Annotated in this window: 103 protein-coding genes and 1 pseudogene (1 of these 104 running past the window's edge); 52 read left to right on the top strand and 52 right to left on the bottom strand. The window is 71.9% G+C overall.

Going from position 1 to position 113,573, the window contains the following annotated elements; translation table 11 throughout:
• Window positions 1-81: 81 nt before the first annotated feature.
• Entirely contained in the window at window positions 82-831 is a 750-nt protein-coding gene (locus ABZ951_RS03215; RefSeq protein WP_344085472.1) for a GntR family transcriptional regulator, read from the bottom strand.
• A gap of 236 nt (window positions 832-1,067) precedes the next feature.
• Between ABZ951_RS03215 and ABZ951_RS03220 the strand changes: the two genes are divergently transcribed.
• Complete coding sequence (locus ABZ951_RS03220) at window positions 1,068-1,697, top strand: LysE family transporter (RefSeq protein WP_344085474.1); 630 nt, start codon at window positions 1,068-1,070, stop codon at window positions 1,695-1,697.
• Between the two features lie 125 nt (window positions 1,698-1,822).
• Window positions 1,823-2,554, top strand: a complete 732-nt coding sequence (locus tag ABZ951_RS03225; RefSeq protein WP_344085477.1) for a DUF6875 domain-containing protein — start codon at window positions 1,823-1,825, stop codon at window positions 2,552-2,554.
• A gap of 33 nt (window positions 2,555-2,587) precedes the next feature.
• On the opposite strand, the gene ABZ951_RS03230 is transcribed toward ABZ951_RS03225, so the two are convergent.
• Window positions 2,588-4,369 (bottom strand): coagulation factor 5/8 type domain-containing protein, encoded by a 1,782-nt coding sequence (locus ABZ951_RS03230; RefSeq protein WP_344085480.1) that lies wholly within the window; start codon window positions 4,367-4,369, stop codon window positions 2,588-2,590.
• Window positions 4,370-4,481: 112 nt separating this feature from the next.
• Window positions 4,482-4,904 (bottom strand): ribonuclease domain-containing protein, encoded by a 423-nt coding sequence (locus ABZ951_RS03235; protein ID WP_344085483.1) that lies wholly within the window; start codon window positions 4,902-4,904, stop codon window positions 4,482-4,484.
• 135 nt (window positions 4,905-5,039) lie between these two features.
• On the opposite strand from ABZ951_RS03235, the gene ABZ951_RS03240 reads away from it, so the two are divergent.
• The 4 genes from ABZ951_RS03240 (at window position 5,040) to ABZ951_RS03255 (ending at window position 7,165) form a co-directional block, all read left to right on the top strand.
• Complete coding sequence (locus ABZ951_RS03240; RefSeq protein WP_344085486.1) at window positions 5,040-5,681, top strand: XRE family transcriptional regulator; 642 nt, start codon at window positions 5,040-5,042, stop codon at window positions 5,679-5,681.
• A complete protein-coding gene (locus ABZ951_RS03245) occupies window positions 5,678-5,839 on the top strand; it encodes a DUF6126 family protein (protein WP_344085489.1) in 162 nt (53 codons plus the stop codon). The genes ABZ951_RS03240 and ABZ951_RS03245 overlap by 4 nt, the downstream gene beginning before the upstream one ends.
• Before the next feature lie 101 nt (window positions 5,840-5,940).
• A complete protein-coding gene (locus ABZ951_RS03250; RefSeq protein WP_344085493.1) occupies window positions 5,941-6,606 on the top strand; it encodes a transcriptional regulator in 666 nt (221 codons plus the stop codon).
• Window positions 6,607-6,610: 4 nt separating this feature from the next.
• Window positions 6,611-7,165, top strand: a complete 555-nt coding sequence (locus ABZ951_RS03255) for a GNAT family N-acetyltransferase (RefSeq protein ID WP_344085496.1) — start codon at window positions 6,611-6,613, stop codon at window positions 7,163-7,165.
• On the opposite strand, the gene alc is transcribed toward ABZ951_RS03255, so the two are convergent.
• Window positions 7,146-8,282: an allantoicase gene (gene alc, locus ABZ951_RS03260; protein WP_344085498.1), complete on the bottom strand. Its 1,137-nt coding sequence runs from the start codon at window positions 8,280-8,282 to the stop codon at window positions 7,146-7,148. The two genes, ABZ951_RS03255 and alc, sit on opposite strands and share 20 nt — an antisense overlap.
• Window positions 8,279-9,631: an allantoinase AllB gene (gene allB / locus ABZ951_RS03265; protein ID WP_344085501.1), complete on the bottom strand. Its 1,353-nt coding sequence runs from the start codon at window positions 9,629-9,631 to the stop codon at window positions 8,279-8,281. The genes alc and allB overlap by 4 nt, the downstream gene beginning before the upstream one ends.
• Window positions 9,632-9,857: 226 nt before the next feature.
• Between allB and ABZ951_RS03270 the strand changes: the two genes are divergently transcribed.
• Entirely contained in the window at window positions 9,858-10,658 is an 801-nt protein-coding gene (locus ABZ951_RS03270) for an IclR family transcriptional regulator (RefSeq protein ID WP_344085504.1), read from the top strand.
• 13 nt (window positions 10,659-10,671) lie between these two features.
• Here ABZ951_RS03270 and ABZ951_RS03275 read toward each other — a convergent pair whose 3' ends face one another.
• Entirely contained in the window at window positions 10,672-11,043 is a 372-nt protein-coding gene (locus tag ABZ951_RS03275; protein ID WP_344085506.1) for a DUF5955 family protein, read from the bottom strand.
• A 172-nt stretch (window positions 11,044-11,215) separates the two neighbouring features.
• Between ABZ951_RS03275 and ABZ951_RS03280 the strand changes: the two genes are divergently transcribed.
• Entirely contained in the window at window positions 11,216-11,836 is a 621-nt protein-coding gene (locus ABZ951_RS03280) for an NTP transferase domain-containing protein (protein WP_344085508.1), read from the top strand.
• 140 nt (window positions 11,837-11,976) lie between these two features.
• Entirely contained in the window at window positions 11,977-13,593 is a 1,617-nt protein-coding gene (aceB, locus tag ABZ951_RS03285; RefSeq protein ID WP_344085510.1) for a malate synthase A, read from the top strand.
• Between the two features lie 237 nt (window positions 13,594-13,830).
• Here the strand turns inward: aceB and ABZ951_RS03290 are convergent, their stop codons facing one another.
• The 7 genes from ABZ951_RS03290 to ABZ951_RS03320 form a co-directional block, all read right to left on the bottom strand.
• Window positions 13,831-15,351 carry a YfcC family protein gene (locus tag ABZ951_RS03290; protein ID WP_344085512.1) on the bottom strand — a complete coding sequence of 507 codons (1,521 nt, stop codon included), beginning with the start codon at window positions 15,349-15,351 and terminating at the stop codon, window positions 13,831-13,833.
• A gap of 85 nt (window positions 15,352-15,436) precedes the next feature.
• A complete protein-coding gene (locus tag ABZ951_RS03295) occupies window positions 15,437-16,756 on the bottom strand; it encodes a nucleobase:cation symporter-2 family protein (RefSeq protein WP_344085724.1) in 1,320 nt (439 codons plus the stop codon).
• Window positions 16,757-17,080: 324 nt separating this feature from the next.
• On the bottom strand, window positions 17,081-18,460 hold the full coding sequence (locus tag ABZ951_RS03300; protein WP_344085515.1) for an 8-oxoguanine deaminase: 1,380 nt from the start codon (window positions 18,458-18,460) through the stop codon (window positions 17,081-17,083).
• 30 nt (window positions 18,461-18,490) lie between these two features.
• Entirely contained in the window at window positions 18,491-19,396 is a 906-nt protein-coding gene (gene pucL, locus ABZ951_RS03305) for a factor-independent urate hydroxylase (RefSeq protein ID WP_344085518.1), read from the bottom strand.
• Window positions 19,397-19,403: 7 nt separating this feature from the next.
• On the bottom strand, window positions 19,404-19,775 hold the full coding sequence (uraH, locus tag ABZ951_RS03310) for a hydroxyisourate hydrolase (RefSeq protein ID WP_344085521.1): 372 nt from the start codon (window positions 19,773-19,775) through the stop codon (window positions 19,404-19,406).
• Window positions 19,772-20,302, bottom strand: coding sequence for a 2-oxo-4-hydroxy-4-carboxy-5-ureidoimidazoline decarboxylase (gene uraD, locus ABZ951_RS03315; protein ID WP_344085524.1), 531 nt, complete (start codon window positions 20,300-20,302; stop codon window positions 19,772-19,774). The genes uraH and uraD overlap by 4 nt, the downstream gene beginning before the upstream one ends.
• 887 nt (window positions 20,303-21,189) lie before the next feature.
• A complete protein-coding gene (locus ABZ951_RS03320; RefSeq protein WP_344085527.1) occupies window positions 21,190-21,354 on the bottom strand; it encodes a hypothetical protein in 165 nt (54 codons plus the stop codon).
• Window positions 21,355-21,940: 586 nt separating this feature from the next.
• Here ABZ951_RS03320 and ABZ951_RS03325 point away from each other — a divergent pair.
• Entirely contained in the window at window positions 21,941-23,152 is a 1,212-nt protein-coding gene (locus tag ABZ951_RS03325; RefSeq protein WP_344085529.1) for a helix-turn-helix transcriptional regulator, read from the top strand.
• Between the two features lie 70 nt (window positions 23,153-23,222).
• On the opposite strand, the gene ABZ951_RS03330 is transcribed toward ABZ951_RS03325, so the two are convergent.
• From ABZ951_RS03330 to ABZ951_RS03340, 3 genes are all read right to left on the bottom strand, one after another.
• Entirely contained in the window at window positions 23,223-24,395 is a 1,173-nt protein-coding gene (locus tag ABZ951_RS03330; protein ID WP_344085532.1) for a helix-turn-helix domain-containing protein, read from the bottom strand.
• A gap of 91 nt (window positions 24,396-24,486) precedes the next feature.
• Window positions 24,487-24,882, bottom strand: coding sequence for a helix-turn-helix domain-containing protein (locus ABZ951_RS03335; protein ID WP_344085535.1), 396 nt, complete (start codon window positions 24,880-24,882; stop codon window positions 24,487-24,489).
• The gene (locus tag ABZ951_RS03340; RefSeq protein WP_344085538.1) at window positions 24,879-25,130 is read right to left on the bottom strand and encodes a hypothetical protein; all 252 of its coding nucleotides are present in this window, start codon (window positions 25,128-25,130) and stop codon (window positions 24,879-24,881) included. The genes ABZ951_RS03335 and ABZ951_RS03340 overlap by 4 nt, the downstream gene beginning before the upstream one ends.
• A gap of 127 nt (window positions 25,131-25,257) precedes the next feature.
• Between ABZ951_RS03340 and ABZ951_RS03345 the strand changes: the two genes are divergently transcribed.
• From ABZ951_RS03345 to ABZ951_RS03360, 4 genes are all read left to right on the top strand, one after another.
• On the top strand, window positions 25,258-26,097 hold the full coding sequence (locus tag ABZ951_RS03345; RefSeq protein ID WP_344085541.1) for a TIM barrel protein: 840 nt from the start codon (window positions 25,258-25,260) through the stop codon (window positions 26,095-26,097).
• 69 nt (window positions 26,098-26,166) lie between these two features.
• Entirely contained in the window at window positions 26,167-27,093 is a 927-nt protein-coding gene (locus tag ABZ951_RS03350) for a 2-hydroxy-3-oxopropionate reductase (protein WP_344085544.1), read from the top strand.
• Window positions 27,094-27,125: 32 nt separating this feature from the next.
• On the top strand, window positions 27,126-28,838 hold the full coding sequence (gene gcl / locus ABZ951_RS03355; RefSeq protein WP_344085546.1) for a glyoxylate carboligase: 1,713 nt from the start codon (window positions 27,126-27,128) through the stop codon (window positions 28,836-28,838).
• A gap of 195 nt (window positions 28,839-29,033) precedes the next feature.
• Window positions 29,034-29,726: a hypothetical protein gene (locus ABZ951_RS03360; RefSeq protein WP_344085727.1), complete on the top strand. Its 693-nt coding sequence runs from the start codon at window positions 29,034-29,036 to the stop codon at window positions 29,724-29,726.
• Between the two features lie 127 nt (window positions 29,727-29,853).
• On the opposite strand, the gene ABZ951_RS03365 is transcribed toward ABZ951_RS03360, so the two are convergent.
• Window positions 29,854-31,503, bottom strand: a complete 1,650-nt coding sequence (locus ABZ951_RS03365) for an AMP-binding protein (protein WP_344085549.1) — start codon at window positions 31,501-31,503, stop codon at window positions 29,854-29,856.
• Entirely contained in the window at window positions 31,500-33,200 is a 1,701-nt protein-coding gene (locus ABZ951_RS03370; RefSeq protein WP_344085552.1) for an AMP-binding protein, read from the bottom strand. The genes ABZ951_RS03365 and ABZ951_RS03370 overlap by 4 nt, the downstream gene beginning before the upstream one ends.
• A 149-nt stretch (window positions 33,201-33,349) precedes the next feature.
• Between ABZ951_RS03370 and ABZ951_RS03375 the strand changes: the two genes are divergently transcribed.
• The 3 genes from ABZ951_RS03375 (at window position 33,350) to lysA (ending at window position 36,497) form a co-directional block, all read left to right on the top strand.
• Entirely contained in the window at window positions 33,350-34,195 is an 846-nt protein-coding gene (locus ABZ951_RS03375; RefSeq protein ID WP_344085555.1) for a LuxR C-terminal-related transcriptional regulator, read from the top strand.
• Window positions 34,196-34,707: 512 nt separating this feature from the next.
• Entirely contained in the window at window positions 34,708-35,094 is a 387-nt protein-coding gene (locus tag ABZ951_RS03380; protein ID WP_344085558.1) for an SAV_915 family protein, read from the top strand.
• An 83-nt stretch (window positions 35,095-35,177) separates the two neighbouring features.
• On the top strand, window positions 35,178-36,497 hold the full coding sequence (gene lysA / locus ABZ951_RS03385) for a diaminopimelate decarboxylase (RefSeq protein ID WP_344085730.1): 1,320 nt from the start codon (window positions 35,178-35,180) through the stop codon (window positions 36,495-36,497).
• 75 nt (window positions 36,498-36,572) lie between these two features.
• On the opposite strand, the gene ABZ951_RS03390 is transcribed toward lysA, so the two are convergent.
• Entirely contained in the window at window positions 36,573-37,694 is a 1,122-nt protein-coding gene (locus ABZ951_RS03390) for a winged helix DNA-binding domain-containing protein (RefSeq protein ID WP_344085561.1), read from the bottom strand.
• 109 nt (window positions 37,695-37,803) lie between these two features.
• On the opposite strand from ABZ951_RS03390, the gene ABZ951_RS03395 reads away from it, so the two are divergent.
• The 9 genes from ABZ951_RS03395 to ABZ951_RS03435 all read left to right on the top strand — a co-directional run bounded on the left by ABZ951_RS03395 (window position 37,804) and on the right by ABZ951_RS03435 (window position 48,498).
• The gene (locus ABZ951_RS03395) at window positions 37,804-38,961 is read left to right on the top strand and encodes a magnesium and cobalt transport protein CorA (RefSeq protein WP_344085564.1); all 1,158 of its coding nucleotides are present in this window, start codon (window positions 37,804-37,806) and stop codon (window positions 38,959-38,961) included.
• Window positions 38,962-39,195: 234 nt separating this feature from the next.
• Entirely contained in the window at window positions 39,196-39,705 is a 510-nt protein-coding gene (locus tag ABZ951_RS03400) for a hypothetical protein (protein ID WP_344085566.1), read from the top strand.
• Between the two features lie 391 nt (window positions 39,706-40,096).
• Window positions 40,097-41,326: a helix-turn-helix transcriptional regulator gene (locus ABZ951_RS03405; RefSeq protein ID WP_344085569.1), complete on the top strand. Its 1,230-nt coding sequence runs from the start codon at window positions 40,097-40,099 to the stop codon at window positions 41,324-41,326.
• A gap of 56 nt (window positions 41,327-41,382) precedes the next feature.
• Window positions 41,383-41,823 (top strand): hypothetical protein, encoded by a 441-nt coding sequence (locus ABZ951_RS03410; RefSeq protein WP_344085572.1) that lies wholly within the window; start codon window positions 41,383-41,385, stop codon window positions 41,821-41,823.
• Window positions 41,824-42,269: 446 nt separating this feature from the next.
• The gene (locus ABZ951_RS03415) at window positions 42,270-43,502 is read left to right on the top strand and encodes a hypothetical protein (RefSeq protein WP_344085575.1); all 1,233 of its coding nucleotides are present in this window, start codon (window positions 42,270-42,272) and stop codon (window positions 43,500-43,502) included.
• 103 nt (window positions 43,503-43,605) lie between these two features.
• Complete coding sequence (locus ABZ951_RS03420; RefSeq protein WP_344085578.1) at window positions 43,606-44,928, top strand: UDP-glucose/GDP-mannose dehydrogenase family protein; 1,323 nt, start codon at window positions 43,606-43,608, stop codon at window positions 44,926-44,928.
• Window positions 44,929-44,976: 48 nt separating this feature from the next.
• A complete protein-coding gene (locus tag ABZ951_RS03425) occupies window positions 44,977-45,306 on the top strand; it encodes a MazG-like family protein (protein ID WP_344085581.1) in 330 nt (109 codons plus the stop codon).
• Between the two features lie 104 nt (window positions 45,307-45,410).
• Complete coding sequence (locus tag ABZ951_RS03430; RefSeq protein ID WP_344085584.1) at window positions 45,411-45,884, top strand: NUDIX hydrolase; 474 nt, start codon at window positions 45,411-45,413, stop codon at window positions 45,882-45,884.
• Window positions 45,885-46,389: 505 nt separating this feature from the next.
• A complete protein-coding gene (locus tag ABZ951_RS03435) occupies window positions 46,390-48,498 on the top strand; it encodes a hypothetical protein (RefSeq protein ID WP_344085587.1) in 2,109 nt (702 codons plus the stop codon).
• Between the two features lie 95 nt (window positions 48,499-48,593).
• Here the strand turns inward: ABZ951_RS03435 and ABZ951_RS03440 are convergent, their stop codons facing one another.
• Entirely contained in the window at window positions 48,594-51,224 is a 2,631-nt protein-coding gene (locus tag ABZ951_RS03440) for a hypothetical protein (RefSeq protein WP_344085590.1), read from the bottom strand.
• Between the two features lie 118 nt (window positions 51,225-51,342).
• Between ABZ951_RS03440 and ABZ951_RS03445 the strand changes: the two genes are divergently transcribed.
• Window positions 51,343-51,543, top strand: coding sequence for a hypothetical protein (locus ABZ951_RS03445; protein ID WP_344085736.1), 201 nt, complete (start codon window positions 51,343-51,345; stop codon window positions 51,541-51,543).
• A 538-nt stretch (window positions 51,544-52,081) separates the two neighbouring features.
• Window positions 52,082-52,273 (top strand): annotated as a pseudogene (locus tag ABZ951_RS03450) (CorA family divalent cation transporter); the annotation flags it as partial.
• Window positions 52,274-52,541: 268 nt separating this feature from the next.
• Here ABZ951_RS03450 and ABZ951_RS03455 read toward each other — a convergent pair.
• Complete coding sequence (locus ABZ951_RS03455) at window positions 52,542-53,522, bottom strand: Lrp/AsnC family transcriptional regulator (RefSeq protein ID WP_344085593.1); 981 nt, start codon at window positions 53,520-53,522, stop codon at window positions 52,542-52,544.
• 232 nt (window positions 53,523-53,754) lie between these two features.
• Here ABZ951_RS03455 and ABZ951_RS03460 point away from each other — a divergent pair, with 232 nt between their 5' ends.
• Window positions 53,755-54,732, top strand: a complete 978-nt coding sequence (locus ABZ951_RS03460; protein WP_344085596.1) for a 2-oxoglutarate and iron-dependent oxygenase domain-containing protein — start codon at window positions 53,755-53,757, stop codon at window positions 54,730-54,732.
• A gap of 204 nt (window positions 54,733-54,936) precedes the next feature.
• On the opposite strand, the gene ABZ951_RS03465 is transcribed toward ABZ951_RS03460, so the two are convergent.
• From ABZ951_RS03465 to ABZ951_RS03480, 4 genes are all read right to left on the bottom strand, one after another.
• Window positions 54,937-55,119, bottom strand: a complete 183-nt coding sequence (locus ABZ951_RS03465; protein ID WP_344085599.1) for a hypothetical protein — start codon at window positions 55,117-55,119, stop codon at window positions 54,937-54,939.
• Window positions 55,116-56,045 (bottom strand): hypothetical protein, encoded by a 930-nt coding sequence (locus tag ABZ951_RS03470; RefSeq protein WP_344085602.1) that lies wholly within the window; start codon window positions 56,043-56,045, stop codon window positions 55,116-55,118. Before ABZ951_RS03470 ends, ABZ951_RS03465 begins: the two co-directional genes overlap by 4 nt.
• A 129-nt stretch (window positions 56,046-56,174) precedes the next feature.
• Window positions 56,175-56,312 carry a hypothetical protein gene (locus ABZ951_RS03475; RefSeq protein ID WP_344085605.1) on the bottom strand — a complete coding sequence of 46 codons (138 nt, stop codon included), beginning with the start codon at window positions 56,310-56,312 and terminating at the stop codon, window positions 56,175-56,177.
• Window positions 56,313-56,482: 170 nt separating this feature from the next.
• The gene (locus ABZ951_RS03480) at window positions 56,483-56,776 is read right to left on the bottom strand and encodes a DUF1330 domain-containing protein (RefSeq protein ID WP_344085733.1); all 294 of its coding nucleotides are present in this window, start codon (window positions 56,774-56,776) and stop codon (window positions 56,483-56,485) included.
• A 189-nt stretch (window positions 56,777-56,965) separates the two neighbouring features.
• Here ABZ951_RS03480 and ABZ951_RS03485 point away from each other — a divergent pair, with 189 nt between their 5' ends.
• Window positions 56,966-57,334: a helix-turn-helix domain-containing protein gene (locus tag ABZ951_RS03485; protein ID WP_344085608.1), complete on the top strand. Its 369-nt coding sequence runs from the start codon at window positions 56,966-56,968 to the stop codon at window positions 57,332-57,334.
• Window positions 57,327-58,202 carry a PhzF family phenazine biosynthesis isomerase gene (locus ABZ951_RS03490; protein WP_344085611.1) on the top strand — a complete coding sequence of 292 codons (876 nt, stop codon included), beginning with the start codon at window positions 57,327-57,329 and terminating at the stop codon, window positions 58,200-58,202. The genes ABZ951_RS03485 and ABZ951_RS03490 overlap by 8 nt, the downstream gene beginning before the upstream one ends.
• Before the next feature lie 96 nt (window positions 58,203-58,298).
• Here the strand turns inward: ABZ951_RS03490 and ABZ951_RS03495 are convergent, their stop codons facing one another.
• Window positions 58,299-59,609: an MFS transporter gene (locus ABZ951_RS03495; RefSeq protein WP_344085614.1), complete on the bottom strand. Its 1,311-nt coding sequence runs from the start codon at window positions 59,607-59,609 to the stop codon at window positions 58,299-58,301.
• A complete protein-coding gene (locus tag ABZ951_RS03500; protein ID WP_344085617.1) occupies window positions 59,606-60,847 on the bottom strand; it encodes an aminotransferase class V-fold PLP-dependent enzyme in 1,242 nt (413 codons plus the stop codon). Before ABZ951_RS03500 ends, ABZ951_RS03495 begins: the two co-directional genes overlap by 4 nt.
• Here ABZ951_RS03500 and ABZ951_RS03505 point away from each other — a divergent pair.
• A complete protein-coding gene (locus ABZ951_RS03505) occupies window positions 60,846-62,273 on the top strand; it encodes a PLP-dependent aminotransferase family protein (RefSeq protein ID WP_344085620.1) in 1,428 nt (475 codons plus the stop codon). The genes ABZ951_RS03500 and ABZ951_RS03505 overlap by 2 nt on opposite strands.
• Window positions 62,274-62,410: 137 nt before the next feature.
• Here the strand turns inward: ABZ951_RS03505 and ABZ951_RS03510 are convergent, their stop codons facing one another.
• Both ABZ951_RS03510 and ABZ951_RS03515 read right to left on the bottom strand, forming a co-directional pair.
• On the bottom strand, window positions 62,411-62,890 hold the full coding sequence (locus ABZ951_RS03510) for a hypothetical protein (RefSeq protein ID WP_344085623.1): 480 nt from the start codon (window positions 62,888-62,890) through the stop codon (window positions 62,411-62,413).
• A gap of 132 nt (window positions 62,891-63,022) precedes the next feature.
• Complete coding sequence (locus tag ABZ951_RS03515; RefSeq protein ID WP_344085626.1) at window positions 63,023-63,982, bottom strand: GNAT family N-acetyltransferase; 960 nt, start codon at window positions 63,980-63,982, stop codon at window positions 63,023-63,025.
• A 657-nt stretch (window positions 63,983-64,639) separates the two neighbouring features.
• On the opposite strand from ABZ951_RS03515, the gene ABZ951_RS03520 reads away from it, so the two are divergent.
• The 8 genes from ABZ951_RS03520 to ABZ951_RS03555 all read left to right on the top strand — a co-directional run bounded on the left by ABZ951_RS03520 (window position 64,640) and on the right by ABZ951_RS03555 (window position 74,518).
• Window positions 64,640-65,137 (top strand): nuclear transport factor 2 family protein, encoded by a 498-nt coding sequence (locus ABZ951_RS03520; RefSeq protein WP_344085629.1) that lies wholly within the window; start codon window positions 64,640-64,642, stop codon window positions 65,135-65,137.
• Window positions 65,138-65,344: 207 nt separating this feature from the next.
• Complete coding sequence (locus ABZ951_RS03525; RefSeq protein ID WP_361278763.1) at window positions 65,345-66,685, top strand: radical SAM protein; 1,341 nt, start codon at window positions 65,345-65,347, stop codon at window positions 66,683-66,685.
• Window positions 66,682-68,817, top strand: coding sequence for a radical SAM protein (locus ABZ951_RS03530; RefSeq protein ID WP_344085635.1), 2,136 nt, complete (start codon window positions 66,682-66,684; stop codon window positions 68,815-68,817). The genes ABZ951_RS03525 and ABZ951_RS03530 overlap by 4 nt, the downstream gene beginning before the upstream one ends.
• A 1-nt stretch (window position 68,818) precedes the next feature.
• On the top strand, window positions 68,819-70,009 hold the full coding sequence (locus ABZ951_RS03535) for a metallopeptidase TldD-related protein (RefSeq protein ID WP_361278766.1): 1,191 nt from the start codon (window positions 68,819-68,821) through the stop codon (window positions 70,007-70,009).
• Window positions 70,006-71,001 carry a hypothetical protein gene (locus ABZ951_RS03540; protein WP_361278769.1) on the top strand — a complete coding sequence of 332 codons (996 nt, stop codon included), beginning with the start codon at window positions 70,006-70,008 and terminating at the stop codon, window positions 70,999-71,001. Before ABZ951_RS03535 ends, ABZ951_RS03540 begins: the two co-directional genes overlap by 4 nt.
• 46 nt (window positions 71,002-71,047) lie before the next feature.
• On the top strand, window positions 71,048-72,055 hold the full coding sequence (locus tag ABZ951_RS03545) for a fatty acid desaturase (RefSeq protein WP_344085644.1): 1,008 nt from the start codon (window positions 71,048-71,050) through the stop codon (window positions 72,053-72,055).
• A 34-nt stretch (window positions 72,056-72,089) separates the two neighbouring features.
• Complete coding sequence (locus ABZ951_RS03550) at window positions 72,090-73,169, top strand: amidinotransferase (RefSeq protein ID WP_344085647.1); 1,080 nt, start codon at window positions 72,090-72,092, stop codon at window positions 73,167-73,169.
• Window positions 73,170-73,180: 11 nt separating this feature from the next.
• Window positions 73,181-74,518 (top strand): alanine racemase, encoded by a 1,338-nt coding sequence (locus ABZ951_RS03555; protein WP_361278773.1) that lies wholly within the window; start codon window positions 73,181-73,183, stop codon window positions 74,516-74,518.
• Here ABZ951_RS03555 and ABZ951_RS03560 read toward each other — a convergent pair.
• From ABZ951_RS03560 to ABZ951_RS03570, 3 genes are all read right to left on the bottom strand, one after another.
• Complete coding sequence (locus ABZ951_RS03560) at window positions 74,458-75,705, bottom strand: MFS transporter (protein WP_344085654.1); 1,248 nt, start codon at window positions 75,703-75,705, stop codon at window positions 74,458-74,460. The two genes, ABZ951_RS03555 and ABZ951_RS03560, sit on opposite strands and share 61 nt — an antisense overlap.
• Entirely contained in the window at window positions 75,702-76,250 is a 549-nt protein-coding gene (locus ABZ951_RS03565) for a methylated-DNA--[protein]-cysteine S-methyltransferase (protein WP_344085657.1), read from the bottom strand. Before ABZ951_RS03565 ends, ABZ951_RS03560 begins: the two co-directional genes overlap by 4 nt.
• Window positions 76,251-76,320: 70 nt before the next feature.
• Window positions 76,321-77,952, bottom strand: coding sequence for an AlkA N-terminal domain-containing protein (locus tag ABZ951_RS03570; protein WP_361278778.1), 1,632 nt, complete (start codon window positions 77,950-77,952; stop codon window positions 76,321-76,323).
• Between the two features lie 182 nt (window positions 77,953-78,134).
• Between ABZ951_RS03570 and ABZ951_RS03575 the strand changes: the two genes are divergently transcribed.
• Window positions 78,135-79,331, top strand: coding sequence for a nitric oxide synthase oxygenase (locus ABZ951_RS03575; RefSeq protein ID WP_344085663.1), 1,197 nt, complete (start codon window positions 78,135-78,137; stop codon window positions 79,329-79,331).
• A 15-nt stretch (window positions 79,332-79,346) separates the two neighbouring features.
• On the opposite strand, the gene ABZ951_RS03580 is transcribed toward ABZ951_RS03575, so the two are convergent.
• Window positions 79,347-80,339: a hypothetical protein gene (locus tag ABZ951_RS03580; protein WP_344085665.1), complete on the bottom strand. Its 993-nt coding sequence runs from the start codon at window positions 80,337-80,339 to the stop codon at window positions 79,347-79,349.
• A 367-nt stretch (window positions 80,340-80,706) separates the two neighbouring features.
• Between ABZ951_RS03580 and ABZ951_RS03585 the strand changes: the two genes are divergently transcribed.
• Window positions 80,707-81,423: a response regulator transcription factor gene (locus ABZ951_RS03585; protein ID WP_344085668.1), complete on the top strand. Its 717-nt coding sequence runs from the start codon at window positions 80,707-80,709 to the stop codon at window positions 81,421-81,423.
• A 50-nt stretch (window positions 81,424-81,473) separates the two neighbouring features.
• On the opposite strand, the gene ABZ951_RS03590 is transcribed toward ABZ951_RS03585, so the two are convergent.
• From ABZ951_RS03590 to ABZ951_RS03620, 7 genes are all read right to left on the bottom strand, one after another.
• A complete protein-coding gene (locus tag ABZ951_RS03590; protein WP_344085671.1) occupies window positions 81,474-82,964 on the bottom strand; it encodes an HEXXH motif-containing putative peptide modification protein in 1,491 nt (496 codons plus the stop codon).
• Window positions 82,965-83,007: 43 nt separating this feature from the next.
• Window positions 83,008-83,142 (bottom strand): hypothetical protein, encoded by a 135-nt coding sequence (locus ABZ951_RS03595; protein ID WP_344085675.1) that lies wholly within the window; start codon window positions 83,140-83,142, stop codon window positions 83,008-83,010.
• A 120-nt stretch (window positions 83,143-83,262) separates the two neighbouring features.
• Window positions 83,263-86,112, bottom strand: a complete 2,850-nt coding sequence (locus ABZ951_RS03600) for an NHLP bacteriocin export ABC transporter permease/ATPase subunit (RefSeq protein WP_344085678.1) — start codon at window positions 86,110-86,112, stop codon at window positions 83,263-83,265.
• Between the two features lies 1 nt (window position 86,113).
• Window positions 86,114-88,255 (bottom strand): NHLP family bacteriocin export ABC transporter peptidase/permease/ATPase subunit, encoded by a 2,142-nt coding sequence (locus ABZ951_RS03605; protein ID WP_344085681.1) that lies wholly within the window; start codon window positions 88,253-88,255, stop codon window positions 86,114-86,116.
• Between the two features lie 86 nt (window positions 88,256-88,341).
• Window positions 88,342-89,145 (bottom strand): HlyD family efflux transporter periplasmic adaptor subunit, encoded by an 804-nt coding sequence (locus tag ABZ951_RS03610; RefSeq protein ID WP_344085684.1) that lies wholly within the window; start codon window positions 89,143-89,145, stop codon window positions 88,342-88,344.
• 147 nt (window positions 89,146-89,292) lie between these two features.
• The gene (locus tag ABZ951_RS03615) at window positions 89,293-89,511 is read right to left on the bottom strand and encodes a hypothetical protein (protein WP_344085687.1); all 219 of its coding nucleotides are present in this window, start codon (window positions 89,509-89,511) and stop codon (window positions 89,293-89,295) included.
• Window positions 89,512-89,929: 418 nt separating this feature from the next.
• A complete protein-coding gene (locus tag ABZ951_RS03620; protein ID WP_344085690.1) occupies window positions 89,930-90,484 on the bottom strand; it encodes a CGNR zinc finger domain-containing protein in 555 nt (184 codons plus the stop codon).
• A 200-nt stretch (window positions 90,485-90,684) separates the two neighbouring features.
• On the opposite strand from ABZ951_RS03620, the gene ABZ951_RS03625 reads away from it, so the two are divergent.
• The 3 genes from ABZ951_RS03625 to ABZ951_RS03635 are packed head-to-tail and all read left to right on the top strand — an operon-like array spanning window position 90,685 to window position 92,401.
• Window positions 90,685-91,326, top strand: a complete 642-nt coding sequence (locus ABZ951_RS03625) for an AzlC family ABC transporter permease (protein WP_344085693.1) — start codon at window positions 90,685-90,687, stop codon at window positions 91,324-91,326.
• Window positions 91,323-91,631 (top strand): AzlD domain-containing protein, encoded by a 309-nt coding sequence (locus tag ABZ951_RS03630; protein ID WP_344085696.1) that lies wholly within the window; start codon window positions 91,323-91,325, stop codon window positions 91,629-91,631. The genes ABZ951_RS03625 and ABZ951_RS03630 overlap by 4 nt, the downstream gene beginning before the upstream one ends.
• 47 nt (window positions 91,632-91,678) lie before the next feature.
• On the top strand, window positions 91,679-92,401 hold the full coding sequence (locus ABZ951_RS03635; RefSeq protein WP_344085699.1) for an RraA family protein: 723 nt from the start codon (window positions 91,679-91,681) through the stop codon (window positions 92,399-92,401).
• 278 nt (window positions 92,402-92,679) lie between these two features.
• Here ABZ951_RS03635 and ABZ951_RS03640 read toward each other — a convergent pair whose 3' ends face one another.
• The 4 genes from ABZ951_RS03640 to ABZ951_RS03655 form a co-directional block, all read right to left on the bottom strand.
• A complete protein-coding gene (locus ABZ951_RS03640) occupies window positions 92,680-94,473 on the bottom strand; it encodes a prolyl oligopeptidase family serine peptidase (RefSeq protein WP_344085701.1) in 1,794 nt (597 codons plus the stop codon).
• 135 nt (window positions 94,474-94,608) lie between these two features.
• Window positions 94,609-95,679, bottom strand: coding sequence for a hypothetical protein (locus ABZ951_RS03645; RefSeq protein ID WP_361278790.1), 1,071 nt, complete (start codon window positions 95,677-95,679; stop codon window positions 94,609-94,611).
• Window positions 95,680-96,120: 441 nt separating this feature from the next.
• Complete coding sequence (locus tag ABZ951_RS03650) at window positions 96,121-97,119, bottom strand: hypothetical protein (RefSeq protein ID WP_344085707.1); 999 nt, start codon at window positions 97,117-97,119, stop codon at window positions 96,121-96,123.
• Window positions 97,120-97,786: 667 nt separating this feature from the next.
• On the bottom strand, window positions 97,787-98,584 hold the full coding sequence (locus tag ABZ951_RS03655; protein ID WP_344085710.1) for an MgtC/SapB family protein: 798 nt from the start codon (window positions 98,582-98,584) through the stop codon (window positions 97,787-97,789).
• Between the two features lie 460 nt (window positions 98,585-99,044).
• On the opposite strand from ABZ951_RS03655, the gene ABZ951_RS03660 reads away from it, so the two are divergent.
• The 4 genes from ABZ951_RS03660 (at window position 99,045) to ABZ951_RS03675 (ending at window position 102,601) form a co-directional block, all read left to right on the top strand.
• On the top strand, window positions 99,045-100,076 hold the full coding sequence (locus ABZ951_RS03660; protein WP_344085713.1) for an endonuclease/exonuclease/phosphatase family protein: 1,032 nt from the start codon (window positions 99,045-99,047) through the stop codon (window positions 100,074-100,076).
• 278 nt (window positions 100,077-100,354) lie between these two features.
• A complete protein-coding gene (locus tag ABZ951_RS03665; RefSeq protein WP_344090580.1) occupies window positions 100,355-100,567 on the top strand; it encodes a hypothetical protein in 213 nt (70 codons plus the stop codon).
• A 139-nt stretch (window positions 100,568-100,706) separates the two neighbouring features.
• A complete protein-coding gene (locus ABZ951_RS03670) occupies window positions 100,707-101,969 on the top strand; it encodes a sensor domain-containing protein (protein WP_344090582.1) in 1,263 nt (420 codons plus the stop codon).
• Window positions 101,933-102,601, top strand: coding sequence for a response regulator transcription factor (locus ABZ951_RS03675; protein WP_344090584.1), 669 nt, complete (start codon window positions 101,933-101,935; stop codon window positions 102,599-102,601). The genes ABZ951_RS03670 and ABZ951_RS03675 overlap by 37 nt, the downstream gene beginning before the upstream one ends.
• On the opposite strand, the gene ABZ951_RS03680 is transcribed toward ABZ951_RS03675, so the two are convergent.
• From ABZ951_RS03680 to ABZ951_RS03695, 4 genes are read right to left on the bottom strand one after another with little or no spacing between them, the layout of a single operon-like run.
• Window positions 102,579-102,758 (bottom strand): DUF397 domain-containing protein, encoded by a 180-nt coding sequence (locus ABZ951_RS03680; protein WP_344090587.1) that lies wholly within the window; start codon window positions 102,756-102,758, stop codon window positions 102,579-102,581. The genes ABZ951_RS03675 and ABZ951_RS03680 overlap by 23 nt on opposite strands.
• The gene (locus tag ABZ951_RS03685) at window positions 102,755-102,952 is read right to left on the bottom strand and encodes a DUF397 domain-containing protein (protein ID WP_344090589.1); all 198 of its coding nucleotides are present in this window, start codon (window positions 102,950-102,952) and stop codon (window positions 102,755-102,757) included. The genes ABZ951_RS03680 and ABZ951_RS03685 overlap by 4 nt, the downstream gene beginning before the upstream one ends.
• Complete coding sequence (locus ABZ951_RS03690; protein WP_344090591.1) at window positions 102,949-103,146, bottom strand: DUF397 domain-containing protein; 198 nt, start codon at window positions 103,144-103,146, stop codon at window positions 102,949-102,951. The genes ABZ951_RS03685 and ABZ951_RS03690 overlap by 4 nt, the downstream gene beginning before the upstream one ends.
• A gap of 1 nt (window position 103,147) precedes the next feature.
• Window positions 103,148-104,008, bottom strand: coding sequence for a helix-turn-helix transcriptional regulator (locus ABZ951_RS03695; protein ID WP_344090594.1), 861 nt, complete (start codon window positions 104,006-104,008; stop codon window positions 103,148-103,150).
• Between the two features lie 226 nt (window positions 104,009-104,234).
• Here ABZ951_RS03695 and ABZ951_RS03700 point away from each other — a divergent pair, with 226 nt between their 5' ends.
• Together ABZ951_RS03700 and ABZ951_RS03705 are read left to right on the top strand one after the other, a co-directional pair.
• Window positions 104,235-104,729, top strand: coding sequence for an ATP-binding protein (locus ABZ951_RS03700; protein ID WP_344090596.1), 495 nt, complete (start codon window positions 104,235-104,237; stop codon window positions 104,727-104,729).
• Between the two features lie 222 nt (window positions 104,730-104,951).
• Window positions 104,952-105,692, top strand: coding sequence for a lysophospholipid acyltransferase family protein (locus ABZ951_RS03705; RefSeq protein ID WP_344090598.1), 741 nt, complete (start codon window positions 104,952-104,954; stop codon window positions 105,690-105,692).
• A 343-nt stretch (window positions 105,693-106,035) separates the two neighbouring features.
• On the opposite strand, the gene ABZ951_RS03710 is transcribed toward ABZ951_RS03705, so the two are convergent.
• The 4 genes from ABZ951_RS03710 to ABZ951_RS03725 all read right to left on the bottom strand — a co-directional run bounded on the left by ABZ951_RS03710 (window position 106,036) and on the right by ABZ951_RS03725 (window position 113,278).
• Window positions 106,036-110,688 (bottom strand): putative T7SS-secreted protein, encoded by a 4,653-nt coding sequence (locus ABZ951_RS03710; RefSeq protein WP_344090600.1) that lies wholly within the window; start codon window positions 110,686-110,688, stop codon window positions 106,036-106,038.
• Window positions 110,688-111,263, bottom strand: a complete 576-nt coding sequence (locus ABZ951_RS03715) for a hypothetical protein (RefSeq protein ID WP_344090602.1) — start codon at window positions 111,261-111,263, stop codon at window positions 110,688-110,690. Before ABZ951_RS03715 ends, ABZ951_RS03710 begins: the two co-directional genes overlap by 1 nt.
• The gene (locus ABZ951_RS03720; RefSeq protein WP_344090604.1) at window positions 111,260-111,679 is read right to left on the bottom strand and encodes an SseB family protein; all 420 of its coding nucleotides are present in this window, start codon (window positions 111,677-111,679) and stop codon (window positions 111,260-111,262) included. Before ABZ951_RS03720 ends, ABZ951_RS03715 begins: the two co-directional genes overlap by 4 nt.
• A gap of 63 nt (window positions 111,680-111,742) precedes the next feature.
• The gene (locus tag ABZ951_RS03725) at window positions 111,743-113,278 is read right to left on the bottom strand and encodes an alpha/beta hydrolase (protein ID WP_344090606.1); all 1,536 of its coding nucleotides are present in this window, start codon (window positions 113,276-113,278) and stop codon (window positions 111,743-111,745) included.
• A gap of 172 nt (window positions 113,279-113,450) precedes the next feature.
• Between ABZ951_RS03725 and ABZ951_RS03730 the strand changes: the two genes are divergently transcribed.
• Window positions 113,451-113,573 carry the 5' portion of an amidase gene (locus ABZ951_RS03730; protein WP_344090608.1) on the top strand. It continues 1,290 nt past the right edge of the window, so the window shows 123 of its 1,413 coding nt (coding positions 1-123); it begins with the start codon at window positions 113,451-113,453; its stop codon lies off the right edge, out of view.

The raw sequence follows: 113,573 nt of genomic DNA on the forward strand, positions 1-113,573 counted from the left end.
ATCGACCTCTACTACACGCACTACGACGACCCGTCGGCGCGCCCGCAGGGCGCTCGCCGCCGCAGGCGGCAACGACAGACCCTACGGCCGGACGAGCAGCTGAAAATCAAACGCATAGCGCGACGCCCGGTAGACGTGCGAGCCGAACTCCACCGCGCGCCCGGTGTCGTCGTAGGTCGTCCGCTCCATCGTCAGCAGCGGCGCGCCCTCCGGCTCGGCGAGCCGCTCGCCCTCCTCGGCGGTCGCGGCCCGGGCTCCGACCGTCTGGCGGGCGCTGTGCAGGGTGATGCCCGCGGCGCGGATCAGCCGGTAGAGGCCGGTCTCCGCCAGCTGGTCGCCGCCGAGGTCGAGCAGGCCGACCGGCAGGTGGTTGCGCAGGTGGGCCATGGGCTCGCCGTGGGCGAGGCGCAGCCGCTCGACCAGCACGACCTCGGCCCCCTCGGCGACCCCGAGGGCGGCGGCGACCTGCGCGCCGGCGGGCTCGACGACGTGGCGCAGCACGTGGGTGGCGGGCTGCTGCCCGGCGGCTTCGAGGTCGTCGTAGAGACTGCTGAGCTCCAGGGGGCGTTTGACCTGGCTGTGCAGTACCTGGGTACCCACGCCCCGGCGGCGGACGAGGAGACCTTTGTCCACCAGCGACTGGATGGCCTGCCGGACGGTGGGCCGGGACAGGCCCAGCCGGGCGGCGAGGTCGATCTCGTTGCCGAGGAGGCTGCCGGGCGCGAGCGCGCCCTGCTCGATCGCCGCTTCGAGCTGCTGGGACAGCTGGTAGTAGAGCGGGACGGGGCTGCTGCGGTCCAGGCTGAACTGGAGGGATCGGTGGGTCGCCACGCTGGGAGCGTAGCCGTGGGGCCGGATGACGGGAAGTTCGGAGGTCAGATTGTCCGGACATGAGTACAGCCCGCGGGTGGGCTGACCGGAACGGGTGACGGCGGCGTCAACCCCGCGCCCCGTCCTCGCGTCCTGTGCAATACAGAACTCAACACACTTATCGCCGATTCGTGAGATTTCTCTTGATATCGGCCGCGCGCGATCCGTGCGCGGGGCGGGCCGGAGGAGGCGACGCCGTGGAAGAGCTGGCCCTGGGGGTCGCGCTGGGCTTCAGCGCGGGAATCAGCCCGGGCCCCCTGCTCGCCCTGGTGCTCTCGGGGACGCTGCGCGGCGGGCTCGGCGTGGGCCTGCGGGTGGCGGCGGTCCCCCTGCTCACCGACCTGCCGGTCATCGTCCTGGCCGTGACCGTCCTGGCCGTGCTGCCCGGTCGGGCGATCTCCGTGGGCGGGGTGCTCGGCGGGCTGTTCCTGGCCTGGCTGGCCTTCACCACCCTGCGTGACGCCCGCACGGCGGAGGTCCCGGCCGCCGAGGACGGCGCGCAGGCGCGGCGGGCGGGCCGGCGGACGCTCTGGCAGGGGGCCCTGGTCAATCTCCTCAGCCCGCACCCCTGGATGTTCTGGCTGACGACCGGCGGGCCGCTGCTGGTGGCGGCGTGGCGGCACGGGCCGCCGGGTGCCGGAAGCTTCCTGTTCGGCTTCTACGCCCTGCTGGTGGGCAGCAAGGCGGCGCTCGCCGTGCTGGTCTCCCGCGCCCGCCACCGCATCGGCACCCGGGGTTACCGGCTGCTGCTGGCCTGCGCCGGGGTGCTGCTCCTGGCGGCCTCCGCCCTGCTCCTGGTGGAGTTCGGCTCGGCGCTGTCGGCGTAGCCGCGCCGGTCCTCAAGGACACCTCGGCACTGACCCGAACGGGCGATTTTGCCCGGGGCGCTCAACCCGGTCACCGGTCCGGCCGGTTTCCGTAGATGTCGGACAGCACGACAGGGGGACGCACCATGAGCCATGGCACCGGACAGAACGACCACGCCCACCCCACTCACGGCACCCGCGCGCGGGGCCCCTCCTCCCGCCCCTCCCCTTCTTCCCTCATCCGCCTCTACGACCAGCGGGCAGCCGCGGCCCACAGCGGGCTCCGCCCGGTCCACGACTGGGTCGACGACCACGTCGCCCGGCCGCACCCCGACCTCGGGCGCCGGGGCGCCGTCTGCCCGTTCGTCCCGCTGGCCCAGCGCCTGGACCTGATCCGCTTCGCCCTCGCCGAGCCGCCCGTGGCCGACGAGGCCGGTCTGACGGCGGCCGTCGCCGCGCTCAAGGAGCAGTGGCTGGCCATGGAGCCGCGCAGCGGCCCGCACACCGTGGACAAGACGATCGTCCTGGTGCTGGCCGGGGTGCCGGCCGAGACCGTCGTGCGGGTGCACGACCGCTGCAAGCCCGGGTTCGTCGCCGACGGCATGATGCTCGGCGAGTTCTTCCCCGGCCACCCGGGGCCCGGGCTGCACAACCCCGACTTCCGGCCGCTGCACTGCGACGTCCCGCTGCTCGTGGCCCGCAGCATGGTGGGCAACGACCTGCCGTTCCTGGCCGAGGAGCGCTACCCGGCCGCCCGGCGCGCCCGCTTCGTGGCCTCGTTCCTCGAACACCAGCCGTCGGCGAGCCCCGAGGCCAGGGAACGGGCCCGGCGGGAGCTGGCCCGGGCCCGGACCGAGCTGGGTCAGCCGCCGGGCTGAGCCGGGCCCGGCTACGGATAGACGGATAGGCGGTTACGGATAGGCGGTGAGGTGCGCGACGCCGGTGCGGGCGTCGGACGGGCCGCCCGTGCCGTTGACGACGTGCCGGATGGTGCCCTGCCCGCCGAGTGACACGGTGACCAGGTGGCGCAGGCGCACGCCGGGGGCCCGGGGCACCTCGAAGGCCCGGTCGGCGGTGACGCCCGGGTCCGCCTCGAAGTTGCAGTAGCTGCCCAGCCCCCACGCCTCGTGGCGGGTCACCGACGGGGCGACCTTGTAGGCCGGGTAGCCGTCGCGGGTGCCGTCCCGCCACGCGGCCTGGCCGGGCGGGTCGTAGGGCAGTTCGTTCTGGAAGAAGTACGTCCGGCCGTCGTCGCCGTTCCACAGGGTCTGGTGGCGCTGGTAGTGCTCGACGAACAGCCCGTACACCGTCACGCCGTCGCCGTTGACGACGAGGCCCTCGGCGGCGGTGTTGACGCTCCAGCCGACGCCGCGTCCGTGGTCGGCGCGCCACAGCCAGAGGTTGTCGCCGATGACGTCCGAGCTGTTGACGACCAGGCTCCGCGCGGCCTTCCCGGCGCCCGCGCCGCCGACGCGGAAGAACACGTCGTGGAGGGAGACGGGGTCGGCGCCGTGGCGGCGTGCGGCGCCGGGGGGACCGATCTCCATCAGAGCGGGCGAGCCGGCGGGCCCGGCGTCCACGAGCAGTCCGGCGATCCGCACCCCGTCCACGTCGGCGACGGTCAGCGCCGGGCGACCGGGCGGCGGGACGAGGGTGGCCAGGCCCAGACCGAGGACGACCGTGCCGGGGCGGGTGACGCGCAGGGTGCGGTCGAGGCGGTGGATGCCGGGGGTGATCAGGAGGTCCTTGCCGCGCGCGAGTTCCGCCTCGACGCGGGCGGCGCCGGTGCCGGGCCTGACGACGAAGAACCGGCCGATCGGGCGCGAGGTGCCGGGCCCGCGGGCTCCGCCGTCCCAGGTGGTGCCGCGGGTGTTCCTGCGGAGGGCGGGGACGAAGACGTGGTAGCCGCCCGCCCGGTCGATGTGGAGGAACGGCTTCTCGCGGACGGCGGGGGTGCGGTCGATCCGGGTGTGCGGCGGGCGGGGGTAGGTGCCGGGAGGCGCGTTGCGCACGCCGACGAAGACCATGTTCCAGACGGCGCCGGACCAGCCGCCGAACGCGCTGTCGCGCGAGAGCCACTGCTGCTGGGTGCCGGAGCGGACCTGCCCGTCGATCCGGGAGTCGGCGATGAGGCCGCCGCTGGACCAGCCGCCGTCGTCGAGGGCCAGGTCGCCGCGCACGTGCATGCGGCGGTAGGGGGCGGCCTGGGAGACGGCCCAGCGGTCGGCGCCGGAGGCGGGGGTGACCGAGAGATTCTCGGCGGCGCGCCAGAAGTTCCGGGTGGCGTTGCCCTGGAACCAGTCGGCCTCGGCGTGGACGGCGCCCTTGACGGTGACGTCGTCGGGTGCCAGGCCCAGCCCGGCGACCTGGGTGTAGTAGCCGACGCCGACGTCCACGTCGTAGGCCCCCGGCTTGAACAGCAGGGCTCTGCGGCCGGTGCCGAACTCGTCGCGCTCCTGCCGCCGGAACACCGCGTCCACCTCCCGCTGCACGGCGGCCCTGGGCATCGAGGGGTCGAAGACGGTGACGTCGGGGCCCAGGTCGGGGGTGCCGGCCGCCGGCGGGGGCGGCCCGGCGGGCACCGGCGGGGACGCGGCGGGCGCCTGGGACAGCGCCAGGCAGGCGGCCGTGGCCACGAGAGCGGTCGGAAGGAGGGCGCGGCGCGGCCGGGGGTGTGCGGTCCGGATTCCCACGGGGGCATTAAAGCGGACGTCCCGCCGTCACGGGTGACGGCGGGACGGAGGCGGACTCATTTGTGTGACGCCAGGTCAGGCACCGGGCACGCGCCCGGGGAGCGGGATCCGGTCAGCAGGACCGGTTGACGAGGTCGAACGTCCGGTAGTGGTCGGCCGTGTAGTAATCCTCTTGGCTCTTCTGTCCCGTGACGATGCGTCGGGCTCCGCGGTCCGGGGAGCCGGGGGTCTTCACCGTGTACTCGTGGTAGTAGCCGCTGCTGTTCGCGGGCAGCACGCCCTCGCGGTTGGAGAAGACGGTCCCGTCCTTGGGGTAGGGGTAGGGGCCGCCGGAGGCGATGAGCCGCAGGGTGTCGTGGGCCTGGGACGGCAGCTTCGAGTAACAGATGTCACCGACGGCCTTCACGGTGACGGTCGAGGAGACGGCGGGCGAGGCGGAGGCGGGCGAGGCGGCGACCGCGGGGCCGCCGAGCAGCAGCGCCGCGGCCAGGGCGGCCAGGGCGCTCGTGCGCGCGAAGCGTGGGGGGTTGCTCATGGGGCCAGCATGCCGCGTGAATATGACATGTCAACGACAAGCATGAAGTGTTCCCCAGGCGTTCACCGGATCTACGAATTTGCCTCAGAGGCAAATCTTTTGCCTCTGAGGCACGGGCCCGGCTATACCGGAACCATGAGCCAGCCGCCCGAGCCACCCGCCGACAGCCCCGGGGGAGACGATCTGCCCGCCGTCGCCCCGCGCCTGCGTGACCTGCGCAAACGCAGTGGCCTGACCTTGGAGGCCGCGGCCGGGCGGGTCGGGCTGTCGCCCGCGCACCTCTCCCGGCTGGAGACCGGCCGGCGGACGCCCTCGCTGCCGATGCTGCTGACGCTCGCGCGCACCTACGCCACGACGGTATCCGACCTGCTGGGCGAGGTCCTCCCCGAGCAGGATCCCATCGTGCGGGGCGGCCGCATGGAGCCGCAGGAGGCCGGCGGCTGGACCTACTGGCGGGCCGGCGGCTCGGGGCACGCGATGCAGGCCCTGCGGCTGCACGTCCCGCCGCAGTCGGCCGGGCAGGCGGAGCTGGTGCGGGTCCACCCCGGCGAGGAGTGGCTGTACGTCCTCACCGGGCGGCTGCGCCTCACCCTCGGCGGGACCGCCCACCTGCTGGACCCCGGGGACGCCGCGCACTTCGACTCGCTCACCCCGCACCGCATCGCCGCGGCCTCCGGCGGCGGGGTGGACCTGCTGTTCATGCACACGCTGCTGCAGAGCGGCGCGACCGAGCTGTGCCTCGGGGGCGCCGCTCAGACTCGAAGGGGAATGCCGTGAACGACTCAGCACCCGAGGCGGCCGTGCCCGGCCGGACACCGATGAACGAGGAGGACCGGGCCCCGATGGGCATGACGGTCCGAGTGATCATCTATCTGGTCGCCGTCCACTTCTTCGCGGCCTTCCTGTTCATGCTCTTCTATCTCGCCGGGGGCTGATGCCTCGCCGGGGGCCGGCGCGCGCGGGACCCCACCGCCCGCGCGATCTTCTGGGAGCCTGGTCGAGAGGTGGCCCACCGGCGGCGGAAAGGCTTCAGACGATGGCTCGTACGGCCCGGGACGTCCTGGCGGACGCGGCGCGCGCCCTCGCGCCGGAGGGCGGGGCGAACCACCTCGTCCCCGCGCTCGCGGCGGGCGAGGCGCCCCGCGAGGTGATCAGCGCCTTCGCCCTGGAACAGCACCACGTCATCACCGCCGACCGCCGCAGCTTCCTCCACCTGGCCGGACGGGCCGCACCGCTGCCGGCTGTCGCCGCGTACTTCTCCTCCCTCTCCCTCGCCCGCGGCGAGGACGAGGCGCTGGAGCGGCTCGGCGCGCTGGCGGCCGCCTGCGGCCTGGACGCGGCGGCGGTGGCCGCGCACGAGCCGCGGCCCGCGTGCCAGGCGTATCCCGCGTACGCGGCCCATCTCGCGCTCGGTGCCGAGCCCGCCGACGCGGTGGTGGCCCTGACCGCCAACTTCGCCGCCTGGGCGGGCTATTGCGCCACCGTCGGCCGGGCGCTGCGCACCCACTACGGCTTCGACGACCGGGCCTGCGCCTTCTTCGACTTCTTCGCCGAGCCCGCCCCCCAGGCCCACGAGGAGGCGCTGGCGGCGGTGCGGGCGGGGCTGGACGCCGGGGTGCTCTCGGAGCGCCTGGCGCACCGCTACGGGCGGCTGCTCCAGTCGTACGAGCTGATGTTCTGGGACGGCCTCGCTGTACCGTGACGGCATGCCGCGTATCGAACAGCCCGCGATGACCTACCGGACCGCGCGCCCCGGGGAAGAGAAGGACATCGAGGGGATCGACAACTCCTTCACGACCTCCTTCGTGCTCGAAGTGACGGCTGCTGAGACGGGGTTCACGCTGCGGGAGGTGGCCGTGGACCCGCCGCTGCGGAAGGTCTTCCCGGCCGAAGAAGCCACCGGAGACGCCGGGGAGGAGACCGGTGGTCACACCGTCGTCGCCTGCGACGCCACCGGCGCGGTGTGCGGTGCCGTCACCGTGGAGTACGCGCGGTGGAACCGGCGCCTGGTGATCGCCGATGTGCGGGTGGCTCCGGAGCACCGCGGCCGGGGCGTCGGCAGTGCCCTGATGAGCCGGGCACTGGACCACGGGCGGGCGCTGGGCGCGCGCACCGCGTGGCTGGAGGTCACGAGCGTCAACGCCCCGGCGGTGCGGGCGTACCGCCGGATGGGCTTCGCGCTGTGCGGCCTGGACACCTCCCTCTATACGGGCACGGCGTCGGAGGGCGAGCAGGCGCTGTTCATGAGCCGTTCGCTGTGAGCCGCCGCCTGCCCTCCTCGGTGAGGGAGCCGTGGACGCGGAGCCGGGCGATGCCGCCGTCGGGGTAGATGTCGACGCGGACGTGCGTGGCGGGAGGGGCCTGGGGGCTGTCCGTCAGCGGGAAGCGGTGGACGGTGTCGGGCTGGAGGCGGGTACGGGGCAGGAGGGGCGTCCAGCCGGTGGTGTGGTCGGTGGGGTCGGCGCCGGTGGTGGCGTCGAGGGTGAAGAGGGCCGCCCAGCCGGCGGAGTTGCCCTTGTAGCAGCCGGTGTCGATCTCGACGGCCCGCAGCACCGACCGGCCGGCGAGGCGGTAGCGCACCCAGTCGTGGCCGCTGTCGCGGCGGCGGCGCGTCTCCCAGCCCTCGTCCATCCTGTGGGAGCGGCCGGGGTGGATGCTGTTGACCGGCGAGGAGAAGAAGCGGTCGGAGGCGTCCTCGGCGTGGCCGCCGTTCTCCAGGGCGGCGAGGTCGAAGGTGCCCAGGGCGGCGAGCCACCGCGGGTCGGGCCGGGCCTCGCCGTGGACGCGCAGCCGGGCGATGCCGCCGTCGGGGTGCTGGTTGAGGCGCAGGTGGGTGAAGCGCTGCCGGGCGCGCACGGCGAAGCCGTTGGCGGCGTGCCCGCCGACGGGGGTGCGGGGGACGAGGGTCGTCCACGGCACGTCGGCGGCGAGCAGTTCCCCGGGCGAGGGCGTGCCCGCCAGGCAGGTGCCCTCGACGCTGACGGCCCCGGGGTGGTTGCCGCGGAAGTGGGCGGTGTCGACGACGATGCCGTGGACGGCGCCGGGCACCCCGAGCCGGACGAGCGCCCAGTCGTGGTCGTCGTCGGCGGGGTGCGGCGTGCCGGCGTCGGCGCCGCGCCGGCGTCGGGTCTCCCAGCCGTCCATGATCTTGCCCTTGTGGCCGAAGCGTTCGGGGTCGAAGCGGGCGGGGCCCGGTATCAGCAGGTTCTCCCGTTCGGCGAAGAACTCGTCGTTGGCGGCGACGACGGAGGCGCCCAGCCGCCGGTCGGCGAGGTCGGGCAGGTGGGCGAAGGGGAAGTCGGCGGTGCGGTAGTCGGCGTACGGGTCGCCGCCGGGGTAGGGGCGCGCGTCGCCGGTGAACCGGGGTATGCCGCTCATGCGTGGGGCTGCCTTTCGAGGAGGAGGCCGGTGGGTTCGGCGACCGCGCCGGGGCCGGCGATCCGGCGGCCGCGCAGCCAGGTGGACCGCACGACGCCGTACAGGGTCTTTCCGGCGTAGGCGGTGACGCGGTTGCGGTGGTGGAGGGCGGCCGGGTCGACGGTGAAGGTCTCGTCGGGGGCGAGGACGGCGAAGTCGGCGTCGCGGCCCGCTTCGATCGCGCCCTTGTGGTGCAGGCCGGCGAGGGCGGCGGGGGCAAAGGACATCCAGCGGGCCACGTCGGCGAGGGTGTGCCCGCGCTCGCGGGCCGCGGTCCAGACGGCGGGCAGGCCCAGTTGGAGGGAGGAGATGCCGCCCCAGGCGGCGCCGAAGTCGGGGACCTTGAGGGCGGTGGTGCAGGGCGAGTGGTCGGAGACGACGCAGTCGAGGGTTCCGTCGGCCAGGCCCGCCCAGAGGGCGTCCTGGTTGGCCGCCTCGCGGATGGGCGGGCAGCACTTGAACTCGGTGGCGCCGTCGGGCACTTCTTCGGCGGTCAGGGTCAGGAAGTGCGGGCAGGTCTCGACGGTGACCGCCACCCCCTCGGCCTTCGCGGCGGCGATGGCGGGCAGCGCGTCGCAGGAGGAGAGGTGGAGGATGTGCACCCGCGCGCCCAGCCGCCGGGCCACGGAAATCAGCCCGGTGACGGCGTCGTTCTCGGCGGCGCGGGGGCGGGAGGCGAGGAAGTCGGCGTAGCGCGGGCCGCCGGGCGGCGGGGCCGCGTCGAGGCGGGCGGGGTCCTCGGCGTGGACGATGAGCAGCCCGCCGAATCCGGCGATCTCGGCGGCGACGGCCGCCAGGTCGCCGGGGCCGAGGTGCGGGAACTCCTCGACGCCGGACGGTGAGAGGAACGATTTGAAGCCGAGGACGCCGGCGTCGTGCAGGGGGCGGAGGTCGGCCACGTTGCCGGGCAGGGCCCCGCCCCAGAAGCCCACGTCGACGTGGGCGGCGGGCCGGGCCACCTCCTGTTTGACGCGCAGGTTCGCGACAGTGGTGGTGGGCGGGAGGCTGTTGAGGGGCATGTCGACGAGCGTGGTGATGCCTCCGGCCGCGGCGGCGCGGGTGGCGGTCCGGAAGCCCTCCCACTCGGTGCGGCCGGGGTCGTTCACGTGGACGTGGGTGTCGACGAGGCCGGGGAGCAGGACGTCGTCCCCGAGGTCCTCGACGGCCGCTCCGGGCGGTGGCGGGGCCCCGTGGGGCAGTACCGCGGCGATCCGGCGGCCGGCGACGGCGACGGACGCGGCGCGGGTGCCGCGCGGGGTGACGACGCGCGTGGAGCGCAGGACCAGGTGCACCGGTTCCGCTGCGGACACACGCCCTCCTCGGTCTCTGTCGAGCCAGAATTTCAACGTTCTGTTGAATCGGGTGCCCGCAGTCTTCTGCTGCGTCCCGTACACGTCAAGACCCTCCGGCCGATCACCCGAGGGGCCCGGGTGTTTCCGCAGAGCAGAGGGCCGATACCACTTGACGGAACGGGACGGGGCCACCGGGCCCGGGCCCGGTAGGCTGCTGCCACCCCCGTCCCGGAAGGACCGCACCGTGCCCTCGTCCGCCGAGCCCCGCTCCGCCTCGCCCAGTGGAGGCGTCCAGTCCCTTGAGCGTGCCTTCGACCTGCTGGAGCGGATGGCCGACGCGGGCGGCGAGGTGGGCCTGAGCGAGCTCTCCACGAGCAGCGGGCTGCCGCTGCCCACCATCCACCGGCTGATGCGCACGCTGGTGGCGTGCGGTTACGTGCGCCAGCAGCCCAACCGCCGGTACGCGCTGGGGCCCCGGCTGATCCGGCTCGGCGAGAGCTCCTCCCGGCTGCTGGGCACCTGGGCCCGCCCGCATCTGGCCCGCCTGGTGGAGGAGACCGGCGAGACCGCCAACATGGCGCTGCTCGACGGCGACGAGGTCGTCTACGTGGCCCAGGTGCCCTCGCGGCACTCGGTGCGGATGTTCACCGAGGTCGGCCGGCGGGTGCTGCCGCACACCACGGGTGTGGGCAAGGCGCTGCTCGCGCAGAGCCCCGACGACGAGGTGCGCGCGCTGCTCGCCCGGACGGGCATGCCCGCGGCGACCGAGAAGACCATCACCACGCCCGACGGGTTCCTGGAGGCGCTGGCCCGGGTGCGGGAGAGCGGTTACGCGGTCGACGACAACGAGCAGGAGATCGGGGTCCGCTGTCTCGCGGTGCCGGTGCCGAACTCCCCCACCTGCGCGGCCATCTCCATCTCCGGCCCGGCGGGTCGGGTCACGGACACGGCCCGGGACCGCTTCGTCCCGCTGCTCCAGCAGGCGGCCGCCGAACTGTCGGCGACCCTGATCAGCACCGGCGCGGCCGGCACCGGGACCGCCTGACGGCGCGGGGCCCTCACGACCCGCCGGGCGCCTCCCGGGGGCTCGGCACCCGGTGTTCGCCGGCCTCCCCCGGAGCGGGGCGGGCCGGGCGGGGCGCCTCGCCGAAGCGGTCCACCGCTGCCCGGACCTCGCCGAGGGCCGGGGCCAGGGCGCTCACCGAGCCCACGGCACCCGCCACCAGGAGCAGGGAGCGGCGCAGCCGGGGCACTTCGGGGCGGCCCGCGCACACCATCGCGTCCAGGGCGGCGAGTTCGTCCTCGGCGGCGTCCCGGTCGGGTAACAGGGCGGGGTGGGCCGCGAGGGCCCGGCGCAGCCGGGACACCGCGTCACGCAGCTCCTCCACTCTCGGGTCCCGGCCGATGCGTCCCACACGCTTCTCTTCCACCACTACGGCGCCTTCCGCCACGACACTCCCCCTCCCACGCTCGCGCGGATCAGTTAACGCACTTTCCGTAGAGCGCGCTATACGCACAGCGAAATTGAGTCCGTACTTGGCACGCACGGGTGACGCGACGGCCGGTCCCGGGGGAACGGGGCCCATGCGGTATGCAGGATCCATGACGCGCACTACGGGCACGACAGACGACGCGGCCGCTCCCGTCGCCGGGCTGCTGCTGGCCGCGGGCGGCGGACGGCGGCTGGGCGGACGGCCCAAGGCGCTGCTGGCCCACCGGGGCCGGCCGCTGGTCGAGCACGCGGCACGGGCGCTGCGCGAAGGGGGCTGCGCACCGGTGTGCGTGGTGCTGGGCGCGGCGGCGGCAGAGGTGAGGGCACGGGCGGAGCTGCGGGGATGCACCTTGGTGCACAACCGCGGCTGGGCCGAGGGCATGGGGTCCTCGCTGCGGGAGGGCCTCGCGGCGCTGGCGGCCACGGACGCCTCCGCGGCCCTGGTGTCCCTGGTGGACCAGCCGGGGATCGGCGCGGCGGCCGTCGCCCGGCTGGTGGCCGCGCACCGGGCGGGCGCGGGGCTCGCGGCGGCCTCGTACGCGGGCGAGCGCGGCCATCCGGTGCTGCTCGGCCGGGAGCACTGGGCGGGTGTCGTCCGGGCGGCCGCGGGTGACCGCGGGGCGCGGGCGTACCTGCGGGAGCACGCCGGCGGCCTCACGCTCGTCGAGTGCGCGGATGTCGCGGCCCCGGACGACATCGACACCCCGGCCGATCTGACCCTCCTCGACTGAGGCCCGGGAGTGGCACCGGGAGCCTTCCGCGCGCCCCGGGAGCTCGCCGCCCCATTGAACTTCCACCATGAGAAAACTATTCTCCACTGGTCAGAAGCCGTGCGGCACTGCGTGCCGCCCTGCCGAAGGAGTGAGCGCCCATGTCCGCACCAGCGCCGTCCCCGCTGGCCACCGTCGACGCCCCGCCCGTCGAGCGGCAGGAGGAGGTACTGACGGACGGGGCGCTCGCCTTCCTCGCCGAGCTGCACCGCCGCTTCACCGGCCGCCGCGACGAACTGCTCGCCCGGCGCGCCGCGCGCCGCGCCGAGATCGCCCGGAGCAGCACCCTGGACTTCCTCCCGAAGACCGCGCACATCCGCGCGGACGACAGCTGGCGGGTGGCCCCCGCGCCGCCCGCCCTGGAGGACCGCCGGGTGGAGATCACCGGGCCGACCGACCGGAAGATGACCGTGGGCGCCCTGAACTCGGGCGCCCGCGTCTGGCTCGCCGACTTCGAGGACGCCTCCTCCCCCACCTGGGAGAACGTCGTCGGGGGCCAGCTGAGCCTGATCGACGCCTTCGAGCGCCGCATCGACTTCACCGACGCCCGGGGCAAGTCCTACGCGCTGCGCCCGGCCGAAGAGCTCGCCACCCCCGTGGTGCGGCCGCGCGGCTGGCATCTGGACGAGCGGCACGTCACCGTGGACGGGCGGCCCGTGCCCGGCGCGCTGGTCGACTTCGGCCTCTACTTCTTCCACAACGCCCGGCGCCTCCTCGACCTCGGCAAGGGACCGTACTTCTACCTCCCCAAGACCGAGTCACACCTGGAAGCGCGGCTGTGGAACGACATCTTCGTCTTCGCACAGGAGTACACGGGCATCCCGCGCGGCACCGTCCGCGCGACCGTGCTGATCGAGACGATCACCGCCGCGTACGAGATGGAGGAGATCCTCTACGAGCTGCGCGAGCACGCCTCGGGGCTCAACGCCGGCCGCTGGGACTACCTCTTCTCGCTCATCAAGAACTTCCGTGACGCGGGCCCGAAGTTCGTCCTGCCCGACCGCAACGCGGTGACGATGACGGCGCCGTTCATGCGCGCGTACACCGAACTGCTGGTGCGCACCTGCCACAAGCGCGGCGCGCACGCCATCGGCGGGATGGCGGCGTTCATCCCCTCGCGCAAGGACGCGAAGGTCAACGAGGCCGCGTTCGAGAAGGTCAGGGCGGACAAGGACCGTGAGGCGGGCGACGGTTTCGACGGCTCCTGGGTCGCCCACCCGGACCTGGTGCCGATCGCCCGCGCCTCCTTCGACGCGGTCCTCGGCGACCGTCCGCACCAGAAGCACCGGCTGCGCGAGGACGTCCGGGTGAGCGCCGCCGAGCTGATCGCCGTCGACTCGCTGGAGGCGAAACCGACGTTCGAGGGGCTGTGCAACGCCGTGGCGGTCGGCCTGCGGTACATCGAGGCGTGGCTGCGGGGCCGGGGCGCCGTGGCCATCTTCAACCTGATGGAGGACGCGGCCACCGCCGAGATCTCCCGCTCGCAGATCTGGCAGTGGATCGACGCGGGGGTGGTCTTCGACAACGGCGAGACGGCCACGGCCGGCCTCGCCCGCGAGGTCGCCGCACGGGAACTCGCGGCGATCCGCGAGGAGGCCGGGGAGGCGGCCTTCGCGTCCGGCCGGTGGCAGGAGGCGCACGACCTGCTGCTGAAGGTCGCCCTGGACGAGGACTACGCGGAATTCCTGACGCTGCCCGCGTACGCGCTCCTGGACTGAGAAGCCGAGGCGGTGCCCACGCCCCGAAGGGGCGCGGGGAACTGCGCGACCGACCACGGCGCACCGGCAGACGACACGCTCACCGCGCCTGCCGAAGCCCGACGCGGTTCAGCCGCGCCCCCAAGGGGGCGCGGGGAACTGCGCGCCCAGCCCCAACGCACCCGCAGACAATGGCACCCGGCGCGCCCAGCCCCACCGCACCCGCAGTCAACACACACCCGCGCCCAACAGAACCGCTCAGCCGATCGCCGCCCCCAGCGCCACGAACCCGCAGATCAACACCGCCAGCACCACCAGCAGCGGCCACACGAACCGCAAGTATTTGTCGTACCCCACCTTCGCCAGCGCCACCCCGCCCATGATGACGGCAGTCGTCGGCACCCAGAGGTTCATCAGCCCGCTCGCCGCCTGCCAGGCGGTGACCACCACCGCGCGGGAGACGTCCGCGAAGTCGGCGAGCGGCGCGAGGATCGGCATCGCCAGGGTGGCGTGCCCGGACGTGGAGGGGATCAGGAACGCGAGCGGCAGGTTCACCAGGAACACCAGGATCGCGAACACCACCGAGGGCGCGCCCGAGACCGCGCCCTCGACGGCGTGCAGCACGGTATCGATGATCTTCGCGTTCGTCATGACGGCGGTGACGCCCCGGGCGAGCACGATCACCAGCGCGGGGGCGATGAAATCCCCCGCGCCCCGCGCGATGGTGGCGCTCAGCCGCTGCTCGCCCAGCCGGGCCACGACGCCGATCAGCACGGCGGCGACGAGGAAGAGCGCCGCCAACTGCGCGAAGGACCAGCCCAGTTCCCAGCCGTAGGGCTCGGCGTCGGAGTTGCCCGTGAGGGCGCTCGACCACGGGATCACCGAGAAGATCATGAAGGTGAAGACGAGCGCGACCGCCACCAGGACGGCCTTCTGAAGCCCCGTCAGCTCGGGAGGTTCCGCGGCCTCCGCCGCCAGCTCGCGGTCGCCGGGCAGGAAGCCGACCAGGGAACGCCCCGGATCTTTGCGGACCTTGTGCGCGTACCGCACGACGTAGGCGATCGCGACGGCGGTCAGGACGCACCACATCGCGAAGCGCAGCACGATCCCGTCGCCCAGGGAGACGTCGGCGGCCGACGAGGCCACCCCGGTGGCGAACGGGTTGACGGTCGAGGCGAGGACACCGACGCCCGCGCCGAGGACGATCGTCCCGGTGGCGACCATCCGGTCGTAGCCCAGCGCCAGCATCAGCGGCACGATGAGCCCGTAGAAGCCCAGCGTCTCCTCCGCGAAGCCCTCGACGGTTCCCAGCAGGGAGAAGACGGCCATGACGCCGGCGATGAGCAGCGCGCCGCGCTCGCGCAGCCGGTGGGCGAGGCGCTCGATGCCCCGGTCCAGGGCGCCGGTGGCGAAGACGACGGTGATGAACGCGCCGATGGCCAGGACGAAGAGGAAGACCCCGGCGCTGCCGTAGAGCGCGCCCACCGCGTCGGGCGCCACCTCGCCGGTGCGGGTGTCACGGACGCCGTAGAGGCCGTTGACCGGGGCCAGGAAGAGGTCGCCGAGCCGGTGGAGGAAGTCCCCCGCGGCGGCCTCGCGGTGGTAGGTGCCCTGGACGGGGTCGCCGTCGCCGGTGCGCCGGTAGGTGCCGGAGGGGATGACGAAGGTCAGGGCCCAGACGGCGAGCGTCACGAGCGCCAGGACGGTCAGCGCGGAGGGGAAGACGCAGCCGCGCCGCTTCCCCTCGGGGGGCGTGCCGCCCTCGGGCTGCTGGTCCACGGCGGCACACCTCTCCGCTCTCCGCGTTCTCCGCGACGACAGTCTGGGGCTTTGCGGAGATTGTGGCGCAATGCGGAGTTTCTCCCTAGTCGCCACGCACGGGTCGGCGCACCCGGAGGTGGTGGAAGGCGAGGTTGAGGAGTACGGCGGTGAGACAGCCGGCGCTGACCCCCGAGTCCAGGATGATCTTCAGCGTCTCGGGGATGGCGGTGTTGCCGTAGAAGGTCCGGGAGACCACCGGGATCATGCCCATGCCGAGCGAGACGGCGGCGATGAGCAGGTTGTCGCCCTGGTCCAGGCCAGCTTTGAGCAGGACGTTCACCCCGCTCGCGGCGACGGTGCCGAACAGCACGATGCCCGCACCGCCGAGCACCGGCTGGGGGACGACGGCGATGAGGGAGGCGAAGACCGGGCTCAGGCCCAGGAGGAGGAACATCAGCCCGCAGGTGGCGACCACGAAGCGGCTGCGCACCCGGGTGAGGGCGACCAGTCCGACGTTCTGGGCGAAGGCGCTGTTGGCGAAGCCGTTGAACAGCGGGCTCAGGGCGGTGCCGAGGGTGTCGGCCCGCAGCCCGCCGGCGATGGTCTTCTCGTCGGCCTCGCGGCCGACTATCTCGCCGAGCGCCAGCATGTCGGCGGTGCTCTCGGTCATGCAGACCAGCATCAGCACGCACATCGAGACGATCGCCGACAGGGCGAACTGGGGTGCGCCGAAGTGGAAGGGTTCGGGGAAGCCGACGAGCGCGGCGTGCCGGGCGGGGGTGAGGTCGACGGCCCCGGCCGGCAGGGCGATCAGGGTGCCGGCGAGCAGGCCGAGCAGGATCGCGATCTGCTGGAGGAAGCCCTTCAGCAGCCGCCGCAGGAGCAGCACGGTGACCAGGGTCGCCCCGGCCAGGCCGAGGTTGGTCAGGGACGCGGGCCGGTCGGGGTGCCCGCCCTGTATCCAGCCGAAGGAGACCGGCAGCAGGGTGATCCCTATCAGGGTGATGACGGTGCCGCTGACGACGGGCGGGAAGAAGCGCACGAGCTTGCAGAAGTAGGGGGCGAGGAGGAAGCCGAGCGCGCCGGCCACCATGACGGCGCCGAAGATGACGGGCAGGGCGTCCCGCTTGGGGGTGTGGGTGTCGGCGATGGCGAGCATGGGGGCGACGCCCGCGAAGGAGACGCCGTTGACGAACGGCATCCGCGCCCCGACCTTCCAGAAGCCGATCGTCTGCAGCAGGGTGGCGATGCCCGCGGTGAAGAGGGCGGCGCTGACCAGGAAGGTGATCTCCAGCGGGGAGAGCCCGACGTAGGCGCCCAGGACGAGGGGCGGGGCGACCACGCCCGCGTAGCTGGCGGCGACGTGCTGGAAGCCGCCCGCGAGCAGCCGGCCCGGCGGGACCCGGCGGTCGACGGGGTGCACGGGCGGGGCGGGAGGGGCGGGGACGGCGGGGTCTGCCGGCTCGGTGCTTCGCGCGGTGAACCTGGGCACTGCGGCCACGGAGGTTCCTCCTGTCGATTTTCGTGTCGCCGATGACGTGACACGGCTTCAGGGAGGCCAGGCGGTGCGGGAGATGGGAGACGTGCACGATGTGCGGGAGCGGTGCGGGAGGGGTGCGGGAGCGGTGCGGAAGGGGACGGGCCGGGGTGGGAGGTTCGCCCCCGCCCCGGCCCGCTGCCCGTGGACCCCTCGGGCCCACGGGCCCGGCTGAGGGCCGTCCCCCTCAGCCGGGTCCGGTGGCCGTGCCTACGCCTGGCCGGCGATCCGGGCGAGCCGGCGGGACTCCTCGCGCGCGGTCCGGGCGACGGCGTCCTCGTCGACGGTCGTCAGACGGCCGTCCTCGACGACGGGCCTGCCGTCGATCAGCGAGAGGGTGACGGGCGCGGCGGCGCCGAGGACGAGCGCGGCGACGGGGTCGGCGATGGTGGAGTGGCCGATGCCGTCGAGCTTCCACAGCACGAGGTCGGCGAGCTTGCCCGGCTCCAGGGAGCCGGTCTCGGCGGCCCGGCCCAGGACCTGGGCGCCGCCGTAGGTGCCCAGGCGCAGGGCCTGGCGGACGCTCAGGGCGTTCGCGCCGCCGGCGAGGCGGTGGATCAGCAGGGCGTTGCGCAGCTCGGTGTGGAGCTCGCCGGACTCGTTGGAGGCGGTGCCGTCGACGCCCAGGCCGACGGGCACGCCCGCGGTGAGGAGGTCGGGGACGCGGGCGGTGCCGGCCGCGATCCGGGCGTTGGAGGAGGGGCAGTGGGCCACGCCGGTGCCGGTGCGGGCGAAGGCCGCGATGTCGGAGTCGGCCATGTGGATGCAGTGGGCCATCCACACGTCGTCGCCGAGCCAGCCGGTGGACTCGAAGTAGTCGGTGGGGCCCATGCCGAACTTCTCCTTGCAGAACTGCTCCTCCTCGACCGTTTCCGAGCCGTGGGTGTGCAGCCGCACGCCTTTGCGGCGGGCCAATTCGGCGGCCTCGCGCAGCAGTTCGGTGGTGACGGAGAACGGTGAGCAGGGGGCGACGCCGACGCGCAGCATGGAGTCGAAGCCCGGGTCGTGGTAGGTGTCGATCGCCTCTTCGGTGGCGAGGAGGGCGGCCTCGGTGGTCTCCACCGCGAAGTCCGGGGGCAGTCCGCCGGCCGACGCGCCCAGGTCCATCGAGCCCCGGGTGGGGCTGAACCGCACGCCGATCTCGCGGGCGGCGCGGATCTCGGCACCGAACAGGTCGCCCGCGCCGCGGGGGAAGACGTAGTGGTGGTCCATGGCGGTGGTGACGCCGCCGCGGACCATCATGGCCAGGGAGCCCTGGGCGGCGGCGTGCACCATCGGCTCGTCGATGCGCGACCAGGTGGGGTAGAGGGCGACGAGCCAGTCGAAGAGGTGGGACTCCTGGGCGAGACCCCGGGTGAGCCACTGGTAGAAGTGGTGGTGGGTGTTGACGAGGCCGGGGGTGGCCAGGTGGCCGGTGCCGTCGACGCGGCGGGTGACGTGGGTGAGGCCCTCGGGCGCGGGGCCGGGGCCCACCGATTCGATCCGGTTGCCGGTGACGACGATGTGGCCCGTGGCGTACTCGGTGTCGGCCGCGTCCACGGTGGCGACGGCGCAGTTCTCGATGACGGTGCGGTCTTGCGGTGCGGCCACGGCTGATTCCTCCGGGTCCTCAGGGGCGGTTCACGGCAGGTTCGTCAGGTCCACGGGGATGGCGGGCTCGGCGCCGTCCCGCAGGACGGTGGCCTCTATGAGGCCGTAGGGCCGGTCGGCCGCGAAGTAGACGGCGCCGTCCGGGGTGTCGTTCTTCAGGCCGAACGGATCCAGGTCGACCAGGAAGTGGTGCTTGTTGGGCAGCGAGAGGCGGATCTCGTCGATCCCCGGGCCGCTGTCGATCACCGCCGCGCCCATGGCGTAGAGGGTCTGCTGGAGGGAGAAGGAGTAGGTCCCGGCGAAGGCGGCCAGCAGGTGGGCGCGGGTGCGGCGGTAGCTGTCGTCCCAGTCCGGTGCCGGTTCGGCCTCGTCGCACCAGGCGTGCCGCCAGCGGGCGTTCACCTCGGTGGCGAGGATGCGGTCCCGGGTCTCGGGGAGGGTGGTGTAGCGGTCCTTGACGTAGCCGTGGAACTCGGAGTCGGTGGTGTTCATCAGCACCAGGTCCTTGAGCCCGGAGAGCACGCTCCAGCCCGAGCCGTCGAAGGTGACCTGCGCGGTGCGGGTCTCCTGGTTCTCGCGGGCGAAGGAGTGCCGGTCCTCGCCCGGGGTGTCGATCCGCTGCCAGGCGTACTCCTCGATGCGGATCCGGGCCGAGGTGACGGCCTCCTGGCCGGTGACGAAGTGCCGGGCGAGGAGGATGCCGAACGATTCGGCCGAGGCGATGCCGTGTTCCTTGGCGAAGGCGAACACGGTGTTCTTGGTGGTGTCGGTCGGCAGGACATGGGCGTTGGAGCCGGAGAGGTGGACCTCGTCCATGTCGCCGGAGAGCGCGACGGAGACGTTGAGGTCCTTGACGTGGTGGGTGGCGCCGTCCCGGGTGACCTTCAGGACGCGGACTTCGGACTTGCCGTACTGGTTCTGGCCGAGAACGGTCATGGCGGTGCTAGCTCCCTCGGTATACGGAGTAGCCGAACGGGCTGAGCAGCAGCGGTACGTGGTGGTGCTCGCCCGGTGCGACGGCGAACGCGACCGTCACCTCGGGGAAGAACGCCGCGCCCGTGCGCCGCTCGCGGGACTGGGAACGGGACAGGTAGGGCTCGACCGCGAAGACGAGCCGTGCGTGGGTGACCTCCGCCGGCAGGGCCGGGAGGTTCCCGCAGCGCCCGTCCGCGTCCGTCACCGCCGCCCCGGCCGCGTGCCACGCCCCGTCGGCGCGGCGTACGGACAGCTCGACGGCGACGCCGCCGGCGGGACGGCCGGTGGCGGTGTCCAGGACGTGGGTGGACACCGAGGCGGCCGGCTTCTCGCTGCTCATGGTGGGGGCGCTCCTTCGTCGTCGGGTGCTTCCGCGAGTCCGGCGAGCCGGATGCGGTTGATCTTCCCGAGTTCCTCGCGCACGATCTCGCGTTCGCGTTCCGGCGTGTTGCCGATCCGGTGCCGGAGGGCGTCCCGCATGCGGTCGGCGGTGAGGCCGGTGGCGCAGATCAGGAAGACGTGCCCGAATCTCTCCTGGTAGGCCAGGTTGAGTTCGAGCATCTCGGCCCGGAGGGCGGCGGGGGCGTCCGCCATGCCGCGCTGTTCGCGGGCGGAGCGCGGGTCGCCCGGTTCCGGGCGGCCGATGGGTGGGTGGCCGGCCATGGCCTCGGCGAGGTCCGCGGCCGTCAGCGCGGCGGTGGCGGTGTCACCGGCCGCGCACAGGGCCCGGGTGTCGGAGTAGGGGCGCCGCGCGAGGACCGCCGTCACCCATGCCTCACTGGCGCAGATCGTGCGCAGTGCGGCGCGGGCCGCGCTGTCCTCGGCGGCGTTGAGCCGGGTGAGCCCCGGCGTCGGACGCGAAGTCACGGGAACCTCCGTGGCCGCTTCTCGCTGAGCTCGGCTGCTCGCCGAACGGGGACGGGCTGCGCATAGCTAACGCCCTTGGAAACACGGCGTCAACAGTTTGTTGAAACTATCCGCCGATGGGTCGTCAGTTCGTACGAGTTCGTGACCCCCGGTCCGGTACCGGCGGGGTGGCCACTTGCGCCGGTACGGCAGGAGGGGGCGGGCCGGGGCCGCCGACGCCGCGAGGGCCCGCCCGTCCGCCTCGGGGGAAGCGCACGGGCGGGCCCGGTCAGGGAACGGCTACGGGGTTGCGTGGACGGGTATCGGGTTGTCCGGGGTAACGGCCACCCCCCGGCACTGCCGCTCGTGATGCAGGGCCAAGGCCCGCAGTTGCCGCCGCTCGTGCGCGTCCGCGAGCCGGAGCCGGCCCGGGGCCACCTCCCATGGACGGCCGCCGGGGCGAGAGCCAGACCTTGTGTCCGTCGAGCGAGTTGACCACGGCCGGCATCTCGCGTTCCGGGTCGTAGACCGCCATGCCCATGCGGAGCCTGTCGTCCTTGGTCATGGGGTGCCTTCTCCACCCGGCGGGGACGACGGGAGACAGAGCGAGCCCGGGTTTCCCGGCGCCGGAACAGAGGCCACCACCTCGCCGCGGGCCACCCGCGTCACGTCGGCGTCGTCCGATGGGGCGAGCTGGGCGTAGTCCCTGAAGTCCCGGCCGTACCGCACATGCCCCGTGGCCTGCATGTGCCGTCTCATCCAGTCCTCGACGCCGGCCGGAGTGTGCAGTTGGCCGGAGGCCGCGCCGCACTCGGACTCCTCGCCCGACACGCACACGGCGCTGTACTCCGGCCATGCCGACGCATCTTGAGCGATCGTGAATGGCACGTATCGGAATCGGCGACGGATCATTCGCACCCCCTGATGATCTGTTCCGCCTCGCCGCCGAAGATCTCGCGCAGTAGATGCTCTCCGCCTTCGGGAGTCAGGATGAACTCCTGGGCTCGCCGCCGCCTGACGGCCCTCTCGATGCGTTTCAACGCCGCTTCGTGGTAGCCGGGTACGGATGTCACCGCCCGCACCTCTGCGTGAATCCGGCGCCGACTGGGCCAGACGGCCCGGACGGGCCGGGAGAACTGTCCGCGCAGACACCACCACCGGTGGCAATCCGCGGGTGTGTGGCGGATGCGGCGCCATAGTCGTCTCACCGGAGGTCACCGCCCCGCTGAGGAGTACTGGCCTTCTGGGAGGTAAGCCGCACAGAAGTATCGGGCTTGCCCTTCCCGGCCCGGTGTTGCGGGCAGATACATGCGGGGTACTTCATGGTCCCGGGCGGGAGGTCTGCCGCGTCGGCCATTCCGTCGGCGCCCCACGACGAGGGCAGCAGCGCGGCGCGTGTCATGCCACCCACCGCCTCAGGCCCCCTGCGACGGCCGACAAGTTTTCCGCCTCGCGACTCATGATGCGGGGCCTGTCCCGTCCGCCCGCGCTCCCCGCCTTGCCTGATCTGTCGTGCACGGTCGCCCTTCCTGCCGACGCTGGATGCGTACATGAAGGAAACTCCTTGGCTGCAAGATCAGTTGACACAAAAGTGGCACAGCCGGGGGTTGGGTGATCGTCATTCGGGGGCAGGCCAAAGGCGAGTGGGAGAGTGATGGTATGGACAGCGCACCAATGGAACGCATCCCGGCCGCTGGCGAGAACATCCAGGTACTCCGCAAGGCCAGGGGGATCAGCCAGACGAAGCTCGCCAGGGACGCCAGCATCTCGATCTCATTGCTCCGGAAGATCGAACAGGGATCCCGCGCCGCGACACCCGCCACGGTGGCCTCGATCGCGAAGGCCCTTCACGTGACCACCGCCCGGATCAACGGCCAGCCCTTCCTGGGACCGTCCGAGCAGAGCGACCTTCTGGATGACCTCCGCGGAGCGCTCCGCCGCTACACCTTGCCGAAGGAAGACGTTCCTGACCCCGCCCGGCTCGAAGAAGACCTGCGGAAGATCACCGCTCTCCGTGCGGGGAGCCAGTACCTCGAACTGTTGCGCATGCTGCCCACCCTCCTCGGACAGGTCACCGCAGCCGCCCTCTCCAACCCCGGGGAGGCCGGCGCGTGGTCCCGCACGGCCGACGCCTACGGCTGCGCCTACACCATCGCGCACCGGCTGATGCAGCCTGATCTCGCAGACATGATCGCCTCGCGGCAGACATGGGCGGCGAAGCAGACCTGGAACCCTGAAGCGGAGGCCATCGCCGCGTGGACCGAGGCCGGCACCTACCAGAGCGCCGGTGAATACGCCGATGGCCTGGCGATCGTGGACCGCGCCATCGTCAAGTACGAACAGGGCCCGCGTCCGGACGGGCTCGATTCCGTCCTGACTCTCGGATCACTCCACCTACGCGGGATCGTCCTGGCGTCCCGGGACAGGGACAAGAACACGGCCATGGCGCACACGCTCCGGGCCCGGGAACTGGCCAAGCGCCTGCCGAGTGGACAAGGCGACGTCATCGCCCACAACCTCACCTTCGGCCCCGGCAACCTCGCGTTGTACGAAGTGGGCGCCAACATCGAACTCGGCAATCCTGCTGAGGCGTCCACGATGGCTCAGCCGCTCATCAAGACACCGCCCAAGGGCCTGCGCGCTTCCAGGGTGGGGCGCCTATGCATTGACACCGCGCGGGCCCGCCTGACACTCGGCGATCTGGAAGGCGCGGAGGACGCGCTGAAGGCCACGTTCCGTGTCGCTCCGCAGATGGCGGCCATACACCCCATGAGCCGTGAGGTTCTGCGCGTGCTGGTCATCATGCATCAGCGCAGCAGGCCCGAGCTGATGGCCATGGCTAAGCGTTCCGGGTTGACACCCGAGCTATAGCCCCATCGGTTCCCGCGCATGAGCGGTCCAGCCTGCGCGCACCCGGGGGGGAGGCCCCGTAGCCACCGACCTACAGCGGCAGCCCCACCACGTCAGCCATGGCGCGCATGTCAGCCGTCAGCGTGCGGCGCCCCTTGACCACCCGTTCGAGGATGACTCGTGCGTACCGTTGATTAGGCAGCCACTCCGGGCTGTCAGCCTGGATCTGTTGCAGTTTGGCGAAAGCATCCGCGAATGCCCCTGTTTTGGCGTGGGCGTCGGCGACGTCCAGGTAGTGACGGTTGCGGTTATTGGACGTCGGCTTGAGACCCGCGGACGGGATCGATTCGGCCAGCCGAAGGACGACGTCTGGCCTATTGGCAACGCTCGCGTTTTCCGCCCTTTTCAAGGCCACCGTCGTCGGCCCGAAGGTCCGCAAGAAGTCATTCCCAGGCGCGTACTCCCTGCCAAGGGCGACGGCGGCTGAATGGGCGAACCGCAGAGCGTCAGCAGCCTCACCCTTCTGGCTGTTACGGACGGCGGCCCCCGATACCCGGAGGAGCAGCCAGCCCCACGTACTCAGTTCGGCCGGAGTCGCGCGCGACACCTTGGGCTCCGTCTCATCCGCCCATTTCACGGCGAGCTCGTAAGCCTTGCCCAGCTCACCCTGCCGCAGGAGAAGCCAGCACAGCGTGTTGACGGTGGCGGCTCCGTCCATCCGGTCCGCGGCGTCATCGAGAGCACGTTCGAGGGCTGTCTCGGCGGCACTGAACTGGCGCGTCTGAACCATGAGCCACCCCGCGAGCTGCAAGAGTCGCACACGAACGGCCCTGCCTTCCGCCCCCAGGGCATCGGCCTCTCGCAACAACTGCGGAAGCACCTCAGAAAGGGCATCGAACTGGTCCGCCGCAAACAGCGGTGAGAGCGTTCGGAGTGTGTCACGCACTCCTGTGACGGTCGGCGGCTCATCGTCGACCCATGCCGATGACTGCGGCGGCTCCTCGATGGCACGCCGAACGTCTGCCCACCGGTCCACGGTGGCAGCGCTCGCGTCCTCCTGATGCGGGCCGGCTGACAGGCGCACGGTGGGCACCCGGAGCGCGGCAGCGAGCATCCGCAGCGTCTCCAGCCGTGCCCCGCCCCGGTCTCCTTGTTCGAGCTTCCGAATGGTTGAGAGCGACACACCCGATGCGGCCGCCAACTCCCGCTGCGTCAAGCCTCGACGCTTACGAATCGTCTTCACGTTCTCGCCAGCGTTGCTCATACCACGAGAGTACGACGGGCTTGGCCCCGCCACCCTTCTCCGAACTTCAGGGCGGCAAGAGCTTTGCCATCCGCGGGTGCGGGCCCATCCCTCACCCCCGCTCCCCGCGCCGCTTCGCCCGCTGCTCCTCCTGATAGTTGATGTAGTTGTAGACCGTGAAGCGGCTGACGCCCAGCGCCGCCGCCACCGTTTCCACTCCGTGGCGCATCGAGAAGGCGCCGCGCTCCTCCAAAGTCCGCACCACCGACTGCTTGGTCTTGCGGTCCAGCTCCGCCAGCGGCGTGCCGTACCGGCGTTCAAGACCGGCCAGGAGGTGGTCGAGGGAATCGGAGAGGTGCGGCAGCCGCACTGCCACGACCTCGCGGCCCTCCCAGGAGAGCATCACATCCTCGCTCCGGGCCTCGCCGGGCTCGACCATCTCGCCGCCCATGGCGTCGACGAGCGGCTTGACCGCCGCGCGGAAGGGGTGCTCGGCGGCGTCGGTCACGAGTCGCCGTCCCGGACCACGTTGACCTGGAGGGAGATCCGGGTGGCGCCGGCCCGGAGGGAGTCGCGCAGCAGCTCTCCAACGGCCTCCAGTACGGCGCCGGCGCCGCCTTCGGCACTGGTGCCGAACGGGCCGACGTCGACGGCGTCCAGCGCGGCGCCCTGCACGGCCTCGCGGGCCGCCACGGCGTGGGGCGGCGCCTCTTCGAGGTCGAAGGGTTCGGTCGTGAACTCCACTCTCAATCGCACGCGGTCAACCTACTGCGCGTACCCGCCGGTCGGACAGCACGTCTTGACAGCCTTCTCCCGCCCCGGGCAATCTTTCGTCAGACAGAATTGAACTTCCGCATTACGGAAATCAGGAGGGCCGCATCTGATGGGACTTCCCCAGCCCCCGCCGCGCTTCGACGTGAACCTCTCGATCCTCTTCACCGAGCTGCCCCTGCTGGAGCGCCCCGCGGCCGCCGCCGCGGCGGGGTTCACGGCGGTGGAGCTGTGGTGGCCCTGGCCCGACGAGCCCACGCCACCGGCGGCCCAACTCGACGCACTACGGCAGGCGTTGAGTGACGCCGGGACGCAGCTCGTCGGACTGAACTTCTACGCCGGGCAGCTGCCGGGCCCGGACCGGGGTGCCCTCTCGCTGCCCGGCCCGGAGTCGGACCGCTTCCGCGCCAACGCCGACCTCGTCGCCGACTTCGCCGCGTCCGTGGGCTGCACGGCCCTCAACGCCCTCTACGGCAACCGCGTCCAGGGGGTGGACGCCGAGGAGCAGGACGCCCTGGCCCTGCACAACCTCGTCCACGCGGCCCGGGCCGCGGACCGGGCCGGTGCCGTGCTGCTGATCGAGGCGCTCAACGCGGCCGAGTCCCCGGCGTACCCGGTCACCACCTCGGCGGCGGCCGTCGCCCTCGTGGAGAAGGTCAACGCCGCCAGCGGGCTCGGCAACGCCCGCTTCCTGATGGACCTGTACCACCTGGCGAAGGGCGGCGAGGACCTGCACGCCGTCATCGACACGCACGCCGCGCTGACCGGCCACGTCCAGATCGCCGACAACCCCGGCCGCGGGGCGCCCGGTTCGGGAACGCTCGACTTCGGGGACCTGCTCGGACGCCTGGGGAAGGCGGGCTACGAGGGCTGGGTGGGCCTGGAGTACCGGCCGTCGGGAGCGAGCGCGGACAGCTTCGGGTGGCGGGACGGGCTCCGCCCGACGGGCTGACACCTGGCGCGCCAAGTCGCGCCCGTCCCGCAAGGACAACCGTTCGACACTCCGGAAAGGACACCACCCATGCCCACCCCCTCCCCCACCGTCGCCTGGATAGGGCTCGGCATCATGGGCTCCCCCATGGCCGAGAACCTCATCAAGGCGGGCTACGACGTCACCGGGTACACCCTGGAACCGGACAAGCTCGACCGGCTCGCGGCAGCCGGCGGCACGCCGGCCGCCTCCGTCGCGCAGGCGGTCCGCGGCGCCGACGTCGTCGTCACGATGCTCCCCGCCGACCCGCACGTCGAGGCCGTCGCCTACGGCAAGAGCGGCAAGGACGGCAACGACGGCGAGGGCGGCGTCCTGGCGCACGCCCGGCCCGGCGCCCTGATCCTCGACATGTCCACGGTCTCCCCGCGGACCTCCGTCGCCCTCGCCGAGGCCGCGGCCGCCACCGGCAAGGGGCTGCGCGTCCTCGACGCGCCCGTCTCCGGCGGGGAGGCCGGTGCCGTCGAAGGCGTCCTGTCCATCATGGTCGGGGGCGAGCGCGCGGACTTCGACGCGGCGAAGCCGCTGCTCCACGCCCTCGGCACCACCGTCGTCCGGTGCGGCCCGCACGGCGCCGGCCAGACTGTGAAGGCCGCCAACCAGCTGATCGTCGCCGTCAACATCCAGGCGTGCGCGGAAGCGGTCGTCTTCCTGGAGAAGTCCGGCGTGGACCTCACCGCCGCCCTGGAGGTGCTGGCCGGCGGCCTCGCCGGGTCGGCCGTGCTCAGCCGCAAGCGGCACAACTTCCTGGCCCGCGACTACACCCCGGGGTTCCGGATCGACCTGCACCACAAGGACATGGGCATCGTCACCGGCGCGGCCCGCGCCGTCGGCGCCGCCCTGCCGGCCGGTGATCTGGTCGCCGGGCTCGTGGCGGCGGCGCGCGAGCAGGGGGACGGCGCGCTGGACCACTCCGCGCTGCTCCGGGGCGTCGAACGGCTGTCGGGAGTGGCCTCGTGAGCGCCGGGAGGGGCACCTCAGGGGGGCCGCGGATGCCCGCCATGGAAGCGGCTGTGCACATCATGAAGGACGAGGGCGTCGACATCGCCTTCGGCTGCCCCGGTGCCGCGATCCTGCCGCTGTACAAGGCGATGGAGGTGGTGGGCGGCATCGAGCACCTGACCGTCCGCCACGAGGAGGGCGCCACCCACATGGCGGACGGGTGGGCCCGCACCAACGGCCGGGTCGGCGTGGCCATCGCCACCTCCGGGCCCGGCGGCACCAACCTCGTCACCGGCCTCTACACCGCGCTCGCCGACTCCGTCCCGATGGTCTGCGTCACCGGACAGGCCGTCTCCACCAAGCTGCACCAGGAGGCGTTCCAGGCCGTCGACATCGTGGAGATCGTCCGCCCGGTCACCAAGTGGGCGGTGCAGATCAAGGAGGCGGCGCAGATCCCCTGGGCGTTCCGGGAGGCGTTCCGCACCGCGCGGGAGGGCCGGCCGGGCCCGGTGCTGATCGACATCCCCGTCGACATCGCCCGGCGCGAGATCCGCTACGACGCCGCCCTGGACTCCCGGCTGCCGGTGACCGCCGTGGCCCCGCACCCGCCCCGCGTCGAGGCCGCCCTGGACCTGCTGCTGGCCGCGGAGCGGCCCCTGGTCCTCGCCGGTGGCGGGGTGATCCTGGCGGAGGCGTCGGCGGAGCTGCGTGCTCTGGTGGAGTACCTGCGGGTGCCGTTCCAGGTCACGCTGATGGGCAAGGGGGCGATCGAGGACGGACACGAGCTGAACATGGGCACCACGGGCATCCAGACGTCGCAGCGGTACGCCAACGCCTCGTTCCTGGAGTCGGACTTCGTGCTCGCGGTCGGCGCCCGCTTCGGCGACCGGCACACGGGCGCGGACCTCTCCGTCTACCGGGGCGCGCGGACGTTCGTCCACGTGGACATCGAACCCACCCAGCTGGGCCGGGTGATCGAGCCGGACCTGGGCGTCGTCTCCGACGCGAAGCTGTTCCTGGCCGCCCTGCTGGCGGCGGCGCGGCGGCGCGAGGTGCGGGCCCGGGTCGGACCGTGGGTCGAGCGGTGCGCCACGCTCAAGCGCACCCTCACCCGGCGCGAGGACTTCGACACCGTCCCCGTCAAGGCGCCGCGCGTCTACAAGGAGATCAACGAGATCTTCGGCGAGGACACCTACTTCGTCACCGCCATCGGCCTCTACCAGATCTGGGGCGGGCAGCACCAGAAGGCCCACCTCCCCCGCCGCTACCAGGTCTGCGGCCAGGCGGGCCCGCTGGGCTGGGAGGTGCCGGCCGCGATCGGCGTCAAGAAGGCGCTCCAGGGCATGGGCCGGGGCGAGACGGAGGTCGTCGGCATCGTGGGCGACTACGGCTTCCAGTACATGGTCGAGGAGCTGGCGGTCGCGGCGCAGTACGACGTTCCCTACGTACTGATCATGCTGAACAACGAGTACCTGGGCCTCATCCGTCAGGCGTCGGCCGGCTACGCCATGAACTACCAGGTGGACATCCACTACGACGAGACCGGCACCGACAATGTGGCCCTCATGGCCGCCTACGGCTGTGCCGGCCGCCGTGTCGTGGACCCGGCCGACATCCGCCCCGCCATCGAGTGGGCCCGCAAGGAGGCCGTCGCGACCTCCCGCCCGGTTCTGGTGGAGATCCTCATCGAACGCGAGGCCAACACGCCGCACGGCCCCGACATCGACTCCGTGCGGGAGTTCGAACCCGTGCCGGGGGCCTGACCGGGCCCCGCCGACCCCGGGCGGCGGCCGTGCCGACACCTGTCCTGTCGCGCCGGGCACAGCCGCCGCCCGGAACCCTCCGGCAGGCGCGGGGGCGCGGCCCCGCCTTCCGGATTCGCTCCCCCGGCGCGCCCGCATCGTGGACGATGGGGCCCGTACCTCAACCCCTACGGACCCCGTTTGCTGGAGCCGATGATGGCCAAGAGCGTGCCGGTTCACTGCCCGACGTGTCGTCGGGAGCACTCCTTCACCCCGCCCACCTTCCCCTGCGCGTGCGGGGCGCCGCTCACGCTGCCCGTACTGCCCGACGCCACCCCTGAGTTACTGGCCCACCGCACCTGGCGGGACTCCTGGGTGGCGGTGCGCTGCCCGGCCTGCGACCGGCAGGACCAGTGGCCGCGCCCGGAGTTCGGGTGCGCGTGCGGCACCGTGGTGCGGCTGCCCGTCCAGCCGGTGCGCGGGCCCTCCGCCCCGGCCGCGGCCGGCCGGGCGCCGGTGCCGCTGCGGCCGGCGTTCCGCCCGGTCGCCATCCGGACCGCGGACGACGCGACCGTGGCGGCCGAACGCTATTTGACGTGGCTGGGCTTCGACGGCGTCACCCGCCCCGGCGACCCCGACGGGACGGGGGTGGACCTGCGGGCCGTGGGCCTGGTCGCCCGCGTCGATCCGACCACCCTGCCCACGTCCCTGCGGGCGGTCGAGTGCCTGTGGCTGCACGGCATGGCCGACTCCGCGACCGGCGCGTTCTTCTCCCTGGCGGGTTACGGGGGCGAGGCCCGCTCCCGCGCCGACCAGCTCCACCTGCCCCTGTTCGTGATGGACCTGACGGGCACCCCGCAGCCGCTGAACGGCCCGGCCGACGAGCTGGTCGAGCGGGGCCCCGCCTGAGCCGCCGCACACCGGCAAGCTCAAGTCTTCCTCTGAACTCGCCTGCCGACATGGCGCGTTGGGCCCCGGAGGGCGAGACTCGGTACCGGGCCCGCGAGACGTACGGGGGATCGCGGGCCCTCCCGTCTCACGAGCTCATGGCCGTCGCGGCCGCCCCGGCCGGGTCGAGGGCCCTCGTGGCTTCCTCGCGGAGCTCCACCTTGCGGACCTTGCCGCTGACCGTCATGGGGAACGACTCCAGGATCCGCAAGTGGCGCGGGATCTTGTAGTGCGCGAGGCGCCCCCTGCAGAAGCGGGCGAGCTCCTCGCGGCCCAGGGTCGCCGCCGGGTCGCGGAGGATGACGCAGGCCATGACCTCCTCCCCGTACTTCTCGTCGGGCACTCCGATGACCTGCACATCGGCGATCTTGGGGTGGGTGTAGAGGAATTCCTCCACCTCCCGGGGGTAGACGTTCTCCCCACCCCTGATGATCATGTCCTTGATGCGGCCGACGACGCGGACGTAGCCGTCCTCGTCCATCACCGCGAGGTCACCGGTGTGCATCCAGCGGTCGGCGTCGAGGACCTCGGCGGTGCGCTCGGGGTCGTCCCAGTAGCCGAGCATCACCGAGTAGCCGCGGGTGCACAGCTCGCCCGGCTCACCGCGGCCGACCACTCCCCCGGTCTCCGGGTCGACGACCTTGACCTCGATGTGCGGCAGCACCCGGCCCACCGTCCCGGTGCGGCGGCCGAGGTCGTCGTCGCGCCGGGTCTGGGTGGACACCGGGGAGGTCTCGGTCATCCCGTAACAGATGGCGACCTCGGACATGTGCATCTCGCTGACCACCCGCTTCATCACCTCCTCCGGGCAGGGCGAGCCGGCCATGATGCCGGTGCGCAGCGAGGAGAGGTCGTAGGTGGCGAAGTCGGGGAGGTTGAGTTCGGCGATGAACATGGTGGGGACGCCGTAGAGCGAGGTACAGCGTTCGCGCTCGACGGCGTGCAGGGTGGCGACCGGGTCGAAGGAGGGGGCCGGGATGACGGCGCAGGCCCCGTGGGCGGTGATCGCCAGGTTGCCCATGACCATGCCGAAGCAGTGGTAGAAGGGCACGGGCAGGGCGACGCGGTCGGCCTCGGTGTAGCCGAGCAGTTCCCCCACGAAGTAGCCGTTGTTGAGGATGTTGTGGTGGGAGAGGGTGGCGCCCTTGGCGAAGCCGGTGGTGCCGGAGGTGTACTGGATGTTGACCGGGTCGTAGCAGCTGAGCTGCGCCTCGCGCTCGGCCAGCCGCTCGCGCGCCACGCCCTCGCCGGCCCGCACCAGGCCGGCCCAGGTGGGGTCGTCGATGTAGACGACGTCCCGCAGGGCCGGGCAGTCCGCCCGGACCTGCTCGACCATGCGGCGGTAGTCGCTGGTCTTGTGGGCGACGGAGGCGACGAGCACGCCGATGCCGGCCTGCCGCAGGACGTAGCCCAGCTCGTGGACGCGGTAGGCGGGGTTGATGTTGACCATGATCGCGCCGATGCGGGCGGAGGCATACTGGACCATGATCCACTCGGGGCAGTTGACGGCCCAGATGCCGACCCGGTCGCCCTTCGCCACGCCCTTGGCGAGCAGGCCCAGCGCGACCTCCTCGACGGCGCGCCCGAACTCCGCGTAGGTCCAGCGGCGGCCGGTGGGGACGTCGACCAGCGCCTCGCGGTCGCCGAACCGTTCGATGGTGAACGCCAGGTCGGCGCCGATGGTGTCGTCGATCAGCGGGGCGGAGGTGCTCCCGGCCGTGTACGAGGGTGTGCTCACCGGTGGTCTTCCTCTCGGTACTCGGTCCCGCCGCCCTGCGCCGTGCGCTCGCGCAGCTCGATGCGGCGGATCTTGCCGGACACGGTCTTGGGCAGGTCGGCGAACTCCAGCCGCCGGATGCGCTTGTAGGAGGACAGGGTGGCGCGCGAGTGGGCGAACAGCGCGGCCGCGGTGGCGGGGCCGGGCTCCCAGCCGGCGGCGAGCACGACGTACGCCTTGGGGACGGCGAGCCGCAGCGGGTCGGGGGCGGGGACGACGGCGGCCTCGACGACGGCCTCGTGTTCGAGGAGGGCGCTCTCCAGCTCGAAGGGGGAGATCTTGTAGTCGCTGGCCTTGAAGACGTCGTCGGAGCGGCCGATGTAGGTGAGGTAGCCGTCGGCGTCGCGGGAGCCGATGTCCCCGGTGCGGTAGAAGCCGTCCGCCATGGCCTCCGCGGTGCGCTCCGGGTCGCCCGCGTAACCGGTCATCAGGCCGACGGGCCGCCGGGCGGGGTCCCGCAGGTCGAGGGCGATCTCGCCCTCGTCGGCCGGCTCGCCCGTGACGGGGTCGAGGAGGACGACGGTGAAGCCGGGGCTCGGGCGGCCCATGGAGCCGGTCTTGAGCGGCTGGCCGGGCGGGTTGGCGATCTGCACGGAGGTCTCGGTCTGGCCGAAGCCGTCCCGGATGGTGACGCCCCAGTCCCGCCGGACGGTCTCGATGACCTCGGGATTGAGCGGCTCGCCGGCGGCGACGACCTCCCGGGGCGGGGTGCGCAGCGCCGTCAGGTCGGCCTGGATGAGCATGCGCCACACGGTGGGCGGGGCGCAGAAGCTGGTGACGCGGCAGCGGTCCATCTCCGCCATCAGCCGGGCCGCGTCGAAGCGCGTGTAGTTGTGCACGAAGACGGTCGCCTCGGCGTTCCAGGGCGCGAAGAGGTTGGACCAGGCGTGCTTGGCCCAGCCGGGCGAGGAGATGTTGAGGTGGACGTCGCCGGGGCGCAGCCCGATCCAGTACATGGTGCTCAAGTGCCCGATGGGATACGAGATGTGGGTGTGTTCGACGAGCTTGGGCCGGGCGGTGGTGCCGGAGGTGAAGTAGAGCAGCAGGGTGTCATCGGCGAGGGTGGGTCCGTCGGAGGTGAAGTCCTCGGGGGCCGCTGCGGAGTCCTCGTAGGCCAGCCAGGGCGCGCCGGGCGCGCCGCCCACCGCGATGCGGGTGTAGTCGCCGGGCACGTCCGCGAACTTGGCGGCATCCTCGGAGCGGGCGAGGACGTGGGCCGCCCTCCCGCGCGCGATGCGGTCGGCGAGATCGGCGGGGCCGAGCAGCGGGGTGGCAGGGATGACGACGGCGCGCAGCTTCATCGCGGCGAGGGCGGTCTCCCACAGCTCGGTCTGGTTGCCGAGCATGACGACGATGCGGTCACCGGCCCGGACGCCTTGCGCGCGGAGCCAGTTGGCGACCTGGCCGGAGCGGCGGCGCAGGGCGTCGAAGGAGTGGCGGGCCTCGGTGCCGTCCTCCTCGACGATCCACAGGGCGGTGCGGTCGTTGCCCTCGGCGATCCGGTCGAACCAGTCCAGGGCCCAGTTGAACTCCCGTGGCCGGGGCCAGGCGAAGCCTTCGCGGGCGGCCGGATAGTCCTCGCGGTGGGCCAGCAGAAAGTCCCGGGCCGCGCGGAACTCCGCCGCCGGACCGGCCGCGTCCGCCAGGTTCCAAGCCATCACATGTCCTCCAGATCGCAGGGCGCGTCGCCTGCCCGCTGGTTAGCATCGTGCGACGGTGATCTGAGTCTCACCACCCCCGGACGGGGGTGGTCGCATTTCCAGGGATACGGAGATTCCGACTCCGCATCCAGGACGGGGAGGCAGTGATGGGAGAACCGGAGGGGGCCGCCGAGGTACGGGCCGCTCTGCTGCGGATGCGCCGGGGTGCCGGGCTGCCGGTCGCCTTCGGCGGGCTGCTGTCGGGGGCGCGGCAGTTCCGGATATCCGACATGGCCGGGACGATGACGCCCGCGCTGCGCGGCCTGGCCATCCGCACGGGCAGCGGGCTGGGCGGCAAGGCGGCCGCCCTGGCCCGGCCGCAGTCCGTGATGGACTACCGCTCCTCGCACGTCATCAGCCACGAGTACGACGCCGCGGTCGCCGCCGAGGACCTGCGCTCGGTGCTGGCGGTGCCGGTGGTGGTCCGGGGCCGGGTGCGCGGCGTGCTGTACGGGGCCCTGCGGCGTCCCCTGGCGCTCGGTGACCGGGCGCTGACCGCCGCCCTCGACGCGACGCGCGAACTGGAACAGGCGCTGGCCGTGCAGGACGAGGTCCACCGGCTGCTGTCGGTGGCCCGCCAGCCCACCACCGCCGACCCGGCGATGTGGGAGGAGGTCCGCGAGGCGCACGGCGATCTGCACGCGCTGGCCCACCGCGTCACGGACCCGCTGCTGCGCCAGGAGCTCCTCGCCGCGTGCGGGCGCCTGGCCAAGGCGTCGACGGGCGACCCGCGGGCCGCGGGGCCCGGCGGCCCGCGCGCGGACCTGTCGCCGCGCGAGGTAGACGTCCTGGCCTGCGTGGCCTCCGGGGCGACGAACGCGACGGCCGCGGACCGGCTGGGGCTGCGCCCCGAGACGGTCAAGAGCTATCTGCGCTCCAGCATGCGGAAGCTGGGGGTGCACACCCGGTTGGAGGCCGTGGTCGCGGCCCGGCGGGCGGGTTTTCTGCCGTGACGCCTGCGGCGTGGCGGGGGGGCTCTGGCTTGGCGCCTGCGGCGTGGCCGGGGGTTCCTGATTTGGCATCCGGGGCCCGGCGGGCGGGCTTTCTGGCCTGGCGCCTGCGGACCGGCGGGGGCTGCTGGCCTGACACCCGGGGCCCGGCGGGCGAGTTCCTGACCTGACACCCGAGGCCCCGCGGGCAGGTCCCCGACCTGACACCCGAGGCCCGGCAGGCAGGTTCCTGACCTGACACCCGAGGCCCCGCGGGCCTCTTAGGCCCTGATGCCCGGGAGGGCGTTCGCGTCCGGCGTTCGGGCTCGGCGCCCACGCCGGACGTTCGCGCCCGGCGTCAGCGTCCGACCTCCGGGCCCTGCCGCGCTCGGCGTTCGCGCCCGGCGTCAACGTCCCGTCAAAGGAGCGGCGTCCGGGGTCAACAGGCTGTCAAAAGAGCGCTCCGGGGGGCGCGAGCAGGGCATAGCGTGCGTGAGCACAGCACCCGTCATGCCCGACACCTCCCGAGGACCGTCATGCACCTGAGCCGTACCCCCGCCGAAGCGGCGGCCATCGCCTCCGTCGACAGCCCGTCCGCCGACGACGGAGAGCCTTCCGAACCCGTCCATAGCGGCCAGGCAGCGCCCGTGTACGTGCCCGTGCGGCGCTGCCCCGGCGGCTACGCCCTGCGCGTCTTCCGCACCCCCCTGGGCACCCGCACCGCCGTCGCTTTCACCTCCGAGCGGCGGCTTTTCGCCATTCTCGGCCCGGGCCACCCCGTGGTCCGCCTCGCGCTGCCGGCCGTACGGGCCCTGGCGGCGCCCCTCGGCGTCGAGCTCGTCTCCGTCGACCCCCAGCTGACGGCCCCCGCGGCACGGCCCAGCGCCCCGGACGGTTCCCGGCTCCCCGCGCTGCCCGGCTGACCGGCGCTTTGCCCTCTCTCTTCCCCCGGCCCCACCCGCACCTCGAAGGAGGCCCCGTGTCCCTTCCGCTCGCCCCCGTCTCCCTGCCGCCGCTGCCGGACGAGCCCGCGCCCGCGCCCGTCTGGCCCGCCTCCACCCGGCCCCTGCCCGACGGCGGCCTGGCCGTCGGCGGCGTCCCCCTGGCCGAGCTCGCCGACCGCTTCGGCACCCCCGCCTACGTCATCGACGAGGACGAGGTGCGCCTGCGGGCCCGCGCCTGGCGCACCGCTCTCCCCCACGCCGACGTCGCCTACGCGGGCAAGGCGTTCCTCACCCGCGCGATGATCCGCTGGATCGAGGAGGAGGGCCTGTCCCTGGACGTCTGCTCCGCCGGTGAGCTGGGGCTCGCCGCCCTCGCGGGCTTCCCCGCCGAGCGGATCGTCCTGCACGGCAACGCCAAGAGCCCCGACGACCTGCGGACCGCGCTGCGCCTGGGGGTGGGCCGCATCGTCATCGACAGCACGGGCGAGATCGCCCGGCTCGCGGCACTGGTCCCGCCGGGCGCCCGGCAGCGGGTGCTGCTGCGAGTCGTCCCGGGCGTGGCGGCCGGCGCGCACGCGGCCGTACGGACCGGGGTGGAGGGCCAGAAGTTCGGGCTGCCGGTCGCCGGCGGCGAGGCCGAGGACGCGGTGGCCCGGATCCTGGGCCAGCCGCGGCTCGAACTCGTCGGCCTGCATTGTCACCTCGGGTCGCAGATCTCCGGCCTGGAGCCGTACGTGACCGCCGTGCAGCGGATCGTCCCGCTCCTCGCGCGGCTCCGCGACCGGCACGGCGTCACCTTCCCGGAGCTCGACCTCGGCGGCGGCTTCGCCATCCCCTACCGCGCCGGCGACCCCGGCTTCGACCCCCGCGCCTACGCCGACCGGGTCGGCGGCGAACTCGCGCTGCGCTGCGCCCGGCTCGACCTGCCGGTGCCCCGGCTCACCGTGGAGCCGGGGCGCTGGATCGCGGGCCCCTCCGGCGTGGCCCTCTACCGGGTCCTCGCGGTCAAGCGCACCGGCGAGCGGACCTTCGTCGCGGTGGACGGCGGGATGAGCGACAACCCGCGCCCGGCTCTGTACGGGGTCCGCTACACCGTCCGGCTCGTGGGCCGCGCCCCGGCCGGGACGCCGCGCCCGATGACGGTGGTGGGGCGGCACTGCGAGGCCGGGGACGTCCTCGCCGAGGACGTGGAGCTGCCGGGCGACGTCCGGCCGGGTGACGTACTGGCCGTGCCGGCGTCGGGCGCCTACCACCTGTCGATGGCCTCCTCCTACAACCTCGTCGGCCGACCGCCCGTGGTGGCGGTCTCCGGCGGGCGGACCCGGCTGCTGGTGCGCCGCGAGACGCTGGAGGACTTGCGCAGCCGCGACGTGGGGGAATGACCCCCGGCCCGGTGCCGGGCGGGCCGGCCGGGGCCGGTACCGGGTACCCGGTACCGGTCAGACCAGTCAGACCGGTCAGGCGACCTCGCCGTAGCGCACTTCGTGGCGGGCGTCCGGGGCCGCCATCGCCAGGACCCCGGCCGCCTCGTCCTCGACGGCGGCCCGGCCGGCCTCCGGGATCCGCCCGAACGGCTCGACGACCACCGTGGCCCTCTCCTCGCCTCCGGCCCGCTCCCGGTCCAGGCGCCACAGGCCACCGACAGTGCCGTCGAGGAGGAACGACCGGTAGGCCCGGTTGGTGCGCCAGAGGCGGCGGAGGTGGGCGGGGTCGATGATGCGCGAGCGGTCGGCATGGGAGAGGAGGAGGTTGTCGAACTCGGGCAGGAACCGTACCGGCGCCGGCGTGTCCTTGTCCGGCAGCGGCCCGTCCGGGACGTCGAAGAGTTCCGCGCCACCGGCGTCCCGGAAGGTCCGCAGCCCGGGCCGCAGCCGGTCGACGACCTCGCGGAGCCGGGTCAGCCCGCACCAGGTCTGCAGGTCCTTGACCGAGGCGGGACCGAAGGCCGCGAGGTAGCGGAGCACCATGTCGCCGAGGTCGGGCGCCGGGTCGAGGCCGCCGCCCAGCCAGGTCTCGACGGTGGTGTGCGCGGCCGGGCCGCTGTGCCCCCACAGGGCGCGCGGGGTGACCTGCACCAGCGGGAGGAGCGTCCGGGCCGCCATCGCCAGGTCCTGCGGCACGGCCCCGGGCCACTCCCCGGCCAGCTCCCTCCCCAGCTCGTGGAAGGTGTACGGGCGCACGGCCACCAGCTCCCGGGCGCGGGCCGCCAGCCGGTCCAGGTCCACCTCGCCCAGGCGCTTGCCGTGGTTGCTCCGGAAGCCGCGGTCCTGCACCGGCTGGAGCAACGGCCGCAGGGTGCGGCAGTCACGGGCGCTGACCAGGTGGATCGTGGAGCGCATCACCGCGATCCGCACCGCCTCGCGCGAGGCGAGGAGCCGCGCCAGGTCCTCGGGCCGGAAGCCGTCGAGGCGGGCGGCGAGCGCGTAGTAGGGGTCCAGGGGCGACTGGGCCTGGAGCCCCACGAGGTGCTCCACGGCGTCGAGCGCCGGGAGGGTGGCACGCCGAAGCAGCAGCTGCCGCTCCAGCAGAGCGCGGCCGAGGGCGCGGGGGCTCAGTACGGGCGCTCCGATGGTCGTCATGGCTCCACGCTAGAGGCGATACGTCCGCACCACAGGTCACACCTGTCCCGATGGTTTCTTTTGGCCCGTATATCCTGTCTGCGGACCAGCGACGAGAGAGGGGAGCACCGTGCCCGAGAACCCTCCGCGCCGCCCGCGGCCCGCTCCGAAGAAGAAGCCTTCCTGGCTGCGGCCCACCGCGGCCCGCACGGACGGCCCGCACGCCGCCGGCGCCGCGCCCCGGCCGGCCGACCCGGCCGCCGGTGAGGCGAGCGTCGTGGAGGCCGCCGTCTACCGCGACGGCCACCGCGTCAGCACCCCCGGCTCGCTGTCGGAGACCTACCGGCAGCTGCGCGAGCAGCCCGAAGGCATGGCCTGGATCGGCCTGCAGCGCCCGAGCGAGAGCGAACTGCTCTCGCTCGCCGAGGAGTTCGACCTCCACCAGCTCGCCGTCGAGGACGCCCTCGAAGCCCATCAGCGCCCCAAGCTGGAGCGCTACGGTGACACCCTCTTCGTCGTCCTGCGCGCCGCCCGCTACCTCGACGCGCCGGAAGAGGTCGACTTCGGCGAGCTCCACATCTTCGTCGGCCCCGACTTCGTGATCACCGTCCGGCACGGGGCGGCCCCCGACCTCTCCGCGGTCCGCTGCCGCATGGAGGCCACCCCCGAACTGCTGGCCCTGGGCCCGGAAGCGGTCCTCTACGCCATCCTCGACGCGGTCGTCGACGGCTACGCCCCGGTGGTGGCCGGCGTCCAGAACGACATCGACGAGATCGAGACCGAGGTCTTCGGCGGCGACCCGGCGGTCTCCCGCCGCATCTACGAACTCGCCCGCGAAATGGTGGAGTTCCAGCGCGCGACAAGCCCCCTGGTGAGCATGCTGCACGGCCTGATGGCGGGCTTCGCCAAGTACGGCACGGACGACGAGCTCCAGCGCTACCTCCGCGACGTGGCGGACCACGTGACGCACACCAGCGAACGCGTCGACGGCTTCCGCTCGGCGCTCACGGACATCCTCCAGGTCAACGCGACCCTCGTCACCCAGCAGCAGAACGCGGAGATGCGCGCCTTGGCCGAGGCGGGCTTCGAGCAGAACGAGGAGATCAAGAAGATCTCGTCGTGGGCGGCCATCCTGTTCGCGCCGACGCTGGTGGGAACGATTTACGGCATGAACTTCGACAACATGCCGGAGTTGCACTGGGTGGGCGGGTATCCCTTCGCGATCGTCCTCATGGCGGTTGTCTGCACCAGTTTGTACTTCATCTTCAAGCGGCGTGACTGGCTGTAGCAGCCAAGGCGAGCTCCTTGATCGACTTCGCACAAGCGAATGATGCCGAGGGCGACTCCCGACCCCCTGGGAAGAATCTGGGGAGAATGCGCACCGTCGGGGAGTGAAGCATGATCCGCGCCACCAGCCGTTCCACGCGCCTCGTTCAACCCAGTTCCGCCATTTTCCCTCCGCAGGACATTGCTCAGAGTGTTGACTGGGCAGCCAAGAGGAGACTCACACCAGGAGGGCCGGTTGGAACCAAGGAGTGCCGCGGCAACAGGGAAGGACTTCCCCTACACCGCCCGTACAACGTGCTACATCGAGGTCCACAAAGACGGCACGGTGACGCACGGGAACGACCGCGCCGCCTACGAACGGGCCGTGGCCGGCACGTCCCGTCTCTTCGCGGTCTGGCCCGGAGAGTGGTCGAGCCACTTGTTCGCAATCGACGACCTGGACGAGTACGCGAAGGCGCACGGGATCAAGCACGACGAGGAGCGCACCGGCCTCAAGGAGCACGTCCACGACGTGCGATGGGAGCCAGACTCCTACGCGAACGACAGCCCTCGAAGCCCCTACATCAGCGTCGACGTCACGCTGGACTGCGGCTGCGAGATTCACGACCGGCGCACTTTCGCCGCCCAGATGAAGGAACAGCAAGGGTGGGACGTGGCCACCAGCGGCGGCTGGGGCAGCAGCGGTCAGCCAGGGGGAAGGAAGAAGTACTCACTGCGTGTTCGCCGCAAGAGCCTCGCTGACTGACTCATGCGACCCCGCCGGCCACGGCCCCGAGCAGCTCCTCCAGCACGCCGCACGCCTGCGCACCCTGGACGACGCCCGCTCCACCGCCAGGATCCTCACCTGGCGCATCCAACGCCTCACTGCCGGACGAGACACCTGTCCGGCACCGGTGATCCCAGCGCTGATGGCCTCGTGGAAGCGATGCCATCAGCGAGGAATGTGGCGGCAGGGTCTGACGTTCCTTACGCAACGACGCCGCGCCGGCCTGGGTGACTCTGAGCTCTACCCTGCCGAGTTCGCCTCAGCCCTGGCATAGGTACCGTTCTGATGGAGACGCCTGAACGGACGGAGGCACCATGCCCTGCCGAACGACTGAGCCAAGCCGACCCATCAGCAGGCCGGGGGTGCGCTGATGCTGGAGCAAGCCGAGGAGATCGGTCGCCGAGCCCGTCGTGCCCGCCTTCGCCTGGGCATGCCGCAGGCCGACCTTGCCGCCGCTCTGGGCAAGTCACAGGGTTGGGTCTCGAAGATGGAGCGCGGCCTGATCGAACTGGACAGGGTCGGCGTCCTGAACCTGCTGGCGGCCGAGTTGCACGTCCACCCCAACGATCTGGTCGGCCGCCCGTACACCAGCTCCCCCGACGAGAACCAGTGGCAAATTGCCGCGTCCTCGATCCTGCGGGAACTGCGTCGCTACGACCTCGCCCCCGTGTTCGACGGCATCCCGCGTTCGGCGGGGAAGCTGTGGCGGGAGATGACACGTCTGCACCGGCTGCGAGACGCCGCCGCGAACGTCGCCATCCTGCGCATCCTGCCAGACCTGCTCCGCGAATCACGTGCCCTCGCCGAGGCGACCACCGGCCACGAGCGGGAGGAGGCTTACGCAATCTACGCAGTGTGCTGCAAGTTCGCGCACACCGCCGCCCACGCCCTGGGCCACCCCGAGCTGATCGCCATGGCCTGCGAGCGGGCCGCTTGGTCCGCACGGCTGTCCGGCGACCCGGTCATGCCCGCGATCGCCGACTGGATGCGGGTCTGGGACATGTGGGCGAGCGCGGACTGGGAAGACGCCATCGTCCTGTCCGACAAGGCCATCAGCACTCTTCAGCAGGACTACGAGCATGGCGAGCCGTTGGCCCTGCGGGCCTGGGGCACGCTCCAGCTCCGTGCTGCGGTCTCCGCAGCACGAGGCGGCCGGGCAGCGGAGGCGGAAGACCGCATCAGTCTCGCCAGGGCGGCGGCCGATCGCATGGGCGAGTACACCGGGCCTCCGGTGTACGACAGGCACTCGCTGACGTTCTCTCCCGGCAACGTTCAGATCCACGCCATCAGCGTGGCTCTGGAGATGGGGCAGCAGCGGAAGGCCCTGACGATAAACCACCGCACCAGCCCGGAGCTGGTCGCTTCCATGCCCAACTCGCGTCAGGGACACCACCACATGGACCTGGCGCGAGCCTGGCTATGGGATGGGCACCGCGACAAGGCACTGGGCGAACTGGAGAGGGCGGAGCGAATCGCACCCCAGCTAATCCGTAACCACCCCATCGCCCGCTCCACCCTTCGCAGCATCGTCTACGCCGAACGAGCGGTGACACGAGAGAAGTTGCGGCACATGTCTGACCGCTTCCACCTGGACGGATGAGGGTTGTATTCCTCGGGCTCATATTCGCCCCCTGACGCGTCCCTAGCGTCAGGGGCATGAGCGGACGACCGACTCCCCATCTGCCTTCGCCGGAGGCCGAGTTAGGCACAACAGCCCAGTTCTTTCCCCAGCTCGGCGACCTCGCCGCCGACACCGCCCGGAACGGCCGAGTCGGCGTCGTCGTCGCCCTCCCCGGCGAAGGCGCCGCGACGTACCACCTGCGCCCACCGGGCGGCGGCCCTGAATGGTCCGCGTCGGCCGACGCCAGCACGTTGGAGCCGGTGCCCGCCAGGCCCACGCACGCGACCCTGCTCGTCACCGACCCGGTCTACGACCCGCGTGCCAAGCAGGTGTCGGTGGCCATCCTCGTGCACCACGAGGATGGCGACCGCAGCGAGGCCGCGCTGATCCTCACGCCGGCCGACCTGGAGCACCTGCACATCCAGACCGGACGCATGCTCGGCGACAGCGAGCGCTACCCCGGCGATGCGCCCTGATTACCCAGGGACGACACCGCGCGCCGGAACACGGTCCGAGCAACCCGGTCCACCGCGAATCCGGCGGCACCGCCCTGGCCGTCCTGGCCCTGCTCGGCCTCGCCGGCCCCGCCTGGGTCCTGCGCGGCCAGGCTGCCGACCTTCTATCCGCCGAGCGGTCGGCGGCCGTCTCCATGCCGGACGCCACCGAGCTAGCCCCCTAAACCGCTCCGGCCCCGGCCTGGGAACTGCCCTCGGGCGCCGGAGCACCGAACACCGCCCCAGAAAAGGTGCGGTGAGGGGCGGCCCGAGCTACGGCGGGCTGCCCCGCAGCACAACCTGTTCCGCCCGGCGGAAGCCAGCGGCTCGGCTCCGCCGGGCGGAACGGTGATCGACCTGCACATGCCGTACGGCATCCGATCGGCCGCCCAGCGCTGTGGGCGGACCATCACCAGGGAGGGGACCCCATGGAGATCCCGTACATCGTCGTCGACCAGCTCACCCCGTCGCAGCAGCAGGTGTGGAACACCTACTTTGGTGACGCCGACCGCCCCCGCTACATCGAGGAGGGTATCTGGCGCCGCACCCAGGAGGAGGCCACCGCCGACCAGTCGTGCTGGAGCGGGGGCGACGACGCCCGTCGCCGCCTCATTCACTACCGCTACCGGTACGGCCTGGTACCGACCACGGCCGCCCCGGCGATCGGCCTGACCGACCTGTATCTGTACCACTCCGTGACCGCACCCGCCGGCGAGATCACCGCCCACGAGGACGCGCTAAGGGCCGCCCTCGCGGTCGGTGGTTGGAAGCGCGCCCCCGGCGGAACGCTGTGGATACGCCGCGACCTCAAGTGCAAGCTCACGCAGTTCACGCTGCACCCCCAGGACGCCGTGGCCCGCCGCAAGCTCCCACAGAACTACCGCAGCCTCGACGTCCAGATCACTTCCGCCCAGTACGCCCCGCCACCAGCCGTGCGGCAACGGCCCTGGGAGGTGCTGGCCACCGGCATCCGGGTCAAGGACCAGCGCGGCACACCCACCGTCGTCCCGGACCTGTCCGTTCTCGCCGATCATCTGCCCTTCCAGGTCGAGATCGGTTGCGGCACCTCCGTGGAGGCCAACATCCCGCCCCTGCACCGCCTCCACGAGATCTACCGCGTCACCGACCGCCAGGGCGACGGCCCGCACGAACACCGCTTCACCCTCTCCCCCACTTCCGACCCGCTTCTGCACGAAGTGCTCACCGAGCCGGAGGAGAAGACAGACGAGTTCACCGAGATGTTCAGGGCGTGCTTCCTGGCCGAGCCAACGCCCGCCATGCACGCACTGAAGGATCTTCACGACGCCGGACACCTGGTCGGACCCGTGATCACCAACAACTTCGACGTGCTGGCAGCCCGCGCCGGCTTGGAGGAGTGCTTCATGCGCCGCTACGACCAGGCCGTACCGGACGTCGAGTGGGTGGCCGGTGCGAAGGCCTTGCTTGTCGTCGGTCTGCACGCTGACCGACGCAAGGTCCAGGCCCGCGCCCGCGAGCGCGGCTTCAAGGTCGTCTACCTCGACCCCGAGGGCTTCTGGCACGACGGCCAGTTCAAACCCTACCCGCTGGAAGGCCCCCAGGACGAAGACCTGGTCTGCCGGAAGCCAGCCGCAGAGGGCTTGCCGGAACTCGTCAACGTCCTCGCCAAGGCCACCAACTGACCTACCTGCACGATCAGTACCGGGCCGGACAGCGGCGCTAGCGTGTCGCCCCTGACCGGCCCGGACCACCGGGCAGGCGAGACAGGGAAGGAGCGCCGGCACCATGCGCGTATCCGCCATCGGCTGCGGCCACCTGGGCATCCCGCACGCCGCGGCCATGGCCGAGATCGGCCACGAGGTCATCGGCGTGGACCTCGACCAGCCGAAGATCGACCGGCTCAACGCCGGCGAATGCCCCATCTACGAAGAGGGCCTGCCAGAGCTGCTGGCCACCCACACCGCCACTGGCCGCCTGCGCTTCACCACCAACCTGGCCGAGGCCGCAGACTTCGCCGACATCCACTTCCTCGCCGTCGGCACACCGATCGACGCCGACGGCCGCAGCTACGACACCGGCCAGGTCTTCGGCGCGGCCCGAGCACTCGCCCCGCATCTGACCCGCCCCTGCGTGATCATCGGCAAATCCACGGTCACCGTCGGCACCACCCGCGACCTGACCACCCTCCTCGCCCGCCTCGCCCCCGCGGGCACCGACGTCGAGGTCGTCTGGAACCCGGAGTTCCTCCGCGAAGGACACGCCATCGAGGACACCCTCCGCCCCGACCGCATCGTCGCAGGCGTGCCCTCCCCGCACGCCGAGGACGTCGTCCGTCAGGTTTACGCCCCGCTGCTGCACAACCAGATCCCTCTGTTCGTCACCGACCCCGCCACCGCCGAACTGATCAAGGGCGCCGCCAACGCCTACCTCGGCATGAAGATCTCCTTCATCAACGGCGTCGCCGACATGTGCGCCGCCGCCGGCGCCGACGTCCATCAGCTCACGGAGGCCATCGGCCTAGACCCACGCATCGGCCGCGGCGGCCTGAACGCCGGACCCGGCTACGGCGGAGGCTGCCTGCCCAAGGACGTACGCGCGTTCACCGCCTCCGCGCAGAGCCTCGGCGCCCTCGACGCGGCAGCCCTGCTGCGAGCCGCCGAGCAGGTCAACGAATCCCGCGCCACCGCCGCCCTCGCCCTCATCGAACAGACCCTCGGCCGACCAGTAGCAGGGGCACGCGTCACCGTGTGGGGCGCCTCCTTCAAGGCCGGCACCGACGACGTGCGCGAGTCCCCCGCCCTCGCCGTCGCCGCCCTCATGCACCAGCGCGGCGCGACCGTCACGGTCCACAACCCCCACGCCGTGCCCACCGCGCTCGTACGCCACCCCGAGCTCGACTACGCGGAAGACCTGGAGGAGTCGGTCAAGGGCACAGAGCTGATCGTCCTGGCCACCGAGTGGCCCCAGTTCCGCGACGCCAACCCCAAGGCCCTATCCACCCTGGTCGAGCAACCGGTCCTCGTAGACCTCCGCAACCTCCTGAACGCCGACACCTGGCGCACAGCTGGCTGGACCGTGCGCCAGCTCGGCCGACCCGCACAGCCATAGGACCCAAGCCCCACCCCGGGGCCGGGACACACGGATGGGAGATCCGTCATGGACGACCTGTGGGACAACATCATCAAGCTCTCCGCCGCCTGCCGCAAGGCCGGTGAACACCTCCCGAACGAGGAACTCAAAGCCCTCCAGGTGGGCAAGGTCGCCGAGGAGGCCGGCGAGGCCATGCACGCCCTCCACGGGCTGAAGGGCCTGACCACCTGCGACGACACCCACAGCTGGTCCGAGGTCCAGAACGACCTCGTCGGCGCCGTCATCGCCGCCCTGCTGGCCATGCACTACATCGACCCCGAAGGTGTCCGCGAAACCTTCGAGGAGATCTTCCACCGCCGTACCCGCAGGGGCCGCGAAACCACCGCTGCCGCCTGACCGCTCTCTCCACCCCCACGCCGGCGGTCGCGTGCCCTCGGAACGCGACCGCCGGCCCGTGTCGTAGACGCTCCACCCTCACCTGCGGGGTGGACGATGGCGGGATGACCGACACCGAGCTCGAAGCGGAAGCGATCAAGTCCGGTACTGGGGTATCCGCACTGATCACGAACAGCCAGGGCGACTACCTGCTCCACCTCCGCGACGACATCGAAGGCATCTGCTGGCCCGGCTACTGGACACCCGTCGGCGGACGTCCCGAACCGGGCGAATCGCCGGCCGACACCGTCGCACGCGAGGTGGCGGAGGAGACCGGACTCATCATCCCGCTCGAAGAGTTCACCACCGTCCAGCAGAGGAACGCCGAACACCTCGGCAAGGGCCCGATCGCCGTCTACACCGGCCACTGGGACGGAGACGCCCACGCCCTCCCCCTCACCGAGGGCATCATGCTCCACTGGTTCCCGGTCTCGGTGCTCCCACGACTCCGCGTACCCCCGTGGTGCCGAGAGGCGATCGCCCTCCACCAGAATGCGCGGACGAGCCTCCCCGTTTCGTCGGAGGACACCAGCCCCTGACCACCAGCCGTTGCGACCCTTGCAACCTGACCATCGGGGCAGGCTGCGCGTGCTCTCCGGAGCCGCCTCAGCGTAAGACGGCCACCCATCCCGAACTGGGGAAACTGGAACCCGAACGCCATCCTCGTATCGCCGACGCAGTACGCGCACATCCCCGGCTGCGCGCACCTGTCCGAGAACGAGATCAAGGCCCCGAGATGGGGTTGTACCACCGTCGCCGCAGGCACGTGGGCACGGATCTCCGCAAGCCTGGCGGCCGAAAGCGACCTCTCGGCCGCCACCGAATCCCACCTTGATCCGACCTTACGCCCCTCGCGGGCCGAAGGGAGGGCGTTGCGAGGTGCCCTGCCCGTCCGCCGATCGTTTGGGCACGATGCTTGCCAGGTCTGGCTGGGCGTACCGCTCAGAGGTACGTCGCGACACAGACAACTACTTCTGCCATACCTTCAGGGACTCTTTCCAGAGAACGAACCACCAGTGCCACGCGCGCCGCTAATGTGCGGCCATGAGAGAACTCGCACAGCCTCGTGCCTGGGGCGAACGGTCACCAGGTATGCCGGTCTTGCCCGGCTCACGGGCCACATGGATCGGTACGCTGCGAGCGCTGATCGAGGAGCTTTCCGCCCATCAGGACCGGGACCTCAGCGATCAGGAATCGCTGCCGCAGGCTGGTGGACTCAACCGGCATCAGCTGCAGCGCCTTGTCCGAGCCGGACTGCTCTTGCGAGAGGGCCGGACGTTCCTGCCTAGCGCCGCCGCACTCGCTTGGTGCCAAGGCGGCGACGCGGCCTTGCTGGTGGAGATCTTCCACCACAACGTGAGGTTCGTCGGCGAGGTCATGGACGCGCTCACCGCTGGACCTCGGACACACGAGCAACTCTTGGATCTGGCACGCGAATCCTTCGACCTGTCGTGGGAGACCTCGGCGCCGGTGCGCGACCGGACGACGTGGCTCACAGTCACGGGCATGGTCGATCTCTTCGACGGTCGTGTCCACCTTACGGACGCCGGCCGCGACGTCATGGCGCGCATCGTGGTGGGGAGGCCCGAACCCGACGACACCGACACGACCGCGCAGCTGACGCCCGCTGTGGGTGCCGTCGCGCAGCTTATCGAGCAGCTCGACGAAGCGGGACTCAGGGCCAGGGCGGACGGCGCCAATCTGTACGTTCCCGGCACCTCCGCGAACGGCGGCACGATGGATGCACTTCAGGTGCTTGTCGAGGCCGCCATGCCGTCGATCACGGAAGCGGACTTCAGGCAATTCGTGAAGGACACCTTCCCCAAGGCCCAAACCATAGCCACGGCACGCACCGCCAAGGACACTCTCAAGGCTCTGGGGCTCATTCAGCAGACGTCATCCAAGACCTGGAGCGCCACTCCGGCCGCTATTGCCTGGGTCGAGTCAGGCGAACCCTTGGACCTCGCACGCACCGTCCATGCCTCGATCGCTTTCTTTGGTGAGATGTTGGGCGTACTCGACGAAGCCGCCCGTTGCACGTCCGGCACGCTCGTGGAGCACAGCACGCGGTATCTTCCCAATCGCGGCAAGCCGCTGATCCGGAGCGCCGTCAATACGCGCCTCAACCTGCTGGAGGTCTGCGGACTGGTCACGCGGCTCTCCCAGACCGCCTACCGTACGACTGCTCTCGGCCGGGCGTTCAAGCGCTCTGTGCCCTGTCTCACCTCCGACAATGGCCCGTCCCGCGCTGCCCCTGCCGCCGACGGCGCCGACGCAAGCCACCGAGATGAAGCTCTAGGCAGCACGCTGCCACCGAACTCGCTTGGGTCGGACATTGCAGCAGAGCTGGAAAGCTCCGCACTCGCCAGCGCAACCCCCAAGCGTCTGGAGAAGGCCGCCGTCGCCGCGCTGGCGTACCTGGGCATGCCTGGCGAACACGTAGGTGGTAATGAAGCAGTGGACGGTCGCGTGCGCTTCGGTATTGGTGCGGACTCGCGAGTCCTGGCCGTCGAGGCAAAGACCGCAGCCTCGGGGCGGGTTGTCAATCAGAGGTTGTTCCCTCTGGCAGGACACCGAGCGAAGATCGGGGCCGAGGTCACCCTTTTTATTGGCCCAGGCTTCGAGCCGAGCATGCTCAAGGAGGCCGACGAGGACCCGGCGATCGCCGTCATCGAGACCGGACTGCTGGCCGAGGTGGTCCGGCGCCAAGAAAGGACCCCGCTCACGCCGACCCAGCTGGCGCCCCTCATCGACCCGGCGCTGCGCGCGGCACAGCGTAGAGACGCAATCCGCGGGCACTGGCGGGATCAGGAGATCCGCGGCGAGCTCGAGTATGCCCTCGTCGACATCTTGAACATGGAAGCGGAGGACCCGCTAGAGGAGGGTGGTTGGCTCGATCTCACCTCGGTTCGACGTGAACTCCGAACCCGTGGGTACCGCATCGCGGAGGACGAAGTCGTAGAAACTCTCGACTTTCTTGCCTCAAGGCGGATCGGCGTTCTCGACCGCTCTGATCAGGGGTACCGATGCATCGCTGGTGTCCATACCGCCGGGCAGCGCATTCGCGCTCTCGGGCATCAGTGGACAGCAGCCGCAGAAATCCACCATCGAATGCGCACAGGAGACGACACTGGCCAGGGGTCAAAGGGCTGAGGCTCAGGCCCGCTTGAGGCTGGATCGACGATACTCCCGTCCGCAATACGCTACCAAGAACACCTGACGAGCGCCGCAGAAGCGCGCTGGCGATGTCAAGCCGTGTCCCGTTCCAGGGGACGATACGACCAAGGGGGCGTAGGCGAGCCGTCCGGGTCAAGTCCGTACGGCCACCTCATCTTGGCCTCGTCGTCGGGAAGCTCGCCGGTATTGGCGGCTCGCTGGTAGAAGGTCTCAGCGTCCTCCTGGTCCCCGGCCTCGTCTCGCACCCGTGCTAGGTGGATCAGGGTGTCGGGGTCGCCGGTGTCGGCGGCCCGCTGGTAGAAGGTCTCAGCGCCCTTCTGGTCCCCGGCCCACTCCCGCAGCTCTGCCAGGCGAACCATGGCGCCAGCGTGGCTTGCGTCTGCGGCTCGCTCGTAGACTACTTTGGCACCCTCCCAGTCCCCGGCCTGTTCCCGTATTCGCGCCAAAACTGTCAGGGCCGTGGGATTGGTAGCAGCCTGCTGGTAGAGGGTCTCGGCACCCTCGAGGTCTCCGGCTTTCTCCTTCAGCTCGGCCAGGTGGACCACGGTGTAGGTGTCGCCGGTGTCGGCGACCTGCTGGTAGAGGGCTTCGGCGCCGTCGATGTCGCCAGCTTTCTCCTTCAGCTGGGCCAAGTATTTCAGGGCATAGGTGTCGCCAGCGGCGGCGGCCCGCTGGAAGAGGGCTTTGACCCCCTCCCAGTCCCCGGCCTCTTCTTCCTTCAGCTGGGCCAGGCAGATCAGGGCATGCGTATCGCCAGCGTCGGCGGCCCGCAGGTAGAGGGCTTCGGCACCGTCGAGGTCTCCGGCTTCTTCCTTCAGCTCGGCCAGGTTGATCAGGGAGTCGGTGTCGTCGGCATCGACGATCTGTTGGTAAAGGGCTTCGGCACCTTCCTGGTCCCCGGCTTCCTCCGACATGTCTGCCAAACGGGCAATGGCGTAGGTGTCGCCGGTGGCGGCGGCCCGCTGGTAGAGGGCTTTGACCCCCTCCCAGTCCCCGGCCTCTTCCTTCAGCTCCACTAGGTCGACAAGGGCGTCAGTACGGCCAGCGTCTGCGGCTCGCTGGTAGAGGGCTTCGGCGCCCTCACGGTCTCCGACTGCCTTCCGGCGCTCGGCCACGAGGAACAACGCATCTGCGTCGCCAGCGTCGGCGGCTCGCCGATAGAGGGCTTCGGCGCCTTCCATGTCCCCAGCTTCCTCCCATATCCGTGCCAGGCAGTTGAGGGAGTAGGGGTGGCCTGCGTCGGCGGCGCGGAGCCGGAGGTGGTGTGCCCACTGCAGGCGGTGCCTTCGTTCAGCGGCGAGTGCAAGGTTGCCGAGGTCGTCGGGGTGGGTGAGGTGGGCGTAGGCGGCGGCCCAGAACGATGCAGGTGGGCACAATCCCAACCGGGCGGTGCGGCCGTGCTGTTCGAGGTAGTCGGCGAGCCGGAACGCTGGTCCTGTCACGGAGGAAGGTGCTGGCGTCGATGTCGGGCTGCCGGGTGGGCGGCGCCTGGGCCGGGCTCCGGTGCGGCGCAGGGGCGCCTGCTTACCGTGGACGGGGCGGGCGAGGTCGGCGAAAGCCGCCTCTGCCCAGTCGTCGGTGAGTTCGTCGTAGTCCTGGTCGCTGAGATAGTCGATCGCGGCGTCTGTGAGGAAGGTTTGTGGGAGGTGGAGGCCCACGCCAAGACGGCGTGCGTCCATAGCCGCATGCAGTACGGCCTTGGCCGTCGGTGCGCCGTGCTCGTAGCGGCGTAGCAGTTCGGGGGCGCCGGCGAGGTCCTGGGTGACCCGTCCGTGGTCATGGGCGCGGGTGAGAGCGTCGGCGAGCAGTTGGTCGCCGTCCTGCGCCAGGACAGCTGCGGTCCGCAGTGCGTCCTGGTCGAAGGTGTCGGGGATGGTGAGAGTGCGTCCGGCGAGTATCTCCCGGACCCGGCTGTGCGGATCCGGGGAGCCAGCGTGGGGCAGGACTGTGTACTGGTCGGCGTACTCGGGCCAGAGGGTGCCCAGAACGAGGACCGGTCGGCGCTTGGGGTGAGTGAGGAGGGTATGGATGGCGGCCGCGATCCGCTCGCCGAGCTGGGGGTTGCCGAGGTAGTGCTGGGCTTCGTTGAGCCAGACGACTGTGCGAGATGCGACGCGTTCGAGGTCGTCGAGGGCGGCTTCGGCTCGGGTCGGGTCGAACGGGTGCCACAGCCGCCACCCGCGGGTGGCGAGCGGCTGAATGGCCTCCCAGCAGGCTCTTGTCTTGCCCGTGGAGGACGTTCCGACCAGGACCAGCATCCGGCTGTTGCCCTGTGCGGCCTCCAGTGCCGCATCGGTGAGGATCCGGTCATGGCCACGCGGGACGTAGCCGGACAGCGCCCGCTGGGGCACGGCCCCAGAGCCGACCCCGGCGGGGTGGACCTCCAAGTCGTGAGGATCCCACTCCGTGATCGGCTTGCCCGGGCCGTCGTCCCCTCCAAGGGCAGGGTCGGTATCTCCGGCGGCGACGTGCCGCAAATCCAGCAGTTGCTGGTCTGGCAGGCGTAGCACGCGGGCCAGCGCGACAACCGTCTCGGCCGATGGAGCGGGCTTGCCTGCCTGGAACGCCTCCTGCACGGTGGTGCGACCCAGTTCTGCTCGGGTGGCGAGCTGAGTCTTGTTCAGCCCGGCACGAGCCAGGCCGTCGGCGAGCCTCTTGCGCAGCTCGATGAGCGCCGTCAGCTCGCTAGGTTCGTCGTGCATTCGTCCCGCCCCGGCTCGATGTGTTCGCCGGTGTTCATCATTGTCCAGCCGGACCCCGGCGGACATCGTTTCCGCGACCTTCGTCACGTCAACGCCTCACTTTTGCAAGGAGCCTGCCGTGACCCGTCTCGTCGTTGTCCTCCTCGTCGCTGCGCTGGTCGTCATGTTCGCCCTTCTGGCTACCGCCGCTGCGGGCCTGCTCGCCCGGCTGGATGGCGCCACTTATCCCGCTGCCCTCATGCGGGCCGCCACCACGTTCGCTGCCGCGCTCACCCTTGCGGCCGCCTTGACCGGTGCTCTCGCCCAAATCGTGTCCTGAGCCCTTCAACTCTGGCCGCCGGGGGCCTTCCAACCTGGGCGGTGCCGGCCAGGGGGTAGTACAGAATGCCGTCCTGATCGAGAAGATGCAGAAGCAGCTCAGGCCCGGGTCCTGAAGGCGAGAACAGCCGGGATGCGTGAGCGGACGGGCTGGCACAGGCTGGACTCGGTGTCACGCGGGTCAGAGTCGCAAGTCTCTGACCAGGGAAAACGGGATTTGGTGGCACGGCTTGACACCACCCGTCACGATCTTGCAGGCCCTCGTAATGCGCAGGTCTCAGCCCTCACGAGCGGCTCAGCTTCCCACGCGCACAGGTTGGAGAACGCGAGCGCCTCAAGGAGAGCCATCAGACCGGCCTTCTCCCCGAAGACGGATCAGCCCCGCTGGGGAGAATCTGGGGAGAACGGAGTCCCGTTGGGGAGCGGCTGGGGAGAATTGGCCGCACAAACCGGCATCCCGGTGAAAGAGCCGGAAACACCCATCGCTGCAGGTCAGAGCGGTTCGCCAAGCGATCTCCGCAGATCAGCGCCCCGAGCGTGACGACTTCAAGAAGATCTCGTCATGGGCGGCCATCCTGTTCGCGCCGACGCTGGTGGGAACGATTTACGGCATGAACTTCGACAACATGCCGGAGTTGCACTGGGTGGGCGGGTATCCCTTCGCGATCGTCCTCATGGCGGTTGTCTGCACCAGTTTGTACTTCATCTTCAAGCGGCGTGACTGGCTCTGAGTAATCATCCCCGGAGGCAGGATCCGCGCCCTCACCCGGCAGCTGCGGCACGCCCTGGGAGGCAGGTCCGGCCACTGGGGAGAATCTGGGGCGGATCTGGGGCGAAGCGAACGCGGCTCAGCACTCGTCGCCTCCCGGACGGGGAACGCTGAGCGCGCCGGCCGGCAGCACTGGAGCGGCCTGATCGGCGAGATCGAACAGGCCCGGGCCCTGTTCCACGGAGCCGAGACCTTCCAGGACCGAACCTCCGCCCGGTGCGGTGTTCCGGTCACGTGCTGATGGTGAGTCGTTTGACCTCGCGCAGGATGGGGGCGGTCTCGGCGGCCTGGATGCCGGGGAGCGAGCCGATGCGGTGGTCGAGGTAGCGGTAGAGGTCCTGGCTGTCGCGGAAGACTCCGCTTGCCACGACGTTGTGCGGGCCGGTGGTGGCGGCCGCGAAGGCGATTTCGGGGTGGGTGGCCAGGGCGCGGCCGACGGCCGAGACGTGGCCGGGGGCCACCTGGAGCCAGAGGTGGGTCATCAGGTCGTAGCCGAGGTGCCGGGGTGCGAAGTCGACGGAGAAGTCCAGTGCGCCCTGGGCCCGCAGTCGTTGGAGGCGGCGCTGGACGCTGGAGGGCGAACGGCCGGTGGTCGCGGCCAGCTCGGGCAGGCCGGCACGGCCGTCCTTGGCCAGCGCGGTGAGGAGGGCTCGGTCTGTGACATCCAGGGCCACGGGCTCGGGGTGCTCGTCGGATCGAGAGGCCGGTGCCGAAGAACCGCCTTCGCGGCCGTGAGCCGCACCGAACGGGGCCCCGTTGGCGTACCACGTGCTGGTGATGCCGGTGAAGAGGCGCAGCAGACAGTGGGCTCCGACGCCGACCAGGTGCGGGGTACGGGGCAGCTTGTCGAGGAGCAGCGCGTCGCGCTCGTGCGGCGTACGGGTGGTGAGGGCGCAGTACAGCTCGGTTCCCCCGGAGGCCAGTGAGATCCAGCTGGTGTCGGGCCGACGGGCCAGGGCTTGGGCGACGGAGGCTGCGGAATCGGGTGTGCAATGGATGCGCAGCAGCCAGCGGGTCATCCCCACCCGGGCCGGGACGGGCTGGCCGACGACGTGCAGGCCCAGCGTGCGCAGTCGGCCGTAGCGGCGGGCCACGGTGCGTTCCGAGGCGCCCAGCCGGCGCGCGATACGGCTCAGTGCCGCGCGTCCGTCGAGCTGGAGGGCTTGGAGCAGCCCCAGATCCAAAGCGTCGAAGGTGCCCGCGCCTGCCATGTGTGACCTCCCGTGAGTTCACCGCTGTGTCGTGCTCCCACGACAGGTCCCGACGATAGGGGCCTGACCGCGGCGGTGCGCCCCGGGTCTGTCGCGTTCTCCCGTCTCACCGCCGGAAACTGCCTGTTCCTACCGCTTCCTGGGGGATGGCTGGGTGGCGCGCGTTCCTCGAACGACCATGGCCGGGCTGCCTTCCCCTGGAGAGGGAAGGACGAAGGAGGAGAAGGGCATCGTGCACGCTTCCACCATTCCCACCATCCCCACCATCGACCTCTCGCTCTGGCGGAGCGGTGACGACCGGGACCGGGACCGTCTCGCCACACTCGTCGACCAGGCGCTGGGGCGGGCGGGGTTCCTGCTCGTCACTGGTCATGGTGTCCACCCGGACCTGCCCGCCGCGATCCGCACCGCGGCCCGCGCCTTCTTCCATCAGCCGCTCGAAGTGAAGCAGCCGTTCCTGGCGGAGGCGGTCGGCCGTTACGGCTGGAGCGGACCGGGAGCGGTGGCCACCGGCCGGGCCGAAGGTCTGATGACACCACCCGACCTGGTGGAAACCTGGTCAGCGGCCCCCGGCCCGTGGGACACCGCGGCCGGTCGCCACGAGCCCGGACTTCTGCCGAGGTCCTGGCCGTCGCAGCCCCTGGAACTGCGCCCTCTCGTCGCGCAGTACGTACATGCCATGCGAGTGCTGGCCGGCGAACTGCTGGAAATCCTGGCAGTAACCCTGCGTCAACCGCTCGATTTCTTCACTCGTCACACCACCCGCCCCGACTGGACCCTGACCCTCAACTGGTACCCCGCCATCAGTGCCGTTGGTGCCCCGCGGCCGGGCCAGTTCCGTGTCGGTCCGCACACCGACTTCGGGACCATCACCGTCCTCGACCGGCAACCGGGCAAGGGCGGTCTCCAGATCCACACGGAGGACGACGGCTGGCAGGACGCCCCTTACGATCCCGAGGCGCTCACCATCAACATCGGTGACCTGATGGCTCGCTGGACCGGCGACCGCTGGCGCTCCGGACGCCACCGTGTACTGGCCCCGCCCGCTGACGCCACGTCCGAGGAACTGCTGTCCCTGGTCTACTTCTACGACTGTGATCCGGACACGCTCGTCGCATCGCTCCCCGCCCCGATCGGCAGGGTGTCCCACCCTCCGGTCACCGCCCGCGCCTACGTTCGCTCCAAGGTCGCCGAGATCACCCTGGCGTGACGACACCCCGGCAGCGTTCGCAGTGTCTCGCCGGCGCCGAGACGGTGAGTGCCGCCACCCGCGGAGACGACGCCGGGAAGAGCGGACGAACGCTCAGGGAGGGGCCGCACTCTCGGTGCGGCCCCTCCCACGGCTGACGGGAGCCAGCTCTGCTGTCAGGCCGTCAGCACGCGCCCGGCATCTCCTCTGTGCGCGTGGGCCGGCTCAGCTACGGGTGGCGGCTACCAGCAGGCCCGTGACCGTGGCCATGAGCATCATCGCGGTGAGGGTACCGGCCAGCGGGGCGGACCAGGCAGGGCGGTGCAGCAGCAGGACCAGGACGCCGGCGCCGACCAGAAGAGTGACAACGACGAGCAGCAGGACCACGACGAGGGCGGTGAGCGTCATGCCTGCTTCGTCCCCCGAGCGGCGGCCGCGGCAGCGCGGACGGCGTGCTGTGTGCCCAGCCGCTTGAGTTTGCGGCGGACCCGCTCGCCGTATGCGGCGGGCAAGCCGGCTGCGAGCGCGGCCCGGCGCCAGGTGTCCCCGGTTTCCGCCCAGTCGTGGGCGACGGTCAGCTCATCGCGGAACAGCTCGCGCAGGACAGCGATCACCCGGCGGTCGGCGAACGCGGTGCGCAGAACGGTGTCTTCCGGGCTGCTGCCGTCGGTGAGCAGGTCGGCGAGTACCAGCCCGCTGCCGATCGGCTGGTCCAGCAGGCGCGTCCGCTGTCCGGCCGTCCTGTGGGTCCAGATCGGCTGCCGGCGCCGGTGCTCGGTCAGCGTTTCCTTCTTGAGGAGGCGCAGTACGGAGTCCTCGGCAGTCTCGGACTGGTCAAGGAGGGCGCCGGCCCAGTCTGACAGCAGAGCGGTGGAGACCGCTTCGCGCCATTGCGCTGTCTTGGCCGGGGGGATGTTCAGCCAAGTGCGGGCGAAGGCGTCGACCTCACGGTCGTGCCCTTCGATGGCGGCTTCCCGGGCGGCCATGGCCGCGTGCAGCCCCGATGGCGTCGGCGTCCGGGTCTTGGTGCGCGTCTGCAGTGCTACGGAGAACAGCTTGTCCCGGAAGCGGAAGGGAGGCACGAGTCCGGGTGCTTCGTCCGGGGTGTGGTGAACGTTGACCTCAACGCGGGGAGCGCTCAGCTGCTGCGACATGCGCTGGGCACTGTCGATGAAGAACGACGGGACCCACAGCTGCCGCAACCCGCCGTCGGCTTCCAGAGCCGTCCAGTAGGAGAAAGTCACCGGCAGCTTCGGGTCCAGCGGGAGACGCGCGGTGGCATGTGTGATCTTGACACGCTGCTCCGGTGCCGGACCGGAAGGGATGGAAGTCATGAAGCGGCCTCTCCTTGAGGGCAGTTGGGGCGTTCACTTCTAGGCTCGGCAGCGCCCCCGACCGACAATGAACCCCGGAGAATTTTATGTGACCTCCATCACATCCCTTCCTTGTGGCACGTCTGCCGCTCAGTCCTTGGCGAGAGTGTCGAACTGGGGGTCGGCGACCACCTCCAGGACCAGACCGTGCGCGGTCAGGTGGTCGGCGAGCGCGGTGAGTTCGGCGGCGTCGCGGCCGAGCCGAACAACCCGCCCCGCACGGTTCACGGCTCCCGGGCACCCCCAGAGATCTACTCCGGCCTCCTGAAGAGCGGTGATGCTCTGACCGTTTGAGCCCGCCACCGTTTGCGAGGTCGGAGGTGACCGCCACGGCGACGATGACGGATCAGCACCCCGACTGCCCCAACAGTGAAACTCGCGATGGCTGAGCCCGTCGGTCAGTTGACGCCTTCGACGATGCGGAAGTCGCGCTCGGCGGCACCGGAGAGGGCCACCAGCGCCTCCTGGTAGGTCTCACTCTCGTATGCCGCGACGGCCTGCTCAAAGCTGTCGAACTCGATCAGAACGACGCGGTGCGTGTTTCCGGCTTCGCGGGCGACGACTCGGCCGCCACTGGACAGGACCCGCCCGCCCCCGGCTTGGACGGCCGGACCGGCCAGCTTGTCGTAGGCAGCCAGCCTCTCGGGGTCGGAAATGACGCGGTAGACACTGACCCAGTAACCCTTGGCCATGGAGACCTCCTGCGTTCGGCCGGACATGTCCGGCTTCGAATTGACACGTCAGATTGCTCGATCCCGGCGACAGCAGCTCAGCACGGCTTCGCTCTTCGCGACATCGGCGCTCCCGTTGCTAACGCTTCTGTTTTCGAATCACTATGCTGCTTCGATAAGCGAAGCGCAAGGAGGAGAGGAGAGGGGAACATGGGAGGCGGAACACCGCGGCCCGGCGTACCGGTTCGGGGGTCCGCATCGGGACGCCCGGTCATGGCCGCACTCGATCTGCTGGGACGGCGCTGGACGCTGCTCATCCTGTGGGAGCTGAGTCAAGCCCCGGGCGGTTTCCGTGAGTTGCAGCGCCGGTGCGAGCGCATGTCCTCCAGTGTGCTCAGCACCCGGCTCGGCGAGCTGGCCGATGTCCAGCTGCTCACTCTGCGCGAGGACGGATATCACCTCACCCAGCTCGGTGAGGACCTTGTCGACGCCCTCCAACCGCTGTTCGCGTGGAGCCGGCGGTGGGCGGAGGATACGGACGCCGGTCCGGCACAAGGGCCCAGGCAGGGCGATGAGTAGATACGGTCTGCCCGTCACGATCGTCCGCGCGTGTCTGCGCGACGGCCACGGCGGCAGTCCCACCGCGGTGCTGGTCGAGGCGCCGTTGAGTGACGATGAGCGCCGCCGTGTGCCGGTTCTGATGGGAACGTCGCATGCCGTCTTCGTATCGGTGCACGACAGCCGACCAGGCGGTCCGGTCGTGTCCCTGCGCTTCTTCACCGCCGAGGGAGAACTGCCTGCGTGCGGACATGGGACGGTTGCCGCTCTGGCCTTCATGGCCGAGCGCGCCGGGGGCCGGGAGTGCCGAGCCACCATCCATGCGGCAGGGCGTGTCTTTCCTGGTTGGTCCGTACGGGAGAAGACGCATGCCAACGCCGCCTTCGACCCCGGCCCTGTAAACCTCCGCAGGCCCACAGCGATCGAGTGCGACCTTGTCCTGCCCGCACTCGGTGTCACCTCGGGCACACTCGCTCCCGGTATGCGCGTCGCCTCAGTGGGGAGGCCGCGGTTGCTGGTCCCCCTCACTACGCGGTCCGCTCTCACCACCCTCAGCCCGGACTTCGAACGGCTCCGTGCCGCCTGCGACCGTCTCGGTTTCCTGGGCTGCTACGCCTACTCGGTGCCGACGCCCACCGGCCGCGTCGCGGCCCGCATGTTCGCCCCGTCGATCGGCGTCGCGGAAGACATCGCCAACGCCAACAGCACCGCCTGCCTCGCTGCTCACCTGGCCGGCCAGGGCATCAGCGACATCGCAGTCGACATGGGTGACTCCCTCGGCAGTCCCTCCACGATCACCGCCACCGCCACCGCACAACCCGACGCGTCGGGGCCGCGGGTCCGCTTGGGCGGCGCCGCGGATGTCCTACGCAGCATCCGCATGCCATAGCCCGGCCCGAAGCTCATCAGTGTCAACTCCCAGCCCCTGGAAACGATGCCGAAGGGCCCCACCGCTTGCCGTGGGGCCCTTCGGGGTTTCTCCGGTTCAGGCGGTTGTCCGCCCGCCCGCTGCCGCGGTGGCGGGTTCCTCCGGTGCCGTCGGCAGGCCGGTGAGCCGGCTGACCGGGGACAGGACGAGCGCGATCAGTACGGCGGCGGAGCCGATGGCCGCCGCGGTCAGTGCGCCGTGGGCGCCGATCCGGCCGGACAGCAGGCCCGCCGAGAGGCCGCCGAGTGCGCCGCCGCCGAAGAGCAGGGTGCGGAAGACCGCCGTCATCCGGCCCATCATCGACTGCGGGGTACTGGCCTGGCGCAGGCTGACGATGATCACGCCGGCGACGCCGAGTCCGAGGTAGGTGGTGAAGAAGGAGAGCACGAACATCCCCACCATCACCGGCCGGGGGCCGGCGGCCACGGCGATCAGTGTCGGGCCGACGAGGAGGGCCGACTGGGCCACCAGGTAGACCGGGCCGAGCCGGAAGCGCCGGATGATCTTCCGGGAGATCGCCGCGCCGATCAGTCCGCCCACGGAGGCCGTGGCGAAAATGCCGCCGAGGGTCGTCGAGTCCAGGTGCAGGTCCCTCGTCCCGTACAGCAGGAACATGGTCCACACGGTGACCATGGAGAAGTTGCAGCAGAACCCGATGAGCGCGAGTGACCGCAGGACCGGATTCCCAAGGACCCAGCGCAGACCGTCCCGGAGCTCGGTCGGCACGTGCCGGCGTCCGGCCGGGGGGCGGGGCTCGGGGGTGCGGATGAGCAGCAGGGAGATCAGGGACACCAGGTAGGAGAAGGCGTCCACGATCAGCGCCACGGGTGCGGTCAGGGCGCCGATCAGGACACCGGCGAGTCCGGGCCCCGCCACATCGGCCGCCGAGGAGCTCATTCCCATCTTGGCGCCGGCTTCGACGTAGTGCCGGGGATCGCGCACCAGGGTGGGTACGTAGGACATCCAGCTCACGTCGAACAGCACCGAGGCGACGCCGACGGCGCAGGCGATCACCAGCAGCGAGGCCAGGCTGAGCGTGTCCGTCCAGTACAGGACGGGCACGAGGGCCAGCAGGACCGCCCGGACGAGGTTGGCGCCGAGCATGATCCGCCGACGGCGGGCCCGGTCCACCCACACCCCGAAGACCAGGGCGAGCCCGAGGTACGGGACGAGTTGCAGGAAGCGCAGCACGCCGACCTGCTCGTCCGTGGCGTCGAAGGCGACGATCGCGGTCAGGGGCAGGGCGAGGTTGGTGACCTGGGTGCCGAGGAGGGACAGCGTCTCGCCGAGCCAGAACCTGAGGAAGTCGCCGTTGCGCCACAGGCTTCCGGGGTACGGGGGCGCGGCCCGCGTCTCCGTGGCCGTCATCGCCGCCCCTGGCCGAGGATCTCCGCGACGGCGCCGGCGACGTGGTCCACCTCTTCCTCGGTGTTGTAGTAGTGCGGCGACAGGCGCAGGCACCATTCGACGCCCTTGTCCGTGAAGTCGAACTGTGCGAACTCACGGAAGCTGAGTGCCGAGTTGATGGCGCGGGCGTCCATGGCCGCCTTGAACGGCTCCGGCTGCCAGCCCTCCACCTCGAAGGTGACGAGCGCGGCCAGGCGCGGGCCGCGGTCGAGCACGCGCACCCCGGGGACGGTTTCGAGCCGCTCGCGCAGCCGGGCCGCGAGCGCCGGTGTACGCCGTTCGATGGCCTCGATGCCGACCTTGCGGGCGTAGCGCGTGGCGGCGGCGCTGCCGAGCAGCGTGGCGTAGGGGAACTCCCACTCCTCGAACCGGGCCGCCGTACCGGCGGGCTCGTAGCCGCCCGGTTCGCTCCAGCGGGCGCCGTGCATGTCGATGAACAGCGGTTCGTAGCCGGCGCGCAGGACGCGATCGGAGACGTAGAGGAATCCCGAGCCGCGCGGGCCGCGGAGGAACTTGCGGCAGGTGGCGGTGAGGAAGTCACAGCCGATCTCTTCCACGTCGATGGCGAACTGGCCCACCGACTGGCAGGCGTCGACCAGGTAGAGCAGGTCCAGCTCGCGGCAGTGGCGGCCGATCTCGGCGACCGGCGAGACGAGCCCCGAGTTGGTGGGGACGTGCGTCGCGGAGACCAGGCGGGGGCGGTGGGTCCGCATCAGCGCGGCCATCGCCGCCACGTCGACCCCGCCCTCGGGTGTGTCGGGCGCGTGGACGATGCGGACGCCGAACCGCTTGCGCAAGGACAGGAAGGCGATCTGGTTGGAGACGAAGTCGTCGCGGGTGGTGAGGATGACGTCGCCGGGCTCGAACGGGATCGAGGACAGGGCGTTGGCGTAGGCGTGGGTGGCGCTGCCCGCGAAGGCGATGTTGTCGGGTGTGGTGTTGATGAGAGCGGCGATCTCCGTGTAGAACTCGCGGACTTCGCCGGCCCGGGCGGCCGACGCCTCGTAGCCGCCGATCCGTGCTTCGAGGTTGAGGTGGCCGACCATCGCGTCCAGCACGGGGGCCGCCATGAGCCCGCAGCCCGCGTTGTTGAAGTGGATGACCTTTCGGCACCCCGGCGTCTCGGCCCGCAGAGCGGCGACGTCCAGGAGCTGAAGTGCTTCCCGACCTGACCCAGTAGCGCTATTATCGTTTCTCATGAATGACGGTAGCACTTCTGGTGAGTTGACCGAAAGCCTTCGGGCGCTGCTCTCCCGGCTGTCCCCCGGTGACCGGCTGCCGAGCAGCCGGGAGCTGATCAAGGAGTACCGGGTCGGCCCCGCGACGGTGGCGCGGGCCATCGCCGCACTGGCCGCCGAGGGCGCGGTGGTGACCCGCCCCGGCAGTGGGACGTACGTGGCGCAGCGCACCCGGCACCACGGCGGAGTCGCCGCCGACACGGACTGGCAGACGGTCGCCCTCACCGACCGCGCCGTCGACACCCACTTGATGACCGAACAGCTCGGACCGCCGCCGGCCGGGACGATCACCATGGACGGCGGGTACGTGCACCGCTCGCTCCAGCCCACCCGGGCCCTGAGCGCGGCTCTGGCGCGGGCGGCACGCCGTCCGGATGCCTGGGACCGGGCACCGGCCGGCGGTCTGACGGCGCTGCGCACCGTGTTCGCCCGCATCGCCGGGGGCAGCGTGGCACCAGAGGACGTGCTGGTCACCGCGGGCGGGCAGAGCGCGCTGTCGATCGCGTTCCGGGCCATCGCCGGGCCCGGCACGCCGGTCCTCGTGGAATCGCCCACCTACCCCCGGGCTCTTGCCGCGGCCCGCGCCGCGGGCCTGCGGCCGGTGCCGGTGCCGCTGGACGCCGACGGCCTGCGGCCCGACCTGCTGGCCGACGCGTTCGCGATGACCGGCGCCCGGCTGCTGTACTGCCAGCCGGCCTTCCAGAACCCGACCGGTGCCGTGCTGTCCCCCGAACGCCGCGGCCAGATCCTCGACGTGGCACGCGCGTCGGGCGCGTTCGTGATCGAGGACGATTTCGCGCGGCACCTGGGGCACGGCGGCCCGGTGCCGCGGCCGCTGGTGGCCGACGACCGCGACGGCACGGTCGTCCAGGTGACCTCCCTGTCCAAGCCCGCGGCACCGAGCCTGCGGATCGGGGCGCTGGTGGCCCGCGGGCCGGTGATGGAGCGCATGCGGGCGGTACGCCTGGTCGACGACTTCTTCGTCACCCGCCCGCTCCAGGAGGCGGCGCTGGAGGTGCTCAGCTCCCCGTCCTGGGACCGGCACGTCCGCTCCCTCGGCGCGGCGCTCCGGGAGCGGTGCGCCACGCTGGCCGCCGCGGTCACCCGGGAGATGCCCGGCGCGACCCTGACCGGGCTGCCCGCGGGCGGACTTCACCTGTGGGTTCGCCTGCCGTCGGGCGTGGACGACGCGGTCCTCACCGGCGCCGCCCGGCAACGCGGCGTCGCCGTGAGCGCCGGCAACCGCTACTTCGCCACCGAGCCGCCGGCGGCCCACCTGCGCATCGGGTTCGCCGCCACCGCTGACCACGCCGAGCTGACCGAGGGGGCACGCCGGCTGGGGACCGCCCTGGCAGACCTCGCCCCAAAGGGAGGGTGGGACACCTGATTACCGCGCGCTGGGCCGTGCGAGCGGGCAGCGGCACGGCCTCAGTTCCGCTCTTCATCCGCTCCGCGAGAAAGCCCCAGGTCATGTCGCCTGGGGCTTTCAACCACTGTGCGGGTATCCGTTCCACCCGCCCCTGATCAGGCCTCTGCGCGGATCTGCTGCCAGCGCTGAGCGATGGTGCCGTCCACCGTGTAGAAGAACTCCGTCTTGAAGTCGGGGCTCGGGCTCAGCTGCTCGATCCAGGTCATGGGCCAGTCGCGGCCGTGAAAGTGCTTCTTCAGGTGGCGACTGAAGGCTGAGAGGGCTCCTCGCAGGTGGGTGCGGTCGATGTCCAGGAGCTCGACAAGGCGAGTTGTGCTGACGTAGTCACCAGCATGCCGGGCCAGCACATCGAGCAGCCTGCTCACGCTCTGCGTGGACGGGAGCTGAGTCGCCGCCAGCCTCTGGAGCACCTCGACGGTCCATTGTTCGCTCAGCGTCTCACCGGCCGGCTTCTCGCCCGACGCGTCACCCTCGACCGTCGTGTGCCCGGAGAGTTGGACGACGTACGCCTGGACCTCCGCGACGAACTGCCGAGGCACCGGCACGTACACGTATTCGCTTTCCTGCTGAAGCAAGGTTCCCCCACGTGGAAAATTCACTCTGTCTGACCTCAGCCTGACATACGCCGTTGACTCTGTCCATCCACACTTAGACTCTGTGTCTCGCCGAGCCTCCCTCAGGAGATTTGAAGCACCCTTCCGGAGGCTCTAGGCACCGGCGGCGACCCCCGAAAGCCCCCCGCCCCGCCGGCCCCACGTCATATTGAGCTGGCGTTCGTAATTGGCGTACCCGGCGCGGCGGAAGGCTTGTGACATCGGTGGGTTGCCGACGTCCGTCGACGCGCGGATGCGCGCGGCGCCGCGCTCCGCGAGGAGTCTCGTGCCCTCCGCCAGGATGTCGCCGGCGTAGCCCTTGCCGCGGTGCTCCGGGAGCACCGCGAGGTAGGCGATGACAGGGTTGTACGCGTTGCGCGCCGGGATCACGAACCCCACCGGGTCTCCCCCGGGCAGGGTCGCGACGCGCCACCAGTCCCTCGGGGTCGTGTAACGCTCCAGTTCGTCCTCGTAATGGCTGACCGCCGCTTCGCGCGCGGACATCCGGGTCAGGTCGTCACGGCTGTGCGCGTCCAGTGTTCCCTCCAGCACCGCGGTCATCAGAGTCAGAAGTTCCTCGGCGGCGCCGACGGGACGGAACGTCAGGCGTCCGGTCGGAGCCTGGATCGGCGTGCCCGGGCGCCATTCCCATCGCAACCGTTCGACGAGCAACCGGGCGCCGGTTCGTTCCAGTACCGTCATCCGGTCCTCGACGGCCCGTGCGGTGGTCTCCCGCCAGTCGGGTGGGACGAAGCGGCTGTACTCGGGAGGCCGGGTCGCGGAGGGGAGAATCGCGGCCATGGCGGTCCTCACCAATTGCTCCCCGGCGTCCAGACGCGCAGAGGCCGGGGCGCTGTCGTCGAGGTCAAGAACGTCCAGGGAGAGCGGTACGGCCTCTCCCGTCCGGCCCCACCAGGCGGCCCTGGCGAGAAGGTGGTCGCCACGCAGAGCGACCCACATCCAGTCCGGCCGGCGGCGGCCGGCGGTGAGGTCGTCCGCCAGCTCACCGTTGAGGGTGTAGGGCAGCCGGGTGAAGATGTCGAGTTCCTCGCGTCCCGCGATCGGACGCACCATCAGGTCATGCTGTCGCGCAGTCAAGGCAGACTCCGGTGTGGGTGCGGGCGCGGGCGCCCCTCCTTACCGGGTCAGACGTGGTCCGCACCCCAGGAGGACACCAGCGCAGTCGTCATGGGAATCATGAATGTGCCCCTCCTCTCGCTGTCACGGCCCGCCGGCCCGGCCAGGGGCCTCCGTCCGTCACCCCTGTCCGTTCGTCACATCTATCCGAACGCGGAGCCGTCCGGCAACCGCTTTACCTGTGCGACGAGGCGGCACCCCGTCCACGACAGGCCGCGGTGCGCCGGGGTGGTGGTATTCGGACTCCGAATGTCGTCCGATTGCCGCCACTTCCCGTCCGAATTCCGCCAGTCGGCAGCCGGAGGCGCGAATTGATCAGGGCGGTCAGTTTTCCGTGAGACGCCCCAAGCATTGACAGGCCGACGCCGGGCAGCCTTCAATCGGGAGTCACAAGAGCTCAAATCGGACCGTTGCGATCTGCCGGGGAGGTTACCGAGCTCTGCGACGGTCATGCTTGCGCGCGGCGGGCACGCTGAGCCCGGTCTGCTTGTGATCTCCGCATTCAGGCTTTATCGGAACTGTCCATTCGGGCTCTTCGGCTGCTCGTGCTCTCGCGTGCAGCCAAGGCGGAACGAGTCAGAGGGAGTTCTCCGAATGACCGTTGAGTCCATGGCATCCGTCGGTACGGAAGCCATCACCCGCGAAGCTGTCGATCAGCTTCTCGGCGAGTACCAGACCACCTACGAGAACAGCAGCCCCGACTATTTCAAGCTGTTCGCGGCCGACGCGACGTTCTTCGTCCAGTCGTCCCCGACCCGGATCGACAGCCGCGAGGAGTTCCAGCGGGTGTTCGCGCTGACACCGGGCACCACCCGGCGCAGCCAGATCCTGTCGCCCGAGATCCGCATCATGGGGGACACGGCGCTCATCAGCCTGCACTCCCGGGTGGCCCTCGGTGACGAGCAGCACTACCTGCGCGAGACCCTCGTGGCGACCCGCGACTCCCGCGGCACGCTGCGCATCGCGCACCTGCACATCTCCCCGCAGGAGATGCCGGCCGTGCCCGACACGCCGGAGCGGGCGCTCGAGGAGATCGCGATCATCGAGGAGCGCACGGCCACCACGGCCAGCACCGTCGGCACTCCGAAGTAAGTCCCTCCAAGCCGAAACGTTTCGGCACCGCTGGGGCCCGTCCTGGACGGGTCCCGGCACCCGGCGCCCCGGCGCCCCGGCCCCCCGGCTCCCCGCCCTCACCCCCGGCATGACCGCCCACCTTGTCACCCGGCCCGCTCGCACCGCGTCGCCGAAGCGCACGGTCCCGGCTTTCTGAACGTTTGAGGTTTCTGGAGGGGTACGTTGTTGCGGAACACCGTGACCTGCACGCCCGAATACGCCCGGCGGCTCCCGGAGAAAGCCCGGCCGCTGATCCGTTATCGCCGGGAGGATTTCGGCTGGCTGGCCGCCTTCCCGGACGGTTCGATGGCCATGTACGACGAGGGAGTCGAGCCGCTGCTGCGCGCGGGACAGCCCCCCGAGCTCTGTGCCGATCACCTCATCGACCGTCTCTCCGTCGAAACGGAATTCCGCTTCCGGGCCCCCGCGATGGTCTGGCTGGAAATCACCAGAACCTGCAACCTTCGCTGTCCGCATTGCTTCGTCGAAGGCGGAAAGGCGCGCAGCACCGAGCTGCCCACCGAGCGGATCATGGAACTGCTCGACGAATGGGCCGACATGGGCGTTTTCTCGCTCATCGTCACCGGTGGCGAGCCCACCATTCACCCCGACTTCAGCGATATCGTGCAGCGCGCTTATGACCTTGGATTCGTCGTCGGCATCCCCACGAACGGCACGACACTGACCGAGAGCATCATCGAGCGGCTCCCGCGTGACGATGTCATCATCAGCCTGAGCATCGACGGCCTGCACGGCGAGGGGAAATACCGCAACGAGGGCGAGTTCGCCTACGTCACCCGCCGCCTGGCCGAACTGCGCGACCGTGGCTTCAACACCAGCATCATGACCACCACCACGCATCAGAACGTGGACGATCTGCCGGTCATCATGAACTGGGCCCGGGACAACGACATCAGCCTGCGCAGCGTCCCCTTCATCCCCATGGGCCGCGGCGCGCTGCACCGCGATCTCGCCAGCACCGTGCACGACGTGGAGAACACGGCCCGGTTCTGGATCGCGGAAGAGGAGTGGGCCCGGCAGAAGGACGAGACCCTCGGCCTGTGCGCGGGGAAGGTCCTGGACTTCCTCTACACCATGGTCTTCGCCACGCGCCGCTGCATGAGCGGGCGCGGGGTGTGCTACGTCAGCTCCTCGGGGGACGTGTTCCCGTGCAGCACCTGCGCCGGCAGCAAGGTGCTCGGCGGCGGGAACGTGCAGATGACGTCGTTCGCCGAGATCTGGGACGCCGACGACTGGCTCATCCGCAAGATCACCTGGGACAACTACAAGGACACGTGCAGCGGTTGTCCCATCAACGACGACAAATACTTCTGCACCGGCCGCTGCCCGAGTCAGTCCAGCATCCTCAACGGCAGCTACGACGGCTGCGGGACCACCGAGTTCCAGCGGCAGAGCATCATCCGCCGGGAGGAGCTCTTCCGCGAGCACATCATGTCCGAGCCGCTGGTCGAGCTGCGGCGGCCGCAGGCGGACGACAGCGCTTCCGGGCCGGGGCGGGCGTCATGATGGACGTCGGGCTGATCAGCAGCCTGCACCTCAACCACGGCGGCATGTCGCTGCACACCGGGCCGGGCGACCCGATGCCCATGCAGACCTTCGTGCCCGTCGGGCTGCTCTCCCTCAAGGCGGCCGCCGACAGCGCGGGCATCCCCGCCGCCATCGACGTCGTCGAGGTCAACCGGCTCCTCGTCGACGGCACCATCCCCAACACCGACGCCCTCTACGACGACATCGCCGCCTCGGTGCTGGCCGCGGGCGACGACCTCGTCGGCCTGATGACCGACGCGGACTCCCTCTCCCACACCGTGCTCATCGGACAGGCCGTCAAACGGCGCTCGCCGGACACCCTGGTCTGTCTCGGCGGACCCGCCGTCACACCGATGAGCGCCGAGTTCATCCAGCGGTTCCCGTGGGCCGACTTCATCGTGCGCGGCGAGGGCGAAGTGACCTTCAGCGAACTGCTGGCGACCCTGGACGCGGGCCGCGAACCGGCCGACGTGCGGGGGCTGACGTACCGCCGCAAGGGCGAGGCCGTGGTCAACGCGGACCGGCCGCTGGTGAAGAACCTGGGCGACCTGCCCTGGCCCGCCTACTACGCCTTCGACATGACGACCGACGCCAACCTGTACCTGGACGTCGGGCGCGGCTGCCCCTTCAAGTGCTCGTTCTGCGCCACCGCGCCCTTTTGGGAGCGGCGGTTCCGGATGCGGCCGATCGACGACATCGTCCGGCAGATGGAGTACGTCCGGGACCGGTTCGGCCGCACCAGCGTCAACTTCTCCCACGACATCTTCACCTGCGACCGCAACTGGACGCACCGGTTCTGCGACGAGCTCATCGCCCGCGACGTCGGCGTCACCTGGGGCTGCAGCACCCGCACCGACGTCATCGACGCCGAGCTGCTGCAGAAGATGGGCGCCGCGGGCTGCGACGAGATCTACTACGGCATCGAGAGCGGCTCGCCGAAGATGCAGCGGTGGATCAAGAAGAACCTCGACCTCGACCACTGCCTGGACATCGTCAGGGCCACCAAGGCGGCGGGCGTCCGACCCGTCGCGGGCTTCATCGTCGGCTACCCCACCGAGACCCGCGAGACGCTGGAGGAGACGCTCACCCGGTTCTTCCAGTTCCTCCGGGAGGGCGAGGGCCGCAGCCAGCTGTTCACGCTGGTCCCGCTGCACCAGTCGCCGATGTACCGCCAGTACGAGATGACCCTGGACCGCCCGGCCGAGTACTACGACGCCCCGGTGACCGACTCCCGGATGGCCCAGATCCAGCAGTACCGCAGGGAACACAAGGACCTCTTCTGCACCGACTACCGCTTCGCCACCCCGGACGTCGACGAAGCCCTGATCGACGCGGCCGAGGAGCTCTCCGGCCATGTGGTCGTCCTCGCCTCGCTGTGGCCGCACCTGCTCGCCCACTACGACTCACCGCTCGCCTGGTACGAACGCTGGGTCGCCTGGATCGAGCGGTACAACGACCGGCACTCGCCGGGCACCCGCTACCGTCACCAGTGCGAACCGCGTGACCTGCTGGTCTTCGCCCAGGAGGAGACCGTCCGGCTCGGCATCGAGGACAGCCCCGTCGCCGCGCTGGTGCGCTACGAGATGATGCGGCTGGACGCCGCGGGCCTCCCCTCCCCCGGACCCCGGCCGGCCGCGTCCACCGTGGGCCCCGAGTCCGCGCTGCGGCCCGGGGACTTCCTGGGCGCCGAATTCCCCTATGCGCTCCAGGAGTTGCTGCGCGGCGAGACGGCTCCGGCGGCCCCGGGCGGCGGGGCGTACGTGGTGACCCGCAAGAGCGCCGCCGACAAGATCGAGACCATCCAGCTGGGCCGGGCGGCCCGCACCCTGCTGGAGCGCGCGGACGGCCGGCGGACCGCCCGGGAGCTCATCGCCGAGGTCTTCCCCCCGCCCTCCGCCGGCGAGGATCCGCAACGGGCGCTCGACCGCGGCCTCGGGCTGATCCGCTCGCTGGCCGGGATGGGGCTCCTACTGGAGGGCGAAGCGGTGGTGAAGGCGCCGGACGGACCGCCCCCCGCCCACGGCAAGGCCCCGGGCGGCGGCCCCGCCCGCGTCAACGGCAAGGCACCGGACGGTCCCGCACCGGCCGTCGGCACGGCGGAGGCGCGCTGACGTGACGGCCGCGGAGGTGGTGCGCGTCGAACGGTCCCTCGGCGCGGTGGTGACGGCCGGCGGTGGTGAGAGCCGGTGCCACCGGACGGAGTTCCACGGCGGGCGCTGGGAGCGGCCCGGCGCCGGCGTCCGGATCTTCACCGGCCCGCCGCCCGCGCCCCGGCGGCTGCCGCTGCCGGACCCCGCCCCGCTCGACGACCACCGCGAGGCCGCGGCGGCGCTGGCCGCGCTGCACGCCCGGTTCGGCCCGGGGAGCCGTCTGCACTACACGCACACGTCGTCGGTCCGGGCCGTCGCCGGGCCCGGAGCGGGTGAGCCGGTGCCGCAGCAGCGCCGGGTCTGGTCGCTCACCGGAGACCTCGCGACCCGGGCCGGCCGCACCGTCCCGGTCGGGCGCAGCGGACGCGGCCCGGGGGCCGTACGGCTCCTCGACCCCGGCTGGCTCGACGCGACCGAAGGGCTGCTGGCCGCCGTGGACCGGGCCCGGCCGCTGGAGGCGGGCGCCCCGCCGGCCGTCCTGTCGCCGCAGGCGGCCGGTGTGCTGTTGCACGAGGCCGCCGGTCACTTCGCGGAAGGCGCCCCCGACGGCACGCCGCCGCTCGGACACCGCCTGCGCTGCCGGGTCGCCGCGGACCTGGTCAGCCTCGATGACGATCCCCTCGCCGAGGGCGGCCCGGCCCACTACGACCGCGACGACGACGGCATCGCCGTCCTGGGCCGGCAGCGGATCGTCGTCGACGGCGTCCTCGTGCGGCAACTGCACAGCGCCGCCAGCGCCGCACGCGCCGGGGCGATGCCCACCGCCAACGGCCGGGCGGCGTCGGTGCTCCAGCGCCCGCTGCCCCGCATGTCCAACCTGGTCTGCCGGCCGGGCGCGACCGCGTGGGACGAGCTCGTGGAAAACGCCGGGCACGGCCTGCTCGTCCACCGGCTCGCCGACGGCATCCGGTTCGGCGACACCGTCGAGGCCCGGCTGGTGCTCGGCGAGCGGATCCGCTCCGGCCGCCGCACCGGGGAGTACGTGACCGGCCGCGTCCGGGAGAAGGCCGACGTCCTGACCCGGATCGTCGAACTCGGCGACCGCGGCGAGTTCACGGACAACGCCCTGTGCGGAAAGGACCGCCAGATGCTGTTCGACGTCGGGACGTGCGCACCGGCCGTCCGGTTCAGCGCTCTGCGGTGCGCGTCGTGACGGCCGTCCGCGTCGTCCGGCGCCACACCGCCGTGCGCGTGTCACCCGGCGGCCATGAAGCACGGACCGATCTGGTCCTGCGGGCGGAGTCCGGCGAACCGGGCCGGTGGCGGCTCGCCGTCCGCCCGGCGGACGGCGCCGGGGCGGACCCGGCCGGGCGGGCGCGCACCGCGTGGCGCGTGCTGGCGGAGAAGGCCCGCCCGGTGCTGCGCGGGGACGGGCTGCTCGTCGAGGCGGGCCGCACCGGGACCGAGATCGTGTGTGACGGGCGTACGGTGCTGTCGCACAGCCGCGCCTACCTGCTGGTCCGGGACGGCGACCACGTCCTGCACCTGGCGGACGGGCCGGCCCCGGAGGACGCCCTGCCCTGGGTCCGGGCCGCGGGCCCGGACGAGATCCGCGCCGACACGCCCGTCCTCCTCGGCCCGTCCGCCCTGCTGGCCCTCGCGGCCGCCGCCCGGGAGGAGCGGGGCGGTACGGCGCCGGACCGCACGGAGCCCCCGGCCCCGTCCCCGTACCCGCCCCACGACCTGCCCCTGCCGCCGGCCGGGCCGGGCGGGATCGGCCGTACCCGCGCCGACCTCGACCGGGCCCGCGAGCTGCTCGGCGATCCGCTGCTCTGGCTCGCGCCGCACGGCACCTTCGGCGAGCGGGCGGCCGGGGACCTGCCGGACGCCGGTGCCGGACGGCTGCCCGGCACGGCACCACCGCCGCGGGCGCTGATCATCGACTCGCTCGCCCCCAGGGCCCGTTCGGCCGCCGGAACCCTCGACTGGAGCGCCGCCTACCGCGTGTCCGACAGCTCCGGCACCGGCCGCGGCACCGGACCGCTGCGGCTGCGCGGCGCCCCGGGCGAACTGCTGGCGGCGGCCGGGGCCCGCTGCGGCCCCCGGCGGCCCGGGCTCGGCCGCGACCCCATCGGGCGGGCGCGCTACCGGCTCACCCCGACCGTCATCACCTCACTGCACGCGGGCCGGGTGTTCGTTCCCTGATCTCCCGGCCGTCCGTGACCCGTCCGCCGAGGAGAGAGGAACCGCCATGTCATCCACGGCCCCGCACGACGACGAACCACTCGACCCGGACTCCGCCAAGGACGTCATGCTCGCGCCGGTACGCGGCGTCGACACCCGGCGCGGGCTGCCGGTGACGTACTTCGAACGCCGCCCGAGCCGGTTCGTCGTGAAGATCGCCATCGCCTTCGGGGTCATCGTCGTCTGCTACACGGCCCTGCTGGAGCTGCGCAACCCCGTGACCATCGCCGTCTCCGTCCTCGTGCTCGGGGTGACGTACGCCTACCTCGTGGAGCTGCAGCACGAGTGCCTGCACGAGCACGCCTTCCACTCCCGGTGGGCCAACCGGCTGTGGGGGTTCGTCTGCGGGATGTTCATGTTCAGCTCGTTCTCCCACTACAAGTACGAGCACCTCCGGCACCACGCCTACCTGGGCACCGAGCGGAACCTCGAATTCTTCAACTACCGCTTCCGCGGCCTGGACAGCGTGCACGGCTTCGCCACCGCCGCGTTCCACCCCGGCCGGTACGCCGACGTCGTGCGCAACATGGGCCGCGGCCTGGCCCGGCGCCCGGTGCCCGGCGTCGACCGGCCGCGGGCCGCACGGGCGATCCAGAACGAGTACCGGGTGCTGTCGGCTCTGGCCGCCGGCGCCGTCGCGGTGAGCCTGCTGACCGGGGACTGGTTCTTCGTGTGGGCGTGGCTGCTGCCGGTCCTGCTGCTGAGCGAGGCCGTCCACTTCCTGATCGAGCTGCCGGAGCACTTCGGGCTGAACACCCAGACCGACCCCGACGTCCTGACCAACACCCGGACCATCAGGGCCTCCCGGTTCGCCCGCTGGATCACGAACTGCAACAACCTGCACACGGCGCACCACTACCACCAGGGTGTCCCCATGGTGAACGTGCCGCGGCTGCACGACTCCATCGAAGAGAAGGTCGGGACCGTCGAGCCGTCGTACTGGAGCTTCTACCGCAAGGTGCTGCGCGGGGAGATCGTCTACCAGGGCGACGAGCAGACCTGCATGACGCGTTGACGCCGGAACCGACCACTGGAAGGAAGCGATGCCCATGAACGGCGTGGTTTCGACGTTCAACGAATGGGATCCCCTGGAGGAGGTCGTCGTCGGCCGGGTCGACGGGGCCATGACCTCCGCGTGGGACGTGCTCGACCGGATCACCGTGCCGCCCTCCTCCTGGGAGAAGATCGCCGCCTCGCCCGGCCACCGGGGCGCCCCGGTGCCCAGGGACGTGGTGGAGCGGGCGCAGGAGGGCCTGGAGGAGTTCCTCGGCATCCTCAAGGCGGCGCACGTCACCGTCCGCCGGCCCGACCCGCCGGACACCGCCCGCCCCTTTCGCACCCCCGGCTGGTCGGTGGCCAACGGCATGTCGGCCGCCAACCCGCGCGATCTGCTGCTCGTCGTCGGGGACGAGATCATCGAGGTGCCGATGGCCGACCGCAACCGGTACTTCGAGGTGTGGCCCTACCGCTCGCTCCTCACCGAGTACTTCCGGTCCGGCGCCCGCTGGACGGCGGCCCCCAAACCCCGGCTGACGGATGATCAGTTCCGGCCGGACTACGACGTGCCGGCCTGGTCCGCCGACATGACCTACTTCGTGACGGAGGCGGAGCCGGTCTTCGACGCGGCGGACATCATGCGCTGCGGCCGGGACCTGTTCATGGAGCGCAGCCACGTCACCAACCGCCTGGGCATCGAGTGGCTCAGGCGGCACCTCGGCCCGCAGTACCGCGTCCACGAGATCGCCTCCCGCTACTCCAGGGCGATGCACATCGACACCTCCCTGCTGCCGCTCGCACCGGGCAAGGTCCTGGTCAACCCGGAGTTCCTGGACCCGGACTCCCTCCCCGAGGTCTTCCGGTCCTGGGACGTCCTCATCCCACCCGAACCGGTGGTCACACCGGTCATGGAGCGCGGCCTGATGAGCCGCTGGAGCAGCGTCAACGTCCTGATGCTCGACCCGGAGCACGTGGTGGTGGAGCGGTCGCAGGCGCCGCTGATGAAGGCGTTCGAGAGCTGGGGCTTCGAGCCCGTACCGTGCTCCTTCGAGCACTACACGGTCTTCGGCGGCTCGTTCCACTGCGCCACGCTGGACATCCGGCGCAAGGGGACTCTGGAGTCGTACTTCTGATGAATGATCAGGTGAGTGCCGATCAGGTCGCCGGCGCGTCGGCGCCGGTGCCCTGGCCGGCCCAGCAGTGGTCGGCGGGCGCCCCGCGTCCGGCTCTGCCCGCGAAGGCGGTGCCGGACGCGGTGGCCGGCCGCGTGCACGCCCTGCTCGCCGCCGCGTCGGACGAACCGGTGTGCGCCTACGTCTACCAGCCGGACGTGGCGCGCCGCCGGGCCGCCGAGCTGCGGGAGCGGCTGCCGGACTGGGCGGAGGTCTACTACGCGGTGAAGGCCAACTCCTTCCCGCCGGTCCTCGCCGCCCTCGCCTCGGCCGTGGACGGGATGGACGTCGCCTCGGCGAGCGAGGCGGACGCCGCCCTGGCCGCGAGCGGGGGCGCCGCCCGGCTGATCGTCACCGGGCCCGGCAAGACGGACCGGCTGCTGGAGGCCGCCGTCCGGGCGGGCGCCCGGTTCGTCAGCGTGGAGAGCGAGCTCGAACTGCACCGGCTGGACGCCGCCGCCCGGCGCGCGGGGCGGCGGGTGCCGGTGGTGCTCCGGGTGAATTCCGCGACGGGTCCGCTCGACGGGGCGCTGCGGATGGACGGGCGGGCCACCCAGTTCGGCATCGGGGAGGACCGGCTGCCGGACGCCGTCGCCACCGCCCGCCGGCTGCCGGGCGTGGAGCCGGTCGGCTACCACTTCCACGTGGTGTCCGGAAGCCTCGACGCCGACCGGCACGCCGGCCACGTGCTCGACCGGCTGCGCTGGTCGGTGGCGGCCGCCCGTGAGCACGGCATCGACCTGCGCGTGGTGGACGTGGGCGGCGGGCTGGGCGTGCCGCCGTACGGCGGGGCACCCTTCGACCTGAGCCGCTTCACCGGCCTGCTCGCCGCCGCTCCCCCGCCGCCCGGGGTGCGGGTCGTCTTCGAACCCGGCCGCTGGCTGGTCGCGGACTGCGGCTTCTACGCGGCCCAGGTGACCGACCTCAAGCAGACGGCCGGCGAGTGGTTCGCCTTCCTGGCCGGCGGCATCAACCACTTCATGCTGCCCGCCCTGCTGGAGGTGGCGGTGGAGGCGGCCGTGCTGCCCGTCGCGCACTGGCCCTACCCCTGCCCGCGCCCGGAACTGCGGAACACGCCCGTGTCCCTGGCCGGCCCGCTGTGCACCCCGGAGGACATCCTGGCCCGGGGCATCACCGCGGACCGGCTCCGCGCCGGGGACGTCGTGGTCTTCCCGGTGGCGGGGGCCTACGGGTGGGAGTTCGCCGTGCGCGGCTTCCTCGGCCACCCGCCCGCGGTGCGGACGACCGCTCAGCCGACCTCGGTGCGCTCCTCGGGCACGGCCGCCCCGGCCGGGGGCGGCCGGTCCTGACCCGAGTACCGCAGCAGCCACAGCCCCGGCAGCCCGGCCAGCGCGACCATGACCGCCGCGGTCCAGCCGAGCCCGCCGTGCACCAGCAGCGGTGCGGCAATGGCCGAGCCGACCGGGGTGGTGCCCTGCATCAGGGTGCGCAGGGCGGCGAAGGCGCGGCCGTGCATCTCGGGCGGGATGCGGCGCATGCGCAGGGACTGCGCCCACACCGTCATCGGCGCGCTGAGCAGGCCGACGCAGAAGTACCCGGCCCCGACCACCACGGGCTGCGCCGCGCCGAGGACGGCGAGGAAGCCCAGCGCCGCGCCCGCCTGGCACCACGCGATCCGCCGCACCGATCCCCGGCCCCGGCGGCCGCCGGCCAGCGCCGCCCCCACGACCTCGCCCGCCGCGAGCGACGCCATCAGTGCACCGAGCGCGGACGCCCCGCCCAGCTCGTTCTTCGCCAGCCACGGGCCGACGACGAGCAGCAGCATGCCGTCGGCGACGTTGAACGCCATGAACGCGACCGTGGTGGCCACGATCACCTTGTCGCGGCCCACCACCCGCACCGAGGTCTTCGCGCCGGGTGCGTCCCGGGCGGCGGAGGCCCGTCGCCCGGGCGGTGCCAGCGGGCGCCGCACGCTCGCCACGGCGACCGCGAAGAACAGGTAGGTGGCGGCGTCGATCAGCAGCACGTTCGGCGCGCCCATCGCTCCGACGAGCACTCCGGCCAGCGCCGGGCCCACCACGGTGGACACGCTGAAGCTGAGGGCCTCCAGCGCGTTCGCGGTGTCCAGGTCGGGCTCGTCGACCAGTTGGGGGATCGCCGCCGGGAACCCGGCGAGCGGCACCATCTTCAACAGGCCGTAGACCGCGGCGACGACGAACGGCAGGGCCGTCGGCACGTCCCCCAGGGCCGCGGCGAGCGGCACCGAGGCCACGCACACCGCGCGGAGCACGCTGTCCGCCACGAGGACGGCGCGCTTGTCGAACCGGTCGAGCAGCGGCCCGACGGCGAGCCCGCCCAGCACCACGGGGGCGGTGAAGCACACGGCGAGCAGGCTGAGCTGCCCGGTGCCGCCGTCGTTGAGGACCAGCCAGGACAGCGCCAGCAGCGTCATCCCGTCACCGAGCAGCGACACCGACGCGCCGAACCAGACCCGCCCGAAGTCCCCGGACCCCAGCAGCCGCAGGTACGCCCTCACCGGCCCGGCCCCTCCTGCCCGGTGCGGGCGGCCGGTGCCGGGGCGTGCGGGAGCAGGCCGCCGCTCTCGTGGGCGAGCAGCCACCGTTTGACGTCCAGGCCGTAGTAGTAGCCGCCCAGGCTCCCGTCCGCGCGGCGGACCCGGTGGCAGGGGACGATCAGCGGCACCAGGTTGGACGCGCAGGCCGCGCCCGCCGCCCGCGCCGCTCCCGGCCGCTCGGCCCGCTCCGCCAGCTCCCGGTAGCTGACGGACGTCCCCGGCTCGACGCGGCGCATCTCCCGCCAGGCGGCCAGCCGGAAGCCGTTGCCGAACTGGACGACGGGCAGCTCGTCCAGGGCCGCCACGGCCCCGTCGAAGTAGGCCCGCACCGCCGACGTGTACGGCTCCAGCGCCTCGCGCGCCCGCGGCGAGCCGTCCCGGTACGGCCGCGGCAGTTCCCCCAGCAGCGCCGTCGGGTCGGCCGTGAACCCGGCGGCGACGATCCCGCCGGTCAGGGTGATCATGCTGAACGGGCCGAGCGGGGTCGGCACCGTCGTGGTGTCCATCGTGGGCGTGCCTTTCGGACGGAAAAGGACCGGCGGGTGGGGCGGGAGGAGCGCGAGCCCGCGCGGGTGGCTAGCCGGGCTGCCGGCCGGTGGGGGGCGGGACCGCGGAGCACAGGTGCATGACCGCGTAGGAGCGCCAGGGGCGCCAGCGGTGGGCGTGGCCGTCCGGGTCGCGGGGCGGGGAGCCGGGCGCCACGGGCAGGGCCTGGAGCGCCGCGCGGACCGCCGGCTCGCCCGCGTCGAAGGCGTCGGGGTCGCCCAGGACGTGCATCGCGATCCGCTGGACGGTCCACGGCTCGACACCGGGCAGCCCGCACAGCGCGGCGACGGCCGCCTCCCGGTCCGCGTCCCGCTCCAGGGACAGCTTCTCGCCGGCCACGGCACCGGCGAGCGTGCGCACACCGGCGCACGCGGCCGACGTGCCGGGGCCGGGCGCGCCCGGTTCGGCGGCGGGCCGGGCGGTGGCCGTATCCGCGTGGGGGCCTGCGGCGGCCTGTCCGGTGGCCGCCCGTGCGGCCGTCTCCGCGAGGGCTCCGGTCAGGTCCGCCTGGGCCAGGGCCGCGGGGGACGGGAACAGGGGGGCGGGCCCGCCGTCCGGGGCGGTGAGGGGATCGCCGTAGCGGGCCACCAGCCAGCCGCACAGCTGCCCGGCCCGGGCGGGCGGCAGGTACTGCTCGGTGAGCAGCCGGACCGCCAGCTCGAAGCCGTCGGCGCTGCCCGGCACGCGCAGGCCCGGCGTCGCCCGGACCAGCGGACCCAGCAAGGGGTCGGCGCCCAGCGTCCCGGCCACGGCGGCGGGGTCGGAGTCGAGGTCGAGGAGATCGCGGCAGCGCCGTACCGCGGCGGTGACGTCCCGCAGGTCCGACAGCCACAGCCGCACGGTCACCTGCTGGTGTCCGGCGTCCCGGTCCGCCCGGCAGCCGGTGAGGTCCAGCTCGGCCCGGCCGCTGCCGCGCGGCAGCCGCAGGGCCCGGCGGAGCCGGCGGTCCCCGACCTCCTCCACGCCCGGCAGCGCCCGGTCCCGGAACCAGGAGAGCAGGGCGCCGGCCGCGAGCGGCGGGCGGTAGCGCAGCCGGAGCACCAGCGGCCCGGCCTGCGCCCCGGGCCCGTCGGGCGGCGCCCCGCCCTGCCCGCCGGGCCGTGTCCGGCCGGCCCGGCGCAGCTCGCGCGGCGAACAGCCGAAGGCGGCGCGGAACCCGTCGTTGAACTGGCGGATGCTGGAGTACCCGGCGGCGAAGGCGACGTCCAGCAGCGGCAGCGCGCTGGATTCGATCAGCAGCCGGGCCACCTGGTTGCGGCGGTTCAGGGCCAGGGCGAGCGGGCCGACGCCGACCTCCGCGACGAGCTGGCGGTGCAGGTGGCGTTCGCTCACGGCGAGCTGCGCCGCGACGCCCGCCACCCCGATCTCGTCCACGGCGCCGCGCGCGATGAGCCGCAGCGCGCGGGCCACCAGGTCGCCGCGCACGTTCCACTCGGGGGCGGAGGGGTGGACCTCCGGGCGGCAGCGGCGGCAGGCCCGGAAGCCGGCGGCCTCGGCCGCCGCCGCGATGCGGAAGAAGCGCACGTTCTCCCTCTTGGGGGTGCGCGAGCCGCACACCGGGCGGCAGTAGACGCCCGTCGTGGTGACCGCCACGTAGAAGGTCCCGTCGAACCGGGAGTCTCTGCTGGCCATGGCCCGGTAGGAGGTCTCGAAATCCAGCACGCGGACATTCTGGCCCTCCTCGCGCCGTCGCGTCTGGCGGGAATCGGACAGGGTGATGCGGGGCCCGGTACGGCATGGCCGCGGAGGACCGGGGCGATTAAAATGATCGTCGGCTCGAAACCGCTCCAGGATGTCCCGCACCGCCGTACCGGCCGGCCGAAAGGCCGCAGTGAGGAAGTCCGATGACAGACCGTCAGGGGGGAGGCGGCGCGCGGCGCGTGGTCGACCTCGGCGAGGCGGAAGGGTTCGTCCGCCAGTACCACCGGGAGGTCGGCCGAACCGATCTGCTGTACCCCCGGCTCGCCGAGGTGCGCCGGGAGATCGACAAGACCGGAACGTACCGCCACACGGCCGAGGAGCTCGCCTTCGGCGCCCGCGTGGCGTGGCGCAATTCCGCCCGCTGCATCGGGCGCCTCTACTGGCGCAGCCTCCAGGTGCGCGACCGCCGGCACGTGACGGACGCCGCCGAGGTGGCCGCCGAGTGCTTCGCCCACCTGCGGACCGCCACCAACGGCGGCCGGATCCGGCCGGTCCTCACCGTCTTCGGGCCGGACGACGCCGCGGGGCCGCCGGTGCTGATCTGGAACGAACAGCTCGTCCGGTACGCCGGCCACCAGAAGTTCGACGGCGGCTACACCGGGGACCCGCGGGGCTACGGGATCGCCGAGCTCGCCGTCCGCCTCGGCTGGCAGCCCTCCGGCGGCCCCTGCGACGTGCTCCCGCTCCTGATCGAGACCAGGCACGAGGGCCTGCGCATGTTCGAGATCCCCCCCGAGGACGTCCTCGAGGTCCCGATCGTCCACCCGTCCCTCGACTGGTTCGCCGGCCTCGGCCTGCGCTGGTACGCGGTGCCCGCCATCTCCCACATGCGGCTGCGGATCGGCGGCGTCTCCTACTCCGCGGCGCCCTTCAACGGCTGGTACATGGGCACGGAGATCGGCGTCCGCAATCTGTCCGACGCCGACCGCTACGACATCCTGCCCGAGGTGGGCCGCCGCCTCGGCCTGGACACCTCCAGCGACCGCACCCTCTGGCGCGACCAGGCCCTGGTGGAGGTCAACCGCGCCGTCCTGCACTCCTTCGACAGCGCCGAGGTGACGATCAGCGACCACCACACGGAGTCCGAGCGGTTCCTGAGGCACCTCGCCAGGGAGGAACTGGCGGGCCGGTCCTGCCCGGCGGACTGGTCGTGGATCGTGCCGCCCATGTCCGGGGCCCTCACCCCCGTCTTCCACCGCTATTACGACGAGGACCGCCCCCGGCCCGACTTCCACCTCGACGAGCCCGCCCGGCTGCGGGCCCGCGGCATCAGCCCGCAGCCGGACCCCCGCCTCGGCACCCGGGTGCCGGCGCGCAGGTGCCCGGCGTCCCACGGGTGAACGCCGGCCCCCCGATCAGCCCCGCGCCACCGGCCCGACGACCGTCCCCGACAGGAACGCCGCGGAGAACTGCTGCACGTCGACAGGCGCGTCGATCACCAGACGCGCCCGCAGGAGGCGCCGCGCCGGGCGGCCGTTGCCCGGGTGGGCGGCGGTCAGCGCGCCCGGGGCGGGGCCGGTCCCGAGCCCGGTCCCGTCCGCGTATTCGAGCATGAGCGCCGGGCCCGACAGCCGGTCCAGGGACAGCACCAGGTCGGCCTCGTCCCACGCGCCGGGGTCGGCGAAGTCCTGCGAGGCCACGGCCTCGAAACCCATGCGGCTCTTGAAGGTGAACAGGCCCGGCTGCGCCAGGTGGCCGTAGAGGTTCGGGTCGTCGCCCAGGGTCGCCCACGTGTACCCCTTCTCGCGGGCCACCTGGAGGGCGGTGCAGTACACCGGCCGCGGATAGCCCGCCCGCCGGGCCGGCTCGGTGACGGCGGACCAGCGGATCCGGATCGCGCTCTCGTCCGGGCACTCCAGCGCCAGGCACCCGCCGATCAGTTCGTCCGCACGGTAGAGGAACACGCCGAAGTATTTCTCCGGCCCCTCCAGGATCGCCGTGCGGAACCGCCGCGCGAACGCCACGCCGTACCGCATGGCGGCGATCCGCTCCTCGTACAGGTCCAGGAAGGGGTCGAGAGCGGCCGCCGACACCCGGTCCTCGACGACCTCCCGGACGCCCTCCGCCGCCATCCGCCGCCGCGCCCGGTGGACGTACTGGCGGCTCTTGTGCGGGATTCCGCCGAGGAAGGCGTCCTCGCTCTCGCCGAGCCGGGCCACCCAGGTGAGGGTGGCCGGCTTGCGGACGAAACCGCGGCGGGCCAGTTCGTCCCACATCTCCGGGGGCGGGTTCGTCATCCGCACGACGGCGACAGGCTGCTCCAGCCCCGTCCAGGGGGCGCGTTCGTGATCCAGATCCTCGGGGCGAACGGCCGCCACGGGTAATCCGAAGTCGTCGACGATTTCCATGAGTTCCTCTTCCTGCGCGGTGGAGACGCTGCGGACGAAGCGGGGGCATTCTCCCAGCGGCGGTCGCCGATTTCGCCGCCCTGGAGGGCATTTCGGCCGGGGAATGCAGCGGGCGGGGCGGTTCACGGGGTGCTCGGCGCCCGCCCGGGGGCCCCGCCGGAGTACCCGGGCCGCCTGTCCCGTACGGCCCCGTGCCCGCCGGGGAGCCCCGCGCGGCCGAGCGTGCGCCGGAGGATCGAATATAGAGTGCGGCGAGAGCGCCGGACCGGCCACGGGAATTCGCGCTTTCGCGCGGACAATCGAGCGGCGGTGTGGGGAACGGCGCCTCGTCGCGCCTCGCACCGGCCCGGGTGTGAGGATGGCAGGAATGGCCGAGACGGTCGGAGATACCCGTCCACGGGTGGTGGTGATCGAGAGCATTCCCCTGATCCTGCGGGGATTGCGTGCCGCGCTGGAGGGTGACGGATGCGCCGTCCCGGCCGGGACCGGGGATCCGCACGCGGGCGTGCGAGCGGTGCTGGAGCAGAAGCCCGAGGTCGTCCTCGTCGACCTCGACCTGCCCGGTGGCGCGGGGATCAGGCTGCTCCAGCGGCTGCGCCGCCGCTGCCCGGCGACGCGGCTGATCGCCACGGCGTCCCCGCAGCACGACGCCGACCGTCTTCTGCTGTCCGCGCTCATGGCGGGCGCCACGGGCTATCTCCTGAAGGACGCGGAGACCGCGGACGTTCTGTGCGTCGTGCACGCGGTGCGGCGGGGTTGCGTCACCCTCGGCCCCCGGGCCGGCGGCGATCTCTCCGATCTGCTCGTACGCCTGGCGGGAACCGCCGAGACCTTTCCGTTCCCGGCGCTCACCCACCGGGAACGGGAGGTGCTGCGCTTGGTCTCGCTCGGCTACGGGAACCGGCGGATAGCGCGGGAGTTGTTCATATCGGAGAAGACCGTGCGGAACTACGTCTCGGCCATCCTGCCGAAGATTCACGCTTCGAGCCGTTCGGAGGCCATTCTTTCCGTGCGGCTGGCGGGGCCGGAGGCGGCTCGCCCCGACGCCGGCCCGGGTACCGCCGCCGCCGGCTCCGGCTGGTGAGCGGAGCCGCGGTGAAGTGTGATCCGCATCGGCCGGCCGGGCCGGGAGCGTCAGTGGGCGTGGGTGACGAGCCCGGAGGCCACGAGGTGGCGCACGCTGTCGCTCACGTGCCGGCCGGCCTCGGCCGAGCCGGCCGACAGGCCGGCCGCGCGGGCGTATGCCGCGTACAGGGAGTCGAGGTCGCGTCCGTCGCACAGCGAGTAGACCGTCCAGGCACGTGAGTTGAGCCAGTGCATGCGGGCCGAACCGGCCGTGCTGACGAGGAGTTGCCCCAGGGCGGGCAGGGCACACGCGTCCACGGGGGTGACCCGCTGGAGGGTGCCGCCGGGCCCCACGGGCCCCGGCCGCGGGCCGGCTGCCGCGGGCCGGTCGCGGGGCGGTGGTGCGTCAGCGTCCACGAGGCGGAGCGTGGTGAGGAGCAGGCGCGCGAGCCGGTGCCCGTTCTCGGTCAGCGCCTCGTCCGGCAGCGACAGGACGCGTCCGGCGAGGTAGCGGGCCCGTTCCGCGCCGGTCCGGTACCTGCCCTGCCGCGCGGCGGGGGTGCCGGGGGTGGGCTCGTCGAGGGCCTCGGCCGGCGGAGGCGGGCCGAATCTCCGCCGGACGGCCGCGCCGGCCGTGGCCGCCGCGGCCCGGAGGACCAGCAGGTGCACGTAGAAGTGGAGGGCGACGAACACCCGGATGACGGTCCAGGAGCCTGTGCGCCACGGGATCGGGACCTGCTCCGTGGCGTTCCTGACCACGGAGCCGGTGCGCAGGGCGTCGAAGAGCTTGAGGTGGGAGCCCTCGTGCAGGAGGCTCTCGGCGGCGAGCCACGGGGTCGCGCAGCGCTCGGGGGCCAGCAGCAGCGAGGACGGGAGCGGGTCGCCGCCGGACATGGACTGGAGGGGGCCTTCCCGGCTCTCGCGGCGTGCGAATCCGACCATGCTGACGTGCCGCAGCACGCTCGCCCCGGTCTCCGGCATCAGGGCCACGAGGAGTTCCGCGCCCTCCCGCAAGGTGGCGCGGGCGGCGTCCGTCGGAGCGACCGGTCCTGGTGCCCGGCTGTCGGCGAGCGCGCCGCGGTACAGCTCCATGAGGCGCGCGCCCAGCTTCCCGTCCGCCGTGCCGCGCGGCGCCGGCTCGGTCAGGATCCACGCGTCCCCGAGGCCGGGCCAGGCCCGCCGGTGGGGCCGGGTGAGGCGTTCGCACGGCCCCGTGGAGGACGCGTCGGTCACCGGCAGGCCGGCGAGGTGCGCGCCGAGCGCCCCGCGGTCGAGCGTGCCGTTCTCCAGACGGAGGATGTCGTCCTCGAAGCAGTGGCGCAGCACGGGGTCGTACAGCAGCGGGCGCAGGCGCTCGTCCGTCCGGGCGGCCGTCGTGCGCAGTGCCGGCGCGTCGGTGCCGTCCTTGCGCGCCAGCATGGCCAGCCCCAGCCGGAAGCGGGCGAGGTTGCGCTGGTCGATGGCGGCGGAGTCGCCGAACTGCCGGTCGGCGCAGAGCAGGGTGTCGGCCCGGACCGCCGCGTCAGCGGCGGAGGGGCCGACGGTGGGGAAGTCGGGCAACGGCGAACCGTCCCTCGGTGTCAGGCGGCGCACGGGCGAGCGGTCAGGCGGTCAGGGCCGCCTGGTAGGAGGGGAGCCAGGCCCGCTCCGCCGGGGAGTCGGTGGCTACGTCGGGGGCCTCCTCTTCGCGGTAGGCCGCAGGGGGCAGGTCGGGTACGTCGAGGTGGTCGACCAGCATGTGCCGTCCCTTTCGTTCGGTGTACGGCTTCGATGTATGGCACAGCATTCTCCGGCGTTCCCGTCCCGCCGGGATGGGACCGCTGTCCCGGTTCTTGTCCCGCCCCGGAGGCGGGGGCGCTCATCCCAGCTGACGCCGTACCAGCTCGTGGAACAGGCCGCCGGTGTCGGCCAGGAGTTGCGCCGGCGGGCCCTGCTGGACGACCCGGCCGTCCGCCATGGCGATCACCCGGTCGGCGTCCATGACCGTGGAGAGCCGGTGGGCGATCACGACGCGGGTGGCGCGCAGGGCGCGGGTGGACTCGATGACCACGCGCTGGGCCTCATTGTCCAGCGCGCTGGTGGCCTCGTCGAAGAAGAGGACGCGCGGCTTGCGGACGAGGGCCTGGGCGATCATCAGCCGCTGGCGCTGGCCGCCCGACACCGTGCCGCCGCCGTCGGAGAGCATGGTGTGCATGCCCATGGGCATGGCCTTGATGTCCTCGGCCAGGCCCGCCATCGCGGCGGCCTCCCACGCCTCCTCAGGGGTGAACGCCTCGGCGCCGCAGATGCATTCGAGGATCGAGCCGGAGAACGGCTGGGCGTCCTGCAGGACGACGCCGCACTGGCGGCGGACGGCCGCCTGGTCGAGTGCCGCGAGGTCCTGGCCGTCGTACAGCACGCTGCCGGAGGCCGGTTTGTCGAAGCCGATGAGCAGGCGCAGCAGGGTCGATTTGCCGGAGCCGCTGGCCCCGACGATCGCGACGAACTCGCCCGGCCGCACCTGGAGCGATACGCCGTCGAGGACGAGCGGGCCGTCGTCGGTGTAGCGGTAGGACAGCTGCCGGGCCTCGACGGCGCCGCTCAGTTCGCCCGGTGGGGTGCTGGAGGCGCGGACCTCGGGGGCCGCGCGGAGGATGGGCTTGAGCTGTTCGAACATCGGTTGCACGGCTGCGGCCGAGATGAGCGCGCCGGTCAGCTGGGTGACCGAGGACAGCAGCATCGTCACGGCCGTGCTGAAGGTGAGGAATTCACTGGCGGACATGGTGCCGCGGGCCGGGCCGGCCAGCAGCATGAACATCACGAGGGTGCACAGCGGCAGGCAGACCGCGTTGAGCACGGCGACGGCGTTCTTGACGCGGCCGATGCGCTGTTGCAGTTCGCGGGTGCGGGCGAACTCCCGGGCCCAGGCGGCGTAGGCGAAGCTCTCGGCGGCGGCCACGCGGAGCTTGGGCAGCCCGCGCAGGGTCTGGAACGCCTGGTTGTTGAGCTTGTTGCCGAGCGCGATCAGCCGGCGCTGGTAGCGCAGTTGCCACAGCCCGAGGGTGAGGAAGACGGCGGCGACGGCGAGCAGCATGGCGAGGGCCGCCAGTGCCAGGGGCACGCTGTAGACGAGCAGCAGGACGAGGTTCATCGTGCCGACGGTGCCGGCCTGGACGGTCACCGGGCCGATGCCGGACAGGACGCGGCGGATGGCGCTGACGCCCATGGCCGCGCCGGCCAGTTCGCCGGTGGAGCGGCCGGTGAAGAACGTCGTCGGCAGCCGGAGCAGCCGGTCCCACACGGCCGGCTGCAAGGTGGCTTCGATGCGGCCTTCCAGGCGCAGGAGGGAGATGTTCTGGAGCAGCATGAAGGCGGCGGAGACGACGGCGGTGGCGACGAGCGCGAGGGTGGTCGCCATGATGAGGCCGGTCTCGGCGGCGGGTACGTAGGCGCCGAGCACTTTGCCGGTGGCGATGGGGACGAGCGCGCCCAGGGCGACGGCGACGAGGCCGCCCACGGCGAGGCCGCGCAGCTCGCCGCGGGTGCCGCGCACGCTGAAGCGCAGCAGCCGCCACAGGCTCAGCTCCCCTTCGGGCAGGGGGCGGTAGAACATGACGGCGCGCCGCTCGTAGGCGGCCGCGCCGGTCTTGCCGACGCGCTGCCGGGTGCCGGTGGCGGGGTCGACGGCCTCGTAGGCGCCGCGCCGCCACAGCAGGGCGACGGGTGCCCCGTCCGTGGCGCGGCGGCCGACGAGGGGGCCGCTGTCCTCCCGCCACCAGCGCCCGTCGAGTGCGACGGCGCGGGTGCGGATCCGGGAGGCGAGCGCGACGCGTTCGACGGGGTCGCAGCGCTGGGAGCCGGCGCCCGCCGCCCCCGGGTCGGTCAGGGTGATGCCGGCGTCGTCGGCGACCAGGCGGCACACGGCGAGGGTCGCGTCGTCGTCCGTGCCGTGCCGGGGGGACCGGCCGGGGCGGCCGATGGAGGCGAGCAGCGTCCGGTCCGCCCGGGTGCGGGCCGCCTCGCCGGCCTCGATGCCGGCCGCCGTGCGGTCCTCGTGGGCGCGTTCGAGCTGCTCGATCCAGTCGTCCAGGGCGTACAGCAGGCGGTACTGCTGGTCGACCATGCCCTGCCACACCGCCGGGTCGACGAGGAGGGTTCCGGCGGCCTCCGCCTCGTAGGCGGCGCCGTACCGCACGCTGCCCGGCGCGAGCTGCATCCACAGGATGTCGTCGTCGGCCCCGGCGTGGGCGGTGGTGGCGCGGCCGTCCAGCGGTGCCTGGTAGAGCACGCGCAGGCCGCGGCCGATGCCGCGGGCGAAGGCGTCCTCCAGGGGGCTCGGCGCCGGGGCGGCGTACCCGTACGGCCCCTGCTCGGCGTACGCGTCTTCTTCGTACGGGGGCCGGTAGAGCTCGCGCAGTTCGATGCGGCGCAGCAGGCAGCCGCGCAGCGGGCGGGCGACGAGGGTGTGTCCGGGGCCTTCGGCCGGGCCGAGCAGCAGGGTGCCGGTCTCCAGCCGGCCCAGGAAGTGCCAGTGGCCCGCTTGCGCGGCGTCGACGGCGAACAGGTCGAGGGCGCCGTCGACGACGAGCCACAGCACGAGCGGCCCTTCGAGGGGCAGGGTGCGCAGGCCGGCGCAGTCCACCGCCGAGCCGAGTCCGCCGAGGGCGGCCACGACGGGGTCGGGGGCGGGCCGTGGGCCGGTGGCCGTGGTGGGGTGCGGGAAGGTCACCTCAATGCTCCTTGACCAGGGCGGCGTACGCGCCGCGCGCGGCCACCAGGTGCTCGTGGCGGCCGCGTTCGACGACCGTGCCCCGGTCGAGGACGACGATCTCGTCGCTGTCGCGGACGGTGCTCAGCCGGTGGGCGATGACGACGCAGGCGCAGCCGCGGCGGCGCAGGTTGTCGATGACGATCTGTTCGGTCGCCGCGTCCAGCGCGCTGGTCACCTCGTCGAGAATGAGGACGCTGGGGCGGCGCACCAGGGCCCGGGCGATCTCCAGGCGCTGGCGCTGGCCGCCGGAGAAGTTGCGGCCGTCCTGCTCGACGCGGCTGTGGATGCCGCCGGGGCGCCGGGCCACCACGTCGTGCACGGCGGCGTCCTCCAGGGCGGTGACGACGGCTTCGTCGGTGAGGGAGGGGTCCCACAGCGCGACGTTGTCGCGGACGGTGCCCTCGAAGAGGAAGACGTCCTGGTCGACGAAGGAGACGGAGGCGGCCAGCGCGCCGCGCGGGATGTCCTCCAGCCGCATCCCGTCGATGCGGATGGTGCCTTCCCAGGGCGTGTGGAGGCCGGAGAGCAGCCGGGAGACGGTGGACTTTCCGCTGCCGGAGCCGCCGACGAGCGCGACCTGCTGCCCGGGGCCCACCGAGAGGGAGAAGTCCTTCAGCAGCGGGGCGTCCAGGGGGCTGTAGCCGAAGGTGATGTTCTCCAGTTCCACGCGGCCCTTGAGGCGGCGGGTGCCGGCGGGGGGTTCGCGCCGGGCGAAGAGGGGGTCGACGGGGAAGTTCTCGACGTCCTTGAGGCGGGCGACGTCGGCCGCGAAGTCCTGGATCCGCCCGGCCGTCCCGTTGAGGCGGGTCAGGGGCGCGGTGAAGCTGGTGACCAGGGCCTGGAAGGCGACGAGCAGCCCGACGGAGAGGTGGCCCTCGACGGCCCGCAGGCCGCCGATCATCAGGATGAGGGCGCTGTTGAGCGCGGCCAGGGTGGGGGCGACGACGGCCAGCCAGGCGCTGGGGACGCCGAGCCGCTGCTGCACGTCGAGGGTGACGGCGTGCCGGCCGGCCCAGCGGCGGAAGAAGCCGTTCTCGCCGCCGGCGGCCTTCATCGTCTCGATGAGCGTCAGGCCGCTGTAGGAGGTGTTGGTGAGGCGGGCGCTCTCGGCGCGCAGCTTCTGGGTGCCGGTGGCCCGCAGGCGGATCACGATGCGCATGGCCACCACGTTGAGCAGGGCGATGCCGATGCCGACGACGGTGAGCTGCGGGTCGTACGTCCACAGCAGGATCGCGTAGAGGACCACGACCACCGCGTCGACGCCGGCGGCGGCGAGGTCCCGCGCGAGGGTCTCGGCGACGGCGTCGTGGGACTGCAGGCGCTGGATCAGGTCGGCGGGGTTGCGCTGGGAGAAGAAGGTGACGGGGAGCCTGAGCAGGTGCCGCAGGAAGCGGGCGCTGCCCAGGGTGGAGGTGATGATGCGGCCGCGCAGCAGATTGGCCTGCTGGAGGGCGGTGAGGGTGCCCGTGAGCACCAGGGCGGTGGCCATCGACGCGAAGAGGACGCCCAGCAGGGACGTCTGTTCGCCGATCAGGAACATGTCGATGTAGGTGCGGCTCAGCGCGGGCACGGCCGCGCCGACGGCCACCAGCAGCAGGCTGGCGAGCAGGGCGGCGAGCAGGGTGCCCGAGGTGCCGCGCAGGCGGGCCGCGAGCCCGTCCGCGACACCGGGCTTGCGGCCGGCGCGGCGGAACCCCTCCCCGGGTTCGAAGGTGAGCACGACCCCGGTGAAGGAGGCGTCGAACTCGTCCATGGGGACGAACCGGCGCCCCTTGGCCGGGTCGTTGACGTACACGCCACGGCGGCCGAGGCGGCGGCCCTGGCCGTCGTAGACGACGTAGTGGTTGAACTCCCAGAAGAGGACGGCCGGCGGGCTCACCCCGGCGAGCGCCGCCAGGTCCATCTGCATGCCCTTGGCGTTCAGCCCGTAGCCGCGGGCGGCCTTGAGGAGGTTGCCGGCGCGGGAGCCGTCGCGGGAGACGCCGCAGGCGATGCGCAGCTCCTCCAGGGGAACGAAGCGGCCGTAGTGGCCGAGGACCATGGCCAGCGCGGCGGCGCCGCACTCCACCGCCTCCATCTGCAGCACGGTGGGGGTGCGCACGGCCCGGGGCGCCCTGCCGCGGGGGGCGGGCCTGCCGCGCGACGGGCGGCGGCGCGCGCCTGCCCGGGGCGCGTGCCGGTGGGCGGTCACGGGAGCAGCCAGTCGACGGGGCGCTGCGCGGAAAGGTGCACGGCCGCGGTGACGGGCGTGGTGGAGTCGACGGTGTACGGGGGCCCGTCGTCGGAGGACCACCGGTAGCCGGATCGGGTGCCGGCGCGCTCCAGTTGGACGAGCACCGCGACGGGGTTGCCCTGCCGGGTGAACCGGGCGGCGAGCCGGGGGTCGCCGAGGAAGCCGGTGAGCTGCGCCGGCGTCTGCGGGGTGCGGCCGACGGCCCGGACGCGGCCGCGCAGCACGCCGAACCGCTGCCGGGGGGCGGACTGGACGTCCAGGTCGACGCGGGCGCCGACGGGGACGGCCGCGGCGCTTCCGCCGGTGACGTACAGCAGGGCGACCAGGGGTTCGCCGGGGTCGCGCACCTTCTCCACGGTCGCGACGTCCGCGCCGGTGGCCAGGACGGCGCCGGTTCTGGCGGAGAGCGTCGTCACCCGCCCGCCGGCGACGGCGCGCACCGTCCGGCTGCCCCGGTCGGTGGCGACCTCCAGCAGGGGTGCGCCCGGGGGCAGCAGCTCGCCCTCCTTCGCGAGGACTCCGGTGACTTGTCCGGCAAAGGGGGTTTGCAGTAGGTAACTACCTTCGGAATGGGTGAGAATGCCGGAGGCGGTCAATTTGGAAGAAACCGATCCGGTACCTGCCCAAAAGGCCGCTGCCGCCATGACGGCGACCGTTACGGCCAGCACCAGCCGGCCTTGCGGGCGGGCATAGCGCAGGGGCACGTCGAGCTCTTCGGGTGATTGCAGCTTGGCGAGTGCCTTTTTACGGAACTGCACGAACCATTCCTTCTACTGCATTCGCCCCGAACGGTGGGGGCCGACCGTTAAACGGGTGCCGAATTATCTGGGCGAAAAGAGCGGCCGGGGCCGGGGCAGCCATGAACCCCGGGCCGCGCGGGCTCCGGGGTTCACGGGCCTTGCGGCTCAGAGACCGGCGACACCGGCGTGGGTGTGGACGCCGGCGATGCCCGCGACCTGGCCGGGGAGGGCCTGCGCGGCGTGCACCGTCTGCAGGGAGTCCACGAGGTTGTGGACGTCGCCGGTCACGGCGCCGACGAGGCCGCCGGACACCGCGGCGATACCGCCGGAGACGGCGTCCAGCTCTGCGTCGGCGATCTCACGGGTCTCGATGTTGTCACGCATGTGTGCGCACCTTTCATTGGTCCGGCTGTTTATCGAAGGCCACAGCGTCCCGGTCGGAATCGACCACCGTCCGGAGAACCGCTGCGGTGCGCAGATATAAGCACGCGGACGGGCAGCACAGCCAACTCCGCGCATGCCTGCCGGCGGGCGGACGCACCGTTTCCGTGACGGCCTTTCTCATTTATTCGCCGAATCATTACAAGTCCTTCACAGGATCGAGTAACAGATATCCGCCCTCCCGCGCCCTCGCGGAACATAGACGGACACACGCGCATCAAGCGCGCCGGGCATAACCGGGCATACCGAGAAGCACTGCGGGGGCTGCGCAGCGACCGGGCAAAAGTTGTGGAGATTTGCTGAAGCGACAGCCGGTGAAGGGGCTGTTACCCGGGGTACAGCCCGGGCCGCGCGGCGCGCCTCAGTTCGCTGACGCGCCCGCCTGCGCCGCCTGCGCGTCCCCCGCCTTGCGGCGGGCCCGGTGGGCCGCGGCGGAGGCGCGGTTGCCGCAGATGAGGGGGGAGCAGAAGCGGCGGGACTGATTGCGGGAGGTGTCGACGAAGACCTCGGCGCAGCGGTTGCCCACACAGACGTGCAGCCGCTCCGTTCCGCTGGTGGTGACGACGGCCAGCAGGCCCATCGCGGCATTGGCGGCGTACTGGTCGACCGGGGACGCGGCCGGGGACGCGACGTGCAGGTGCCAGGAGCCGTCGTGGTCCGTGTAGTGGGGCACGGCGTGGTGCTCGGCGAGGACGCGGTTGAGCAGCGTGACGGCGGTCGGCGCGTCGGGGGCGTCGAAGACTTCGCGCAGGACGGGCCGGAGCCGGTGGGCGGCGGCGAGGTCGTCCTCGGTCAGCGGGGCCGCGGGGGACATGCCGTGGTCGGCGAACAGGGCCGACAGCCCGTCAACTTCCGGCAGTTTTTCGATATTTCGCACGATGTTGTAGGTGTTGACCAGGTCTTCAGCCAGCGTCACCGAAGCCTCTGAGTAACTAGTAAACCGCACCATGACTCCGTACTATGGCTTCCTGTCGGTGCCACCGCACGCATGGTGGCGCGGCGCCGCACCCTGTTGCCCGCTCCGAAGCAGAGGGCTCGATGGATTCACAAAAGGCATTACCCACCCCTGTCTCGACAGCGGACACCCATTCTCCCCCGGCCGGCTTCCGGGAGGAAGTGCTGTTCGGGCTGCGGGCCGCCGTCCCCCTGGCCGTGGCCGTGTTCTGCTTCGCCGTGTCGTTCGGCATGGTCGCCCGCGCCGCGGGCATGGGGGTCCTGGCCCCGCTGGTGATGTCCCTGACCACCTTCGCCGGGTCCGCGCAGTTCGCCGCCGCGTCGGTGCTGGGCACGGGCGGCGGGATCGCCGCGGCGATCGTGGCCGCGGTCCTGCTGAACTCCCGGTACCTCCCCATCGGGATCAGCGTCGCGCCGGCGATGACCGGTGGAGTGCTCAAACGCTTCCTGTCAGCCCAACTGGTGGTCGACGAGTCCTGGGCCGTGGGCCACATCGGCAACGGCCGCTATTCCCGCGGGCGGCTGCTCGGCGCCGGCGTCCTGGTCTACGCCGCCTGGGTGGGCGGCACGGCGGTCGGGCTGCTGGGGGCGCGCTATCTGGGCGACCCCGAGCGCTTCGGCCTGGACGTGGTCTCCCCCGTCCTGTTCATCGCCCTGCTCAAGGGGCAGATCACCAGCCGCAAGGCGCTCGCCGCCTCCGTACTGGGAGTCGCCATCGCCCTGACCCTGGTGCCGTTCGCGTCGCCGGGCGTCCCATTGATCGCGGCCACCGCCGCCTGCCTGCTGGGGTTGAGGAAGCGATGAGCGGAGTATGGCTCGCGGTGCTCCTGGTGGGGGCCGTCTCCATGGTGCTCAAGGCCACCGGCCCGGTCCTGCTCGGCGGCGAGGAGCTGCCGGACGCCATGCAGCGGGTCGTCACCCTGATGGCCCCGACCCTCCTGGCCGCGCTGATCGCCACCCAGATGTTTGGTGACGGCAAGGCGTTGGTGATCGACGCCCGTGCCGTGGGCCTGGTGGTGGGCGCCTTCGGAGTGTGGCGGAAGTGGCCGACCCTGCTCGTGGTGGTGCTGGGCGCCGCCGCGACGGCCCTGACCCGGCTGGCGACCTGACGGCGGGCACCCCCGCCGCCCCGACCCCGAACCCCAGGGAGATCCCGATGGTCACCACCGGAACCGGCACCGAGGTCCTCCGGGACGACGGCACCGCCGGCGCCGAGGTCCCGTCCACCGCGGCCCTGTGGGACGCCTCCGTCCGCCTGGGCGTCCCCCTCGGCGTGCCGCCCGTGCCGCTGCGGCCGGCCGCACCGGGCATGCGCTGCACCGGACCGCTGCGCCGGGTGCGGCACACCCAGGGCGTGGTGTCGATCTTCGAGGGGCTGGACGCCGCCGTGGCCGGTGAGGTCCTGCTCATCGACAACGACGGCCGCACGGACGAGGCGTGCGTGGGTGACCTCGTCGCCATCGAGGCCCGGCTGGCCGGTGTCGCGGGCCTGCTGGTGTGGGGCTGCCACCGGGACACCGACGAACTCGCCGAGATCGGCCTGCCGGTGTTCAGCCTCGGCCCTTGCCCGGCGTCGCCGCGGCAGCGCCCGCGGGACGAGGCGCCGCCGGCCGGGACGCCCCCCTTCGAGGCGCGGGACGGCGACACGGTGGTGGCCGACGCCGACGGGGTCCTGACCGTTCCCGCGGCGGCCCGGCAAGGCGTGCTGGCCACGGCCGGCGGGATCGTCCGCGCCGAGCGGATCCAGGCCGATCTGGCCCTGCGCGGGATCAGCCTGCGCGACCAACTGGGCTGGGAGCAGTACCTCGCCCGCCGGCGGGAGGACCCCGGCTACACCTTCCGGTCCCATCTCGCCCGGGTGAACGGAGCGCTGGAATAGTCGAGTTGACCGCCATGGGCGAGCGACCCGCCGCCGCGCAGCATCGTCGTGCGCCGCTTCTGCGGCCCGCACTGCGGTGCTCCGTCCCGGGGGCAGAGCCCGGCTCCGCCGGGGGTGAGCGTGTCCATGGAAGGTTCCTCGTCTCCTCGTCGGCGGTTTCGTCCGGCAGGACGTTCTGCGGGCCCCGGCCCGGCCCTCGGTGGACCCCCGCCGCCGGGGGCCGGACCGGGACCCGCAGAACGGCCCGGAAGGCGGACGTTCGCAATGGTGCAGGACGCTCAGGAAGAGGCCGTGGGCAAGTGCGTACGGACGAAGTCGAGTTGGCGGTGGAACATCGCCACGCGTTCCTCCACGGCGGTGACGCTGTGCCCGGCGTCGTACTCGTGGAACAGGTGCGGCACACCGCGCTCCGCGAGCCGGCCGGCGTACGCGCGGGCCTGCTCGACGGGGCAGCGGGCGTCGTTGGTGCCGGCGCAGATGAACACGGGCGCGCACACGTCGTCGACGTAGGTGACGGGCGAGGCGTCCCGGTAGCGCTCGGGGACCTCCTCGGGCGAGCCGCCGAAGAGGCTGCGGTCGAGCGCCTTGATCTCCTCCATGGCCTGGTGGTGGGCGTCCGCGCAGTCGGCGACGGGCGCGCCGGCCAGCCCCAGCGCCCAGTCCTTGGGCTGGACGCCCAGCGCGAGGAGGGCGAGGTAGCCGCCCCACGACCAGCCGGCCACCACCAGGCGGCCGGGGTCGGTGATGCCCTGGTCCACCGTCCACTGGCGCACGGCGGCGACGTCCTCCAGCTCGGTGAGGCCGACCCGGGCCCGCAGGGCCTCGGTCCACGCCTGGCCGTAGCCGGTGGATCCGCGGTAGTTGACCCGCACCACCGCGAAGCCGTGGTCGACCCAGGCGGCGACGGTCGGGTCGAAGGCGTCCTGGTCCTGGTCGTCGGGGCCGCCGTGCAGCAGGAACACCGCCGGGTGCGGGCCGGGTCCGGCGTCGGGCACGCTCAGCAGGGCGTGGATGCGGCCGCCGGGGCCGTCGACCCACAGGTCGCGGGCCTCGGTCGTCAGCGGCGGCACCCGGTGCGGGGCCGGGAAGCCGGGGTCCGCCAGCAGGCCGCGGAACCGCGGGGGCCGGGCGGAGCTCGACCACAGCAGCCAGGCGTCGCCGTCCGGCCGGGTGCGGGCGTGCTCGATCGTGCCGGCGGGGGTCTCCAGCCGGGTCAGCTCCCCGCCGCGCACGTCGTAGCGGTAGGCGGTCGAGCGGGCCTCGAAGTCGTGGACGACCAGCAGGGAACGGGCGTCCTGGAACCACTCCACCGACACGTCGCCGGGCAGGCCCAGGCCGATCTCCGTGCGCTCGCCGGTGCGCGGGTCGAAGATCACCGGTTCCCAGCGGTCGTTCCGCTGGTGCTGGAGCAGCAGCCGGTCGTCACCCCGCACGGGGGAGAAGCCGACGGCCTCCAGGCCGCCCTCGTCGTCGGCGAGATCGGCGACGGTGGAGCCGTCCGCGGCGGCGAGGATCCGCACGCCCAGGTCCCACAGGTCGCCGCGCTCGCTGTGCGCGATGACGGCCAGGTCCAGGGAGCGGGAGAGGTCCACGGCGAAGGCGGGCTCGTCGTGCCGGTAGAGGGTGCGGGCCGAACCGCCGGGCAGCACCAGGTGGACGGCGACGCCCTCCTCGGTCGAGCAGCCGAGGAGGGCGTGGCCGCCCAGCCCGACGGCCAGCCCCGAGGGCCAGTACAGGCCGGTGGAGGGCACGGCGGGCTCGTCCGGTCCGCCCTCGAAGGGCTGGCGCATCCACTGGCCGTACTCGTCGCCGCCCGCGTCGGCGAACCACCACACCGCCTCGCCGGACGCCTCGATCGCGCACTGCTGCGTGCCCGACGGGCGGTCGGTGACCTGACGCAGGGTGCCCGCCGCGCGGTCCCAGCAGTACACCTGGGCGACGCCGGACGCGTCGCCGACGAACACACAGCGCTGCGGGGCGCTCTTGGCCCACGCGGGAAGGGTGAAGCGGGGCGCGCGGAAGCGCTGCTCCCACAGGGGGGTGTCCGCCGTCTGCGGCCGGGGTGCGGTCATCGGTGGGGTTCTCCTACGGCTCCGTCGGGTGCCCGCGCCCTCCCGCGACAGGAGAACGGCGGGCTTCGGGCAGGGTGGGGCACCAGGCAGCCGGAACCGCCGGTGCGGCCCTCGGGCCGGACCGGCGGTGGCGGGTCAGTGACAGCCGCAGTTGGCCGCGGTGACGCGGTTCATGCGCCGCCGGGGCCGCTCGCCGCCGGCCTCGGTGCCGGTGCCGGCCAGCGGCTCGGTGCTCCCGGCGGCGGTGACCGTGCTCGTCGAACAGGCCAGCGTCAGCTGGTAGGGCGTCTGCGGGAGGGAGCCCAGGACCAGGTGGACGGACGCCTGCGCCTTGCCCGCGGAGGCGGAGTTGGCCTCGGTGTTGAACGGCAGCGGCTGCGAGGCGGTGCTGAGGCCGAATTCGATGCCCGACACCATGGAGTGGTCCGGGTGCTCGGCGAAGAGGCTCTCCAGCGCCGCGGCGGCGGTGCCCGATCCGGTGGCGGCGGCCTTGAGGTCGGTGACCTCCCCGTCCTCGACCGTGAGGACGAGCGGGTAGTGGGACAGCCCCGTCAGCTGCTCGTACAGCTCGTGGCGGCGGGCGTCGCCGTCGGTGCGGCTGCGGACGACCGGCCAGCCCTTGACGGCGACCTGGCCGGAGAAGGCCGTTCCGGTGGTGTCGGCGCCCAGCCGCAGCCGGCCCGTCGGGGCCAGCTGGACCGAGCCCGGCTTGAACACCCCGAGGTCGGAGCGCGTCCAGTTCGGGTGGGTGGTGGTCAGCTTCGCGACGGATCCGGTGAGCGGGTCCTCGATCTGCACTCCGCCCGCGGTCTCCAGGGCGGCGGTCAGCTTCGCGGCCCGGCGCTCCACCTCGTCGGGGTCGGTCCGCTCCAGCGCTTCCAGCAGGGAACGCGTCTGGTCGAGCGCGAGCGGGCCGGTGCCCATGCGGAGGGCGGCGACGGTGCGCCCGGGGCCGATCTCGACGGTCGGTGCCGTCAGCAGGGCGTCCGTTCCGGCGATGACCAGGACGTCGGATCCCTCGGGCACCTCGGACCGCAGGACGTCCGCCAGCGGGCGGCCGGGCTCCACGGCGACGGTGGCGCATTTCTCGTAACGCTGTGCGGACTCGATCTGGAAGGAGTCGGCGAGCGCCTTTTCCAGGACGAGCACGAACTGGTGACGGCCTGCCGGAAACTGGCGGTAGCTCTCAGGACGGACGACAATCACGCGACACCCCCAGATGTGTATATTGCGTCTCGGCGAGGCGGGTCGAGTCAGCACCTCGACCCGCCTCGCACTGGGCTGTGTCAGCGGACCAGCCCGTTACTCGGGTCAGCCCAGGAGGGTCCCGAGGTAGTTGCTGTTCTTGCGAACCTTGATGGTCTTCTTCATGGGAAACACCCCCTCTCCCCTTCGCGGCGGCCGGGTCCCGGGGGATTAGCCCAGGAGGGTCCCGAGGTAGTTGCTGTTCTTGCGAACCTTGATGGTCTTCTTCATGGAGAACACCCCCTCTCGCAATATCAGCGGCCGGGTCCCGGGGAATCAGCCCAGGAGGGTCCCGAGGTAGTTGCTGTTCTTGCGAACCTTGATGGTCTTCTTCATGGGTGCCACCTCCCGCCGTTGTTTATTTTTTCTTTCGAGCGCTCCCCCGCGTCCGGTGACGGCCGGTCAGCCGGCCATACGGACACTGGGAGCGCCGCCTTTGTTGCCCAGCACCACTTCACCGCTCTCGGTGTAGACGGTGGTGTCGGGCGAGATGATGTCGAGGTGGTACTGGGTGAAGGGCGTGAGCCCGAGTCCCCAGTGGAGGCAGCCCTGGTCGCCTCCGTACACCTCGTTCATCGCGTGGTTGCCCGGCAGGATGTCCAGGCTGGTATTGAGGGCGTGTCCGATCTCCCAGACCAGGGTGTAGCGGGAGTCGATCTCGAACATCGCCTCGAAGGTCTTGGCGACCGGGGCGCCGGCGGGGCGGTGCGGCCGCAGGGAGGTGATCGAGCCCTTGCGCACCTGGGCGATCACCGCCTCGTGCTCCAGCCCGGCCAGCTTGCCCTGCAGGCGCGCCTGGTCCTTGCGGGTGAAGGACGGGGTGCCGTTGTGCAGGATGGGGAATCCGCGCAGAGCGATGTCCCCTTCCAGCGGCAGGTGCAGGCTCTCGTCGAATTCGACGATCTGCATCGGCAGGACGCTGATCTCGCCCGAGGGGACGATCTGCTGCTCGCCCCACTCCAGCGGGCCGGCCTGCTGGTTCCAGACCAGGTCGTCGGCGAGGTGGTCCAGCACGGCTCGGGTGCCATGGCGTTCGTCGACATAGACCAGGTGGTCCGTGGATTCCGCCAGCTCGAAGAACCGGTCGCTGAACTCGGCCTGTTCCTGTGCCGAGGTGCGCTCGATCACTCCGATGAAGTGCCGGATGATCTCCAGGTCGGTCGGGGTGGAATTGCACGCCATGCCCATGAGCTTGCGCCGCGGGCCGAGCGCCTCCTCCGACGGGGACTCGAAGAATCGGTACGGGGAGATCACCAACGAGTGCGATTCCTGAGGAATCGTTTCTTCGGCGAGCATTTTCTCAAAGTCGTCGCCGGGCCCCAGGATGATCGTCCGGTACTCCTTATAGGGGGCGTCCTTGACGATCTCGAACTCTTTTTCCGTCTCCTGATTGGTAATCAAACAGAAGACGCTTCCCTCGGCCGGACCGAACTGGCTGAACCGAGCGGGATTGATCTTAATTGCCATATCGGGCTTACCCCCAGGTGGCTGCTGACCTGTCGTTAGAAAACCGTACGGCGGGAAGTCCGCGCAATACGATCAGGTACATCGGCTGGATTGCGTGCGGGTTTAAACCTTCACTTGACCGCATTGCGGCCTACATACCATTGGTCCGGATTGGCAGGGGTCTCGCGGGAGTTCGCCCACCGGCCCGCCGGGCCACGGCCGTCCGTAATCTCACTATTCATCCGGTGACGCGGCTTTCGCCCCATACCAGAATGATCTATTCCGAGGCCGGCGCGCCCACCCTCGTCCGACCACCCTCCAGGGGCGGCGACACGCCTGCCGACTCGCTTTCAGCCATGATCGACAGGCGTTGGCATACCTACGGGGCAAGGACCGCAGGAAGCGGGGCAGCGAGCCCCGGTGTGACGTGAATCACTGACCAATCCGCTCAGGTCGGGCGATCGGACGATGGCGGGGCCCGCGCGGCACGAACGCAGGCCGCCGGACCACCGGAAGAATCGCTGCCGTACGGCGTTCACTGTGTCCGGAAATCGCGAACTCGTGTCTGAGACAAGAAATTTGACGGTCCGACAGCTGCAGCACGGGAAGGCGGTCTGACGGGTCAGCGCCCGGTGAACAGGTTGCGCACCCGTCGACGCGCCCGCCCGGCGGCCGGGTAGGTGTCGTCGTCAGCCGTGTCGTCCGGCCCCTGGAGCACCGTCCAGCTGACCGCGGAGACGGCCGGTTCCAGGGACAGCCGGCTCACGGCCTCTTCGAGGAGGCTGTCGTCCCGCCGCTCGGTGGTGAGGTCGGCTGCGACGGTCACCTTGCCCTCCGTCTCCGCGTCCCGGCTGTACACCGAGTGCAGCCGGAAGCCCGGACGGGCCACGGCCTGGACGACGAGGGTGCGGATGTGGGCCTCCTCGGGCGCGGTGCAGACGGCCTCGAAGTGGTAGTCCGTGACCACCTCCGCTCCCCCGCGCGGCTCCCGGTCCAGGCCCCGGGCCAGTGGGCGGAGCAGGGTGTTGGCGCAGACCACGCCTGTCGTGCCGAGGGCCGCGACAATGTACAGACCGGTTCCGGCGAGGGCGCCGACGGCCGCCGAACACCACAGCGTGGCCGCGGTGTTGAGGCCGCGGATGCTCAATCCGTCCCGCATGATGACGCCCGCGCCGAGGAAGCCGATGCCGGAGACGATCTGCGCGGCGACCCGTGAGCCGTCGTAGCCGGCCGTGCTCGTCGCGGTGGAGAAGCCGTACTCCGAGAGCAGGACGAAGAGGGCGGATCCGGCCGCCACCAGCGCGTTGGTCCGCAGCCCTGCCATGCGGGCCCGCCATTGGCGCTCCAGTCCGATGATCGCACCGAAACCCAGGCCGGCCGCGATGTTGGCCGCCATGTGCCATTCGTTGACGATGGCCACGATCCACCCTTCTCGTCGTGTTGTGTCTCTCTTATCGGCCGGTCACGGCCGGGTGCTGAACCGCCGGACGTGGGTGAGGGCGCGGCAGCGGCGTCCGTGTGCCGGCCCGGGGCAGGCCGGAGCACCCCAGGGGACTCGGGCGTGCGGGCAGACAGGGAGAGCCGGGCGGCCCGGAGCGGGGGAAGACGCGCGACAGCACCGGCGGCACAAGGGCCGCGGTGTCAGTTCAGCGGACGATCAGCGCGGTGCTCGGCGGATCGGGAGCGGGACCGGCATGCTGTGGCGAGGACTTCCCTCGGGACTCCGACTGGTCATCCCGATCACCTCCTCGCTGGTACGGACAGCACAGGCGCCACGCGGAGAAATCACGCGGAATACGGCCGGAGCGGCACCTTCAGCCCCTAGCTTGCCATAAGACATCAAGCCGCCCGTCAAAGGCGGGTCATGCGAAGGTCAAGCCATGGGCAGAGTTCTGAGCGGTGCCGGCCGGGGGGCGCGGAGGACGCCGGGCGGCCGCCGGCGGGTGGCGCGCTGGTGTGCCGGGGTGCTGCTGGCCCCGGTGAGCGCGGTCCTGCTGTGCCGGGCGGGCGGGGTGGACGGGACCACGCCGGTTCCCCAACTTCTCGCGTTCCTGCCGTGGTTGCTGGTGCCCGCGGTGGTGGCACTGGTGCTGTCGGCGGGCGGGCGCTGGCCCGTGGGCTGCGTGTGGGGGCTGCTCGCGGTCGGCGTCACGGGGTTCTTCCTGCGCCCGCACGACACCGGGCGGCCGCCGCCGACCGGGCCGGTGCGAGCCCAACTGCGCGTTCTCACCGCCAACCTGGAGTTCGGCGGGGCCACTCCGGGCCTGCTGGAGGCGCTGCGCCGGGAGCGGCCCGACCTGGTCGCGGTGCAGGAGTGCGCGCCCGCGGTGTGCGGGGCCGCACTCGAAGGTGCCGAGGTGCGGGCGGCGTATCCGTTCCGCCGGATCGTCGGCGGGGGTGACGCGGAGGGGTCGGCGATCCTCAGCAGGTTTCCGCTGGAGCCCGACGGCGGGGTGCGCGGGAGGCTGGCGATGCCGGGGGCGCTCGTGCGGGTGCCGGGGAGCGGGGGTGAGGTGAGGTTGCGGTTCCAGGTGGCGCACCCGATGCCGCCGGTGCCGGGCGGGGTGGGGGTGTGGCGTACGGAGCTGGGCCGCATCCGGGACATGGCGGCCGGGCGGGGTGCGGTGGCGACCGTCATCGCGGGCGATTTCAACGCCTCGCAGGACCACGCGGCGTTCCGCGCGGTCCTGGACACCGGGATGCGCGACAGCGCGGCGGCGGTGGGCCGGGCGCGGACGCCCACGTGGCCCGCCGGGTCGCAGCGGCTGGGGGTGCGGCTGGGGGTGCGGCTTGGGGTGCAGATCGACCATGTGCTGGTCAGCGCCGCTGTCGAGCCTCGGTCGGCGCGCTTTTTGGACTTGGGCGGCACGGACCACCGGGCGTTGGTGGTCGATGCGGGGCTGCGGGGCTGACGAGACTTCGACTGCGGGTCCGTCGTTGCCGCGTTGCCGCGTTGCCGCCTGCGGCGGGGCCGTTGTTCTGCCGCCTGCGGCGGCGAGCGCCCTGCGGGCGCGTCCTCAAACGCCGGACGGGCTGGTGGTGGCTGAGCTCAGCCACCACCAGCCCGTCCGGGGGCACCTCCTGGGGGCACCCCCAGCGGTAGCTGGGGGAGCTTGAGGACACCGCCGCGCAGCGGTGGTGCACCCCCATGCCCCGCCGGCCAGGCACCGCCGTGAGAGACACTAAGGGGATGTCGTCACCACGCCGCACCTGTCCCGTCTGCTCCCGCGAGATCGCCGTCGTCGGCGGGCGCTACGCCCGCCACGACCCGCCGGGCCGCCGCGCGTCGTACGACCTCATCTCCTGCCCCGGCTCGCGCCGCTCGGCTCCGCTGCTGTCGACGGCGCCGCGGCTCTTCGACCCGGAGGAGCCGCCGATGGAGGGGCAGCAGCAGCTCTTCTGACCCCCGTCAGGGGGAGTTTTCCCCACCGACTCCCCGCCTCCCGGCGCCACATAATGGCGGCGCGGCCCGCCCGGCCGTCCCCGGAGCCGGCCGGCTCCCCGAGAAAGGCGCAGGTCAGATGGTGCGGTTGGGTCGACGCATGGTGGGGGATGGCTTCCTGGCCCTCCGGCGGTCGCTGACGCTGTGGCGGCTGTCGATCGTCGCGACGGCCCTCTCGCTCACGGTCGCCATGATGGTGCTGCTGCTCGGCACGGGCCTGGGCCTGCTGATGATGCCGCGCACGGTGGCGGCGGTGCGACGGCTCGCCGACCGGCAGCGGGAGCTGGCCGGCCGCTGGTCCGGTGAGCCGATACCCGACCCGTACGAGCCCCCGCCCTCCCCGGCCCCCACGGGCGTCCTCGCCCGCTGCGCCCGGCTCGTCAGGGACGGCCAGACCTGGCGCGACTGGCTGTGGGTGACGCTCGACCCGATCGTCGGCGGCCTGCTGGCGATCCTGCCCGGCGCGCTGTTCCTGGCCAGTTTCTGGGGCATCGGCATGGTGTTCTACGGCGTCCCCCTCCACCGGCACCTGGACGGCCTGCACTTCGAATTCATCCCGATCCTGGGGCAGCGCACGGCCCTGCTGGCGAGCGTCACGGGCCTGGCCCAGATCCCCTTCTCCCTCTGGGCCGCCCCGCGCCTCGTCCGCGCCCACGGCCGCTGGACCCGCTCCCTGCTCGCGCCGAGCGCGACCGCGCGGATGGCCCACCGCATCGAGCACCTGTCCGCCACCCGTACCGACGCCGTGGACGCCCAGATGGCCGAGATCCGCCGCATCGAACGCGACCTCCACGACGGCGCCCAGGCCCGCCTGGTGGCCATGGGCATGACGCTCGACGCGGCCACCCACCTGCTGGAGAGCGACCCCGGGGCCGTCCGCGCCCTGCTCATCGAGGCCCGGGAGTCCTCCTCCAAGGCCCTGGAGGAACTGCGCGACCTCGTCCGCGGCATCCACCCGCCCGTCCTCGCGGACCGCGGCCTCGCCGACGCGGTCCGCGCCCTGGCCCTGGTCTGCCCGCTCCCCACCGAGGTCACCGTCGAACTGCCCGGGCGCCCCGAGCCGCCCGTGGAGTCCGCCGCCTACTTCGCCGTCTCGGAGGTCCTGACCAACGCCGCCAAGCACGCCGGCGCCGAAAAGGCCCTCGTCGACCTCCGTTACGATCAAGGAATGCTGCGGATCGCCGTCACCGACGACGGGCACGGCGGCGCGGACCTCACCCGGGGCACGGGCCTGCGCGGCATCCAGCGCCGCCTCGCCACCTTCGACGGCACCCTGACCGTCCACAGCCCTGCCGGCGGCCCGACCCTGGTGACGATGGAGCTCCCGTGCGTATTGTCCTCGCCGAAGATCACTTCCTCCTGAGGGACGGCCTGGTCCGCCTCCTGGGCGCCTTCGGCCACGAGGTGACGGCGGCCGTCGACAACGGCCCCGACCTGCTGACGTCCCTCACCGCCTGCCGCCCCGACCTCGCGATCGTCGACGTCCGCCTCCCACCCGGCTTCGCCGACGACGGCCTCCGCGCCGCACTGGCCGCCCGCCGCGAGCTGCCCGGCCTGCCCGTGCTCCTGCTGTCGCAGTACGTGGAGCCGCTGTACGCGCACGAGCTGCTGGCGGACGGGGCGGGCGCGGTGGGCTACGTCCTGAAGGACCGGGTCTCCAACGGCGCGGTCTTCATGGACACGATCCGCCGGGTGGCGGCCGGCGGCACGGTGATGGACCCGGAGGTCGTCACGAAGCTGCTGACCGCGAAGGCGCGGGACCGCCAGGTATCGGCACTCACGCCACGGGAACGGGACGTCCTGGAATGCCTGGCGCAGGGCCGCTCGAACGCGGGCACAGCGGAGGCCCTCTTCATCACGGAGAAGGCGGTGGCCAAGCACATCGGCAACATCTTCCCGAAGCTGGGCCTCCACGCGTGCGAGTCGGACAACCGCCGGGTGCTGGCGGTACTGGCGTACCTGGGCGCTGACGTCAGCGCAGGGAGCCGGCTTTGAGGGCACGTATGAGGGCGGCGAGGTGGCGGGGGGTGAGGGTGAGGGTGGTTCGGGGGGTGTCGCTCTCGCGGAGGTGGATGCGGTTGGGGCCGGAGGCGAGGTTGAGGCAGGCGTCGCCCTCGCTGCAGTAGCTGGACTTCTGCCAGATTTGAGTCACTGTCTTCCCCCTTCACGGTCGAACCTGCCTGCCTTGACGGTACGTATGAATCGGGCGAGGTGGTGGGTGGTGAAGGCGAGAGTGGGGCCGGGGGTGTCACTCTCGCGGAGCCGGATGCCATCGGGGGTAGTGATGACGACCAGGCAGGCGTTGCCCTCACTGCAGTAGCTGGACGTGCGCCAGGCGGGCGTCACCGCAGTTCCGGGGCGGCGAGTCGCCCGGCTTTGACCGCCCGTATGAGGGAGCGCATCTGCGGCGGATCCGTGAACAGCACGACGTCAGGCGTATCGCTTTCGCGCAGCAGAATATGGGCGGGTGTCGCGGCGAGATTGAGGCAGGCGTTGCCTTCGCCACTGAATGAGGACTTCAGCCAAGCCTGTGTGGACAACTCATTCACCTTCCAGGGTCGGGATGATGCTCTTGATGAGTTCGCGGGAGTCGGCCTCACCGAGCGCGACGGCCTCCATCCGATCCAACACGATGCGATAGCGTTCAAGTTGTGCCTGCGCATCGAGCAGTTCCGAACCGTGCTCGGTGTCCAACTGCACGGTGTCCAGCTGGGGTACGGGGCCCACGGCGTAGGAGATCGACTGGCCCGAACCCGGGAACGTCCCGGCGTCGAAAGGAATCACCAGCACCGTGATGTGCTCGCGGTTGCTCATTTCGACGATGTGCCGCAGCTGCTCTCGTGCGGTACCGGGCCCTCCGAAGCGCATGCGCAGAGCTGCTTCATGAACGATGGCGGTGTAAGGCGTCGGGTCGCTGCGGTAGAGCACCTCCTGCCGCTTGATGCGATGAGATACGCGGTGCTCCACCTCAGGTGGCGGAAGCTGCGGCACCACTTGCCGGAAGATCTCCCGAGCGTGTTCGGCTGTCTGGAGAAGGCCGGGCAAGTGGGAGATGAATGCCGTACGCAACGCCACCGCGTGGTGCTCCAGCTCCGCCAGGTCGAGGAGCCCTGCGGGGAGAATTTCCCGGTACTCCTCCCACCAGCCTTTCTTCCGGTCCTCGGCCATCCCGATCAGGGCATCCACCAACTCCTGGTCGGCGCAGCTGTAGTTACGAGCAAGCGCACGCAGGCGGTCGGCGCTCACGCCGAAGCGGCTGGCCTCGATGTTGCTGATCTGCGCCTGGTTGGTGCCCAGCAGGCGGCCGGCCTCGGTTGAGGACATGCCTGCCCGTTCCCTCAGCTTCCGAAGCTCTGCTCCGAGGCGGAGTTGACGCGCCGTCGGGCTGGTTCTCACGGGCATCTTTTGTTTCTTCCTCCTGCTCGCGCACACCGTGCGTCACTCACACGGGTGCGGCATGAGCCATTTTGCCGATCTCGCTAAATAACTTCAGCGGAACGCGCTACGGTGTGGCGCAGGCCACTCACCCGGCCCACCGCAAACGCGGAAGCGCACCGAACTGCCCGTAGGGCACCCGGCATTGACACCGCGCGGTACTCACGCTCGCCACCTCCTCCAAGGAGCCTCCATGGCCACCGTATCCCCGGAGAACCTCTGGTCGTACACGCTCAACCTGCCGCATGACCCCCGTTCGACAGGCATCGCGCGTCTCACCTTGCGCGGGATCCTCCGCAGTCACGGACGTTCCGAACTGGTGGACGATGCCGTGCTGTTGACAAGCGAGCTCGTGACGAACGCGTACCGCAACTCCGAGGGCCCGGCGGAGTTGCGGGTCAGGGAGCGGCCGGAGGTGGGGGTGCGGATCAGCGTGTGGGACACGAACCCGACCGTACCGGCCCCGTTCGATACGCCACCGGGTGATCGGGAGCGCGCGGGCCGGGCCGGCAAGGCCCAGGCCCACGGCCTGCTGATCGTCCGCTTCTGTGCGGAGAACTGGGGTAGTCACACGTTCGGCGGCCCGTACTCCGGTGTCGGCTTCCGCGGCAAGTTCCTCTGGTGCGAACTCGGCGGTAAGTCCCCGTCCGACTGGGGCCGGGGGCGGTTGCGTCGCGTCAGGCAGTGAGGCCCGGTGTCCCCAACGAACCGCTAAGGCCCTCAGCGGCGCGCGAATGACCCGATATGGGCGATATGCAAGCCCCCGAAATCCCGTTAGCGGTACGTTCGGGACGCCCGCCCCGCCAGGGCGCCGGCTCCTGGCCGAATAGTCCCTCTCCCCGTGATCCCCGGCGCCGACTACCGTGCCACGACGCGGGGGTTCGCTCGGGCAAAGAGGGGGCTGACGTACGTGTTCTACTGCGTGTTCAAGTCCGTGGTGCTGATCCCGCTCCTGCGGTGGCTTCTCCGGCCGCGGGTGGAGGGGCTCTGCCACGTACCGCGGACGGGGGCCGCGATCATCGCGGGGAATCATCTGTCTTTCTGCGACCACTTCCTGATGCCGACGGTGATCAAGCCGCGGATCTCCTTCCTGGCCAAGATGGAGTACTTCACCGTCCCCGGGCTCAAGGGCCGCTTGATGGCGGGGTTCTTCCGGGCGATCGGGGCGATTCCGGTGGACCGTTCCGGACGGCAGGAGGCGCAGGCGGCGGTCGAGACGGCGCTGGACGTCCTGCGGAGCGGCCGGCTGATGGGCATCTACCCGGAAGGGACCCGCTCGCACGACGGCCGGCTGTACAAGGGGAAGGTCGGCGTGGCGGAGATGGCGCTGAAGGCGGGGGTTCCGGTGATCCCCTGCGCGATGATCGGCACGTTCGAAGTCCAGCCGACGGGCCGCCGCCTGCCGCGCGTTCTGCCGGTGACGATCCGCTTCGGTGAGCCGCTGGACTTCTCGCGGTACGCGGGCATGCAGGAGGAGCGGCTGATCCTGCGGGCGGTGACCGACGAGATCATGTACGCGATCCGGAAGCTGTCGGAGCAGGAGTACGTGGATACGTATGCGGCGGAGGCGAAGGCCAAGGCGGCGGTAGCCGCGGGGCCTGAACGTCGGGCCTCCGGCCGGGTGGCTGAGGAGCGTCGGGCGGCGGCGTGAGCGGGCGGCTGGCCGGTTGTCCCACCGGCCAGCCGGACATGTGCCAAGGTGGTTTGCTAAGGCTCGACTGACCGCGCCTTTTCTACCCGCAGTTTAATCTGCCGATTGTGCTCAGAATGGTCTACGACCTTCGCCGCCACGTGGTTACCAGGCGCAGGCCAAGCTGTCGGTGCGACGGGAGCCCCGTGGGGCAGATAGGCGATGGCATCCACTACTGCCACCGCGTCTGGGAAGTCGGAGAATTTCACGAAGAAGCCGAACGGCCTTTGCGTTTCTACGATTCCGTCTACGTGCGAGTCGATAGGGAAGTGCTCTTTGATGGCAGCCCATGTTGCATCGTCTATCATCTGTGCCATTCCCTGGGATATTCGTTCAGCTTTTCGAGGTGCTTGTTGGGGATTGGCAGCTCCGTCAGGGGGCCGCCTTCGTATGGATATTCGAACTTCTGGAAGTGTTGGGCGTACTCGGTGGTCGGTATCCTGACCTCGATCACTCCTTCGCCGTAGTGCTTGGCATAGTTCTCCGCCAGTTCCCGATCCTTGGCGAAGTAGGCTTTGCCGTCCGCGTAGGGATCATGCGGCCCGCCGGGGAAATCCTTCTCCAGGTACCCGTTGTCGTGGTGGTACTGGCCGGTCCCCCTGCTTGGTGCTTTGTAAAGGGAGACTTCGTCGCCATTGTCGAGCGGCGGGCAGCCGGACAGCCCCAGCGGATCCGCCCAAGTAAGCGGATTATGCACATACGTCGCCGGATTCGGTGCCGGTGCCAGCCCCAGCGGGTCCGGTGTCGTGTACCGCGCCGTTTCCGGGTCGTAGTGCCGGTGGAAATTGTAGTGGAGGCCCGTTTCCGGGTCGAAGTACTGGCCCGGGAAGCGGAGTGGCGTGTAGGCCGTGCTGTTCGCCGGCCATGCCGTCTGGCCCCACAGCGTGGATCTCGCGCGCCATGCGATCTCCCCCGACTCGTCCACCAGTTCCGTCGGCGTGCCGATCAGGTCCGTGACGATGGCGAAGAACCGGCTGTCTATTTCCTTCTGCGGGGCCTCCGCCGCCGCTATGCGTTCCGTTTGTGAGAGCGGGTGCAGCCCGTCGTGGTCCCAGGTGAGCGTGACCGGGTTCGGGAACGCCGTCGACGTCGTCGTCTGTTCGATCAGTGTCGCGCCGTCCCACGTGAAGTCGACCCGCTCCACCACCTCCCCGGACGGCCCCGACAGCCGCTCCTTCGCGATCCGCCGGCCCAGCGGGTCGTACCGGTAGCGCCACCGCGTCCCGTCCGGTGTCACCACTGACGTCAGGCGGTCCTCCGCGTCCCACTCGTACCGCCAGGTGTCCGGCTTGCGGGAGAGGCGGGTCTTCTGGCGTAGCACCACGCGGCCCAGTGCGTCGTGTGCGTACCGGACGCCGCCCGCACGGGTGATCCGCGTGCCCGTGTACGTACGGGAACCCTGCGCCTCGGCGCCCGGGTGGTCCGGCGGCCATGTCGCTTCCGTCTGGTTGCCCGCCGCGTCGTACGCGTAGCGCTCGCTCCAGCCCGGCGCCTCGACCGACGTGACCCGGCCCGCCGCGTCCAGCTCGAACGTGCGGTCGTCGGCAGACGTCACGTGGCCGTCGCGGCGGTAGGTGTACGCGCGGGACTGAAATTCGCCCGACCGCCCGTCCGTCAGGGTCTGCGAGCCGAGGCGGCCCGTCGGCTCCCACGCGTGGGTCAGCGTCAGCGACTCGCCGAAGTGGCGGGCGATTTCCCGCCCTACCGCGTCGTGTTCCATCGCGAAGGTGTGCCCGGAGGCGGTCAGGGACGTGCGGCGGCCCGCCGCGTCGTACGTCCAGCGGCTGACCGCTCCCGTGGGCGTGGTCCGGCGGGTGCGGCGGCCCAGTTCGTCGTAGGCGAAGGTGAGGGTGCGGCCGTCGCACGTCTCGGACTTGGGGCGGCCGAGGCGGTCCCGGCTGTAGACGACGGTCGCGTCCGGGCCCGACGCTTCCAGGAGCCGGCCCGCCGGGTCGTACGCGTACGTGGTGGGCACCCCGTCCGCGTCCTTGCGCACCACGCGGCCCAGCACGTCGTGCTCGTACGACACCGTCCGGCCCAGCGCGTCCGTCCGGGCGACGAGCTGCCCGGCCGGGTCGTGCGCGTACGTCAGGGTCCTGCCGTCGAAGTCCGTCTCGGCCGCCAGGCGGCCGGCCGCGTCGTATGCGTAACTCCACCGCAGGCCCTGCGGGTTGGTGACGTCCGTGAGGCGGAGATCCGTGTCGTGCGTGAATTCGTACCGCACGCCGTCCGGGTCCGTTCGGGCGGTGAGCAGGTCGAAGTGCGTGTACTCGTAGGTCGTGACGCCACCGAGGGCGTCGACGTAGCGCGTGCAGTTGCCTTCGCCGTCGTACGTCCAGGTCTGTTCCGAGCCGTCCGGGTCGATGCGGCGGGCGAGCTTGCCCTCCGTCGTCCACGAGAGCCGGGTCGTGGCCCCCAGGGCGTCGATGACGGTCGTGATCCGGCCGAAGGCGTCCCGGCGGTAGGTGGTCACCGCGCCCAGCGGGTCCGTCACCTCGACCGGCAGGCCCGCCCGGTCGCAGCGGACGCGCGTGGTGCCGCCCAGGGCGTCGGTGACGGAGGCGGGGTGGCCGTGGTCGTCGTAGCCGTAGCGGGTGACGGCGCCCGTCGGGTCGGTGGCCGAGGTGCGGTTCCCGGCCGCGTCGTACGTCTGCCGCCACACCGAGCCGTCCGGGGAGGTCACCGTCTCGGGGCGGCCCTGTGCGCCGTAGGAGGCGGCGGCCACCCGTCCGTCCGGGCGGACGACGGCCGTGATCCGGCCCGCCTCGTCATAACGGAATTCCGTCCTGCGGCCCAGCGGATCCGTGCGGGACAGCAACCGGTGGTGCCGGCTCCACTCCGAGCGGGTGACCGCGCCGGACGGGTCGACCTCCGCGACCACCATCAGGTCGTCGTCGATCAGGAAGCGGCTGACGCGGCCGAGCGAGCTGGTGAGGGTGGTGACGCGCAGGCCGCTGTCCGGGTCGGCCCCGTCGTAGTCGAAGCGGGACCGCAGGTGCCCCTCGGTGCCGCCCTGGGCGACGCACCGGTGCTGGCCGTCGTAGGTGTACGAGAAGCTGCTGCCGTTGCGGTCGGTCCAGGACGTGATGCGGCCGAGCTCGTCGTAATCGAACTGGAGAGGCAGACCGGAGGAGTTGACGACACCGGTCAGGTGGCCGTCCGTGTACTCGTACCGGACCAGCTCCGCGTCCACGCCGCCCCGGCCCGCGCCCGCCAGGTGCAGGGCGGTGATCCGGCCCGCCTCGGTGGTGATGCGGAGGTGGTGACCGGCGTCGTGGATGATGCCCGTGGGGGTGCCCGTGGCGTCGTAGTCGAAGGTGATGCGGTGGCCGTTGTGGTCGGTGAGCTCGTCGAGGAGGGCGAGCCCGTCGTCGTACGGGCGGAAGCGCCAGGTCCGGCCGCCGGCCGGGTCGGTCACCGCGTAGGTGCCGTCCGCGTCGACCGTCAGCGGCCACCGGGCACCCTCCGCCGGGAGGGTCGGCACGCCGGGGGCCGGGTGGGGGTAGGACAGCAGCACCCCGTCCTCCCGGACGAGGACGACGCCCGTGGAGTCGATCTCCAGGCGCTGGTCGGCGGTGCTCGCCCAGGTGGGGCCGAACCAGCCGCCGGCCCGGTAGGAGGATTCGAACTGCCGGGTGAAGACGAGCGGCAGCGCACCCGGCAGGACGACGTCCGTCTGCGGCAGCAGCATGCGGCCGGTCGCGACGTCGACCGGGTCCTCCTTGCAGACCTTGGCCTCCTTGCCGCGCGAGACTTCCTTCGGGCCGTCGCTGACGTGGGTCCGCGCGGCGCCCCGCTCGGCCGCTCCCTGTGCTCCCTTCCCGGCCCCGCGGGCCGCCGCGCGGCCACCCGCCGAGGCCGCCGAACCGCCACCCGTGGCGAGGGCCATCGCGACGTTGCCGGCCAGGCGGCCCTTGGCCTCGGAGGGGTCCGAGCCCCAGCCGTCGCCGACGATCGCGGCGGGGATGCGGCCCGGGTGGGCGCCCAGGGACGTGAGGTTGGCCGCCGTGTCCGAGACGTGTTGCGCGTACGCGGCGGGGTGGGTGACGTTGTACGGGTCCAGCGGGTTGACGCCCCGGGCGAACCGCGCCACGTCCGTCACCGAACGGACGGCCCCGCCCGCCAGGTGGATCGCTTCGATCTGCCGGGCCTGGACGGTGTCCTTGGCGGAGCCTGCCAGCCGGTCGGAGAAGGCGGGCTTCTCGGGCGCCAGCCGGACCGCCTTGTCGATCTTCGCGCGGGCCGTCGCGGCGGCGGTGTTGCGCTGCTTGCGGGCCTCTTTGAGGATGCGCTCGGCCTCCTCGCGGTCGGCGTCCCCCGCGTCCACGGCCTGGCAGGGCCGCGACCCGGGGTCCTGCCCCGCCTTCAGCTTCGCGTCGAAGACGGCGGCTTCCTTGCGGTACGCCTCAAGCGCCTTCTTGTGTGCCTCCTTGCCGCGCTTGTAGAGCCTGACGGCCTCCTTGGCCTGGGCCTGGGCCCAGGTGACCGTGTGGGCGTACGCGGACAGGGCCGCCGCGGCCTCCTCGCAGGAGTCGGCGGCGCGCGCCCACTGGGGCGCGTGCGAGGCGAACTTCTTGGTGAACGCCTCGGACCCCTGGCCCTTCCACTGCGAGGGGTCGACCTTCTGCATGCCGGAGTGCGCGGTGTCGAACGCCGCCTGGAAGCCCTTCAGGTGCTTGGCGACGGCCTCGATGCGCTTCGCGTCGCCGTGGACCAGCTCATCGGCCTCCTCGGTCTCGCCCAGCTGCTGCTCGCCGACCGCCGCCCCGAGGTCGGAGGCGGTCCGGTCGGCCCAGTCGTCCACGGCGTCGGCCGCGCGGTGCAGGCCGAGGCCGTCGAGGGCGTCACCGCCCTTGTGACCGGCCCATTCGATGCCCTCGCCGAGCTTCTTCTGCGCGGCGTCCTTGAGGTGCTCGGCCTTCTCGCCGAGCTTGTCGAACTTGTTCAGCCAGTCCATCAGCGCTTCTTCTTCGCAATCTCCGCAGCGGCGTCCCGCGTGGCCTCGCCGAAGCCCTCGCGCTTCACGTCAGAGGCGGTCTTCTGCCAGGTCTCGGAGGCGTTGTGAGCGGCCTGCCGGAAGGAACCGGCGCTGTAGTCGGAGTCCCGCTGGAGGGGGTTGTCGGAGAGCGTCTTGCCCCAGGACTGGGCCTCGATCTCCTCCTCCGTCAGGTTCGGGTTGCCGAGTGCCGCATTGGTGACGACCTTGAAGGTGTTCGAGATGTACTGCTCGCCCTCGTGGTAGTAGCCGGCTGCCAGGCCCACGCGGTCGGCGAACTGGCTGCCGTCGTGCACCAGGGCCCGCACGCCCCACTCCCACCGGTCGCAGAACGCCTTGAAGGAGGCGGTCAGCCCCTCGTGCCCGGTCTCCAGCCCCGAGAGGGCCAGCTCGGAGAAGCCGCGCCCGGTGGCGGCGTCGCCGGGGGACCCGATCTTCTTGAGCTCCTCGATGGCTCCGTTCAGGCCCTTGGCTATGCCGTCGAGCGCGCCCTTGCCGGTCTTCAGGCTGTCCTTGCCTTCTATGCCCCCGCTCACGGCCGCCCTCCCGCAACGTCGGACACAGCCGCGTCGGACACAGCCGCGTCGACGGTCGCCGCGTCGACGGTCGCCGCGTCCGGGACGATCCCCGCCACCGGCGGGAACAGCGCGGGCCGTTCCCCGCCCACGTCCAGCGCCACGCCCGCGGGCTCGCCGACGCCCGGCACGACCACGTCCAGCAGCCGGGCCCCGAGGACGGTCAGGTACTCCGCGCCCGCACCGCCCGTGAAGCGGGCCAGCGCCGCCTCGTCCGTGAAGGCGTGGACCCACCACACGCCCCCGAACGAGACGGTCAGCAGCCCGCCCCGCTCGTCCAGCGGCACCAGCACCGCCGCGCGCCGGAACTCCCCGACCAGTGCGGCCGGGTGCGGCCGCCCCGCGTGCAGCGCAACTACCTCATCCGTCAACGACACCGCGTCCGTCCCTCCCCTTTCGGAGCAGGGTATAGAACTGACGTGCTGTCGGGAGGCGGGTCGTCAGCCGGTTTCCGCCGGGCACGTGACGTCCCGCTCCGGGCGGCTGCCCGTCGTGAGGAAGTTCGTGACGAGGCCGTCGCCGCACGCGTTGCCGTGGGCCAGGTAGGCGCCGTGGCCACCCGAGTCCACCGTGACGAGGCGGGCCCGGTCGCCGAGCGCCGCGCGCATCTTCAGGCCGCCGCGGTGCGGCGTGGCCGGGTCGCGCAGGTTCTGGACCATGAGGATGTTCGACGGGCCGCGGTCGGTGACGCGGGTCGGCTTCTCGGTGGCGCCGCCCTTCCAGAACGCGCACGGGGTGATGTTGGCGGGCATGCCCGCGGTGAGCGGGTGGCGGGCCCGGTCGGCGGCGGTGGCCCGCGCGTAGGCGGCGACCGAGCGCGGCCAGTTCACGTCGTTGCAGATCACCCCGATCGACACCGCGGCCTGGTCCTGGGTGAGGGGGGTGCCCGGCAGGACGTCGGGCACGGTCAGGGGGCCGGTGGTGTCGCGGGCGGCCACGACGAGCGCGGCGAGGCGCTCGAAGCTGCCGTCGGAGTACAGGGCCTGCTGGAGGCCCTGGCGCAGGCGGTTTCCGGTCAGCGGGAAGTGCGGGGTGCCGTCGCGCTTCTCCTGCTCGGTACGCGCGAACTCACGCGGCGCGCCGTCGAGTTGCCGTGCGAGGGCCAGGAAGGCGGGGCGGACGTCCTCGGGCCGCTCCGCCACCCGGTGCGCGGCGTCGCGCGCGGGGTCGGCGGCGTACGCGGCGAAGTCGGGGAAGCGGTCCTCCGCCGCGGCCGCCATGCCCGTCAGCCAGCCGTGCGCCACGTGGGAGGGGTCGGGGTCGGCGCTGCTGTCCAGGACCCAGCGGTCGGTGCGCTGCGGGAACTTCTGCGCGTAGACGGCGCCCACGTACGTCCCGTAGGACATGCCCCACGCCGAGAGCTTCTCCTCGCCCAGGGCCTGGCGGAAGAGGTCGATGTCGCGGGCCTCGTTGGCGGTGGTGAAGCTGCGCAGCAGGTCACCGCCGTTGCGCTCGCAGGCGGCGGCGACCCGGCGGGCTCTGGTGACGTTGCCGCCGATGTCGCCGTCCGGCGCCGGCCAGGAGCGCAGGTGGGTCATCTCGCGGTCGTCGGCGGTCAGGCCGCAGTCCGCCTTGGTGCTGCGGCCCACCCCGCGCGGGTCGATGCTGACGAGGTCGTACGAGCCGCCGGTCCGCTGTCGCAGGGTCGGGCCCTTGGCCGCGAGCCGGTCCACGCCCGAGGTGCCCGGCCCGCCCGCGATGACCAGCAGCGTGCCGCGGCGCGCCGACGGCCGGTCGCTGCGCAGCCGGGAGACGGCGAGGTCGAGCTTTCGGCCTTCGGGCTCGCGGTAGTCCATCGGCACGGAGAGGGTGGCGCACTCCAGGCCGGGGCTGTTGCCGGAGCCCTCGGTGCAGGGCTTCCAGGAGAGCGCGGGAGCGGGCGGGGCCGGGGCGGCCTGGGCGGGGGCCGTGAGGGTCGCCGCGCAGGCGGCGGCCGAGAGGGTGAGTACGAGGGCGGTGCGCGGTGAAGTTCGCATGGGATGAGGGTGGTTCACGGGGAACCGCTTGCCCATCCGGGCAGCCATTCCCCTAGGGGTGGGGGTACCTCCAGGAAACGGCCATGGCTCGCGCCCTGCCCTGGGCGGACAACTCCGCGGCGATTAGCGTGGGTTCGGACGACGGTGCTGTGACAGCGGGGGAGGGATTCAGGTGACAGGGGACTTACCCGACGGGCTCGCCGGACAGGCGCGGGCCCTGGCGGCCGGTGAGGTGAGCTCGTCGGCGCTGGTGGAGCGGGCGCTGGAGCGGATCCGGCGGACGCAGCCCGTCCTC

Source organism: Streptomyces sp. NPDC046215, from assembly GCF_040646215.1.
GTDB classification, from domain to species: Bacteria; Actinomycetota; Actinomycetes; order Streptomycetales; family Streptomycetaceae; genus Streptomyces; species Streptomyces stramineus.

Coding starts and splice junctions, on each gene's coding strand:
- ABZ951_RS03360 (WP_344085727.1), top strand. CDS start 29,034: ATGGCCAAGAGCGTGCCGGTTCACTGCCCGACGTGTCGTCGGGAGCAC.
- ABZ951_RS03550 (WP_344085647.1), top strand. CDS start 72,090: ATGAACGGCGTGGTTTCGACGTTCAACGAATGGGATCCCCTGGAGGAG.
- ABZ951_RS03580 (WP_344085665.1), bottom strand. CDS start 80,339: ATGGAAATCGTCGACGACTTCGGATTACCCGTGGCGGCCGTTCGCCCC.
- ABZ951_RS03640 (WP_344085701.1), bottom strand. CDS start 94,473: ATGACCGCACCCCGGCCGCAGACGGCGGACACCCCCCTGTGGGAGCAG.
- aceB (WP_344085510.1), top strand. CDS start 11,977: ATGTCCGCACCAGCGCCGTCCCCGCTGGCCACCGTCGACGCCCCGCCC.
- ABZ951_RS03585 (WP_344085668.1), top strand. CDS start 80,707: ATGGCCGAGACGGTCGGAGATACCCGTCCACGGGTGGTGGTGATCGAG.
- ABZ951_RS03530 (WP_344085635.1), top strand. CDS start 66,682: ATGATGGACGTCGGGCTGATCAGCAGCCTGCACCTCAACCACGGCGGC.
- ABZ951_RS03485 (WP_344085608.1), top strand. CDS start 56,966: ATGGGAGGCGGAACACCGCGGCCCGGCGTACCGGTTCGGGGGTCCGCA.
- ABZ951_RS03325 (WP_344085529.1), top strand. CDS start 21,941: ATGGACAGCGCACCAATGGAACGCATCCCGGCCGCTGGCGAGAACATC.
- ABZ951_RS03710 (WP_344090600.1), bottom strand. CDS start 110,688: ATGGACTGGCTGAACAAGTTCGACAAGCTCGGCGAGAAGGCCGAGCAC.
- ABZ951_RS03520 (WP_344085629.1), top strand. CDS start 64,640: ATGACCGTTGAGTCCATGGCATCCGTCGGTACGGAAGCCATCACCCGC.
- ABZ951_RS03430 (WP_344085584.1), top strand. CDS start 45,411: ATGACCGACACCGAGCTCGAAGCGGAAGCGATCAAGTCCGGTACTGGG.
- ABZ951_RS03225 (WP_344085477.1), top strand. CDS start 1,823: ATGAGCCATGGCACCGGACAGAACGACCACGCCCACCCCACTCACGGC.
- ABZ951_RS03250 (WP_344085493.1), top strand. CDS start 5,941: ATGGCTCGTACGGCCCGGGACGTCCTGGCGGACGCGGCGCGCGCCCTC.
- ABZ951_RS03695 (WP_344090594.1), bottom strand. CDS start 104,008: ATGCCCGTGAGAACCAGCCCGACGGCGCGTCAACTCCGCCTCGGAGCA.
- ABZ951_RS03255 (WP_344085496.1), top strand. CDS start 6,611: ATGCCGCGTATCGAACAGCCCGCGATGACCTACCGGACCGCGCGCCCC.
- ABZ951_RS03490 (WP_344085611.1), top strand. CDS start 57,327: ATGAGTAGATACGGTCTGCCCGTCACGATCGTCCGCGCGTGTCTGCGC.
- ABZ951_RS03630 (WP_344085696.1), top strand. CDS start 91,323: ATGAGCGGAGTATGGCTCGCGGTGCTCCTGGTGGGGGCCGTCTCCATG.
- ABZ951_RS03240 (WP_344085486.1), top strand. CDS start 5,040: ATGAGCCAGCCGCCCGAGCCACCCGCCGACAGCCCCGGGGGAGACGAT.
- alc (WP_344085498.1), bottom strand. CDS start 8,282: ATGAGCGGCATACCCCGGTTCACCGGCGACGCGCGCCCCTACCCCGGC.
- ABZ951_RS03500 (WP_344085617.1), bottom strand. CDS start 60,847: ATGAGAAACGATAATAGCGCTACTGGGTCAGGTCGGGAAGCACTTCAG.
- ABZ951_RS03405 (WP_344085569.1), top strand. CDS start 40,097: ATGCTGGAGCAAGCCGAGGAGATCGGTCGCCGAGCCCGTCGTGCCCGC.
- ABZ951_RS03545 (WP_344085644.1), top strand. CDS start 71,048: ATGTCATCCACGGCCCCGCACGACGACGAACCACTCGACCCGGACTCC.
- ABZ951_RS03615 (WP_344085687.1), bottom strand. CDS start 89,511: ATGCGTGACAACATCGAGACCCGTGAGATCGCCGACGCAGAGCTGGAC.
- ABZ951_RS03280 (WP_344085508.1), top strand. CDS start 11,216: ATGACGCGCACTACGGGCACGACAGACGACGCGGCCGCTCCCGTCGCC.
- ABZ951_RS03595 (WP_344085675.1), bottom strand. CDS start 83,142: ATGCTGGTCGACCACCTCGACGTACCCGACCTGCCCCCTGCGGCCTAC.
- ABZ951_RS03350 (WP_344085544.1), top strand. CDS start 26,167: ATGCCCACCCCCTCCCCCACCGTCGCCTGGATAGGGCTCGGCATCATG.
- ABZ951_RS03425 (WP_344085581.1), top strand. CDS start 44,977: ATGGACGACCTGTGGGACAACATCATCAAGCTCTCCGCCGCCTGCCGC.
- ABZ951_RS03370 (WP_344085552.1), bottom strand. CDS start 33,200: ATGGCTTGGAACCTGGCGGACGCGGCCGGTCCGGCGGCGGAGTTCCGC.
- ABZ951_RS03380 (WP_344085558.1), top strand. CDS start 34,708: ATGCACCTGAGCCGTACCCCCGCCGAAGCGGCGGCCATCGCCTCCGTC.
- ABZ951_RS03565 (WP_344085657.1), bottom strand. CDS start 76,250: ATGGACACCACGACGGTGCCGACCCCGCTCGGCCCGTTCAGCATGATC.
- ABZ951_RS03420 (WP_344085578.1), top strand. CDS start 43,606: ATGCGCGTATCCGCCATCGGCTGCGGCCACCTGGGCATCCCGCACGCC.
- pucL (WP_344085518.1), bottom strand. CDS start 19,396: ATGACCGTTCTCGGCCAGAACCAGTACGGCAAGTCCGAAGTCCGCGTC.
- ABZ951_RS03440 (WP_344085590.1), bottom strand. CDS start 51,224: ATGCACGACGAACCTAGCGAGCTGACGGCGCTCATCGAGCTGCGCAAG.
- ABZ951_RS03665 (WP_344090580.1), top strand. CDS start 100,355: ATGTCGTCACCACGCCGCACCTGTCCCGTCTGCTCCCGCGAGATCGCC.
- gcl (WP_344085546.1), top strand. CDS start 27,126: ATGCCCGCCATGGAAGCGGCTGTGCACATCATGAAGGACGAGGGCGTC.
- ABZ951_RS03515 (WP_344085626.1), bottom strand. CDS start 63,982: ATGGTGCGTCCGATCGCGGGACGCGAGGAACTCGACATCTTCACCCGG.
- ABZ951_RS03235 (WP_344085483.1), bottom strand. CDS start 4,904: ATGAGCAACCCCCCACGCTTCGCGCGCACGAGCGCCCTGGCCGCCCTG.
- ABZ951_RS03505 (WP_344085620.1), top strand. CDS start 60,846: ATGAATGACGGTAGCACTTCTGGTGAGTTGACCGAAAGCCTTCGGGCG.
- ABZ951_RS03470 (WP_344085602.1), bottom strand. CDS start 56,045: ATGACTTCCATCCCTTCCGGTCCGGCACCGGAGCAGCGTGTCAAGATC.
- ABZ951_RS03495 (WP_344085614.1), bottom strand. CDS start 59,609: ATGACGGCCACGGAGACGCGGGCCGCGCCCCCGTACCCCGGAAGCCTG.
- ABZ951_RS03635 (WP_344085699.1), top strand. CDS start 91,679: ATGGTCACCACCGGAACCGGCACCGAGGTCCTCCGGGACGACGGCACC.
- ABZ951_RS03465 (WP_344085599.1), bottom strand. CDS start 55,119: ATGACGCTCACCGCCCTCGTCGTGGTCCTGCTGCTCGTCGTTGTCACT.
- ABZ951_RS03345 (WP_344085541.1), top strand. CDS start 25,258: ATGGGACTTCCCCAGCCCCCGCCGCGCTTCGACGTGAACCTCTCGATC.
- ABZ951_RS03725 (WP_344090606.1), bottom strand. CDS start 113,278: ATGCGAACTTCACCGCGCACCGCCCTCGTACTCACCCTCTCGGCCGCC.
- ABZ951_RS03480 (WP_344085733.1), bottom strand. CDS start 56,776: ATGGCCAAGGGTTACTGGGTCAGTGTCTACCGCGTCATTTCCGACCCC.
- ABZ951_RS03575 (WP_344085663.1), top strand. CDS start 78,135: ATGACAGACCGTCAGGGGGGAGGCGGCGCGCGGCGCGTGGTCGACCTC.
- uraH (WP_344085521.1), bottom strand. CDS start 19,775: ATGAGCAGCGAGAAGCCGGCCGCCTCGGTGTCCACCCACGTCCTGGAC.
- ABZ951_RS03455 (WP_344085593.1), bottom strand. CDS start 53,522: ATGGCAGGCGCGGGCACCTTCGACGCTTTGGATCTGGGGCTGCTCCAA.
- ABZ951_RS03660 (WP_344085713.1), top strand. CDS start 99,045: ATGGGCAGAGTTCTGAGCGGTGCCGGCCGGGGGGCGCGGAGGACGCCG.
- ABZ951_RS03390 (WP_344085561.1), bottom strand. CDS start 37,694: ATGACGACCATCGGAGCGCCCGTACTGAGCCCCCGCGCCCTCGGCCGC.
- ABZ951_RS03670 (WP_344090582.1), top strand. CDS start 100,707: ATGGTGGGGGATGGCTTCCTGGCCCTCCGGCGGTCGCTGACGCTGTGG.
- ABZ951_RS03435 (WP_344085587.1), top strand. CDS start 46,390: ATGAGAGAACTCGCACAGCCTCGTGCCTGGGGCGAACGGTCACCAGGT.
- ABZ951_RS03375 (WP_344085555.1), top strand. CDS start 33,350: ATGGGAGAACCGGAGGGGGCCGCCGAGGTACGGGCCGCTCTGCTGCGG.
- ABZ951_RS03330 (WP_344085532.1), bottom strand. CDS start 24,395: ATGAGCAACGCTGGCGAGAACGTGAAGACGATTCGTAAGCGTCGAGGC.
- ABZ951_RS03700 (WP_344090596.1), top strand. CDS start 104,235: ATGGCCACCGTATCCCCGGAGAACCTCTGGTCGTACACGCTCAACCTG.
- ABZ951_RS03415 (WP_344085575.1), top strand. CDS start 42,270: ATGGAGATCCCGTACATCGTCGTCGACCAGCTCACCCCGTCGCAGCAG.
- ABZ951_RS03410 (WP_344085572.1), top strand. CDS start 41,383: ATGAGCGGACGACCGACTCCCCATCTGCCTTCGCCGGAGGCCGAGTTA.